Source organism: Adlercreutzia sp. CNCM I-6207 (assembly GCF_977072305.1).
Genome location: NZ_CDRVLZ010000001.1, coordinates 230,687 through 326,890, shown reverse-complemented (window position 1 = coordinate 326,890; position 96,204 = coordinate 230,687). Strand labels below are relative to the sequence as shown.

The 96,204-nt window shown below is 63.0% G+C and carries 81 protein-coding genes, 1 tRNA gene and 3 pseudogenes (1 of these 85 running past the window's edge); 30 read left to right on the top strand and 55 right to left on the bottom strand.

Translation table 11 applies throughout. The annotated features are described in order from the left end of the window. Nucleotides 1-167 precede the first annotated feature (167 nt). Complete coding sequence (locus tag ACW4QM_RS01370; RefSeq protein ID WP_455798120.1) at nt 168-1,037, top strand: GIY-YIG nuclease family protein; 870 nt, start codon at nt 168-170, stop codon at nt 1,035-1,037. Here ACW4QM_RS01370 and ACW4QM_RS01365 read toward each other — a convergent pair. After that, complete coding sequence (locus ACW4QM_RS01365) at nt 1,034-1,465, bottom strand: HEPN domain-containing protein (protein ID WP_455798119.1); 432 nt, start codon at nt 1,463-1,465, stop codon at nt 1,034-1,036. The genes ACW4QM_RS01370 and ACW4QM_RS01365 overlap by 4 nt on opposite strands. After that, a complete protein-coding gene (locus ACW4QM_RS01360; RefSeq protein ID WP_455798118.1) occupies nt 1,458-1,838 on the bottom strand; it encodes a nucleotidyltransferase domain-containing protein in 381 nt (126 codons plus the stop codon). The genes ACW4QM_RS01365 and ACW4QM_RS01360 overlap by 8 nt, the downstream gene beginning before the upstream one ends. 81 nt (nt 1,839-1,919) lie before the next feature. Between ACW4QM_RS01360 and ACW4QM_RS01355 the strand changes: the two genes are divergently transcribed. Further along, entirely contained in the window at nt 1,920-2,498 is a 579-nt protein-coding gene (locus ACW4QM_RS01355; protein ID WP_455798117.1) for a restriction endonuclease subunit S, read from the top strand. 31 nt (nt 2,499-2,529) lie between these two features. On the opposite strand, the gene ACW4QM_RS01350 is transcribed toward ACW4QM_RS01355, so the two are convergent. The 12 genes from ACW4QM_RS01350 to ACW4QM_RS01295 all read right to left on the bottom strand — a co-directional run bounded on the left by ACW4QM_RS01350 (nt 2,530) and on the right by ACW4QM_RS01295 (nt 19,093). Beyond that, complete coding sequence (locus tag ACW4QM_RS01350; protein ID WP_418979929.1) at nt 2,530-2,706, bottom strand: antitoxin VbhA family protein; 177 nt, start codon at nt 2,704-2,706, stop codon at nt 2,530-2,532. 124 nt (nt 2,707-2,830) lie between these two features. Continuing rightward, a complete protein-coding gene (locus tag ACW4QM_RS01345) occupies nt 2,831-4,414 on the bottom strand; it encodes a type I restriction-modification system subunit M (protein ID WP_455798116.1) in 1,584 nt (527 codons plus the stop codon). Between the two features lie 17 nt (nt 4,415-4,431). Beyond that, nucleotides 4,432-5,619, bottom strand: a complete 1,188-nt coding sequence (locus ACW4QM_RS01340; RefSeq protein ID WP_455798115.1) for a restriction endonuclease subunit S — start codon at nt 5,617-5,619, stop codon at nt 4,432-4,434. A gap of 4 nt (nt 5,620-5,623) precedes the next feature. After that, on the bottom strand, nt 5,624-6,631 hold the full coding sequence (locus ACW4QM_RS01335) for a Fic family protein (RefSeq protein ID WP_455798114.1): 1,008 nt from the start codon (nt 6,629-6,631) through the stop codon (nt 5,624-5,626). Between the two features lie 8 nt (nt 6,632-6,639). Further along, nucleotides 6,640-9,858: a type I restriction endonuclease subunit R gene (locus ACW4QM_RS01330; RefSeq protein WP_455798113.1), complete on the bottom strand. Its 3,219-nt coding sequence runs from the start codon at nt 9,856-9,858 to the stop codon at nt 6,640-6,642. Nucleotides 9,859-9,860: 2 nt separating this feature from the next. Continuing rightward, nucleotides 9,861-10,427, bottom strand: a complete 567-nt coding sequence (locus ACW4QM_RS01325) for a hypothetical protein (protein WP_455798112.1) — start codon at nt 10,425-10,427, stop codon at nt 9,861-9,863. Between the two features lie 111 nt (nt 10,428-10,538). Beyond that, nucleotides 10,539-11,153 carry a RadC family protein gene (gene radC, locus ACW4QM_RS01320; protein ID WP_418979921.1) on the bottom strand — a complete coding sequence of 205 codons (615 nt, stop codon included), beginning with the start codon at nt 11,151-11,153 and terminating at the stop codon, nt 10,539-10,541. Nucleotides 11,154-11,323: 170 nt separating this feature from the next. Beyond that, complete coding sequence (gene alaS / locus ACW4QM_RS01315) at nt 11,324-13,960, bottom strand: alanine--tRNA ligase (protein WP_455798111.1); 2,637 nt, start codon at nt 13,958-13,960, stop codon at nt 11,324-11,326. 66 nt (nt 13,961-14,026) lie between these two features. Then, nucleotides 14,027-15,460 (bottom strand): AI-2E family transporter, encoded by a 1,434-nt coding sequence (locus ACW4QM_RS01310; protein ID WP_455798110.1) that lies wholly within the window; start codon nt 15,458-15,460, stop codon nt 14,027-14,029. 21 nt (nt 15,461-15,481) lie between these two features. Beyond that, nucleotides 15,482-16,390, bottom strand: coding sequence for a DUF948 domain-containing protein (locus ACW4QM_RS01305; protein WP_418380381.1), 909 nt, complete (start codon nt 16,388-16,390; stop codon nt 15,482-15,484). A gap of 256 nt (nt 16,391-16,646) precedes the next feature. After that, the gene (locus tag ACW4QM_RS01300) at nt 16,647-17,960 is read right to left on the bottom strand and encodes a replication-associated recombination protein A (protein WP_223900435.1); all 1,314 of its coding nucleotides are present in this window, start codon (nt 17,958-17,960) and stop codon (nt 16,647-16,649) included. A gap of 320 nt (nt 17,961-18,280) precedes the next feature. Beyond that, a complete protein-coding gene (locus ACW4QM_RS01295; RefSeq protein WP_022739428.1) occupies nt 18,281-19,093 on the bottom strand; it encodes a UTP--glucose-1-phosphate uridylyltransferase in 813 nt (270 codons plus the stop codon). Between the two features lie 98 nt (nt 19,094-19,191). Here ACW4QM_RS01295 and ACW4QM_RS01290 point away from each other — a divergent pair, with 98 nt between their 5' ends. Then, on the top strand, nt 19,192-20,250 hold the full coding sequence (locus ACW4QM_RS01290; RefSeq protein WP_455798109.1) for an FAD:protein FMN transferase: 1,059 nt from the start codon (nt 19,192-19,194) through the stop codon (nt 20,248-20,250). 341 nt (nt 20,251-20,591) lie between these two features. Beyond that, nucleotides 20,592-21,515 carry a MarR family winged helix-turn-helix transcriptional regulator gene (locus ACW4QM_RS01285; protein ID WP_455798108.1) on the top strand — a complete coding sequence of 308 codons (924 nt, stop codon included), beginning with the start codon at nt 20,592-20,594 and terminating at the stop codon, nt 21,513-21,515. 150 nt (nt 21,516-21,665) lie between these two features. On the opposite strand, the gene ACW4QM_RS01280 is transcribed toward ACW4QM_RS01285, so the two are convergent. Genes ACW4QM_RS01280 through ACW4QM_RS01270 form a run of 3 tightly spaced genes read right to left on the bottom strand, consistent with a single transcriptional unit; the run spans nt 21,666 to nt 24,868 of the window. Beyond that, a complete protein-coding gene (locus ACW4QM_RS01280) occupies nt 21,666-22,412 on the bottom strand; it encodes a hypothetical protein (RefSeq protein WP_455798107.1) in 747 nt (248 codons plus the stop codon). A gap of 33 nt (nt 22,413-22,445) precedes the next feature. Then, nucleotides 22,446-24,296, bottom strand: coding sequence for an FAD-dependent oxidoreductase (locus ACW4QM_RS01275; protein ID WP_455798106.1), 1,851 nt, complete (start codon nt 24,294-24,296; stop codon nt 22,446-22,448). 2 nt (nt 24,297-24,298) lie between these two features. After that, the gene (locus ACW4QM_RS01270) at nt 24,299-24,868 is read right to left on the bottom strand and encodes an FMN-binding protein (protein WP_455798105.1); all 570 of its coding nucleotides are present in this window, start codon (nt 24,866-24,868) and stop codon (nt 24,299-24,301) included. A 327-nt stretch (nt 24,869-25,195) separates the two neighbouring features. On the opposite strand from ACW4QM_RS01270, the gene ACW4QM_RS01265 reads away from it, so the two are divergent. Next, complete coding sequence (locus tag ACW4QM_RS01265; RefSeq protein ID WP_022739422.1) at nt 25,196-26,305, top strand: DUF5692 family protein; 1,110 nt, start codon at nt 25,196-25,198, stop codon at nt 26,303-26,305. A 359-nt stretch (nt 26,306-26,664) separates the two neighbouring features. Here the strand turns inward: ACW4QM_RS01265 and ACW4QM_RS01260 are convergent, their stop codons facing one another. Beyond that, nucleotides 26,665-27,597, bottom strand: a complete 933-nt coding sequence (locus ACW4QM_RS01260) for a radical SAM protein (RefSeq protein WP_455798104.1) — start codon at nt 27,595-27,597, stop codon at nt 26,665-26,667. A 200-nt stretch (nt 27,598-27,797) separates the two neighbouring features. On the opposite strand from ACW4QM_RS01260, the gene ACW4QM_RS01255 reads away from it, so the two are divergent. Then, nucleotides 27,798-28,130, top strand: coding sequence for a winged helix-turn-helix transcriptional regulator (locus ACW4QM_RS01255; RefSeq protein WP_237974119.1), 333 nt, complete (start codon nt 27,798-27,800; stop codon nt 28,128-28,130). Nucleotides 28,131-28,343: 213 nt separating this feature from the next. On the opposite strand, the gene ACW4QM_RS01250 is transcribed toward ACW4QM_RS01255, so the two are convergent. The 3 genes from ACW4QM_RS01250 to ACW4QM_RS01240 all read right to left on the bottom strand — a co-directional run bounded on the left by ACW4QM_RS01250 (nt 28,344) and on the right by ACW4QM_RS01240 (nt 30,410). Further along, nucleotides 28,344-28,508: a hypothetical protein gene (locus ACW4QM_RS01250; RefSeq protein WP_455798103.1), complete on the bottom strand. Its 165-nt coding sequence runs from the start codon at nt 28,506-28,508 to the stop codon at nt 28,344-28,346. After that, nucleotides 28,490-28,696, bottom strand: a complete 207-nt coding sequence (locus ACW4QM_RS01245; protein WP_270357740.1) for a hydrogenase maturation nickel metallochaperone HypA — start codon at nt 28,694-28,696, stop codon at nt 28,490-28,492. The genes ACW4QM_RS01250 and ACW4QM_RS01245 overlap by 19 nt, the downstream gene beginning before the upstream one ends. A gap of 157 nt (nt 28,697-28,853) precedes the next feature. Further along, on the bottom strand, nt 28,854-30,410 hold the full coding sequence (locus ACW4QM_RS01240) for a response regulator transcription factor (RefSeq protein ID WP_270357742.1): 1,557 nt from the start codon (nt 30,408-30,410) through the stop codon (nt 28,854-28,856). Between the two features lie 288 nt (nt 30,411-30,698). Here ACW4QM_RS01240 and ACW4QM_RS01235 point away from each other — a divergent pair, with 288 nt between their 5' ends. The 3 genes from ACW4QM_RS01235 (at nt 30,699) to ACW4QM_RS01225 (ending at nt 33,487) form a co-directional block, all read left to right on the top strand. After that, on the top strand, nt 30,699-31,148 hold the full coding sequence (locus ACW4QM_RS01235) for a hypothetical protein (protein ID WP_237974122.1): 450 nt from the start codon (nt 30,699-30,701) through the stop codon (nt 31,146-31,148). A gap of 39 nt (nt 31,149-31,187) precedes the next feature. Continuing rightward, the gene (locus ACW4QM_RS01230; protein WP_237974123.1) at nt 31,188-32,822 is read left to right on the top strand and encodes an FAD-dependent oxidoreductase; all 1,635 of its coding nucleotides are present in this window, start codon (nt 31,188-31,190) and stop codon (nt 32,820-32,822) included. Nucleotides 32,823-33,265: 443 nt separating this feature from the next. After that, on the top strand, nt 33,266-33,487 hold the full coding sequence (locus ACW4QM_RS01225) for a winged helix-turn-helix transcriptional regulator (RefSeq protein ID WP_455798102.1): 222 nt from the start codon (nt 33,266-33,268) through the stop codon (nt 33,485-33,487). A 386-nt stretch (nt 33,488-33,873) separates the two neighbouring features. Here ACW4QM_RS01225 and ACW4QM_RS01220 read toward each other — a convergent pair whose 3' ends face one another. The 12 genes from ACW4QM_RS01220 to ACW4QM_RS01165 form a co-directional block, all read right to left on the bottom strand. Next, nucleotides 33,874-34,080: a hypothetical protein gene (locus ACW4QM_RS01220; RefSeq protein ID WP_022739419.1), complete on the bottom strand. Its 207-nt coding sequence runs from the start codon at nt 34,078-34,080 to the stop codon at nt 33,874-33,876. A 9-nt stretch (nt 34,081-34,089) separates the two neighbouring features. Next, a complete protein-coding gene (ccsA, locus tag ACW4QM_RS01215; protein WP_161127514.1) occupies nt 34,090-34,857 on the bottom strand; it encodes a cytochrome c biogenesis protein CcsA in 768 nt (255 codons plus the stop codon). An 11-nt stretch (nt 34,858-34,868) separates the two neighbouring features. Then, complete coding sequence (locus tag ACW4QM_RS01210) at nt 34,869-35,657, bottom strand: heme exporter protein CcmB (protein ID WP_161127515.1); 789 nt, start codon at nt 35,655-35,657, stop codon at nt 34,869-34,871. Nucleotides 35,658-35,762: 105 nt separating this feature from the next. After that, nucleotides 35,763-36,521, bottom strand: coding sequence for an ABC transporter ATP-binding protein (locus tag ACW4QM_RS01205; RefSeq protein ID WP_161127534.1), 759 nt, complete (start codon nt 36,519-36,521; stop codon nt 35,763-35,765). Further along, complete coding sequence (locus ACW4QM_RS01200; RefSeq protein WP_202427821.1) at nt 36,481-38,841, bottom strand: heme lyase CcmF/NrfE family subunit; 2,361 nt, start codon at nt 38,839-38,841, stop codon at nt 36,481-36,483. Before ACW4QM_RS01200 ends, ACW4QM_RS01205 begins: the two co-directional genes overlap by 41 nt. A gap of 3 nt (nt 38,842-38,844) precedes the next feature. Beyond that, nucleotides 38,845-39,510, bottom strand: a complete 666-nt coding sequence (locus ACW4QM_RS01195; RefSeq protein WP_022739414.1) for a cytochrome c maturation protein CcmE domain-containing protein — start codon at nt 39,508-39,510, stop codon at nt 38,845-38,847. A gap of 358 nt (nt 39,511-39,868) precedes the next feature. Then, the gene (locus ACW4QM_RS01190; RefSeq protein WP_114549200.1) at nt 39,869-41,143 is read right to left on the bottom strand and encodes an ammonia-forming cytochrome c nitrite reductase subunit c552; all 1,275 of its coding nucleotides are present in this window, start codon (nt 41,141-41,143) and stop codon (nt 39,869-39,871) included. A gap of 159 nt (nt 41,144-41,302) precedes the next feature. Next, nucleotides 41,303-42,277: a NapH/MauN family ferredoxin-type protein gene (locus ACW4QM_RS01185; protein ID WP_231699504.1), complete on the bottom strand. Its 975-nt coding sequence runs from the start codon at nt 42,275-42,277 to the stop codon at nt 41,303-41,305. Between the two features lie 159 nt (nt 42,278-42,436). Continuing rightward, the gene (locus tag ACW4QM_RS01180; protein ID WP_202427822.1) at nt 42,437-42,691 is read right to left on the bottom strand and encodes a chaperone NapD; all 255 of its coding nucleotides are present in this window, start codon (nt 42,689-42,691) and stop codon (nt 42,437-42,439) included. 3 nt (nt 42,692-42,694) lie between these two features. After that, a complete protein-coding gene (locus ACW4QM_RS01175) occupies nt 42,695-43,036 on the bottom strand; it encodes a hypothetical protein (RefSeq protein WP_114540294.1) in 342 nt (113 codons plus the stop codon). Between the two features lie 12 nt (nt 43,037-43,048). Continuing rightward, nucleotides 43,049-45,592, bottom strand: a complete 2,544-nt coding sequence (locus tag ACW4QM_RS01170) for a molybdopterin-dependent oxidoreductase (protein ID WP_237974130.1) — start codon at nt 45,590-45,592, stop codon at nt 43,049-43,051. A 99-nt stretch (nt 45,593-45,691) separates the two neighbouring features. Beyond that, on the bottom strand, nt 45,692-46,318 hold the full coding sequence (locus tag ACW4QM_RS01165; protein ID WP_161127519.1) for a 4Fe-4S dicluster domain-containing protein: 627 nt from the start codon (nt 46,316-46,318) through the stop codon (nt 45,692-45,694). A 222-nt stretch (nt 46,319-46,540) separates the two neighbouring features. Between ACW4QM_RS01165 and pdxR the strand changes: the two genes are divergently transcribed. Both pdxR and ACW4QM_RS01155 read left to right on the top strand, forming a co-directional pair. Continuing rightward, entirely contained in the window at nt 46,541-47,932 is a 1,392-nt protein-coding gene (gene pdxR, locus ACW4QM_RS01160) for a MocR-like pyridoxine biosynthesis transcription factor PdxR (RefSeq protein ID WP_161127520.1), read from the top strand. A 140-nt stretch (nt 47,933-48,072) separates the two neighbouring features. Further along, entirely contained in the window at nt 48,073-49,674 is a 1,602-nt protein-coding gene (locus tag ACW4QM_RS01155; RefSeq protein ID WP_161127521.1) for an MDR family MFS transporter, read from the top strand. Here the strand turns inward: ACW4QM_RS01155 and ACW4QM_RS01150 are convergent. After that, complete coding sequence (locus ACW4QM_RS01150; protein ID WP_161127522.1) at nt 49,637-51,124, bottom strand: helix-turn-helix transcriptional regulator; 1,488 nt, start codon at nt 51,122-51,124, stop codon at nt 49,637-49,639. The two genes, ACW4QM_RS01155 and ACW4QM_RS01150, sit on opposite strands and share 38 nt — an antisense overlap. A gap of 216 nt (nt 51,125-51,340) precedes the next feature. Here ACW4QM_RS01150 and ACW4QM_RS01145 point away from each other — a divergent pair, with 216 nt between their 5' ends. Then, nucleotides 51,341-52,969, top strand: coding sequence for an FAD-binding protein (locus ACW4QM_RS01145; RefSeq protein ID WP_161127523.1), 1,629 nt, complete (start codon nt 51,341-51,343; stop codon nt 52,967-52,969). A gap of 326 nt (nt 52,970-53,295) precedes the next feature. On the opposite strand, the gene ACW4QM_RS01140 is transcribed toward ACW4QM_RS01145, so the two are convergent. From ACW4QM_RS01140 to ACW4QM_RS01125, 4 genes are all read right to left on the bottom strand, one after another. Continuing rightward, nucleotides 53,296-53,889, bottom strand: a complete 594-nt coding sequence (locus tag ACW4QM_RS01140) for a 5-formyltetrahydrofolate cyclo-ligase (RefSeq protein WP_161127524.1) — start codon at nt 53,887-53,889, stop codon at nt 53,296-53,298. A gap of 314 nt (nt 53,890-54,203) precedes the next feature. Continuing rightward, a tRNA-Ala gene (locus ACW4QM_RS01135) sits at nt 54,204-54,279 on the bottom strand. A gap of 68 nt (nt 54,280-54,347) precedes the next feature. Next, the gene (locus ACW4QM_RS01130; protein ID WP_016308269.1) at nt 54,348-54,674 is read right to left on the bottom strand and encodes a Veg family protein; all 327 of its coding nucleotides are present in this window, start codon (nt 54,672-54,674) and stop codon (nt 54,348-54,350) included. A gap of 281 nt (nt 54,675-54,955) precedes the next feature. Continuing rightward, nucleotides 54,956-55,708, bottom strand: coding sequence for an SDR family NAD(P)-dependent oxidoreductase (locus tag ACW4QM_RS01125; RefSeq protein WP_161127525.1), 753 nt, complete (start codon nt 55,706-55,708; stop codon nt 54,956-54,958). Between the two features lie 195 nt (nt 55,709-55,903). On the opposite strand from ACW4QM_RS01125, the gene ACW4QM_RS01120 reads away from it, so the two are divergent. Further along, the gene (locus tag ACW4QM_RS01120; RefSeq protein WP_161127526.1) at nt 55,904-56,893 is read left to right on the top strand and encodes a C-terminal binding protein; all 990 of its coding nucleotides are present in this window, start codon (nt 55,904-55,906) and stop codon (nt 56,891-56,893) included. 110 nt (nt 56,894-57,003) lie between these two features. Here ACW4QM_RS01120 and ACW4QM_RS01115 read toward each other — a convergent pair whose 3' ends face one another. The 8 genes from ACW4QM_RS01115 to ACW4QM_RS01080 all read right to left on the bottom strand — a co-directional run bounded on the left by ACW4QM_RS01115 (nt 57,004) and on the right by ACW4QM_RS01080 (nt 67,178). Then, nucleotides 57,004-58,206: an NADP-dependent isocitrate dehydrogenase gene (locus tag ACW4QM_RS01115; RefSeq protein ID WP_161127527.1), complete on the bottom strand. Its 1,203-nt coding sequence runs from the start codon at nt 58,204-58,206 to the stop codon at nt 57,004-57,006. A gap of 253 nt (nt 58,207-58,459) precedes the next feature. Further along, complete coding sequence (locus ACW4QM_RS01110; RefSeq protein ID WP_455798101.1) at nt 58,460-60,523, bottom strand: RecQ family ATP-dependent DNA helicase; 2,064 nt, start codon at nt 60,521-60,523, stop codon at nt 58,460-58,462. Between the two features lie 160 nt (nt 60,524-60,683). Next, the gene (locus ACW4QM_RS01105; RefSeq protein ID WP_161127913.1) at nt 60,684-61,280 is read right to left on the bottom strand and encodes a GNAT family N-acetyltransferase; all 597 of its coding nucleotides are present in this window, start codon (nt 61,278-61,280) and stop codon (nt 60,684-60,686) included. 106 nt (nt 61,281-61,386) lie between these two features. Next, complete coding sequence (locus tag ACW4QM_RS01100; protein WP_161127914.1) at nt 61,387-62,931, bottom strand: cellulase family glycosylhydrolase; 1,545 nt, start codon at nt 62,929-62,931, stop codon at nt 61,387-61,389. A gap of 177 nt (nt 62,932-63,108) precedes the next feature. Beyond that, nucleotides 63,109-64,257 carry a ribosomal RNA small subunit methyltransferase A gene (locus ACW4QM_RS01095; protein ID WP_237974134.1) on the bottom strand — a complete coding sequence of 383 codons (1,149 nt, stop codon included), beginning with the start codon at nt 64,255-64,257 and terminating at the stop codon, nt 63,109-63,111. Beyond that, nucleotides 64,241-65,254, bottom strand: a complete 1,014-nt coding sequence (locus tag ACW4QM_RS01090) for a flavodoxin family protein (protein WP_237974135.1) — start codon at nt 65,252-65,254, stop codon at nt 64,241-64,243. Before ACW4QM_RS01090 ends, ACW4QM_RS01095 begins: the two co-directional genes overlap by 17 nt. A gap of 374 nt (nt 65,255-65,628) precedes the next feature. Next, on the bottom strand, nt 65,629-66,909 hold the full coding sequence (locus ACW4QM_RS01085; RefSeq protein ID WP_237974136.1) for a HipA domain-containing protein: 1,281 nt from the start codon (nt 66,907-66,909) through the stop codon (nt 65,629-65,631). Beyond that, nucleotides 66,906-67,178: a helix-turn-helix domain-containing protein gene (locus ACW4QM_RS01080; protein WP_022739396.1), complete on the bottom strand. Its 273-nt coding sequence runs from the start codon at nt 67,176-67,178 to the stop codon at nt 66,906-66,908. The genes ACW4QM_RS01085 and ACW4QM_RS01080 overlap by 4 nt, the downstream gene beginning before the upstream one ends. Before the next feature lie 225 nt (nt 67,179-67,403). Here ACW4QM_RS01080 and ACW4QM_RS01075 point away from each other — a divergent pair, with 225 nt between their 5' ends. The 12 genes and pseudogenes from ACW4QM_RS01075 to ACW4QM_RS01020 all read left to right on the top strand — a co-directional run. After that, complete coding sequence (locus ACW4QM_RS01075) at nt 67,404-67,826, top strand: hypothetical protein (protein WP_237974137.1); 423 nt, start codon at nt 67,404-67,406, stop codon at nt 67,824-67,826. Then, entirely contained in the window at nt 67,823-68,185 is a 363-nt protein-coding gene (tnpB, locus tag ACW4QM_RS01070; RefSeq protein ID WP_237974138.1) for an IS66 family insertion sequence element accessory protein TnpB, read from the top strand. Before ACW4QM_RS01075 ends, tnpB begins: the two co-directional genes overlap by 4 nt. A 55-nt stretch (nt 68,186-68,240) precedes the next feature. Next, nucleotides 68,241-68,765 (top strand): annotated as a pseudogene (locus ACW4QM_RS01065) (IS66 family transposase); the annotation flags it as partial. Nucleotides 68,766-69,018: 253 nt separating this feature from the next. After that, nucleotides 69,019-69,832: pseudogene (gene tnpC, locus ACW4QM_RS01060) on the top strand (IS66 family transposase); the annotation flags it as partial. Continuing rightward, nucleotides 69,814-70,044 (top strand): transposase domain-containing protein, encoded by a 231-nt coding sequence (locus tag ACW4QM_RS01055; RefSeq protein ID WP_415979290.1) that lies wholly within the window; start codon nt 69,814-69,816, stop codon nt 70,042-70,044. The pseudogene tnpC and the gene ACW4QM_RS01055, both read left to right, overlap by 19 nt. Before the next feature lie 164 nt (nt 70,045-70,208). After that, nucleotides 70,209-71,438: an IS21 family transposase gene (gene istA, locus ACW4QM_RS01050; protein WP_157013084.1), complete on the top strand. Its 1,230-nt coding sequence runs from the start codon at nt 70,209-70,211 to the stop codon at nt 71,436-71,438. Next, nucleotides 71,435-72,232, top strand: a complete 798-nt coding sequence (istB, locus tag ACW4QM_RS01045; protein WP_302808677.1) for an IS21-like element helper ATPase IstB — start codon at nt 71,435-71,437, stop codon at nt 72,230-72,232. The genes istA and istB overlap by 4 nt, the downstream gene beginning before the upstream one ends. Continuing rightward, complete coding sequence (locus tag ACW4QM_RS01040; RefSeq protein WP_114540649.1) at nt 72,229-72,444, top strand: hypothetical protein; 216 nt, start codon at nt 72,229-72,231, stop codon at nt 72,442-72,444. Before istB ends, ACW4QM_RS01040 begins: the two co-directional genes overlap by 4 nt. 514 nt (nt 72,445-72,958) lie before the next feature. Next, the gene (locus ACW4QM_RS01035; RefSeq protein WP_415979249.1) at nt 72,959-74,245 is read left to right on the top strand and encodes an MFS transporter; all 1,287 of its coding nucleotides are present in this window, start codon (nt 72,959-72,961) and stop codon (nt 74,243-74,245) included. 264 nt (nt 74,246-74,509) lie between these two features. Next, nucleotides 74,510-75,979 (top strand): ribosomal protection-like ABC-F family protein, encoded by a 1,470-nt coding sequence (gene abc-f, locus ACW4QM_RS01030; RefSeq protein WP_237974378.1) that lies wholly within the window; start codon nt 74,510-74,512, stop codon nt 75,977-75,979. Between the two features lie 582 nt (nt 75,980-76,561). Beyond that, the gene (locus ACW4QM_RS01025) at nt 76,562-76,936 is read left to right on the top strand and encodes a hypothetical protein (protein ID WP_237974379.1); all 375 of its coding nucleotides are present in this window, start codon (nt 76,562-76,564) and stop codon (nt 76,934-76,936) included. After that, nucleotides 76,933-77,496, top strand: a pseudogene (locus tag ACW4QM_RS01020) (type IV secretory system conjugative DNA transfer family protein); the annotation flags it as partial. The gene ACW4QM_RS01025 and the pseudogene ACW4QM_RS01020, both read left to right, overlap by 4 nt. A gap of 406 nt (nt 77,497-77,902) precedes the next feature. Here the strand turns inward: ACW4QM_RS01020 and ACW4QM_RS01015 are convergent. The 4 genes from ACW4QM_RS01015 to ACW4QM_RS01000 all read right to left on the bottom strand — a co-directional run bounded on the left by ACW4QM_RS01015 (nt 77,903) and on the right by ACW4QM_RS01000 (nt 83,878). Further along, nucleotides 77,903-78,877 carry a TatD family hydrolase gene (locus ACW4QM_RS01015; protein ID WP_237974381.1) on the bottom strand — a complete coding sequence of 325 codons (975 nt, stop codon included), beginning with the start codon at nt 78,875-78,877 and terminating at the stop codon, nt 77,903-77,905. A gap of 138 nt (nt 78,878-79,015) precedes the next feature. Next, entirely contained in the window at nt 79,016-80,593 is a 1,578-nt protein-coding gene (metG, locus tag ACW4QM_RS01010; protein ID WP_237974382.1) for a methionine--tRNA ligase, read from the bottom strand. 200 nt (nt 80,594-80,793) lie between these two features. Further along, nucleotides 80,794-83,394, bottom strand: coding sequence for an ATP-binding protein (locus tag ACW4QM_RS01005; protein ID WP_455798100.1), 2,601 nt, complete (start codon nt 83,392-83,394; stop codon nt 80,794-80,796). 64 nt (nt 83,395-83,458) lie between these two features. Continuing rightward, a complete protein-coding gene (locus ACW4QM_RS01000) occupies nt 83,459-83,878 on the bottom strand; it encodes an RrF2 family transcriptional regulator (protein ID WP_173113978.1) in 420 nt (139 codons plus the stop codon). Between the two features lie 179 nt (nt 83,879-84,057). Here ACW4QM_RS01000 and nifS point away from each other — a divergent pair, with 179 nt between their 5' ends. Continuing rightward, nucleotides 84,058-85,284 (top strand): cysteine desulfurase NifS, encoded by a 1,227-nt coding sequence (nifS, locus tag ACW4QM_RS00995; protein ID WP_455798099.1) that lies wholly within the window; start codon nt 84,058-84,060, stop codon nt 85,282-85,284. A gap of 44 nt (nt 85,285-85,328) precedes the next feature. Further along, nucleotides 85,329-85,787, top strand: coding sequence for a Fe-S cluster assembly scaffold protein NifU (gene nifU / locus ACW4QM_RS00990; protein ID WP_321203145.1), 459 nt, complete (start codon nt 85,329-85,331; stop codon nt 85,785-85,787). A gap of 99 nt (nt 85,788-85,886) precedes the next feature. On the opposite strand, the gene ACW4QM_RS00985 is transcribed toward nifU, so the two are convergent. Next, nucleotides 85,887-86,831, bottom strand: a complete 945-nt coding sequence (locus ACW4QM_RS00985; RefSeq protein ID WP_455798098.1) for a sortase domain-containing protein — start codon at nt 86,829-86,831, stop codon at nt 85,887-85,889. A gap of 189 nt (nt 86,832-87,020) precedes the next feature. Between ACW4QM_RS00985 and ACW4QM_RS00980 the strand changes: the two genes are divergently transcribed. Beyond that, on the top strand, nt 87,021-87,335 hold the full coding sequence (locus tag ACW4QM_RS00980) for a hypothetical protein (RefSeq protein ID WP_237974386.1): 315 nt from the start codon (nt 87,021-87,023) through the stop codon (nt 87,333-87,335). Then, a complete protein-coding gene (locus ACW4QM_RS00975) occupies nt 87,319-87,780 on the top strand; it encodes a PIN domain-containing protein (RefSeq protein WP_237974387.1) in 462 nt (153 codons plus the stop codon). Before ACW4QM_RS00980 ends, ACW4QM_RS00975 begins: the two co-directional genes overlap by 17 nt. A gap of 71 nt (nt 87,781-87,851) precedes the next feature. On the opposite strand, the gene ACW4QM_RS00970 is transcribed toward ACW4QM_RS00975, so the two are convergent. From ACW4QM_RS00970 to ACW4QM_RS00955, 4 genes are read right to left on the bottom strand one after another with little or no spacing between them, the layout of a single operon-like run. Next, complete coding sequence (locus tag ACW4QM_RS00970) at nt 87,852-88,433, bottom strand: M48 family metallopeptidase (protein WP_237974388.1); 582 nt, start codon at nt 88,431-88,433, stop codon at nt 87,852-87,854. A 42-nt stretch (nt 88,434-88,475) separates the two neighbouring features. Further along, nucleotides 88,476-89,348 carry a 16S rRNA (cytidine(1402)-2'-O)-methyltransferase gene (gene rsmI / locus ACW4QM_RS00965; protein ID WP_302148419.1) on the bottom strand — a complete coding sequence of 291 codons (873 nt, stop codon included), beginning with the start codon at nt 89,346-89,348 and terminating at the stop codon, nt 88,476-88,478. Then, nucleotides 89,348-94,129, bottom strand: a complete 4,782-nt coding sequence (locus tag ACW4QM_RS00960; RefSeq protein WP_455798097.1) for an acyl-CoA dehydratase activase-related protein — start codon at nt 94,127-94,129, stop codon at nt 89,348-89,350. Before ACW4QM_RS00960 ends, rsmI begins: the two co-directional genes overlap by 1 nt. 15 nt (nt 94,130-94,144) lie before the next feature. Next, nucleotides 94,145-94,813, bottom strand: coding sequence for a TetR/AcrR family transcriptional regulator (locus ACW4QM_RS00955; protein WP_415979576.1), 669 nt, complete (start codon nt 94,811-94,813; stop codon nt 94,145-94,147). 218 nt (nt 94,814-95,031) lie between these two features. Here ACW4QM_RS00955 and ACW4QM_RS00950 point away from each other — a divergent pair, with 218 nt between their 5' ends. After that, nucleotides 95,032-96,204, top strand: partial view of an LCP family protein gene (locus tag ACW4QM_RS00950; protein WP_455798096.1) — the 5' portion only. The gene runs 204 nt beyond the window's last position; the window shows 1,173 of its 1,377 coding nt (coding positions 1-1,173); it begins with the start codon at nt 95,032-95,034; its stop codon lies off the right edge, out of view.

Genomic DNA, 96,204 nt, shown 5'->3' with positions numbered 1-96,204 from the left:
TCGTCGGCAAGTCGGCCGAAGTTCGCCATGCGGCGGGGATAGACAAGGGCATGGTCCCTGTGCTGGGATAGGAATTACCCCCATCAACTTTACGCCGTCTTACCGGGATCGCGCAAGTGTATTTAGTATAAAATCATTATCAAATCAATCGTTGGAGAAAGGCCATCATGATCGATCTCAAGACTCTCACCATGCAGATAATCAATGGAGATGCAAGCGGGATTAAGATCTGTCGCATTGCGGGGTCTACCTTGGTCACCATCGTGATACCGCGGGAACTGCTAAGCGAGGCGAAGGGTCTCCCCGAAATTCCCAAACGAGGCATCTATTACCTTCTCGATGATAATAAGGGCAGGCTAAAGCGCGTTTATGCCGGTCAGACCGTCCAGGGAATCCAGCGGCTCGACGATCACAATCAGAGAAAAGATTGGTGGAATAAGGCTGTGATGTTTCTCGCGCCTGACACCGAGTTCAGTATGGATGTAGTGAGCGGCCTGGAATCCATTGCTATTAAGTACATCAAAGAGCACGGTGCGTATGAAGTCGAAAACACCAACGACCCGAAGCCATATATTAGTCCTTACAACGAAGCGTTCATCCATGCACTCCATGAGGATATCCTGTTTCGCATGGCCCTGTTGGGATTTGGGCTTGATGCCGTGGGCGACGACTCGTCAGGTGTATCCAACCAGGTATTTCACACGTTTCGGCGTGGAGTGAGGGGGCTCGGAAGATACAACGTCGTCGAGGGATCGTTCGACGTTCTTCCCGGATCGAAAATCGACATAGGCACACGCGCGGGTACCCAGCGGCACCCCAACAACAAACTGGAGTCATTGAGGAGCAAGCTCATCGATTCTGGCGAACTTACTCCCGGAGATGACGATGTGCACGAACTTAGCTGCACATTGCATTTCGACAGTCCGAGCGCCGCCGCAGTTTTCGTTCTGGGAGGTAGCTGCAACGGATGGACCGAGTGGGTGGATGAAAACGGGCGAACCCTCTCCTTCGTTTACAGGGAGTCTAAGGCAGACTAACCCTCTTGCGGCTCGCTCCCGCATGGCGACAGAGCGAGGGATTCGTATCCGTTGTCGGAAACCATTTGGGAGATAGCCTCGAAGGCGCGCATGGCATCCAGAGCCTCGCCCTCTTGAAAATCCGGAGCGTCCGCATAACGCGTAAGCGATATAAGGCTCGAGAGGTACGAAGCGTGCTCGAGGATTTCGTCATTAAAATCGAGGAGGCCCAAGTCGTTGGCCCGATTGAGTAACGATGAGATATTGTGCGTAAAAGGGAAAGCCTCGTCATTCTTCTCGAATACCGACTTCACTAGCTTTTCAGCAGCTTGTTGAGCGTGGTATCCGATACTTTCCGCATAGTTTGCAATTCCCAGCGAAGAAAGAGCGTCAATGGTTTCGACATCCACGGACGCCGCATAGAGAAGACCGCGAAGCACTTTAGCCATAGATCCTCACGCCCTCGTTGGCGATGGCATAATCCACTGTCGTGCAACGGGTTTTGCGATCAAGGTAGTCGTCTCGAAAGCGAGCCAGCAGATCGTAATCGAGGCCGGCATCGTACATCAGTCGCGAGATCGACGTCGATGCTCTAGTGGCATATCGAAGGGGCCTTTCATCGTCGTTCTCGGTAATGACCATGATGTCGACATCACTCGAAGGGCGCTCTTCGCGGCGCGCGTAACTGCCGAAAATGTAAATACTGTCGGTAGGCACCGCATCCGTAATGGCATCTACCATTGACTCGAGCACAGTCGCCGGAATGCGCAGCTTTGCGGCATCGGAATTGATCTTGGTGTTTGTCCTTGCGCTTCGCGGCATCCAGCATCCTTTCGTCTTTTAAAGATTCTAGCACGGGAAGAGCGGTGTTGTATCCGAGGAAGTTCGATAGCGCATAAGCCGTTGCACGGCGAGAAAACAACTTGGGAACAGCGTAGGTTGGGGGAGGTGGCTTCATTTGGGGGAGGTCATACGCCATCAATGGCGGATCTGTCCAACTACGAAAACGGAAGCATTCCATGGGTGACGTCTCAGGACGTAAAAACCCAGTATCTCAGCAGGACAAAGACTCTCATATCTGACAAAGGAGCTGCAGAGCTTAATTTATACCCAGCTGGATCCCTCGTGGTTGTTGTGCGAAGTGGCATCTTGCGCCACACTCTTCCCGTAGCTGAACTGCGAAAACCTATGACCGTCAATCAAGATATTCGCGTCATTGTCCCCGCTGAATCGTTGTCAGCCCGTTGGCTTTTAGGGTATTTCGAGGGGCATGATAAAGAGCTGCTGCTAAAGTTCGGAAAAGTTGGCACGACTGTTGAAAGCATTAATTTTTCTGAGATGAAAAGCATGGCATTGCCGATGCCTTCGACAACAGAGCAATCCCGCATCGGCGCCCTCTTCGCCAAGCTCGACTCGCTCATCGCCCTTCATCAGCGTGAGCAAGTCGAGCCTTTCGTTTGGCCAGAATCGCCATTTGACTAAGCCCGCGAGCGCGGCGGCGCCTAAGTAAAACTCAAGAAGCTCCTCTATCTTGAAATGCATCTTCTCTACGACTCACCCAGCGCCTTCTTGTACGCTCCCCAAGCTCCTCTAGAGTGATCTCACCGGCGATATATGCTTCAGCATCCGCGCGGAACTCCACGGACACCCACGTACCCTCCATCTCTCCAGAATGGATGGCCTCTCGCATTGCACGTTCACGATCCATCACGGTACCTTCTCGATAGCATGGGGACGGACGGGCGTCCCCTTAACCAAGTCGCCTCATATTGCCCGCTGTTTTGCCGAACGGCAAAACAGCGGGTTCGAAAAGTTTACACGCCGAGCAGCTTAAGCTGACCTGCGATTTCTCGCTCCAGTTCGGCAATTTCCCTCTTGTCCTGCTCAATCAGCTTCAGAACTTCGTTGAGATCTATCTCCTCTTCCTCCTCAAACGTATCGACGTATCGAGGGATGTTGAGGTTGTAATCGTTCTCCCTCACCTCATCGAGGGATGCAACGTGGGCGTACTTTTCAACATCCTGGCGATTCCTGTAGGTCTCAACGATTTTCTCGATATTGGCGGAAGTCAGACGGTTCTGATTCTTTGCCTTTTCGAACTCGCGAGATGCGTCGATGAACAAGATATCCTTAGCCTCGCGTCCCTTCTTGAACACGAGAATGATCGTCGGAATACCCGCGCCGTAGAAGATGTTCGCGGGCAGCCCGATCACGGTATCGAGATAATTCTTATTCTCTATGATCGCCTTTCTGATCACGCCCTCAGCTGCTCCGCGGAACAACACGCCATGCGGAAGCACGATAGCCATAGTGCCGCCATCCTTCAGATGGTACAAGCTGTGCAGAATGAACGCGTAATCAGCCTTGGTCTTGGGCGCCAGCTTGCCGTAATCCTTGAACCGCGCGTCCTTAAGCTTTGTGTCGCTGTTATCCCAATGCGCGGAATAAGGAGGATTTGCGACGACGGCATCGAAGGAGCGCGGGCGATCGATGCCCTTCTCATCCGGTCCATCCGGCCAGTCGCCTTCTAGCGTATCGGCATTCGAAAGAGTCATGTTGTTAAACGACACCCCGTGCAGCATCAAATTCATACGTGCCAAGTTATACGTGGTGGTGTTCAATTCTTGCCCATAGTACTTGATTGGCTGACCATCAGGGAGCTCCTGTCCAACGGTCAGCAGAAGGGAACCAGATCCCATGGTGGGGTCATACACGCTGAAGGCAGAGTCGGCATCCCCCCAATCCATCGTCACGATTTTCGCCAAAATCTCGCTCACCTCGTGAGGCGTATAGAACTCCCCGCCCTTCTTGCCCGCTGAAGCTGCGAACTGCTTGATAAGGTACTCATAGATGGCGCCGAGAATGTCTTTGCCGTCATCGCTTTTGTACTCTATGCTATCCACAAGTTTCACAATGCGGTTAAGGGATTTGGCGCGCTCGTTCGTCGATGATCCCAGCCGCGAGTCGCCGAGATTCACGTCGTTGAACACGCCACGGAAATCGCGCTCCGCCTCCTTGTTGAGCTCCGCATTCTTGTTGAAATGGTCGAACATGCTCTGGTAGTCGCTCGGTACGACCATGCTCTCGTCGATCTTATGAACAAGAGAAGCCCACGTATCAAGCGGCTCGATCGCATAGCCCAAGCTTGAAGAGATGTCCTCCAGATAGTCTGCCAACTCCTCGTTGTTGGCCTGCTCAAGATAGGCTTGGTTGACCGTCTGGCCAGGCTCCACATCCAAAACGTTATTGGTCACCAGGTATTCTTCCTGATGCTCCGAAAGATAGCGGTAGAACATGAAAGCCAGAATATAGTTCTTGTACTCCGCAGCATCCATATTGCCGCGCAGTTCGTTTGCCATTGCCCAAAGCTTGGAGGAGATTTCGTTCAAGTCGCTCATTTTCTTGTATTCCTTTCTTAGACGAACATCTGCTGAAGCAGACCTTTTTTCAATTCCTTGACGTGATCCAGCTCACGCTGATGAAGGGCGATGAGCGAGTCGAGCTTGGCGAAGAACGAACCGACACATTGCTGCTCGTCCAATGCCGGTAGAGCGATACGCGCATCAAGAATGTCTTTATTGTAAAGTCGCTTGAGCGTGCTACCTTCTAAGCTGCTCCATGTTTGATCGTTCAAATATTGCAGAAGAAAGCCGTTGTCGAGCCGGTCGTCGTGATCCAGCCATACGATATTCGAATCCTGAAAATAGGCACGTTCTCCCTGGTAGACAGTCGTTCTTCCTATTGTCCCCGCTGCTGAGATAAGGATGTCGCCAACCTTGGGAAACGAATACAGCTCCTGATATTTCTCGAATAGCTCATTCGAGATGAAAGCGTCGGGCTCTCCTCCAAAAGTTCCAATCTTGAAGAATGGCACGTCGCCTCTCTCGGTAGTTTGATCTTTGTAAATTCGCTTGCACATCACGACGGAACCGAGCTCCCCCAACCTACGCTGTTCCCAAGGGTCAGTGAAACCGGGAAAACGGAGTTCCGGTACATTCGTCCCTTCCTTTGGAAACATTTTTTGGAGCAGACCCTTCTTCAATTCTTTAACGTGATCTAACTCACGCTGATGAAGGGCGATGAGCGAGTCGAGCTTGGCGAAGAACGAACCGACACATTGCTGCTCGTCCAATGCCGGTAGAGCGATACGCGCATCAAGAATGTCTTTATTGTAAAGTCGCTTGAGCGTGCTACCTTCTAAGCTGCTCCATGTTTGATCGTTCAAATATTGCAGAAGAAAGCCGTTGTCGAGCCGGTCGTCGTGATCCAGCCATACGATATTCGAATCCTGAAAATAGGCACGTTCTCCCTGGTAGACAGTCGTTCTTCCTATTGTCCCCGCTGCTGAGATAAGGATGTCGCCAACCTTGGGAAACGAATACAGCTCCTGATATTTCTCGAATAGCTCATTCGAGATGAAAGCGTCGGGCTCTCCTCCAAAAGTTCCAATCTTGAAGAATGGCACGTCGCCTCTCTCGGTAGTTTGATCTTTGTAAATTCGCTTGCACATCACGACGGAACCGAGCTCCCCCAACCTACGCTGTTCCCAAGGGTCAGTGAAACCGGGAAAACGAAGCTTGGGCACGTTTCTTCTTTCTTCCATTTTTCTACCTCACTTCCCAGTGACCATTGCGGTTTGCGCCGATACGGACGAGCCTGCCTTCAGCTTTCAGCGTAGCCACGAGTCGCTCTACTTGCCGTTTACTCAATGAAAGTCGCTCAGCCAACTGAGCAGCCGTAATAGTCGGATTAGCTCTCATCAGCGCGAGGGTTTTCTCTTGCGCCTGGCTCACCGCATTCGCTACTCCGTCATTTATACCGACATTTATACCGACATTTATACCGACATCATCCCCTCGGGAAGCAACTTCATCGAGAGCGTCATTAAGAGCCCCCAGCATAAACGCCACAAACGGTGTTGAGTCAGCCGCATTGTCCGCTTGTTGAAGTACGCGGTAATAGCCTTCCTGGCGATCTTTAACAATCGACTCCACAGGAAGCCATGAAAAGAGCGAGTTCCAACCGCTAAGTATTAAAGTCTGCCACAAGCGCCCCATGCGGCCGTTGCCGTCTACGAAGGGGTGGATAAACTCGAACTCGTAATGGAACACGCACGAAGTTACAAGAGGATGAGCCTCGGAATGCCTCAGCCATGAAAACAAGTTTTCCATGACCTCCGGGACGTAATGAGCCGGCGTCCCCGCATGGATAAGCTGATCCCCGCTGAATACGCCTATATTCCCGCTTCGAAAGCGACCAGACTCCGAGGTAAGACCCGACATGAGAAGTCGATGCGCCTCAAGCAAGTCTTCCAAGGATGTCGCGTTGAACGTTGGCAGAGCCTCGTAGGCCTTTATGGCGTTCTGCACTTCCAAGATATCCCTGGGAGGCGCAAGCACACGCTTGTTGTCTACAATCGCCGTGACTTGCTCAAGCGAGAGGCTGTTGTTCTCAATTGCCAGTGACGACTGAATGGTGCGGATACGGTTTTCCTTGCGAAGCTGGGGGCTGACATTGAATCCTCCCAGGATCTCGACTCGGCCGACCTTCTGCGCAATATCTGCAACAAGTTGCAGAATTCTCTCATTCAACTTGAATGGCGGTTCATACGACATGCAAACCCCTAGCTCTCGACAAGCGCATCGGCTAATTTATAAATGGCTTCGCGAAGTCCGTTGCGGTATTTGATTCTCGGCAGCGCGCGCACTTCTGCGTCGTTGGCCATAACGCGATAGCTCTCACTCGCATCGGCAATGATGGCACGAAGGCGACCCGTATCATCAAGATCTTGCTGCCCGTACCGATGATGGGCGAACAGCTCTCGCATATCGGCGCTTCTCACAACTTCGGTGATTCCCCACTGATAGCGAAAATCGAGCAGTGTTTTTTCTAAACTTACATCGTTCGCCTCTTCGATAACCCTCATGCTGTCCTTAAGCTTGTAGGGATACTTCAAGTCAGTTGCATCGGTCGGATAGTCTCCGCGCATGATCGCCGCCACTGCATTGATCGCCTTAGCAGCATAGGCACGATCCTCCAAGCCATTGGCAAATTGCCTGATTTCCGCTTGGGTCCGCTGCGCCTGCGCCTGCTCACCGTCATGAACTTGGTTGAGCAGCTTCTCAATGAGCTCGGTCAGATAATCGTAATTAACCTCCACGTCCTTTACATGGGTGAGCTTCAACTCAAGCTGAAAGACGGGAATGTTCTTCTTCTTGGCGATATATTCCTTAAGTTCGTTGGTGAGAACAGTCGTCAACATGGTTTCCTGATCAGGCGACATGCCCAACGCCACAATGAGCTCATCGGGATCATCGTAGTTGTAACCCTCCCCCGCAGCTTCTCCAGGTTCGAACTGCTTGAGCTTCGCCATACCTGCATTGTACTCGCGCAAGAGCTCGAACATATACTCTTTTTGCTTCTCCGAGGCAGGCAGCTGAGTAAAGCCGCTCGTCAGATCATCGAGCTTTTCCACCTTACACTTCACCGTTTGAAATACTTCCTCGAACTGCGGAGCCGTCAAGCCGTCGATAACGTTCTGCCTGCTCCGTTCCTCGTCCGAGAGATCGGCCGATTCCTTGTTAGCATACACCGCGAGCGCTTCGTTCATGAGCCGCTCGTTTTGCGCCGGCCATCGGTAGTTCACAATGCGGCCCCATGGCTTATCTTGCAAATCCGCAATGCGATTCGTGCGCGAGTAAGCCTGGATGAGACTAGCGCCCTTCAGAGTACGATCGACGTAGAGCGTGTTAAGCTCTGGCGCATCGAACCCGGTCAGTAACTGATCTACCACGATGACAATATCGAGATAATTGCCGTCGTCGGTCGTTCTTCGCAGGCGCGAGGTGACATCTTCGGTGTATCCGGCAACGTTGTCCATGCCAAAACTCGTTCCGAATTCCTTGTTGTAAGCCTGCATCGCACGATGTAGACCCCGATTCGTCTCCAGCTGAAAATCGTTATTCGAGGTGTTCTGGCTGAATGTGACCGCCACCTTGAGGGTTGACTCCCCCTGCGCCTGGCGCTCCTCATTCACTCGGCAGAACTCATCAAAGTACATCATCGCCATCGGTGTACTCGCCTTTCCGCCACCAACATGCGTGGTGAGCAGCGCGTTGTATTTGCCTTCGTTGGAGCGGTTTCGCCAGTTCTTGAAAATATCGGCAACAACGAGCTTGACGTGGTCTTTGTTCTCATCGTAAAAACTCGCGGCAACAGCATCATCCATATCTTCCGGTGTCATGATGTCTATCTTGCGCCGAATTTGTTCGTCGGTCCAATCGGGATGCTGCTCGCGATAGAATCCGGGAAGATAACGTTCCTTCATTTCCTCCTCGTCGATTGTCGTTTCGAAATCGACCTTAAACCCAAGAACATTCTGATCGGCGATAGCCTCTCGAATGGTGTAGGCATGCAGCAACTCCCCGAAGATATCTTCTGTGCGAACACTCTGCCCGGCATCGTCGAAAGTGGGCGTTCCCGTATAGCCAACCCATGCTGCATGTTTGAATGCTTTCTGAATAGCTTTGAACGAGTCGCCCCCCGTCGAGCGATGCGCCTCGTCCACAATAAAGACGATATTCTTGTCAGGGGCGCTAAACGATGGGCGCTTAACGAGCTTGTCGAGCTTCTGCACCGATGTGACGATGATGCCGTTGTCCTTCGATTTCAACTTACGACTAAGATCGGCAGTGCTCTTGGTGTCCCGTACGCTCCCCGACGGATCCTCGTCGAAACTCCCCGTTGCCGCCATCTGCGCATCTGGGTCATAGGCACGGTAATTGTCTGTTGTCTGGTTGGTAAGCGCGATGCGATCGACGAGAAACACGACTTTGTCGATTTTGGGCATACGGCTGGCAAGCCAAGCGGTTTTAAAGCTCGTAATCGTTTTTCCCGACCCAGTGGTATGCCAGATATATCCCACCTTGTTATCGCCAAATTCGAAATCGATACGTTTAAGACCATCGATTACTTTTTGCGTGGCGTACACCTGATAAGGACGCATGACCTTCAGCGCTTCTTTGTTCTTGGTGCCATCGAGGATCATATAGTTCGTCGCCATCTGATGCGCCATAGGAATAGAGAGCATCGAGTCGGCGAACTCCCTCCAATTGCGCACAATGGCATTGTCGCTTTTTCGCTGCCAGTTGAAAGCGAAATCCTTGTTAAAGGCCTCGGCCGTTGTGTTCGCCATGTACTTCACATTATTCGGAGTGATAGCTACCAGTATCTGCAGCGTCGAGTAGATATCACGATATTGTCCTTCATCGATGTACTGATGCATCTGATTCAGTGCCTCATCTACATTGCGAGTATCACGCTTCTCCTCAATCTGAATGATAGGCAAGCCGTTGATAAGCAGCGTTGTGTCGAAGCGCCTGTCCTGCTTCCCTGTTATTTTTGCTGGACGCTCGATTTGGTTCACTACCTGGTAAATCGTATCGCCTGCGCCAATCTGGCTTTGATCGAATACCGTGAGAAACACATGGCGACCGTCATCGAGATCGATCTCAATCTGCGACACACCGTTCATCCCGTAAAGGAACTGACCCGCCTTATACGGCGTGCGCAAATCGGATATGATGCGTTTGACCTGGTTGAATTCGATCACGCTCAGAGGGTGATCAAGCGTTGCCCAATTGTGCCTCTCAAGAATGTTCTTGAAGTTTTCCCAAAGTTGATCGGTTGTCTTAATATCGGGCTCGTACTTCCAGAGCTTCGTTTTGACGACATAATCGACGGGTCGCTCTGCCACCGAATCAGCTTCCGGCGATTGCGCCGAAGAAACTGCCCCATGGCATAGATACTGTATTAGTTCGGTTTCAAATCGAAGCTCGTCCATCGCTAGTACGCCTCCTTGATTCTACCCATCACCACAAGTTTCTCTTTTTCTGCCACATCATGCCTCAAAGCGGTAACCCTATTTATACTGAAGTACAAACTGCCTATGGCCTCTTGCGTTGCCCGTGAAGGAAGATCGGGGAGCAGCAGATCGGTCAACTGCCTTACGGTGTACTTCATGGTGAAGGAGCCTTGCTGACCGAGAGTGAGCTGTCGTCTCACTCCTTTATGCTCGTTCAGAAGATAGACGAGGTATCGAGCATCGATCATTGGCGACGGAGCGAGCTTTGAGAAATTCTGCGTGAGAAGATACCCTTCGTGACGCTCGCTCACTAACGCAGCTTTTCCCGACATAAGGCTAAACACGAGATCGTCCGCAGAGAGCACCTCGACCGCATCATGCGTGCGAATCCTCTTCGCGCAATCTGCGTCGCCACCCATGCCCGTTAAATCCGCCTCGAGCTCCTGCTGACCGTAAAAACAATAGACAGGCGCCTCCGGATCCGACGTTTCGATCAGACGAAACTGCGGCGTTCCGCTTTTCAGCTCAACCACATCAGTCAATTTCATAGCCTACAACCGTGCCTTTCTACAATTACAAGCTGTATGGTAATATAATTGACCGAGTTGTCAATATGATTTTGTAATTTTCTCTAATTACATTTTCTTGCTAGCCAACATCTAAATGCTCCACTGCTCGCTTTTTGTCACGATGATGTGCTCGAGAACTTTAATGCCAAGAAGCTCTCCAGCTTCTAGAATCCGCTTTGTAACGGCAACATCCTCCTCGGAGGGCCTTGGATTTCCGCTGGGATGGTTATGGGCAACGATGATGCTCGCGGCTCGATCCTCAATTGCGCAAGCAAATATCTCTCGAGGGTGAATGATGCTTCGATCCAGAGTCCCCTGAAATACAATCTTATTGCTTATGAGTCGATTGGCGCCGTCCAGCGTAAGAACGGCGAAGCACTCTTGCTTCTTGGAACGGAGATCTTTTAGCTGCTCCACGGCATCATCGGTAGAAGCAATGATCGGTTTGTCCGCAGGAACAAGGTAGCGTCTGCCCAGTTCGAACAGGGCAATCATCTCACTTGTCTTGGCAACGCCCATGCCCTTTACCCCTGCAAGGTCGCGATACGTTACCTCACCGCCCTTCTCTTTAAGCAGCTTGAGGACCTGAGTGGCAATCGCTCGTGCTGACACTTGTTTATTCCCGCTCCCTATCACAAGCAGCAACAGCTCTAGATCCGTTAAAGTAGCAGCGCCATACTTAGCGAGCTTTTCCCTCGGCATCATAGCAAACCCCCTGACCTTATATTGGTTGGTGCACTATACCGCACTTTGAGAAAATTTGAAATACCGTCATACCGATGGTAGAGCTCGTGCACAGAGAAAGGACGGCGCGAGGCCGTCCTTTCTTTGAGAGTTTTGAGCACCAGGGATCGCGGAACCGCCCTTCCGCGTCGCTACAGGATCATGTTGCGGGCGATCTCCAGGGCTTCATCGATGCCCTCGGCATTCTTGCCGCCGGCCTGGGCCATGGTGGGCTTGCCACCGCCACCGCCCTGGATGGCCGGGCCCATGGCCTTGATGATGGCCCCGGCGTTGAAGCCCGCCGCCACGGCCTCGTCGGTGCCGGCGGCCATGAGTACGGGCTTGCCGTCGTTCACACCGGCCACCACCATGGCGCCGGGCGCGTCCATGCGGCTGCGCACGACATCCCACATGTTGCGCATCTGGCCGCCGTCGCGCACCTCGGTGCGCGCGATGATGACGGGGTATCCCGCCGGAGCTAGCTGCACTTGGGAGAGCAGCGTCGCGAACATGTCGTCGCCGATCATGCTCTTGGCGCGCTTGGCCTTGGTGCGCATCTCCTTCAGGGCCTTCTGGTCGGCCGCCACGCGCTCGGACACGTCGAAGGGCGGCACGCGCAAGGTGGCCGCGGCCTCCTTCAGCTCGGCCTCCACCTTGTTCACATAGGCGAGCGCGCCGTAGCTCGTCACGGCCTCGATGCGGCGCACGTTGGCGCCCACCGACGACTCGCTCGTGATCTTCAAAAAGCCGATCTCGGCGGTGTTGCTCACATGGCAGCCGCCACACAGCTCACGGGAGAGGTCGCCCGCCTCCACCACGCGCACGACCTCGCCGTACTTCTCGCCGAACAAGCCCGTCACGCCGGCAGCGCGGGCCTCTTCCAGCGACGTCTCGTAAATGGTGGTGGGCGTAGCGCTCATGATGTGCTCGTTGGCCTCGCGCTCCACCTCGGCCAGCTGCTCGGGCGTGCACGCCTCGAAATGGGTGAAGTCGAAGCGCAGGCGGTCGGGCCCCACGTAGGAGCCGGCCTGCTTCACGTGGTCGCCGAGCACGCGGCGCAACGCGGCGTGCAGGATGTGGGTGGCGGTGTGGTTGCGCTCGATGGCGGCGCGGCGGTTCGCGTCCACGCGGGCCACGACGGTATCACCCTCGGCAAGCCCCGCCTCCTCGGCGCGCACCGCGTGCACGAACAGGCCCTTCTCGGGGGCCTTCGTGTCCAGCACGAAAATGCGTCCCTCGCCGTTCTCGATGATGCCGGTGTCCCCCACTTCTCCGCCCATCTCGGCGTAGAAGGGCGTGGCGGCCAGCACCACCTCGCCGGTCTGCCCCGGCGCCAGGGTGCCCACGCGCTCGCCATCGACGACGACGGCCAGCACGCGCGTCTCGGCGGCGGTGGCATCGTAGCCGATGAACTCCGTGGGGCCGAGCTCGTTCAAAAGATCGCTGTAGATGCCGCCGTAGGTGGACCAGGCCGCCTCGGCGTCCTTCGCGCCGGCGGCGCGGGCGCGCTCGCGCTGGGCCTCCATGGCGGCCTCGAAGGCCTCCATGTCCACTTTCACGCCGCGGCCCTCCGCGATCTCCTGGGTCACTTCCACGGGGAAGCCGTAGGTGTCGTGCAGGGTGAAGGCCTCCTCGCCGGAGAGCACGTCGCCCTCGAGCTTGCCGAGGGCCTCCTCCAGGTAGGCCTGGCCCTGGCGCAGGGTGGCGCCGAAGCGGTCCTCCTCGGCCATGATGAGGCCGCGTTCCAGCTCGCGGTTCTCCACGATCTCGGGGTACACATCTCCCATGAGCCGCACGATCTCGTCCACGTACTCGTTGAGGAAGTGCCCCTCGATGCCGATGAGCTGGGCCTTCATGATGGCACGGCGCAGCAGGCGGCGCAGCACGTAGCCGCGGCCCTCGTTGCCCGGCAGGATGCCGTCGGCGATCATGAAGGTGACCGAGCGGGAGTGGTCGGCGATGATGCGCAGGGCCAGGTCGGTCTCGGCGTCCTCGCCGTAGGTCACGCCGGCCAGACGCTCGCCCACGGCCACCAGGCTGCGCAGCACGTCGGTCTCGTAGTTGGACTGCACGCCCTGCATGATGGCGGCCATGCGCTCGAGCCCCATGCCCGTGTCGATGTTCTTCTTGGGAAGGGGCGCCAAGGTGCCGTCCTCCTGGCCGTCGTACTGGGTGAACACGCAATTCCAGTACTCCAGGAACCGGTCGCAGTCGCAGCCCGGCGCGCAGTCGGGGCTGCCGCAGCCGAACTCGGGGCCCTGGTCGTAGTAGATCTCCGAGCAGGGGCCGCAGGGGCCGGTGGGCCCGGCGCGCCAGAAGTTGTCGTCCTCGCCGAGGCGCGAGATGTGGTCCTCGGGCACGCCCAGGTTCTTCCAAATCTCGATGGTCTCGTCGTCATCCTCGAACACCGTGAAGTACAAACGCTCCGGCGGCAGCCCTAGCACGTTCACGGAGAAGTCGTAGGCCCAGGCGCACATCTCTTCCTTGAAGTACTCGCCGAAGGAGAAGTTGCCGAGCATCTCGAAGAAGCTCAGATGGCGGCCCGTGGTGCCGATGATGTCGATGTCGTTGGTGCGCACGCACTTCTGCACGGAGGTGGTGCCGATGTAGGGCGCCTCCAGCTGCTTCTGCTGCAGGAAGTAGGGCTTGAACTGCACCATGCCGGCGCTCGTCAGAAGAAGCGACGGGTCGTCGGGGATGAGCGAGGAGGAGGGCACGAGCTTGCAGCCCTTCTCCTGAAAGTAGTTCAGGTACTTCTCGCGAATCTCAGCGGTGGTCATGTAACGCATAGGTGTTCTATCCGTCCTTTACGGTCAACGAAAACAGTTGCAGCAGATTATAGCGCTCCTTGCGCGCTACTTTTTGGAAGACGACGTGTCATCATGGGAATGGCGCGCCGTCACCTTCCCATGGGCCTGCGAGCGCAGCTTCGGCAACTTGCGGCCGAACAGCGTCGCGTCGTCCAGCTTGATGGGCTTCATGGAGCCGGTGGTGACGCCCGGTGACGTGGCGTCCGACAGCGGGTTCACTTCCTCGTTGTCCGACGGCACGCCCTTGAAGAACACGCCGTCCTCGGCCACCAGGTGCCGGCCGGTCTTTTTCTCGAAGTAGTAGACGAACACCGATTTGGCCACGGCCACCAGCGGGATGGAGGCGAGCATGCCCACGAGCGACCCCATAAGACCGCTCATGGCGCCGCCGAGGGCCGAGCCCACCATCAACGCGATAAGGGTGAGAGCCGGGTGGATGTCCACCGAGTTCGCCATGATCTTCGGCGAGACGAAGGTGTAGACGAGCTGCTGGATGACCACGGTCCCGGCCAGGGCGATAAGGGCCACCAGCGGGCTCACGAAGACGGCCGCGATGGCCGCGAGCGCACCTCCCAGCCACGGGCCGATGATGGGGATGATGTTCATCACGCCGGTGATGAGGCCGAGCACGGCCGCGTTGGGCGCGCCAACGACCTGGAACAGGATGCCGCAGCCCACGCCGATGACGGCGCACTGCAGAAGCGTTCCCTTGATGTAGCCGCCCATGACGCGGGTGAAGGTGGCGTGGAAGAACTCGGCGTCCTCGGCGTGCTTGGGGCCGATGAGCCGGCGCGTCTCGCGGCCCATGGCCGGCAGCTCCATGAGGATCCAGAAGGCGATGACGAGCGCGAACCCTAAGGCCATAAGGCCGTTGGCCAGCGTCGTGGAGAAGGCCACGATGCCGTTGGCGCTGCCCTGGGCGATGGAGGAGGCCCAGGATGCGGCCGACTTCTGCACCTCGCTGATGACGTTCTTCACCGTTTCGTCCTCGAGCATCGGGGCGTAGCGGGCGTACAGGTCGTTGCCCCAGGCGATGACCGCATCAACATAATGGGGCAGGTTGCTGACCAAGTCGTTGAACTGGGCGTTCAGGCCGAACATAGGCGAGAACAGAAGGAAGCCGATAAGAGCGAGCACGAGCGCCATGATGATGTAGGCGATAGTGGTGCCCAAACCGCGGTTGACGTGGTGCTTCTCCAGCCCGTTCACAATGCCGCGCAGGCAGAAGACGATGATGACGGTCCAGATGAGGATGGCCACGGGCACCGACAGGATGTTCAGCAGGTAGACGATCGCCGCCAGAAGCAGGATGGCCGCCACCACGGCCCACAGGTCGAAGAAGCGCGTGCGGGCGCGGGCCTGCTTGGTGCGCGAGATGGCGTTGGCGGCAGCGGTGGCCGCGGCGGCCGCGCTGCGCGGGTTGTTGACGGAAGCGGGCGCGTCGGCTCCTCCCTGCGATTGAGACGCGTCGGTGCTCATGGGAATCTCCTCGGGTGCGAGCTACTGAACGGTGTAGGGGCTGTTCCCCACGGGGGCCGGCTTGGCCTTAGCCGCGGCGGCGTTGGGAGAGACGGCCGGCGAGGCAGCGGCTGCGGGGTCGGCAGGGGCCGTCGCAGACGCGGTCGGCGCGTCGGTGTCGGTATCGGCGTTGGCGTTGGCCACGGCCGCATCGGCGATGGTGCCGGCGGTACCGGAGAGCTGGTCTTCGAAGTCGCGGGCACGTTCTTGGCTGGCCGCGTTGGCGGCCTTGACAGCGGCGCGGCGGTCTTTGCCCTCGGCGACGACGGCGCGGGCGGCATCCCCCATGGCCGAGACGGCATCGGCAACGGTCGCCCCGCGCTCGGGCGCACGGCCGGCCTTCGCGGCGGCGCTGGCGTCGGCAGCGGCTCCCAAGCTCACGGACTCGTCAGAGGCGTAGCGCGGCTTGAACTTGCTGCGCAACTTGCCCGTGAGCGAGTTCACCAAATCGATCGGAGCGCTCGTCACGGTATCCACGGCACCGGCGGCCTTCGAGACGGAATCGGTGATCTGGGTCACATCTTCCAGAATCTGGTCGACGCGCATGAGTTCCAAATTCGCCGCGTCCACCGTGAGCGACAGACGCTCCACCAGCGGATCGACGCGGCCCACGGCGGGCTTGGCCTCCTCGGCGATCTCGTTCACGCGGGTAAGCAGCGGGTCGATCTGGTCAGTTACCAGGGCATCCACATGGGCGATGAGGGGGTCGACCTGAGCGGTGATCTTCTCCACGTTCTTCAGCGTGGGGGTGAGCTCCTTATGGGCGTCGTCGATGGTCGAGCGCGTCGAGCGGATGGTGAGCGCCAATTCCACGACGAACCATACGAGCACCGCGCCGACGAGCACGTAGACGACGGGCAGCGCGATGTCCACGATCCCTGCGAAATCCATGATGAGCCTCCTTATAATTCCGAAGACCTGACTATACCATTACTGGAGTCATTCTAATTAAGTTGCGCAGGGCCTCCACGGAACGCGTCCGCATGGTAGCCATTCCGTAAACGGAAGTTGACATCGTGTCACACGCGAGCGACATCGCCAGCGGCACCCGTGCTGGGGCGCCCTCGACCGAACGTCGCCCCAGCACGATGCCTGGCTCGCTGCGCGGTGCCCGCAACGCGGCGGACGCAATACGCCGAGCCGCGACTCAACTCCCCTGGCGGTCGCGAGCGGCGGCGTCGGTGCGGTAAGCCTCCCAGCCGCGCTCGCCGGGTTGGTAGAAGCAGCCGCGCTCAAGGCCCTCGGGCAGATAGCGCTGATCGACCCAGCCGGCCGGGTAGCTGTGGGGGTACTTGTACTCGCCGTAGTTTTCCGAGCCGGGGCGATGACGGTCGCGCAGGTAGTCGGGCACCTTGCGCACCGGGCCGTTGCGCACTTCGCGCAGCGCCGCATCGATCGCGGCCTCGGCGCTGTTGGACTTCGGCGCCAGCGCCAAGTAAATGGCGGCCTGTGCCAAGTTGATGCGGCACTCCGGGTAGCCGATGACCTCGGCAGCCCGGAAGGCGGCCTCGGCCACGAGCAGGGCCTGGGGGTCGGCGTTCCCGATATCCTCCGAGGCAGCGATGTACATGCGCCGGGCGATGAACTTCGGGTCCTCTCCCCCGTCGATCATGCGGGCGAGCCAGTACACGGCGGCATCCGGATCGCTGCCCCGCATGCTCTTGATGAACGCGGAGATGATGTCGTAGTGCATGTCCTTGTTCTTGTCGTAGGGCAGCGCGCGATGGGGCGTGGCGGCCCGCACCATGGCCTCGGTGATGGAAACGGGGGCCTCCTTCGTGCCCGGCGCCACCATACCAGCGGCCAACTCCAACGTTGTGAGCGCCCCGCGGCCGTCGCCGCCGGCCAGGGTGACGATGGCCGCGGTGGCGTCCTCTTCCAGAGCATAGCAGCCGGCCAGCCCCCGCGCGTCTTCCACAGCGCGGCCCACCAGCTCGGCGATCTCGTCGTCGGACAGCGAGTGCAGCTCCACGATGCGCGAGCGGGAGATGAGGGCTGAGTTCACTTCGAAAAACGGGTTTTCCGTGGTGGCGCCCACGAGCACCACGAGCCGGTCTTCCACCGCATGCAGCAACGCGTCCTGCTGGCTGCGGTTGAAGCGGTGGATCTCGTCGACGAACAGGATGGTGCGCAAGCCCCCCATGACGAGCCGCTTCTCCGCCGCGTCGATTTCCCGGCGCAAGTCGGACACCGTGCCCCCGATAGCCGACACCTCCACGAAGGTGGCGCGGGTCGACTCCGCGATGACATGGGCGAGCGACGTCTTGCCCGTGCCCGCCGGCCCGAAGAGGATGACGGAGCTTAACGTGTCGTTCTCGATGGCCGCGCGCAGCCAGCTGCCCTCGCCCACGGCCTCCGCCTGCCCGACCACCTCGTCGAGCGTGCGCGGACGCATGCGCACCGCCAGCGGCGCCACGTCCCGCTTCCGATCATTTTCCATAGCAGTAAACAAAGTATCCATAGCCCGTAATAGTACCACGGAGCCCGCCAAAATAATAGAACAAATGTTTTATCAATGCGAAATGCACGACAAAAAAGAAGCGGCCCGGCGGAGGGGGCCGCCGGGCCAGAAGGAGGGGGGATGCGACTCTCGCGGAGCCGCTTTCTGCTTTAAAGAGACAAAGCAGGCAAGTGATCGGAGGGGGTTGTCTCACTTGCTGACGTCAGTATAACAGCCACCCTTGAATTCCCTATGATGCACCCATGGTGAACTTGTGGATTCATAGGCTCATCGTTAAGTAATTCTTCACATTTTAGAAGAAACCTCATCAGCGGTAATACCTATCCCTGACGACGCGCGAACAGCACGTTGTTCGTCTCGAGCCAGCTCTCCACGGTGCCCGTGTCGAAGCCGTCGGCCGGATCCACCACAAGCGCGTACATCTCCTCCTCGGCAAGCACCGCGTCCAGCGCGTCGGTGAGCTGAATCTCGCCGCCCACCCCCGGCTCCACATCGGCCAGCAGCTCCATCACGCGGGGCGAGAGCAGGTAGCGACCGAACACCGCCAGGTTCGACGGCGCATCCTCTAGCGCCGGCTTTTCCACCAGCGAGTCCACCTTCCACACATTCTCGGCCACCGCCTCCCCGGCGATGACGCCGAACCGGCTCACCTGGTCGTCGGGCACGGGCATGACCGCGATGACGCTGGCCCCGCCATGGGCGTCGGAGACCGCCTTCATAGCCGGCAGCATCTCATTGCCCGGCACGAGCACATCGCCGAGCAGCACGTAGAACGGCTCGTCGCCCGTCTTCTCTGCCGCGCAGCGCACGGCATGTCCCAGCCCCAGCGCCTCCTCCTGATACACGTAGCTGACCGGCAGGTTGCCGACATATTCCACCGCGTCGGCATAGGCGTCCTTGCCGCGCTCGCGCAGAAGCGCCACCAGCTCCGGGTTCGGCGTGAAGTGGTCCTCAATGGCCTTCTTCTCGCGGCTGTTGACGATCACGACCTCATCAGCGCCGGAAGCCAGACCCTCTTCCACCACATACTGGATGGCCGGACGATCCACCACCAGCAGCATTTCTTTGGGCTGGGCCTTGGTAGCCGGCAGAAAGCGGGTACCGAGCCCCGCCGCGGGAATGAGTGCCTTCATCGAGCGCCTTTCTCTTCGTTGTTCGCGTGCCGCCCATGATACTACAGATGGCGCGCGCGTCGTCCCTCCCCTTCGCCGAGTTCGCTATACTGTCCGCCATGAGCAAAACGGACGCACATATTCTCGACCCCATCCCCGACGAGCAGTACCTGGAGGCCCGCGATGCCACCGGGGGCAAACCGGCGGGCGTGCGCTTTCTGGCGTTCAACACCATCATCGACATCGAAGCCTACGGCGAAGCGGCGGCGTGCCGAGCGGCCTTCGAGGAGGCCCGGGCGCGCTGCCGCCTCTACGAGCGCCTGTTCAGCCGCACGCTTCCCCACTCCGACATCGCACGCATAAACAGCGCGCACGGCCAGCCCGTGGCCATCGACCCTTTGACCTACGACCTGCTCGAGAGGGCGCTTTCCTACTGCGCGGAAAGCGAGGGCGCCTTCGACATTACCGTAGGCCCGGCGGTGCGCCTGTGGAATTTTCACGAGGGCACAGTGCCCGATGATGGTGCACTCGCCGAGGCGGTGCGCCACGTCGACTGGCACGCGCTCAGATTGTGGAAGACGCCGGCAGCCACAGCGGCCGAGAGCGACGCCGATGCCGCAACCGAGGCGGTGCCCGGGTTCGAGGCAGCGCCCGAACCCAAGGCCTGCTTCGCGCAGCTGGCCGACCCCGATGCCGCCGTGGACGTCGGCGGCATCGCCAAAGGATGGATCGCCGATGCGCTCGTGGCGGCCATGGAGGCCCACGGGCTCTCGGGCATCATCGTGAACCTCGGCGGCAACGTGGCCGTGAGCGGCACCAAGCCCACAGGCGACCCTTGGCGCGTGGGCATCCGCGATCCGCGCGACCCCTCCCAGCTCATCGGCGCCGTGCCCCTGGTTGCGGGATCGGCCGTCACGAGTGGCGTCTACGAGCGCTGCTTCACCGCGCCCGACGGCACCTTCTACCACCATATCCTCGATCCGCGCACGGGACGCCCCGTCGAAACCGACGTGGCCGGCGTCACCGTCATCTGCGAGAAATCCATCGACGCGGAGGGCTTCTCTACCACCCTGCTCGCCCTCGGCCTTAAGCGCGGACTCGCCCTCGCCCGCCGACACCCCGAAATTCTGCAGGCCTTTTTCATCGCCCCCGACGGCACTATCACCAACGCCCGCTGAACAACAAAACTTTTCGCATTTTTGGTCACAAAACCGAGTTTTGAACTTTCCGAAGACCTGTTTTAATGCAACTGGCGCTTTTCAAGCGATCGCCGATCCCGGTGCGAACGACAAGCTTCCGTAAAACACCAGGTCAAAGTTGGAGAGATTGAACCTTGCATTTCGTGCCCCCGCAAGCAAGAGTTCAGAACTCGGTTTTGTGACCATTTTTTCGGAAAAGTGTGCAGAACGAGCTGTGAAGTCTTTGTAACGAGCGAGATCGACGCCTCCTCGAACCGTCGGAGAACGCTAGACTAATCGTTGCATCGATGAACTAACTTTCCGGCAGCCGAAAGGACGTAATGGCCGAGGTCGCGAACAAATTCAACCTGGACTCCACGTACTTCGTGGCCTTCGAAATGGCCCATGAGGCCCTGCGCCGCGGGTTGGAGCAGGCGAGCGACCTGAACATCACCCAGTACCGCATTTTAACGAAGCTGATGCAGGCCTCGGCGCCCGTAAGCCAAGGGGAGCTCGGAAAGATTTTAGGCATGAAGCCCAATGTGGTGACTCAGGCCGTCGACGCCCTCGTCGCCCATGGGTACGCGACCCGCGAGGCTGGCACGACCGATGGCCGCACGCGGTTCCTCGCTGTCACCGACGACGGCGCCGAGCATGTCGCTGCCGTCAACCAGTCCCTGGTAGAGAGCTTGTACGCCACCTTCCCAACCCAAGATCCCACGTATCGCACCATTCTGGAAGCGGCGGTTGCCGCCGCAGCCCACATCGAACCCCCACTGCACGCTGGGCGCGCTCAGCGTTTCCCTGCCACGCGCTCGCTCGTATCCATCGAGCTCATCCGCGCCGAGACAGAGCGCACCCTGCGCGATGCCACAGGCGCGTCGCTCAACGAGTGCCGCATCGTCCAACGCCTCGGCGAGACGGATCATCCCGAACGCGTCGGAACCCTGGCAGAGCAGCTGATGATGTCGCCGGTGAACGCGGCGCGCGCCGTGGATCGCCTCGTGGGCCGCGGCTGGGGCAAACGCCTGAAGTCGCCTCACGACAAGAAGGCCGTGTACGTGGCCCTCACCGACGAGGGCGTTTACCAGGGATTTCTCATCAGCGCCACCGTGAACGAGCTAGCTGCCACCAAGCTGTGGGTGCGCCTGACCCCCGAGCAGAGGGACGCCATCGAGCGCGTGGGCCATGTGGTGGTGGCCGACCTGAACGCCCAGCGGCAAGCAAAGGAGCAGGCCGCATTCGACCTGCTCCAGGAAATCTAGCACGCGCTTTCAGGCGCTTTTTTCGAGTTGTTAGACTCGAGTTGCTAGAAGGTGAGTATCAAATGCCCATGTTTTGACGCTTCGCGGATCGAAAGAGAGGGAATCGCCCATCAACCAGCCTCCGAAAACTCTAACAACTCGAAATTCTTGTCACGAGGCGAGGCTCATCTTGTCCGCATAGACCTTCGCGCCGAAGAGCATGGCCACATTTGCCACGACATCCGCCGCGAACCAGCCGCCCAGCGCCGGCAGGCTGATGCTCGCCACGTTCAGGGCCGAGAACGTGCCGACCGTGAGCGCTGCGACGACGGCGCCGCACGCGGCCACAGCCACAACGAGAGCCATCTCCAGGCTGTGCCCTGCGCGCCAGCGAGCCACGCAGGCACACACCACCATGGAGGCCGCCCCCAGAAGCGTGCCGAGGAAGGCGGCGAACCCGATGACGCCGACTACGATGATCGGCAGTCCCGGCAGCTTCGATGACATAGAGCCCACCTGCACCGCCGACAGAATGCCGAGCGCCACAATCATTAGGCACACCAGCGCCACGAGCGCCGTGGCCCAGCCCCACAGGAATGCCGTCAGCGGGCGCGGGCGCACCGCGGGAGCGCCCGCATCGCCCTGCGCCCGCGAGGCCAGCGCGCCGTAGAGCACCGCGCCGGCCGTCGACACGCAAAGCGCGAGGCCAGCCGCGAACAGAAAGGCCACGAAGGCCGAGCCCGTGAGGATAGAGCAGATCACATCGAGCACCGGCACGCCCGAGGCCGAGATGTAGTCGAAGGCGAGCACGCCGGTGCCCCCGGCCACCGCAAGCCCGATGCGTCCCAGCAGCGCAATCACGAGCGCCATGGCATACAGCGCGAGAAACGGCCGCGCCATTGCTTTCATATCTTTCATAACGAACTCCTATCCGTACGCGCGCTCGCGCCCTTACGCCTGGCCGCCGTTGATCTCGTTCTCCACCGCAGAGGTGCCGCACAGATACCCGCCGCAGAAGGCGAGCCCCACGTCCCCCATGAGCGATCCCAGAATCGGGTCGCCGATGTAGCTGTTCTCGCCGCAAGCGCCCCCGGCGGTGTGCCAGCCGGCGTACAGGCCGGGGATCACGCGGCCATCGGTGCCCACCACCTGCATCTGGTCGTTGATGAGCAGTCCCGCCTTCGTGCCGTACAGATTGCCGCCGATGCGGCAACCGTAGAACGGCGGCTCCACAATGGGGTGCAGCCACTCGGCGGGCATGGGGTACAGAAAGTCGTCCTCGCCGCGCTCGCAGGCGTCGTTCCACTGAGCCACGGCCTCGGTGAGCACGCCCTCGGCGAGACCCAAATCGCGCTCCAGCTCCTCCAGGCTGTCGCGGCGCTTCAGCACGTCGGCGTCGATGGCGTCCTGCACGCCGTGGTGCCAGTCGCGGTAGTGCTCCGGCACCTTCTCGATCTGCTCCAGGTCGGGGGTCAGCAGCTTCCGGCAGTGCTCCTGGGCAAATCCCGCCAGGTGATCCTCGTAGTTGGCGTCGAAGACGATGTAGGAGCGGTGGCCCGGCGGGGTCATCTGGATGGTGGCGAGGTCGCCCAAAGCGTAGATGGCGTTGGCGCCGTCCTCGGCCACGCGCGAGTCCATGTAGCGCAGGCGGTTGCCGCAGCGGTCGATAGTCAGCCACGGCTGGCGCGAAAGCTGGGTCATGCCGTCGTAGAGGAACCGCGCCCAGGTGCCGCCCTCGGCCTGCCAGTCGACCCCGCCGTCGAAGGAGGCGGAGCTGTTGAACCCGGACACGTCGGCGCCCACGCCCAGCCCCATGCGGAAGCACTCCCCGCGCTCGCCGGCCGTCAGATAGCTGGACGCGCAGCCCATGGCCGCCGTGGGGATGTACTTGTCGAGCAGCGCCTTGTTGTTGCAAAAGCCGCCCGCCGTGAGGATGACGGCGCGGTCGGCGCGGATGTAGCGCTCGGTCTCGTAGTCCTCGTTCACCACGACGCCCACGATGCGTCCGTCGTCGTCCTGCACGAGGGCCACAGCGGGGCTTTGGAAGTGGAAATCGACGCCGTGGGCGTACCCGTAGTCGTACATGGCGTCGGTGGCATCCTTCATCTTCAGCACATGGTGGTCCAGCGTCGAGCGCTTCGGGGCCACGTACACCGGCACCTCGCCCAGACGCCAGTGCACGCCGCAATCGGCCATCCAGTCCAGCGACTTTCCGCCCTCGCAGGCGAGCCGGTAGATGAGCTTCGGGTCGGCCGCGTAGTGGTACTCGTCCATGGCCCAATCGGTCAGCGCTTTGGGGTCGAAGGGATAGCTCGGGAAGGCGAACTTCTTCTCCTCCTGGCCCGAGTAGCCACCCAAAATGCCGCACATGCCAGCCTCCTGGGCGTTGCCGCCGGGAAGCCCCATGGCCTCCACGCAGATGACGTCGGCGCCCAGCTGAACCGCGCGGGCCGCCGCGTTCAGGCCACCGCCGCCGGCGCCCACCACGCAGATGTCGCACTCGTAGTCCCAACGAGCAGGCACGGCCCGGGGAGGGATGGGCGTGGCGTCGTCGGCGGGAAACGAGCTGGCGTTGTGCTCGCGGTAGGTGCCGTCGGCGGCGGTGGCGTTGGTAGCGGCGGAAGGCTCGGCGGTCACGGCCGCGGAGCCGTCGGCGGCCCAGTTGCCGCTGCGCACCTCGGCGGCCACGGCCGGCTCGGCGGCGGCAAGGCCCAGCATGGCAGCCCCGGCGGCGGCCACGGCCGAACCGGTCAGGAAGTCGCGGCGGGAAAGGGCGCCTGCACCCGTGATGTTCTCGGCCATGGCTAGGCCTCCTTTCCAGTTGGGGCAGCGGTGGCGTCGGCATCGCTCGCTGCGGCGGCATCTCCGCCGCTCTGCGTCGCCGCGCCGCCAGTCGTCTCGGTGCCGGCGGCAATTTCCGCCTGCGCGAGCGCGTCGGCCACGGCCTGCTTCACCCCGGCCGTCGTAATGGTGGCCCCGGCGATGGCGTCGATATCGGCACTCTGGGCCGCCTCGATCATCTCGGCGTACCGCCCGTCGCGGATGGCCTCGTAGCCGCCGCGGCTCTGGCTCTCCCCCTCCTGGGTCGTCTCCAGGCAGGTGATGCGCCCGTCATCCAGAAGCAGCGTCACCGTGACGGCGCCCTCCATACCGCGCCCATGCCCGACATACACCCCGTCGGCGTAGTCGCCTTGGGCCCGCGCCCCCGCATCGGCCGCAACCTCGGCTGCCCAGGGATCGTCGGTGCGCAGAGCCAGCTGCTCCGCCGAGGCGGCGTCCTTCGACCCGGATCCCTCGAAGGACGCCCCGCAACCGGAAAGCCCCAGGGCGAGGGCGGCCGCGCTGCAGGCGATGGCCGTCGTTGTTCGCTTCATGTTCCCTCCTATCATTCGGCTGTGCGTTCCAATTATTTCTTCGTGAAAGTTTTCTTTTTCTTTCTTCAATGAACTTTATTTTGGGAATCTTAGCAGTATTTTCCCCGCTTATCAATGCTTTATTGACTCATTTACCACTTTCGTCAATTATTACCAACTTGCAAAATTATGGATATTGACTGAAGAGTTCTACACAGGTATGGTACTTCTCAGCATCAATTTGATGCCCTGCGCAGCCGGTGCGAGTGGGTCAGCGAGGCCTCTTGTGCTCCACCCGCGGCGGGCTTCGCGATAAGGAAGGCACCGATCCTTAAAGGAGGGATCACCATGTTATTCGACGTGTACGGCCCGAACGCCGGCTTCCAATGGCTCGGCCTGGCGATGGTGCTCATCGCGCTCATCCTGCTGAACGAGTTCGCCCGCCGCACCAAGGCCGGCGGCATCTTCATGTTCTTCGGCGTCTGCGGCGCCATGACCGTCTACTGCCTGGCCGTAGAGATCGGTGCGGCGTCCGGTGCCGAGTGGGCCGTGAACAACCCCACCCACACCGACATGAACAGCTGGTTCCACTACGCCAAGGTGTACGCCGCCACCGCCGGCTGCATCGGCTTCATGATGCTGAAGTACTCCTGGGGCAAGATCGGCCGCTCGCATTGGTTCAAGGCCTTCCCCTTCGTCATCGTGGCCATCAACATCCTCATCGCCGTGGTGAGCGACTTCGAGAGCGCCTTCCGCGCCTTCGGCACCACGTGGGTTTCCACCGAGGGCGTCACGCTCTACGGCGGCTGGCACAACGTGTTCAACGGCATCGCGGGCCTGCTCAACATCGCCTGCATGACCGGCTGGTTCGGCATTTATATCTCCAAGAAGCGTCAGGACATGCTGTGGCCCGACATGACCTGGGTGTTCATCATCGCCTACGACCTGTGGAACTTCTGCTACACCTACAACTGCCTGCCCACCCATTCCTGGTACTGCGGCATCGCCCTTCTGCTCGCGCCGACCATCGCCGGTCTCATTTGGAACAAGGGCGGCTGGATTCAGAACCGCGCCTTCACGCTTTCTATCTGGTGCATGTTCTGCCAGATGGTGCCGATGTTCGTGAACGACTCCGTCTTCGCCGTGCAGTCGGTGAACAACCCGGACGTGAACCTGGGCGTGTCCATCGTCGCGCTGGTGGCCAACATCGCCGCGCTGGCCTACATCGTCTACCGCGCCAAGAAGCTCGGCGTGAACCCGTACAAGCAGGAAGTGTTCGTGGGAACCAAGGACTTCCAGAAGGCCATGGAGCGCCGCGCTGACACCGCCTACCTGCTTGAGACCGAGCCCGCGAGCGCCACGGCCGCCGAGATCGCCGAGATGGTGGCCTACAACGAGCTGCCCGCGACCGGCACCCCCGGCTACGTCTACGTCGCCGTGGAGAAGGACGAGAAGTAGCCCGCTGCGCGACTAAGCGAGCGTTCGGCTAAGCGGCTGGCCAGGGAAACCAACCTGGCCGCGAAGGCTCGCGCAAGCCCATTTCCCAAAACAAGCTCATCCCGCAGAGGGGGGATCCGCAACGGCGCGGATCCCCCCTCTTCTTTTTCGCGTGAATCCCCCTCCTTTTCATTTTCGCGAAGTGAATGCCAGTTGGGGGCAGAAATGGTCAATGCCCGATTCGGAAAATGCCAGTTGAGGGTAGAAATGGCCGGATAACCGCGATTTCTCGCGCCGCCTTTCGACCATTTCGGCCCCCAACTGGCATCTACGGCGCCCTTTTCGCGAATCACCCACGTCAGAACCTCTTCGCGAACCGCCTACAAATGCCGCAAGTTGACACGGTAGCGGCGCAGGCGCTCCTCACCAATGTCGGAGATGACGGCGTCGAGAGCCGCAAGGAGCCCCTCGCGCTGCTCGGGCAACCGACCGTGCAACATCACCGGGTTGGACGCCCCCAGCATGGCGAACTCCACAGGAATATCCAGCTGGGCGACCAGCTCCTTCACCTCCTCATATTTCTCCACCTCGGCCGCCTCGCGCCACCGCCCGGCCTCGATCTCCCGGTACAGCGCCGAGCTACGGTAGATGGTGAGCATGTTCGCGCCGATGAGCCAGGGGCTCGTCCGGTTGCAGACATCCGCCGTCGCTCGCGCTCCCACCAGGCCGCGTCCGGCGCCCGAGATGCCAACCAGGTAGAAGAACGCGTAAGAAATCCCCACAGCATCGAGCCGTGCGCACTGCTCAACAATCTCCTCGGCCCCGTAGCCCTTGTCCATGAACGCAAGGGCCTCCTCGTCACCGGTCTCGATGCCGATGGTGAGACCGTCGAACCCAGCCGCCGCAAGCTCGGCGAGCTCCTCGTCGGTCTTTGCCGCCACATCGGTCACGCGGGAGAAGCACCCGATGCTCTTGCATTGCGGGAAGTAGGTGCGAACGAGCGACGCGATCTTCCGCAAATGCAGCGCCTTCAGCCCGAAGGGGTTCGCTCCCGCAAGAAATATCCGACTCGCGCGGGCGCCGGACAGCTCGAACAGGTGCTCTTCGGCTTTCCGAAGCGGATCGTGATACCACGTCTGCGCTTCCAGAAGATCCGCCTCGATGTCCTCCAAGGGCGACGGGCGAAACTTGAACGGCAGGTCCTCGTACAACGTGCAGAACTTGCACCGGTGATGCGTGCAGCCCGCCGTCGCCTCGATGATGAGCGAGTCCGCCTCGTAGGGCGGCCGCCAGATCGTTCCCGTGTAATGCATGGCACTCCTTTCTCTCATGCTTGGTGCGATTGGGAAAATCGTTGTCGACATTAAATCCTTCACTGACACGCCTTCAAGGCGCTCATCGTCGATTTCGCTCCCCACCCCATGCGCCATCGATTCCGCTCCCTGTCATCATGCTAGGATTGGTATTCGATTTGAAGTACTGTCTTTTTCTGAAGTAGAAGAGAGGAAGATCTATGGCGCGAAGGCAAGGCGAAGAGGTGGAGCGCTGCAAGTCCGTCTCCACCATCCAGCGCATGATCGGAGGAAAATGGAAGATCGAGATCCTCTTCTATATCGCCCTTAAAGACGTGCGGCATTTCGGGCAGCTCAGGCGCTGCATCGGGAACATATCCGAGTCCACCCTCTCCAAGCAGCTCAGGGAGCTGGTGGACGACGGCTTCCTTGTGCGCACCGATTTCGGCGAGGTGCCCCCGCGCGTGGAATACACCCTCACCCCTCAAGGTGAGAGCTTCGTGCCCATCCTCCTCTCCATGAAGCAGTGGGGCGAAAAAGAGCTGCGGCTTTAAGGCAGCGATTCGAATGGCCGCACTCGCTTTTTCGGGACTAGTCCTGCTTGCAACTTCTCAAAATTTTCGAGAAGTTGCAGCGCTATCTTCTCGAAAATCTTGAGAAGTCGCTTAACTGGGTTTTCACCGAGATGCCGAGGACGAGGCGCTCGAACTTCGGAATCCAACGTCCTGGAACTAGGGCAAGTACGGTCGGCATCAAATCCGCTGCCCCTATTCGACAACAATAGAGCCGATGATGAGGAACTCGCGATCCGGCTTCACCTTGAGACGGCTGCTGCCGCAATCGGGGCACGCAACCTGCTTCCATCCCCATATATCGGTGCCAAAAACCAGCAGGCAATCCTCGCATTGCAGCTTCAGAGGCACCTTAGCCATGATAAGGCGAGCCCTTCGGCGATAGTCCCCCGCGAGAGGAATTGAAAGCAGCTCTCCATGAGCTCGTCCACCACATCGCGCAGATCCCCCACGACCAGCGAAACCTCGATCACCCAACTTGCGTTGTTTTCTGCAGCATAGACGAGCACAGTATCTACCTCATTGGTGAGAATGGACATCTCGTGCATGGCGATCTCCTCCTCAAAGACCCCGACCGCCTTTATGAACGGGCTTTTTACAGCCTCATTTATCTGTGCTCAAGGCGATCCTGGCGAAACAAGAAACAAGCAGCACGGCGAGCAATCTGCGACCCTCTCCCGAATTTATCTCGCTCGCACAGCCAGCTTATCGGCCAATCTCTTCCAGCTTGTCCAGAAGCTCCTGGCGACTGTGCACGTTAGCCTTTCCGTATATCCTACGCATATGAGTCTTTACTGTGTTGGGCGACAAAATGAACTTCTCGGCAATATAGGGAACACTGCGTCCCTCGGCGAAGAGTGCGAGAATCTCTTTCTCTCGTTCAGTGAGCCCGCAGTCATCCGCTAGACGCCTTACGTTATCGGGAACCACCGTCGAAAGCCCGTCCGGCACGCCACTCGGAACCGGAAAGTCCAGCACCCCCTCCGCCTTCACACCCTCACGAGAAGACGCCGATCGCACAGATCGGCCCTCCTCACCCCCGTCGAGACGAAACATCCGCATTAGGCCGATGACTGCCACAAGCTGCAGATAATTAAGACCGAGCATCACCGGATTGCCCGCTAAACTTCCGTAGTCCCCCACTAGCACCCCGGCGGCCTCTCCTGCCGTAATGCCTACCTGCTCGGCGAACATGGCAACGGCGATCAATAGGGCGGGGCATACCTGACCCCTCTGAATTTGCTGCGCCATAATAGTCCATACCAGAATATCGAAAGCCGCGTATCCAACGGGAATGCAGATGCGGGCAAAAAGCCGGATGTCCTCAGAGTACGCACCTACCGTCATTGCGAGAAGTCCCACCGCAATAAGAGACACGCATATACTGAACAAATGCTCTATCTTCTGCCCATGACTGGTGAAACTTACGAAGAAGAAGAGCAACGCCGTTACGTCCCGCATTCCTATAACGTCTGCCATACCCGGAACGCCACTGGAAGGGATCTGCGGGGAGAACTCGAAGCCGTACATGAGGCCGAAAACAGAGCAGAACACAAGGATAAACACAATAAAGGAGGGCCGTATGCCCAAAAGCCTCTCTTTCGCGCTCTTCCGCCCACAAGAGGAGTCGACCTCGGCGGTTGCCTCGACAGGAATGCGGAACGTCGCCTTGCCTTGCAGGCGAAACAAGACATAGTAGCCCGCAAAGGAGAGCAGGGGCATAAGACCCACCGACAAGGCCGCCGCCACAGGAAGAAGCCCCTCTAGAAGAAGATTGCCCGCAAGGCCCAAAGCCCATGCTCCCGAAATATGAGTGAGCGTCTTCTGAGTTCCCTGAGCTGTGGCCACGCGTCCCCATAGAATAATGAGGGGAGCCATAGCGCCCCCCACCAAGCAACAGCCCGCGAGACACACCGGTGTCGCCGAGCCCAGATAGCCTCCGGTCACAGCCACGCCGCCCACGACGCCTATTGCAGCGCAGACGGCAAACATCCTCCAACGCCAAAGTTCATCGTCGTTCCCGCGAACCAGGGCAACGACGATGAGAAGAAGGGCAACGCAGCTTGAGACAAGAATGACGAGCGGCGCCAGCCAAGCCAGCGCCTCATGCTCCGCAGAGCTTGCCGCATCCGGCAACAGCGTGTCGCCGAACATCGCGCGATCCATCCATATCCAGAAAAATGCAGCGCCGACAATGCTCGGCCACGACGCCGAACCCGTTAACGCTTTGATGCGCCTTAGCTTTTTCTTCGACTGCCCCATGATTCCCCTTCGGAAACGACCGCGAATGCTCAAGTGATCAGACTGCGGCATACCAAGGCGAATTCTAACATAGTCATCCAACGCATCTTGGCGATTCAATGCTCCCGACTGGCCTTTTTCCTCGTAATCCTTTTCGGGTGACATTTTCCGAACGGCGGCCAATTCACTATTTTGGGAGGTCGCCTCTCTCGTCAGCACAGGCCAATATGCTTACAGGCCGTACGAAGGCACGAAAAAGAAGCGGCCACAGACCCAAAGGAGGAACCTATGGAACAGAGGGAGCGGACAATGAAAAAGGGAGCAACGAAGGTAACCGCGATCGCCCTGGCGATCGCCGCCGTCATGGCACTTGCCCTTTGCGGCTGCGCTAGCCAAGGAGACACATCGAAAAGCGACATTCCCGCAGAGGATCGAACCAATGCCAAGCAGGTGATCATGGCCGCCGGCGACTTGTTCACCATGATGGACCTGGGCCTCACCGATGCCGACAGCCCCGCTACCATCTCCCAGAACGATCCCGCCTTCGCGGAATTTTGGAGCGAGCTTCTCCAATACAAAAAGGTTGCCGACCTCGATGTGCAGAATGCCGAGATCGTCACCGACATCACCGCTGTCGAGGCTGCCACAGCACGCGAGGACAGCACTCAGACGAACTACCGCTACGCCATAAAGAGCGCCACCATGACCGTCAACGGCAAGACGATTACCTACGATGCCTCCAAGGGCTTCTCGGCATAACAGTCACACAGTATCCCGAAACATATAGAGGAGAACACTATGGAAAACCTGTCTCGTAGAAGCTTTCTCGCCTTGGGCACCCTCGGCGCCGCCAGCGCCGCCGCGGCCGGTCTTGCCGGCTGCGCTCCGCAGACCAAGGGCTCCGCATCGACCGATTTGGCCACTACCGGCAACCGCTCGTCGGAGCCCATCAACAGCTCGGGCATCGAGGTGAACCCCGATGAGGTCGTCGAGGTCATCGAGACCAACATCGTCATTGTAGGCGGCGGTCTTTCCGGACTTGCTGCCGCCGTGCAGGCCGCCGAGAACGGTGACGATTTCATTCTTCTTGAGGCCCAAGCCACGCTCGGCGGTAACGGCCAAGGCGTTGAGGGCACCTTCGCCGTGGACTCCCGTTTCCAGAAAGAGCAGAACATCCAAGTCGATCGCTCCATCATCATGCAGGAGGAGCTCGGAAAAACTCAATGGGTGGCCGATGGCCTGCTGTACAAGGATCTTTGCGACAACTCGGCGGCAAACATCGAATGGCTCGTCGATCAATGCGGTTGCGAGCTGGAAGGCACCATCGACAACTACCCCTTCGGCGTCAGCGTCGGCTCCGTTGACACCTTCCACTGGTGGAAGGACGGCGCGGCCTACGTGGGCTACGTGATGCCCATGCAGCAGAAGCTGCGCGATGCGGCGGCGGACATCCGTCTCAACAACCGCGCCCTGGAATTCAGCTATGACGAGAACGGCGCCATCAACGGCGTGTACGCCATCGACGCCTTCGGTGACTTGGTGCAGTACCAGGCCAAAGCCGTCATCGTGGCCACGGGCGGCTTCGCCGACGACGACCGCCGCATGACCAAATGGGGCTTCGATCTGACCACCCTCGAGCGCATCGGCACGCCGGGCCACTTCGGCGACGGCATCAACATGACTATCGCCGCCGGCGCCGAGGAGTTCAACGGCGTATGCTACTTGAAATACAACCGCATCAGCCATCAGGTGGAGAAGTTCGGCGCCTATTGGGGAGCTTTCGCTTTCGGCGGCCCCATGCTTTGGGTTAACCAGGACTGCGAGAGGTTCGTCGACGAAGGCTACGTTTTCCGTGTCGGCAACGCCATCACCCAGTCGGCAGCCGTCCACGGCCAGAATGGCGTGGCCTACAGCATTTTCGATCAGGCTATTTACGAGAAGCAGCTGGCCGACAATGCCGATGCCGCCGCGGAGTGGAAGGTGGACCTCGCCGAGCAGATGGAGGCCATCATCGCCGCCGGCGACGACGTCTGGCGGGCCGACACACTTGCCGAGGCGGCTGAAGCGGCAGGGTTAGATGCCGCTGCGCTGCAGGCGGCCGTCGACGAGTACAACGCGAAGTGCGCCGCCGGCAAGGACGACCTCTACGGCAAGGACGCCCAGTACCTCATCGCCATCCAACAGGGCCCCTTCTACATCGCGAAAATCCACGAGGCCATCGAGGGCCCGCTCGGCGGCGTGAAGACGAATCGCAAGTTCCAGCCCGTGCTGACCGATGGCGGCGTGCTCGATAACGTCTGGGTCATCGGCCTCGACGGCATCATGCTCTACCGCGACGTCTATCCCATCGATGTGCCCGGCAGCGCCAGCGCTGAATGCATCAACGGCGGTCGCTCGGCAGCCAACCAGGCCCACGAACTCGTGCAGGCCTAAGCACCCTTAAGAGACAATCCCCATCTCCCTCCCATCCGGCCCGAGCGACTCCCCTCCCCTCGCTCGGGCCGGATATTCCTGACCAAAGGAAACCTGTGCGCACTTGCGAAATGACTTAGCGAATGAAACTCCATTACGATCAAATTCCTCACCACCATAGTCCCTTTTTTCGTTTTCGCGAAGTAGATGCCAGTTGAGGGCAGAAATGGTCAATGCCAGAGTCGAAAAATGCCAGTTGAGGACAGAAATGGCCGGATAACCGCGATTTTTCGCCCTGCCTTTCGACCATTTCGGCCCTCAACTGGCATCTTCAGCGCCCTTTTCGCAAATCACCCACGTCGGCACCTTTTCGCGAACCTCCCGCAGATGCCGCAGTTGACACGGTAGCGGCGCAGGCACTCCTCGCCGAAGTCGGAGATGACGGCATCAAGGGCCGCGAGGATTTGCTCGCGCTGCCCGGGCGAGTCCGACACTGCATCGGGAACATATCCGAGTCAACGCTTTCCAAGCAGCTCAGAGAGCTCGTCGACGACGGCTTTCTCACGCGCACCGACTTCGGAGAGGTGCCTCCGCGCGTGGAATACGCCCTCACCCCACAAGGCAAGAGCTTCGTGCCCATTCTCCTCGCCATGAAGCAGTGGGGCGAAAAGGAGCTGGGGCTTTAAAGCACCTATTGGCTTTCTCAAACCATCTACCGTGTTTTTCTCGGAGCCGTTACCATCAAGCAGCCTCTCAAGATTTTTGAGAGGCTATGGTGCCACTCTTGCAAGAACGGCTGAAAAATTTCACCTCGCGCTGCGAGACGGAACGGAGCGCAAAAGGCGGCCTGCCCGAGGAGCGACCGCCTTGCGTGAGATCTCGGTTGCCGCCGGAAGGAAGGAGGGAGGAAGGGCGGCTCCGAGGAAGGTTTCGAGCTTTGCTCTGCCACTATAATACGGAAAAGCCCGTCTAGGCGTATCACCTAAACGGGCTATATTGCGGAACACAGCAGCGACCAATCGCCACTCGGAATCCGACCGCGCGCAGCAGATGCGGCACGGGTCGCGAATCGCTACTCGTCCTTCGCCGCGCGGGCCTTCGCCTGCTGGTCGGCGACAGCCTCCTCCAGAAGCGTGAGCTGCGCGGTCGCCTTCTTGGTACCGCGGAACACCATGAGCACGTACACGAGCAGGGCCACCCACAGAAGCGCGTAGGCCGCGATGATGTAGGGGGCGGAGGGCAGGATGGTGGAATAGATATCGGCAAGAATGGGATTCATGGCTCTCTCCTATCGTTCGTCGTCGAGGGTTTCCTTGAGCGCTTCGACGCGCTGGGTGAGGCGTACCTGGTTGAAACGCGTGCGGTACAGCACGAAGCCCACGAGCAGCATGCCGAGCGCGCACAGGCCCACGCACATGCCCATCTCGGGGCTCATACCGCCCTCGCGCAGCACCACGGGGTGAATGGACGACGGAATGAGGCGCGTGATCATGAAGCAGATGGGTACGTCAATGGTGGCAATGATGGCTACCACCGCAGCAAATGTCGCGCGGCGCTCGGGCTCGTCCACGGAGCTTCGCAGCACGAAGTAGGCGATCACGATGAGCATGAGAATCAGGTAGGTCGTGAGCCGCGGCTCCCAGCTCCACCACACGCCCCATTCGAAGCGCGTCCACATCTCGCCGGTGATCATGGTGAGCACCACGAACAGAAGCGCGATCTCCAGGCAAATGCGCGAGCAAGTGTCGAAGCGCTGGTTCTTCGTCATGAGGAACCGCACGGCGTAGTAGCACCCGAAGCCGAGCGCGATGAACGACGTGATGGCCACGGGCATGTGGAAGTAGAAGATCTTCTGGGACAGGAGCATCTTCTGAGACACCATCACGTCCCCGATGAGCTCGGCACCATTCACCGCAGCGCCGCCGACGGGGGCCACGTAGAAGAACGCCATGAGGAACCCGACGGTGGAAAGCACCGCGCCCGCGATGAGCGCCGGCACCACCAGCTTGTCGGGCCACTGCCCCGCCTCGGGCAGCTTCAACTTCTTATCAGTCACTCAGTCCTCCTTTAGTTGACGACGAAATCGTAGAGAACCCACGAAGCCAGGATCATGATCACATCGTAGCCAGCGCCAAGGGCCAGCGACGTAAGAAACCCGTCGGCGAACACATCTCCGCCCACGAGCGCGCAGGTGGTGGCCGACACGCAGGCGTACAGAAGCGGGAAGATCACGGGCACGAACAGAAGCGCCAGTATGACGTCCTTGCCGCGGGTGGCCGCCGTGATGGTGGAGAGCATGGTGCCGATGCCGGCGATGCCGATGCTGCCGACGACTAGCGGCACCACGAGCAGCCAGCCCGTATCGGCCGGCGCCGCGAAGCTGGAGAAGAACACCCAGTACAGCGGCACGGCGATCACTTCCACCAATGCCAAAAACACCAAATTCGACGTCGCCTTGGCCAGAAAGATCACGCCGCGGTCGAGCGGGGCCAGAAGCAGCCCTTCCAAGCAGCCGTTCTCCGTTTCCTTGGAAAACGAGCGGTTCAGACCCAGAAGCGACGTGAACACCACGAGCGCCCACAGAAGGCCGCCGGACACCTCGAGGAACTCCGAGCCGGGGCGGGCGAAGGAGAGCGCCACGCCGAACACCACGATGACGAGGAAGGCGTAGATGCCCATGGACACGATCATGTCCTTGGTGCGAAACTCCGCCTTCAAGTCCTTCGCGAGCAGCGTTTTGTACTGCGTCCACGTGCTGGGGGCCTTGCAGATGCAGCTACGCGTCCCTCCGCGATCAGCCGCGCGGTACTCCGATTCGCTCAGACAGTCCTCGCTTTGGGAATGCCCTTCGGGCATTCCTGGTCGCGTGTCGGCGCTGCGAGCAGAGCGAGCAAGTACCCTTGGGGTAAACTGCGCTCGGTCGGAACACCCCACGTCTAATCGCTGCTCTTCCTCAGCCATCTAGCTCACCCCCATCCCTACCGTCGTGCGGTACAAATCGGCGAACTCGTCGGGGCTCATCTGGTCCTTCTCTCCGAAATGAACCACGCGGCCGCGAGCGAGCACGAGCACGTGGCTCGCAAGCGCCAGGCCCTTGTCCAAGTCGTGGCTCACCATGACGAACGTGCGACCCTCGCGCACCGAGGCGATCAGCTCGTCGAAAATGTGCATGGCATGGGGGTCGAGCCCCGAGTAGGGCTCGTCGAGCAGCACTACCGACGGGTCGTTCACGAGCGCCCGGGCGATGGAGACGCGCTGGGTCATGCCGCGCGAGAACGTGCGCACCCGATCGAGCCGGCGATGTTTGAGCCCCACGGCATCGAGAAGCTCTATCACGCGGTGCTCAGGGTCGGCCACGCCGTAGAGCTTCGCGTACAGAAGCAAGTTCTCCTCGGCGGTGAGGTCGGGGTAGAGCATCGGGTTGTGCGAGATGAGCCCGATGGCCTCGCGCACGCGCTCGGGCTCCTCCTTCACGTCGATGCCCGCGAGCGTCACCGTTCCCTCCGTGGGCCGCGACAGCGTGGCGAGCATGCGCAGAAGCGTGGTCTTGCCCGCGCCGTTGGGCCCGAACACCGAGAGGAACGCGCCCTCAGGCAGCGCGAACGACACGTCGTCGACGGCCTTGCGGCCGCCGAACGACTTCGTCAGGTGATCGACGGTAAGCGCCGTTTCCACGGGACTACTCCCCCGCCTTCGCGCCGGCGTTAGCGGCGTCGGCATCAGCATCTGCGGTATCACCGGACGCCTCGGCCACTGCCGCCGCGTCCGCATCGGCCGCCGCGTCGCCCTCGGCATCTTCCACGAGCGCCACTTCCACAGCCACCGTCTCCTCGACGACGCTCTTGCGGGGCGCCGCGTCGCGCGAGGCCTTCCCGCGCTCCTTCGGCTCGGCCTCCGCCAGCTCGGCAGCGGGCACATCGCCCACGGCCGGACCGCCGCGACGGCGCTCGGCGCGCTTGGCGAACAGCGGGATCAGGCAGCCCACCATGAGCAGGGCGAAGCCCACCCACACGAACGAGATGAGCGGGTTCACGCGCACATCCATGGAGAAGTCGCCCTTATCGTTCACGCCGCGGTACACCACGAACAAATCCTCCAGCGGGAACCCGATGACGCTCGCCTCCAGCTTCTGCTGCTGGGTGGCGCTCACCAGCTGCACGGCCGGATTCACCGTGCCCACGAACTGGCCGTCCTTCGTTACGTCGAAGGTGAGCGCGTAGCGCACGTTGCCGTTGCCGAGCTCATCGATGGAGTTGCCCGTATAGGTGAGCTGGAAGTCCTGGATGTCGAAGGTCTCGGAAACCGAATCGCTCTCCTCGTCGTAGGGCAGATACCCCGTGATCTCGGTCACGTACATGGACGAGCCGATGAGGCCCACCAGAATGATGGCCATGGCCCCGTGGGCCACCGAGCCGCCGAACAGGGCCAGGCGGCGGCGCAGCTTGGCGCCATCGACCCGCTTGAGCGAGCGGACGGCCATGAACAGCGCGTTGAAGAACAGAAGGCTCGCCACGGCGAAGCCCACCACGGCCAGGCCGTTGTAGTAGATGGGGTTGCCCTGCTCCAGCAGGCCCGAGGCCTGGGTGCCGCCCATGTCGATCATGGCCTGGTAGCTGGGCAGAAGGTATGTGGCGAAATAGATCATGAGCACGATGAACAGCACGAGCGCGCACAGCGCCGGCACGCGGGCATTTCGCCAGAACGCCTTCTTGTCGGTGCGGCGCCAGCCCAGAAGCGGGCAGATGGCGAGCACGGCCAGATAGGCGATGCCCAAGGGTCGGGCGATGGCGTTGTAGGTGCCGGCCGACAGGGACTGGCCGCCGAAGGGCAGCCAGCTCGGCAGGGCCGAGGACACCGTCATGTAGGCCAGAAGCACGGCGAACACGATCATGATGAGGTTGTTCACGTAGTAGGCCGCTTCCTTCGACATCATCGACTCGATGTCGTCATCGGCCGCATCCGTCGCACCGAAGTTCTTGCGGCGCACGATAAGGCCCACGATGCCGGCCAGAAGCGAGCAGATGATGAGCGCGCCGAACATGACGAGCGAAACCGGGTCGCCCTCGAAGGCGTGCACCGACTGCACGAGGCCCGAACGGGTGATGAAGGTGCCCAGCACCACGAAGCAGAAGGAGAGGCAGGCGCAGAACACGCTCCAGCGCTTGAAAGCGCCGCGCTGGCGGTACACTGTGAACGAGTGGATGAGCGCCACGCCCACGAGCCACGGGAGCAGACTGGCGTTCTCCACCGGATCCCAGCCCCAGTAGCCGCCCCAGCCGAGCACCACGTAGGCCCACACGGCGCCCAGCCCGATGCCGATGCCGAGCAGAAGCCACGAGAACATGAGGTAGGGCGTCGAGCGGTTCACCCATTCCGTGGAATCGTCGTTGACGATGAGCGCGGAGATGGCGTAAGCGAACGGAATGGTGAGGCCCGCGTAGCCGATGAACAGCGTCGGCGGGTGAATCGCCATGGCCCAGTGCTCCAGAAGCGCGTTCATGGAACGGGCCGAGGCCATGACCGACAGCGTGCCATCGTCGCCGAAGTAGCGCGAGTCGGTCACGATGAAGGGCATGTTGCCCTCGGAGAACAGCAGTACCGACACGAAGGCCGTCAGCACGAGCGAGGAAATGGCGAGCGCGCCGTTATCGAGCGGGCGCGCATTCTTGCGCGTGGCGAACACGAGCACCGCGTTGAACACGGCAATGAGCCACGCCCAGAACAGCAGCGAGCCCTGACGCCCCGCCCAAAGACCGGCGAGCTTGTAGAGCCACGCCTCGGGGGCCGTGGAGGTGGAGCGGTTGTCCAGCACGTACTGGATGGTGTTGTCGCCCGAGAAGAAGCACCACACGAGCACGGCGCAGCACACCGTGAGCGCCACCGCCGTGAGCACCGCGGCCACCCGTCCGCCCCAGGCGAAGGTGTCGGAGCGCTCGAAGGAGCGCTTCTTGTAAAGGATATGGGCCACGCCCAGGCACAGCACCGAGATGACGCAGCCGGCAAAGGCCACGAGCAGGCCGAGAAGTCCGATCATCGACATGGGCTAGCCCTCCAGTGCGACATCGGTGGCGGCGAACTTGCCGTCGGCGCCGAGGGAGCCCGTGAGCACCACAGCGGAACCGTCGGCGATCCCGTCGGAAAGCGCGCCCTCGAAGACAACCGGCATCGAGTCGCCGGTCTCCGCGTCGACGAGGATGAAGCGGTCGCCCTGGCCCGCGGCCTTAAGCGATCCGGCGCCGACCGAGCCGGCCACCTTCACGACGTTGCCGTAGACGCTCTCGCCGTAGCCGAGCAGCTGTTCCACCGTAAGGGCGCTGTCGGCGTTCTCATACTTCGAGGGGCACTTCGTCACCAGCTCGGAGCACTCCAGCACGCCCGCATCGTTGATCTTGCCCGTGCAGATGGCGGTCACGTCGTTGCCGAACGTGGACGAGGCGGCGCCGTCGTAGCGCACCTCCAGCTGCGTGGCGGGATCGCCCTCAGGGTCGTAAATCTTGAAAGTGAGCACGTCATTGCTCGTGGAGAAGGAATCCTGCACCACGTTGCCCGACACTTGCACCTTCTGGCCCGCCTGGGGATTCTCGGCGGCCTCCGCGATGCTCATCGTCGTGGCGGCGGTGTTGCCTCCCACGAATGCGAGCACCAAGATAAGCACGATGACGATGACGCCGGAAACGGCGATCATCCTCTTCTTCATCTTCGCGTTCATAGTCCTCCTGTTTCTAAGGTACCAAAGCGGTGTGGACCTGCCTCCCCGAAGGCCCGAAAAAATACCAACGGCCAGTATCGCCCAAGCTTTCGAAGGCGGCTAGGATAATTCCGGCGAAACCAGCAGATCAGCGCAATCGCCATACTTTCGCAATAAGGGGGGTTGCTTAGAATTGCGGAAACGCCTCGCGCCATCAACCTGCGCCTGCTCGCCCCTCGCATGAGAAGACCAACCACGAACGAGGGCGCGCACCGCGGGTGGGTGCGCGCCTTCGGGGAGGATGCCGGCAGGGCGGTCCGGCACGATTGTCGAGCGGTGCGCCCCATCGCCGCAGGGGCGAGGGAGCGCGACGCGCTTTCTAATAGGTCATGTTCAGCAGGGTGTAGCCGGCCTTCAGCTCGTCCTCGCACTTGTCGAGGTTCTCCTGGGCCAGACCCGGGTTGTGGGCGCCCTCGGAGTTCTCCACCATCACGTAGTCCCAGTAGAACTGTGCATGGCGGTGGATCTGGCGAGCCTGCTCCAGAGTGGCCTCGTCCAGGGAGTCCTTCTGCTCGGCCAGGGTCTTGATGTAGGCGTCCAGCTTGGCCGCCAGCTCGTGCTCGCGGTCGGTGGTCTCCTTCTGCCACTGGACGATCTGCCCAGGCAGGTCGGCATGGCAGCCCTCGCACTTCTCCATGATGGCCGGATCCTCGGTGGGGTTCACCAGGTTGTGGGAGCTGTACTCGGTGCCGTCCTCGGCCTTGGCGGGGGCCATGTGGCAGTCGGCGCAGGTGTAGCCCTGCTTGGCCATGGAGGACTGCGCGCCGCCGTAGATAGTCTCGAACTCGGGGTGCTGGGCCTTCAGCATGGGGGCGCCGGTCTCGGTGTGCTCCCAATCCTTGAAGCCCATCTCGTCGTAGTAGGCGAGAATGGCCTCGGCGGTCATGCCCTCGAGCCCCGTGTAGGGATTCGTGGTGGCCTTGGTCTCGGGGGCGAAGTAGTACTCGTTGTGGCACTGGCCGCACACCTGGGAATCGGTGGAGACCTTATCCACATCGGAACCCATGGAATTCACGAAGAACTTCTGGGTGACCGTGGTCTTCGTCGGGTCGTTCTCATGGCAGTTGTAGCAGCTGATGGGCTCGGTCATCTGCATGAGCACCTCGGCGAAGGGCTTCTGGTAGGCCGAATCGCCCTCGGAGTTCACCATGGCGGTGTACTGGGGCGTCTTGCAGGTGATGCAGTTGGCCAGCGTGTTCTCGTTCACGCGGGGCGTCTCGGCCACGGACTGCAGGCTGTAGGGATGCCCCGCCGCCTCGTCGTAGCCCTTGGCGAAGCCGTAGCCGGCGTACATGGTCACCAACTCCGGGTACTCGGTCAGGTAGTCCTGCTTGCCCTGGGGGCTGTTGGACTCGTTGGCCATATAGGTTTGGTACTCGTTGGGGTAGATGTCCTTCCAAGATTCCGCCACCACGACGCCGAAGGAATCGGGCTCGGGGGTCTCGGCGGGAGCCGCGGCCGCGGGGGCATCGCTTTCTCCCCCGGACGGTGCCGCCGCCGGTTCCTGGGCGGCCGGCGCGCAGGCGGCCAGCGCCGCGACGAGCGCCACGGTACCTGCCGCGACGGCCGCCGTCTTGAACGTCGATCGTTTCATGGTCCCTCCTTTTGATCGCTTGTCTCACGGGCGGCCGCGCCCTGGACGGCCGCAACGATAGCCCAAGCTTACGCCGTGAATCCCGCCACCGAAAAGGGACAGTTTCGCTCATATTCATGGGGACAGCAACAGCAGAGGAAGGGGACGGTTACACCTTGCTTACATTTCTTCTCGGGAAGGGACGTCCGGCGAGCCGATTCCCCCGGCTGCAACCGTCACTGCGACATCAACGTCTTTGCGACTTCCCGCCGATCCGCTTTCGGTACCCTTTTGGGAACGGCGGGGGCGCCCAAAGCGGAAGCGCAGGGCGGAAGTAGGACACACGTCAACGCAGGCGCCACAGGCCATGCAGTCGCCGGCGCGCACGATCGTATCCTCCCCCACCAGCGCCGGCGCGAGGATCTCGGGATCGGCGAGGCAAACGTGGGTGCACTTGTCGCAGTGGATGCAGGCGTCGTGATCAATGGCGACGTTCACCTGCCCCGCGCGCCCGAGCACTTGGAAGGTGCCGCCCAAGGGGCACAGCGCCCGGCACCACAGACGGCGGCTGACGAGCAGCTCAGCGATAATGATGGCCAAAAGCGTGCCCGCCCCGGCGAAGCCGCCGAACACGAGTCCCTTGTTCACCGCGCCGATGGGCGAAATCAGCTCGAAAATCGGGAAGCCCACGAGGGCCGACAGCAGCACCACTGCCGCCGCCACGCCGATCTTCGCGCGCCGCGGCACCGTGCGCTCGGGCACTTCAATGCCGAGCCGTCGACGAGCCGCATCCACGCCCTCGCCGACGAGGTTCACCGGGCACACCCAGCCGCAAAAGGCGCGCCCGCGCACGAGCCCGTAGACCACAACGATAAGCAGAGCGCCCGTAAGCGCCGATGCCGCCAGCAAGCCGCGCGACGCCGCCATCGCTTCCACGGCGCCCAACGGGTCGAACAACGGCACGCCGGCAACGCTCGAGGAGGACAGGCTGCCGAAGAACACGCCTTCAGCCGGCGTCGTCACTTCCCCGTCGCCGCCCGCGAACAGCCCCGCCAGCCCCCATCCGGCCAGCAGCGGCGGCAAGCAGAACAGCACCAGCATGCAACCCTGCACCACCCGCCGCACAACCGTTATCTTTCCCATAGACCGAGTCACAGGTCATTCCTCCCAACCAAGGCAATGATCAAAGGAGATACGGGGTGCCTTGACCGAGCGAGTTCCGCAGCGAACGAAACAGCCCAGTGGGCTGTTTCGCCGAGCGAGGACTGTCTGAGCGAATCAAGGTACCCCGTAGCTCCGCTTTTGGGCGACTTTCTACCCGAGTGTCTCATCCTCAAAGTTGACGTACACGAGATTCACGTTCAGCACCCCTGGAATCTGAATGAACCGGCTCGAAATCTCGTGCGAGGCGCCGGTGGAGGAAGCCTCGATGGTGACGACGATCTTGTACCCGTTCACCTCGTGCACCTCCACCCCCTCCATAGCCGCCAGGGCCCGCGCCACCGCATCCACCGATTCCGGCCGCGCCTCCACCACCAGCGAGGAGATGACCACCTTCTCGTCTTCCATGACCTACTCCTGGGCCACCGGATGGCAGGTAATGCACTCGGCGCGAGGGCCGTCGATCTCATGGGTGGACGCATCCCCGCCCACGTAGTGGTCGGCAGGCAGCGGCGTGGCGGCCGCCAGGAACACCTCCACCTCGTCGCTGCCGCCGTGGCAGCCGAAGCAGCCGGCTGCGCCCAGGCTCTCGTAGCGGCCCTCGTGGCTCGCCGTCATGAGCGGCGGCTCCCCGGGATTGTAGGTGGCACCGGTGTCGGCCATCTCTTGGGCGCACCCGGCCAGCGCCGCGGCCCCCAGCACGCCGGTCAGCACGGCGGCGCAGATCATCTTCGACTTCTTCATGGTCCGCATGGGTACCCCTCCTTAAATCTTCTCGATGGAAACGCAGGTCTTCTTGAAATCGGGCTCTTTCGAAAGCGGGCAGTAGGTGTCCTGCACCACGAGGTTGATCAGCGTCTCCTCCGCGAAGAACGGCGCGAACACCATGCCCGCGGGCGGACGGGTGCGGCCGGCCGTGGACACCGTGATGTCGCAGGTGCCGAAACGCGAGGTGAGGCGCACGCGATCGCCGTCGGTCACGCCGAGGCGCTCGCAGTCGGCCGGGTTCATGTCCAGCAGCGCCTCGGGCAGCGCGCGATTGAGCTCGGGCACGCGGCGGGTCATCGATCCGGTGTGCCAGTGCTCCAGCAGACGGCCCGTGCAGAACCAGAACGGATACTCGTCGCTGGGTTCCTCCGCCGGCGGCTCGTAGGGACGGAACACCGCCGAGGGCTTCTTGTCGGCGGATTTGTAGAAGCTCACGCCGCCGGCCTTGTCGTGCTCGCCGTAGGTTTCCACGCCGTACTCATCGAAGCCGTCCTCCTGGGGGCCGTCGCAGAAGCGCCACAGCGTCGGCAGCCACTTCCCGTCCACCTCGCGCACGGGCCAGGTGAGGCCATGGTTGTAGATGTACTCCTCGTAGGGGGCCAGCTGCTTGGCCTCCATCTTCAGCTTCGCCTCGGCGTTGATGGCCTCGGCGTCCGGGTTCAGGCTCGGGTTGCTGAAGGTGCGGTACTCCTCCCAGATGCTCGAGCACACCTCGCGGTCGGTACCCTTGAAAGCGCCGGCCTCGGCGTCGTACCAGGCGCCGAACAGGTGGTCGAAGGCGTCCTCGCCGCCGATCTGCTCGCCGGCCAGCACGCGCTTGGCCACTTCCATGAGCATCCAGAGATCCCACTTGGCCTCGCCCGGGGCGTCCACGGCCTTCTCGAACACGGCCGTGCGGCGCTCGCCGTTGCCGAAGGCGCCCTCGCGCTCGACCCACATGGCCGCCGGCAGCACCACGTCGGCGTACTGGCAGGACAGCGTCGGGTACACCTCGGACACGCAGATGAAGGCGTCGTTGATGCCCGTGAGGTCGCCGCGTCCGAGGAAGCGAGTGAGGTTGGGCATCGACACGGCCCAGTTGTTGTGGGCGCTCCAGAGGAAATCGATACCGCCCTTGGAAAGCTCGCGGAACATCTTCACCGTGTGGTAGCCGGGTTTCTCGATGGCGTCCAGGTATCCGTTGGGCAAGTCCCAGATGGCCTCGGTGTAGCGGCGGTGATCCGGGTTCTTCACCACCAGGTCGGCGGGAAGGCGGTGCGAGAAGGTGCCCACCTCGCGGGCCGTTCCGCAGGCCGTGGGCTGGCCGGTCAGCGAGAAGGCGCCGTCGCCGGGACGGGCGTAGCGACCGGTGAGCAAGTGGATGTTGTAAATGCAGTGGTTCATCCAGGTGCCGCGGTTGTGCTGGTTCACGCCCATGGTCCAAAGCGAGAGCACCTTGCGGCTCTTGTCGGCGAACACCTCGGCCAGCTCCTGGATATCCTCGGCCGGCACGCCGGAAAGCTCGGAGGCGTACTCCAGGGTGTAGGGGGCCAGACGCGCGGCGAAGGCTTCGAAAGTGATGGGCTCCACATTGTCGACGGCCTGGCCGATGTCGCTCTTGTCGTAGCCGTCGTCGGTGGCGTTGCCGATGTTCTCGGTGCCCTGCTTGAACTGCACGTGGTCGGCCACGAAGTCGTGGTCGTACTTGTCGTTCACGATGAGGTAGTTCGCGATGGCGTTGGCGATGGCGATGTCGCTGCCCGGGCGGAAGGTGAGCACCTTGTCGGCCGAGGCCGAGGTGCGAGTGGTCATGGTGGTCACGTCGTAGTGGCGCACGGCCTCGTCGGCGAGCTTGCGGGCCGTCAGGCGCGAGTACAGCATGGGATGGGCCTCGGCCATGTTGGCGCCCCAGGTGACGAAGACGTCGGTCTCGTCGATGTCGGCGTAGCAGCCGGCCGGCTCGTCGGTCTGGAAGACGTTCATGAAGCCCACGACGGCCGAGGCCATGCACAGACGCGCGTTGGGGTCGATGTTGTTGGAGAGCAGGCCCGCCTTCCAGAACTTCGCCGTGCAGTAGCCCTCCACGATGGGCTGCTGGCCGCTTCCCCAGAACGCCAGGCGGCTCTTGTCGGCCTTCCACGTGTCGCGGAGCTTGCCCGCCACCAGATCGAGCGCCTCGTCCCAGGTGGCCTCGCGCAGGCCGTCGGGCGTGCCCTTGGTGGACTTGTCGTCACGGATGAGCGGGGTGGTCAGGCGATCCTCGCCGTACAGCGCGCCGGCCAAGTAGTAGCCCTTCACGCAGTTCAGGCCACGGCTCGAGCCGTTCTCCGGGTCGCCCGTGACCGAGATCACCTTGCCGTCCTTGGCCTCCACGATGACGCCGCAGCCGCAGCCGCAGAAACGGCACACGCCCACGGTCTTGGTGGTGTCGCCGCCCGTCGCCGCGGCGTCGTCGCCGGTGCCGGCCAGCGACGAGGAGCAGCCGCCCATGGTGCCGGCGGCGGCCGCCGAGGCCAGGGCCACGGCCGTGGTCTTCACGAAGTTCCGTCGAGTCAGTTCCATAGTTCCTCCCTTATGGTTCGGGGGCCGCACCCGGCCCCGGGTTCCTGAAATACGCCGCCCGCCCACCGACCGCGTCGGCCAGTGTCGCCGCGCCGATCGTCACGCCTCGCCGTTGCGCCGGGCCGTGTAGGCCGCCGCGTCGGCGCCCGTGGGCACCACCACAATGGCCGGCGCCGGGTCGCTCACCGGGCAGCGCTGCTCGCACAGGCCGCAACCGGCACAGTCCTCGTCGATCACCTGGGGCGCGAACACCGCGTGAATGGCATCCCCCTCGCGGGGGCGGTAGTCGATGCGGATGGCCTCGTCGATGAGCGGGCAGGCCCGGTAGCACACCTCGCAGCGCATGCCCTGGAACGACAGGCAGGTGTCCTCGTTGATAACGGCCACCCCCATGGCGGCGGCCTTGCGCTCGGCTGGCATCTCCAGAGCTCCCGTGGGGCACGCCGCGGCGCAGGGGAAGTCCCGGCAGAGGCGGCAGGCCTGGGCCCGGGCGTTCAGAAACGGCGTGGAAGCCTCCCGGCCAGCATTCAGCGGAGCGGCGTGGATGGCCTGGTAGGGGCAGGCCTCCAGGCAGCGCCCGCACCGCACGCAGCGGGCCGCGAAGCGGGCCGGCTCGCCGGCGCCGGGCGGCCGCAGCAGCGGCAGCGGCGACGGCGCGGCAGCGTAGGCGGTGCCGGCGACGAACACGCCGGCCGCCGCGAGGGCGGCAACGGCCGAAAGACGCATGGAGGATCCTCTCCCTTCCCCTTGCGCGATGACGGGCGGCGCGGGGGCGCAGCTGCGGCCCGCACCGAAGTTCGGCGCACAGTCTACGATGGGGACGGCCCGCCCGCGAAGGGACAGTTCCCCGCTAATTCATGGGGACGGTTGAAAAACTTCCCAGGGGACGCCTCCACCAACCGTCCACATTTGCTAAGCTTCTAAGTCAGGAAAAGAAAGCGAGGCCCCATGCACCTGGACGACCACAGCGACATCCCCTTCTACCAGCAGCTCTTCGACCAGCTGCGGGCCGACATCGAGGACGGCACGCGGCCCGCAGGGGCGAAGCTCCCCTCCATCCGGGGGCTCGCCGGCGACCTCGGCTGCGCCCGCAACACCGTGGAGCAGGCCTACCACCTGCTCACCCAGGAGGGCTACGTGGAAAGCCGGCCGGGCAGCGGGTACGTGGTGCAGAACGTGGCCTACCTGCAGCCCACGGCCGCCTCCCCCGCCTGCGCCGTGCTGCTGGGGTCGCCGGCGCGGCGGGCCCGCTACGACTTCACCTACGGCAACCTGGAACCGGGCACCTTCCCGGCACTCGCCTGGCGCACCATCACCGACGACGTGCTGCTGTCGGTGGAAAGCGCCGGCTGTGACGCCTACAACGACCCCTTCGGCGAGGAGGCCCTGCGCGTGGCCATCGCCTGGCGCATCGCCACCCAGCGCGACATCGACTGCACCCCAGGCCAGGTCATCGTCCAGGGCGGCACCCAGACGAGCGTGCAGAACCTGCTGGCCCTGTTCGACGGCGCCGCGGACACCGTGGCCATGGAGGACCCCGGCTACGACGGGGTGCGCTCGGTCATCGAGCGGGCCCGCTTCGCCATCGCGCCGTGCCGGGTGACGGAGGGCTACGACGCGTTCCTGGAGGATCTGGAGGCCTCGGGGGCGCGGCTCGTGTACCTGACGCCGTCGAGCCAGTTCCCCACCTGCCGCATCATGCCCACGGACATACGCGAGCGGGTGCTCGATTGGGCCGAGCGCACCGACGCCTACATCCTGGAGGACGACTACTGCCGCGATTTCCGCTACCGGGAACGGTCGCTGCCGCCCCTAGCCTCCATGGACACCCGCGGGCGCGTCATCTACATGGGCACGTTCTCGAAGTCGCTCTCGCCGGCCTTGCGCATGAACTACCTGGTGCTGCCGGAGCCCTTGCTGGCCCGCTGGCGCGAGCTGTTCGCCAACTCCTATTCGCCGGTGCCGTGGCTGAACCAGAAGGTGCTGGCCCGCTTCATGACCGACGGCTCGTGGGACAGGCACCTGCGCCGAGTGCAGGCGAAGAACCGCCGCAAGTACGACGCCCTCACCGCCGCGCTGCGGGAGTGCATGGGTGAGCGCGTGGAGGTGCTGGAGTGCGGCACCGGCCTGCACCTCTTGGTGCGCGTGCGCGACGGTCGCGGCCAGGACGAGCTCATCGCCGCGGCCGCGGCGGCAGACGTGGCCGTGTATCCCACGAAGAAGTACTGGGCCGACCCCGCCCACCGCCCCGGCGGCATCGTGCTCGTCGGCTTCAGCTCCATCCGCGAGGAAGACATCCGCCCCGGCATAGAAGCCCTGGCAAGAGCCTGGTTCGGGTAGGGCCCGCAAGGCGCGGCGAAGCTGACAAACAGCAGGTTGGCATCGGGAACGTTTCAAGTTGGGGCCTTTCTCGGGAGGCCGCGCCGGCATTCCTACAATGGAGTTCGACTGGGCATACATCGAACGCGAGGAATGACATCATGGGCGCGAATGCGGACGAGCACACGTCGGACGGGGCCGTGCACGGCCGCCGGCTGGCATTCATATTCACAGGGCTTCTGCTGGCGATGTTCGTGAACTCGCTGTCCGAGACCATCGCCGCCACGGCGCTGCCCACCATCGTGGGCGATTTGGGCGGCGTGGAGATGATGCAGTGGATTTCCACCGCCTACATCCTGGTGAGCACCGTGGTCATGCCCGTCTACGGCAAGATCAGCGACCTGTACAACCGCAAGCACGTCATCATGGTGGCCCTGGCGCTGTACGCCCTGGGCAAGGCGGTGTGCGGCCTGGCCGTGTCCATGGAGATGCTTATCTGCGGCCGCTGCCTGTCGGGCCTGGGCGGAGGCGGCCTGGGCATTCTGGCCTACGCCATCATCTCGGATGTGGTGCCCCCGCGGAAACTCGGCGCCTACATGGGCATCATGGGCGCCGTCTTCACCACCTCCAACGTGCTGGGCCCGGTGCTCGGCGGCTGGTTCGTGCAGGTGCCGGGCTGGCGGTGGATCTTCTGGTTCACCATTCCGCTCGCGGGCCTCGCCCTGGCGGCCCTCGGCGCGTTCCTCCCCCGACGCACCGCCCAGAAGAAACGCGCCGTCATCGACTACGCGGGCGCGGCGCTGTTGGGCCTGTCCGTCACCTCGCTCGTGCTGGCCAGCGCCTGGGGCGGCGCCCTGTACGCCTGGGACAGCTGGGAGATCATCGGGCTGTTTGCCCTGTGCGTCGCCTCGGCCGTGGCCTTCGTGCTGGTGGAGCGCCGGGCCACCGAACCGGTCATGCCGCTCTCGCTCTTCCGCAACCGCAACTTCGTGCTCTGCGCCGTCACGAGCCTCATCATCGACGTGGCGTTCATGGGCACGGTCACCTACCTGCCCACCTACTTCCAAATCGTCGACGAGATGAGCCCCGAGCTCGCGGGCCTCATGTGCGTGCCCATGAGCATCGGCATCTTCATCACGTCCACGGCCAGCGGCTTCATTGCGGCCCGCACGGGGAAGTACAAGTGGATGCTCGTCGCCTCGAGCGCCATCGCCGCCGTGGGCTTCTTCCTCATGTCCACCCTGCAGGTGCACGAGGCGTTCTGGCTGCCGCTCGTGTTCCTGTTCATCCTGGGCTTCGGCATCGGCTTCGGCATGCAGATCCTCACCCTGGTGGTGCAAAACGAGTTCCCCCACGCCATGGTGGGCGCGGCCACGGCGGCCTACAACTTCTTCAGCGAGATCGGCTCGGTGCTGGGGGCGTCGCTCATCGGCACCCTGTTCACCTCGCGCCTGACCGCCGCGCTTTCCGCCACGCTGCCGGCCACCGACAACATCTCCGTGGCCCACATCACCCCGGCCCTCATGGACAAGCTGCCCGCCTCCGCCCAGGCCGTCATCGCCCAGGGCTACTCCGACGCGCTCGTGCCCCTGTTTTTGTGGTTCGTGCCCATGGTGGCCGTCACGGTGGTGATGATGGCCCTCGTCAAGCAGCACCCCCTCGCCACAACCATCAACCACGGCGGCACGAAGCCCTTGCGACGACCCAGCTCGAGCAGGCAGGACACTAACCGTCCCCTTCCTCCCGATTCACCAACTCGATAAGTTCTTGTTTTGCATGCACGCCCAGCTTCGCGTAAATGCGCTTGGTGTGGGACTGCACGGTGCCGGGCGCCACGAAGAGTTTCTCGGCAATGGCCTTGCTCGAGTAGCCGAGGGATATATAGTAGAGAATCTCCCCCTCGCGCCGAGTGAGGTCGTGTTGTTCCGCGAGAGCATCGCAGGCTTCCCTGCGCCCCTCCTTTTCCGCAGCGGGACGCGCAGCCGACAAGGGCCGCGCCGCTTTCACCATGAAAAGGGTCAGAAACGCGACGATGGCCAGAGCCAGTACCGCGGCAATGACCAGCGACGCCGGGCCGAGCAGCGTGCCGGCGTCGAGGGCGTGGCCGGCGGTGGCGAGGGGAAGCAGCACGTAGGCGAACGTCGTCGGCAGCCAGAAGAGCGCCAGCAGATACACGGCCGCCGTGCGCACCAGATTCGACCCCTTCAAAAACGCGCTCACGAACATGGCGACGAGCAGAAGGACATCGAACACGCGGATGAGCGCCAGCACCACGCCGGCGGCCGCGGAGAAATCGCCGTGGGTAAGCGAAGAGAAGCTCACAGCCACAAGCCCCAAGAACAGCACCGCGAAAAGCCCGTTGCCGAACAGGCACACCGCACGCAGGTACCGCGATGCCTTCGAAGACGTCGCGAGCATGAGCACGCTGAGCGCGAACAGGAGCAAAAACGTCACCCCGCGGGACAGCGGCGCATCGCCCAAATATTCCAGCGCCGGATCGGCCACATAGAGCAGACCGTGCACGAGCACCGTCGCGAAAAAGATGACGTAGAAGAAGCGCCACCCGTTTCCATAGAGGTCGGCGTCGCACGGGGAAGGAACTTCTCCCCCGTCCGCCGCGGCAGACGCGGGGACGGCCAAAAGCCCGAAGCAAAGCTGGGCGATGCCGCTCAAGCTGAGACCGGCCACGGCGATAAACGCGTAGAAGGGCGCAGGCGCCGAGTACGCGAATGCCACATGGCCGCAGAGCGCTGCCAAAACCACGAGTGCCAGAACTGCCTTCAAGCCCTCCCGTCGCGCAAGAACGCCGAGCATGAGGAACATCCGGGCTCCGAGGGCCACCAGACCGAGGGCGTAACAGCCGGCGCCCAAAGCACCCCATATCAGCGCCGCATCGGAACCCACTGAGGGAGCAAACCAAAGCATCACCGTACCGCCTGTTGCCACGACGGACGCCGCGGCGGCAACGCTGAGGGGGCGAAGAATTCGCCCAATGCGTTCGCAGCCCACGATGCAGCCAATCAGCCCAGCGGCAAAAATCAGGGAGAAAAGGGCGAAAACGACGAACTGCTGCGCCCCGAATCCGGAGAACAACGTCGTGTGGTAGAGGTTGTGCTGCAAGTACGGAACGGTGAAGAGCACGCTGAAGAAGCACGCCGCCATCCGCCGCACGCTGTCAAGCGATGGGATCCGCTTTTTCGTTCCTTCGCGCATCGCCCCTCCCCCATCCTGCGACGAATGCCGCATATCGCCTGATCATCTTCATATTTGCCCAATTTTTGGGCAAAGCATCCATGGAGCCAATGCTCGAAATTACCCTAAAACGGGAGTTTCGCCCGAAGCATTTTCCCTCCATGATCGAGCCACTGCATGGTAGCAAATTCTCCGCATCCATGCAGCGAAGGAGAACCTATCGGAAGGGAGATTATCATGGCAATGGCACAGAGCCGCCGGTCCTTCGTGAAGACCGCGGGAACGACGCTTCTCGTTGCGGGGCTGACGGGCATGGGCCTGGCAGGTTGCAGCTCGAAAGGCGGCGCCTCCGAGAGCGCACCAGCCGCAGACGGCGACTTCGCCTGGGACGAGGAAACCGACGTGCTCGTCGTGGGCGCGGGCCTGGCCGGCGTGGCCGCGGCCGTCACCGTGGGCAAGGAGAGCCCCGATGCCTCGTGCCTGCTCATCGAGAAGGGCACAAGCCCCCTCGGCAACGGCAACAGCCCGTTTTCCAGCGGCTGGTTCATGTACACGAGCGCCGACCGCGAGCAAGCGGCCCTCGACTATCTGAAGGAGCTGCGCCACAGCGACACGGGCACGCCCGACGACGTGCTCGCCGCCTTCGCGACCGAACTGACCCGCAATCTCGATTGGATCAAGGAGCTCGGCGCCGCCGACACCGATCTGACCATCGTCCCCGGCACCACCGACTACGCCTGCTTCCCCGAATACCCCGAGCTGGAGCATTCCGCGGCCATCGACTACGCCGCATTCACCGCCGAGGACAGCAAGTGGGACCACGTCACCAAGTTCATGAACGAGGTGGTGGGCGGCCTGCCTTCCGTCACGCTGAAGACCGAGTGCCCGCTCGTGGCCCTGGTGCAAGATCCGACCACCAAAGCGGTGCTCGGCGGCATCTACAACGACGGCAAGAACGACGTGCGCGTAAAGGCGAACAAGGGCGTCATCATGACCTGCGGCGGCTTCGAGAGCAACCCCGATATGATGGCCAACTATTTCTCCCAGCCCACGGTGACTCCCATCGCCGCCCAAGAGAACACCGGCGACGGCCACCGCATCTGCGCCCTGCTGAACGTCGCCGAGTGGCACATGAATTCCGGCGCCGGCTTCTGGAACACCATCCGCAAGCTCGACGATTCGGGATGGGGCAAGTACAACGGCTCGGGCAGCCCGCTCAAGAACCTCGGCATTACCGTAGGCGACAACGGACGGCGCTTCTACATGGATTGGGACGCCTGCTGCACCTTCGATTGGGACCAGTTCTACGCGGGCGTGCCCATGAACGCCGCGGTGGGTTCGCGCCACGGCCACATGCAGTTCGGCGGCAACTGGCACCTTTTGCCCATGCCCGAAATCAGCTGGTTCGTCTGCGACCAGGCCGCCATGGACGCCGGCGCCTACGCCTTCCAAGGCACCGACCCGGTCGCCGAGGGCTTCGGCTACAAGGCCGACACGCTGGAGGATCTGGCAGCCCAGGCGAACCTGCCCGTCGACGAGTTCGTCGAAACCGTGACCGTGTGGAACGGCTACTGCGAGAACGGCAAGGACCTCTCCTTCTTCCGGCCGCCGAGCACGCTGACCCCGGTGAAGACCCCGCCGTTCTACATCATGATGCAGCGGCCGCAGATGCTGAACACCGACGGCGGCCCCGTGCGCAACGCCAAGGGCGAGATCATCGACATCGAGGGCAACGTCATTCCGCACCTCTATTCCGCCGGCGAGTTCGGCTCGGTGTGGTCGGGCCATTACCAGGGCGGCGGCAACCTGGGCGAGTGCCTGGCCTTCGGCCGCATCGCCGCCCGCAGCGCGCTCGCCAACGAGTAGACCGCTCGACCCGCGGTCGACTGCGCCCGCGGGCACCCGCATCGCGCCATTCCCCCAGCCCCGCCGACCCCTCCCCCGGCGGGGCTTTTCATCGGGGATGGCTTGCGCAAAGCAGGGAGAGCATGGAGCCGGCCCCGTTCGCAACCTTACGCCGCATACCCGCAGAGGGGAAACGGAAATCATCCCGAGAAATTTGGCAAAAACTCAAGTTAGTAGGGTGGGGATTTGAGAAAACGCTCGTCTGCCGACCCTTATTGCCCCCAGGTTGCCGTTTCGGAAGGTGCCGACGCTTCGCAAACCCTACCAAACTCGCTTTTTTGCGAAAATCAGCTTGAGATTTTTGAAAGTGCCCGCAAACCGTGCTCAGTCACCACTTCGTCCACTGGCATGTCATAGTCCTCGTGCGGGAGGTGGTCGGCGAGCTGGGCGGCGCGGCAGAGGCCCATGGAGGTGCCGGGGAACGTGGGCAGGAAGGTGTCGTAGAAGCCGCCGCCGTAGCCGAGGCGGTAGCCCTCGCGGTCGAAGGCGAGCCCGGGCACGAGGGCAACAGGGGTGTGGAAGTCGCGCGGCGTCACCTCGCGGGCCGGGTCAGCTGGCGGCTCTTCCACGCCGAAGGAGCTGCGCTCAAGGCAGTCCAGGGAATCCACCGCGTACCACCGCATCTGGCGCGTACCGGGCACCACCCGCGGCAGGGCCACGGCCTTCCCCACTGTCCAGGCGCATTCTATGAGAATCCGCGTGTCCACTTCCGCCCCGAAGCTCAAATACGTGAACACCCCGTCGGCTTCCGCGAACTCAGGCAACCCCGCCACATTCCCCGCAATGGCCGCGTCAATCGCCCGACGCTCCCCTTCCAGCAGCCCGGCCCGCACCGCCTTGAAGTGCCGGCGCAGTTGGTTTTTATCCGACGGCAGTTCCACGAAAACCCTCCCCCCTTTATATCAAGCCGGTATTTTGGCAATGAGAGCGCATCGCTCGATCCGGCAGTCGCCCAGGCAATGCGACTCTCTGTCGGTGAACCACCTGTTTTTGTATCCAAATTTGCAGTTATCAGCATATCAGAGGCTCTTCTACGGCGCATATTTTGTCATCGGAGCGCAAAACACCAGGTCAAAAATAACTGGAAGATGCTACCAGTTCAATAGAGGTAACACTGATAACTGCAAATTTGATGTCATATCCGCGCACGAACGCAAAACGGGCCCCGATCATCTCGGGGCCCGCATGGTTTCCGTGGTGGAGATGATGGGATTCGAACCCACGACCCCCACGTTGCGAACGTGATGCTCTCCCAGCTGAGCTACATCCCCACGAAGGTGTGCGCTTTCGCGCAAGGCAGTAGTTTGCCCGATTTGGCGGCGGTTGTCAAGCGCTGCCCTTAAGAGACCACGCGCTCTTCCATAACGTAGTCGATCAGCTCCATGGACTCGTCCACAAAGGGGGCGAACAGGGGCTCGCCGTTCTGGGACAGCTCCACCATGCCGGTGAGCACGTCCACGTACTGGTAGGACTGACGGGCGGTGCGGCCGCGCTTGCGGTCCACCTCCATGATGAACAGCTGCGGGTGAACCTGGGTGAGCACGCCTTCGCTCTCCACGATCTTCGAGCGGCCCATGTTGGCGCGCACTTTCAGTCGTTGACCGACGAAATCATTCAAGGTATCATGAATGCCATCGACGATCTTTGCCTGCTTGGCCAAATCCATTGACTAACTTCCTCACGTGTGCTGACGGTACAAGTACAGCCCCATATCATACCACGATTGTCAAGCCCCGCAACTTTTTTCGGTCGCGGGAAGACCGACACCGCCTAACGGATTCCCCGCTTGGAGGCCACTTCAAGAGCCTTGCCGACCACGGGAGCGCAATGCTTCACGATGCCGCCGCCCCGCCCGCACCAACGGCGAAGGGGCGCACCCTGCGGTGTGGGCGCCCCTTCGCCGCTGAAATGCCTCCGTGCCACGGCCTGAACAGCCGCGCGGCAGCCCTACGAGTGCTTGTGGATGCCACCGTCTACCATGTAGGACTGGCCGGTAAAGTAGCCGCCCTCGTCGCTGACGAGCAGCACGATGAGCGGGGCACAGTCCTTTTCGGTGGTACCGATATAGCCCAGCGGGGTTTTCGACTCCAGGTTCCGCAACGCCTCGGCTTGGGTCTCGCGGAAGAAGTCAGTGGCGATGATAGGCAAAAACACGTTCACCGTGATGCCGTAGCGGCCCCACTCGTTGGCCGCCGTGCGGGTGATGGCGCGGATGGCCTCCTTGGCCATGCCGTAGGCGCCGAAGCCCGCGTTGCCGTCGTAACCGGCCGCGGAGGCGGTGTTGATGATGCGCCCGTGACCGCTCTCCTTCAAGTAGGGGAAGCACGCCTTCATGAACATCATGGAAGCGAGCGGGCCGCTCTCGAAGGCTTCCAGAGTGTAGGCCTCGTCCACGTCGTTGATCTCGCGGTACTGCATGGCGCCCTGGGCGCAGTTGATGAGGATATCGATGCCGCCGAAGCGCTCGACGCACTGGACGACCACATGGTTGATCTGCTCGACGTCGGTCACATCGCAGGCCACGGGCAGCACTTCGCCACCGAAACCCTCCACTTCCGCCTTCAGCTCTTCCAGCTTCTCCACGCGGCGGGCGCAGGCGCAGATCTTCGCGCCGTTCTCGGCGAGCACCTTGGCAAGCCCGCGGCCCACGCCGGAGCTGGCCCCGGTCACAATGGCCACGCGTCCCTCGAGTTTCTTCATGTTCGACTCCCATCGACTCAATTGACCTTGTATCCCCGACGGCGACCATCGTGCAGGCATGCGGATCGAAAGGCACCCGTGCAAACGACCCTCGGGCCTGTAAGTATAAAGATGTTGCGCGATCGGTACCGCGCGAAATGGGCGCGAGGGCTACAATGGGCCCTGAAACGGAACGGTCGGAAAACGGGAGGAACCATGGCCACCATTGTGATGTCGGACTTCGATTTCGACGATTGCGCTTTCGAGCGGAAGATGGTGGAGGCAGCGGGCATTCAGTTCCGCAGCTTCAGCGACGCGCGCAACCGCACGCCCGACGAGATTATCGAGCACTTGAAGGACGCCGACGGGGCCATCACCTCCTACGGGCGCTACACGGCCGAGGTGTTCGATGCACTACCGTCGTTGAAGGTGGTGTCGAAGACGGGCACGGGTGTGGACAACATCGATGTGGCCGCTGCCACGGCCAACGGTACCACCGTGTGCAACGTGGTGGGCTACGGCACCGAGGTGGTGAGCGACCACGCGCTGGCACTCACGCTTGCGGTCTTGCGGCGCATCAACGAGATCGACGCCGATATGAGGGCCGGCGTGTGGGACTTCCATCGCCGGCGCCCCTTGGGCCAGGTGCACGGCCGCACCTTCGGCGTCGTGGGCTACGGACACATCGGTCGGGCGGCGGCGCGCAAGGCTCGCGGCCTCGGATTCAACGTGGTGGTGTGGGACCATGAGGGGCACCCTGGTCGCTTCACCCCCGAGGGCTTCCCATACGTGGCCTTCGAAGACCTGCTGAAGACCGTCGACGTGGTGAGCTTCCACGTGGCCCTCGTGCCGGCCACGCGCCATTTGCTGAACGCCGACAATCTGAAACTCATGAAGAAGGACGCCATCGTGGTGAACACCTCCCGCGGGGCCGTCATCGACACCGACGCCGTGGCGGCCGCGCTCACCGCCGGTAAGCTCTGGGGCGCCGGCATCGACGTGTTCGAGTCCGAGCCCGTGAGCCCCGATGCGCCCATCATGCATGCGCCCCACACGGTGCTCACGTCCCATGCCGCCTACTGGTCCGAGGAGTCGGCCGTGGAGCTGCGCACCCGCTGCACCCAAAACGCCATCGACGTCGTGCTCGGCCGCATCCCCGAGAACTGCGTGAACCCGGAGGTGCTCCCCCGCGCCCTGGCGAAGTAGAGATGCCGGGTAGCGTTGCCCCGAGATAGAGAGCTGTCGCGAAAAAGGCCCGGCCGCGCAGCTTGCGCAGTCGGGCCTTCCGCAAATGCATTGCCGGGGAAGCGCGATGCCTATGCCGCCAGGCGCTTGGCGATGGCCTGGATGAATTCGCCGGTGGAAAGCGTCGTGGGATTCGGCAGCGTGGTGATGCGGGCGAGGTCGCCGGTCATCTCGCCGGCCTCGATGGTATCGAGCGTCGCCTTCTCCAGCTTGTCGGCGAAGGCGATCAGCTCGTCCAGCCCGTCCAGCTCGCCGCGCTTGCGCAGGGCCCCCGACCAGGCGAAGATGGTGGCCACGGAGTTGGTGGAGGTTTCCTTGCCTTCCAAGTGCTTGTAGTAGTGGCGTTGCACGGTGCCGTGGGCGGCCTCGTACTCGTACACGCCGGCCGGGCTCACGAGCACCGAGGTCATCATGGCGAGCGATCCGAAGGCGCTCGACACCATGTCGCTCATCACGTCGCCGTCGTAGTTCTTGCAGGCCCAGATGAAACCGCCCTCGGCCTTCATGACGCGGGCCACGGCGTCGTCGATGAGCGTGTAGAAGTACTCGATGCCGGCCTCCTCGAAGCGGGCCGCGTACTTATCGTCGTAGATCTCCTGGAAGATGTCCTTGAAGCGGTGGTCGTACTTCTTGGAGATGGTGTCCTTGGTGGCGAACCACAGGTCCTGCTTGGTGTCCAGGGCGAACTCGAAGCAGCTCATGGCGAAACTCGCGATGGAGGCGTCCAGGTTGTGCATGCCCTGGGCCACGCCGGCGCCGTCGTACTCGTGCACCAGCTCGCGGATCTCCGTGCCGTCGTCGCCGGTGTACACAAGCTCCACCTTGCCGGGGCCGGGCACGCGGATCTCGGCGTTCTTGTACACGTCGCCATAGGCGTGGCGGGCGATGGTGATGGGGCGCGTCCAGTTGCGAACGCAGGGCTCGATGCCTTTCACAATGATGGGGGTGCGGAACACCGTGCCGTCGAGCATCGCGCGGATGGTGCCGTTGGGGCTCTTCCACATCTGCTTCAGGTCGTACTCCTCCACCCGAGCAGCGTTCGGCGTAATGGTGGCGCACTTTACGGCCACGCCCAAACGCTTGGTGGCCTCGGCGGACTCGAAGGTGACCATATCGTCGGTAGCGTTGCGGTTCTCCAGACCCAAATCGTAGTACTCAGTCTTGAGATCGACGAACGGGCAGATCAGCTCGTCTTTGATCATCTGCCAGATGATGCGGGTCATCTCGTCGCCGTCCATCTCCACAAGCGGCGTGGTCATTTGAATCTTGGTCATGGTGCTCCTCACGATCGGAATTGCCTGCGACCATGCTACCGCGAAACCTGAGCAATTCGCCCCGCAATTCGCCTAGAAACAAGGTTGTAACGGGGAATTGAAGCATGGGAAGCAGGAAAGGAGAAGGAAGCTGTCCGGCTCGGAGGGGCCGAGGGAACCCGTGCTCAAGCAATGGCTCGCTTTGTGGAACAGCCCACTGGGCTGTTCCAGTCGCTGCGCAACCTGCGCGCGGGCCCCCTCGGCCCCTCCGAGCCTACTCAACTTCAGTTGCTTCGGGGACAGACGCGATCTCTTCCAGGAACGCCTTGCCGTAGGTGGCGAGTTTTTTCTCGCCGACGCCGGGGAGGGCCAGCAGCTCCTCTTCCGTGGCGGGGCGGGCGGCGGCCATGGCGGCCAGGGTGGCGTCGTGGAAGATGACGTAGGGCGGCACGGCAGCTTCCTGGGCGAGCGCCAAGCGCAGGGCGCGCAAACGTTCGAAGAGTTCGGCGTCCACCTCGGCGAGATCGGCAGCGCCCGCGCGGGCAGCCTTCGGCGGTTTGGCCGCGCTCCCCTTGCGCACCTTCGGCGTCTGCTTGATGCGCAGCGCAAAATCGGGCTCAGCGGCCTCACGGTAGCGGGGGCCGAAGCCCACAAGCGGGAACTTCCCCTCGGTGATGGCGAGATACCCGTCGGCAGCCAAGAGCTCCACCACTTCCATGAGCAGGGCGCGCCGAGCCTCGGAGGTGCCGTAGACCGGCAGGTTCACCAGGCCCCACTGGCGCAGATTCTCGGTGTCGGCGCCGCGCAGCACGTCCACCACCGTCGTCTTGCCGAAGCGGCCGCGCAGAGCCTGCACGCAGCGCATGATGGCGCGAGCCTCGGCGGTGACGTCCACGGCCTCGAATTCCCCGTCGCAGTTCGAGCAGCACCGCTTCGCCGACGAGCTTGCAGAATTTTCCTCGGTCGGGAGGGCGGACCAAGATCCACCCCTACGGAGGGTGGGGTCGCAGGCGGCATGGCCATCGCGGGAGTCTGGGGCGCAGGCAGCACCGTCAAGCAGGTTTGCGCCGCCGGCACCCGCCCCACCGTAGGGGGCGACCTCGGTCGCCCCTCCCTGCGACGGGAGTGCCTCGTCATGACCACCTTCCCCGAAGTAGCGGAGAATGTACGCGCGCAGGCAACCGGTGGTGTAGCAGTAGCCGACCATGGACTCCAGCATGCGGCGGCGGCTCGCGCGCACCACCTCGGCCTCCTCGGCCGTGAGCCCCTCGTGGGTCGATTCCTGCTCGATGAAGAAACGGCCCGTGGCGATGTCGCCGTCGCACCACAGAAGTAGGCATTCGGCCGGGCTTCCGTCGCGCCCGGCGCGGCCGGCCTCCTGGTAGTAGGCCTCCACCGACCCGGGCATGTTGTAGTGCACCACGTAGCTGACGTTGGACTTGTCGATGCCCATGCCGAAGGCGTTGGTGGCCACCATGACCGGGGCCGTATCGTTCACGAAGGCCCGCTGGTTACGCTCGCGCTCCTCGGCCGAAAGCCCCGCATGGTAGCGCGTGGCCGCGACGCCCCGCTCGCGCAAGTGGTCGCACACCTCCTCCACCGTCGCCCGCTTGGCGCAGTAGACGATGCCCGACTCGGCCCGTCGCTCGTCGATGAAGGCATCCAGGCGCGCCAGCTTCTGCTTGGGCTCGCGCCGCTCCACTGCGAAACGCAGGTTGGGCCGGTCGAAGCCCGTGACCGTGCAGGCCGCGTCGCGCAGGCCCAGAAGGCGCACGATGTCGCGGCGCACCAGATCGGTGGCCGTGGCCGTGAGCGCCGCCACGGGAGGGCGGACGGGCAGCTCAGCGATGAACTGGCCGATGGAGAGGTACGAGGGGCGGAAGTCCTGACCCCATTGGGACACGCAGTGGGCCTCGTCCACGGCGATCAGCGCGAGCCGCGCCGTACGGGCGAACTCGGCGAAGCGCGGATCGGCCAGGCGCTCGGGAGCCACGTACATGAGGTCATAGGCGCCCTCGGCCGCCCGGCGCAGCACCTCGGCCTGCTGTCCGGGCGCCAGCGTGGAATTCAGGTACGCCCCGCGGATGCCCGCTTCCTGCACGGCCCGAACCTGGTCGGCCATGAGCGACACGAGCGGGCTCACGACGAGCGCCATGCCCTCCATGACGACGGCCGGCACCTGGTAGCACACCGACTTGCCGGCACCGGTGGGCATGACCGCCAGCACGTCGCGACCGGCCAGCAGTGCCGAGACCACCGCCTCTTGACCCGGCCGGAACGCGTCATAGCCGAAACGGCTCGCCAGCACGGCCCGCGCCTGCTCCATCTTTTGCTCCATGAACGTTCCCCCGCCTTCAGTCGCTCTCGTTTTCCGAAAGCCAGTATAGCGGGTATCGGCGGCGCCGTGGTCGCGGCAGAGCCGTCCCCAAACCGTCACAAATTCCCGGCACGTTCCCCGCGCCAACCGCTGCGGCGTCGCAGCTAGGTCAATCGCCCTCTCAATTGAGGCGCGCCAGAGCGGCCTCGGCCGCAGCGAGCACCTCGGTCACCTGGTCGGGATCCATGGCGGAAAGCGCCATGCGGGGCTCGGGGGCCACCGAGAAGTCGCCGATGGCCATGCGCAGCCACGCCACATCGTGCCAGGCGCCGAGCTTGTAACCGGCCTCCTTCTGAACGCCCATGAGCGTAAAACCCAGCTTCTCGTGCAGAGCCAGGCTCACCTCGTTGGGCACCGTGATGAGGCTGTAGGCGTTGCGCACGCCCTGCAGGGCCAGAAGGTCGATGAGCGCCCAGAACAGCACGCTGCCCCACCCTCGGGAGGTGTAGCCCGGCGCGAAGTAGATGGACAGTTCGGCGTTCCACGCATAGGCGGCGCGCTCCCCCAGCCGGTGCGCGTAGGCGAACCCGACGATGGAGCCGTCCTCTTCCACCACCAGATAGGGATAGTCGCCGATGATAGAGGCCATGCGACAGCGGAAGGCGTCCAACGAGGGGGTCTCGGTTTCGAACGTGACCGCCGTATCTCGGATATAGGGCGCGTACACGGCCAGAATGCCTGCCGCGTCTGCCTCCGTCGCCAGTCTTACCGTGCGCACAACCGAACCTCCCTTAAATCGTCTGCCGTGACACTGCGACAACTATTGTATGCGCGCACCTGTCGCCGTCAAAAGGAGAACTGGCGAGCGGAGGGGAAGCCGCGCGCTACTCGTACTCCACCACGGCCAAATCCGCCGGGCCGCTCACGATGAAGCCCACATCGCGCACGAAGGCCCCGGCGGGAACGTTCCCGTTGTGGGCGTCGTTGGTGATAGCAAGCCGCGTGCCCGAGGCCGAAGCCTGACAGTTCCACGCGTCCTCCAAGGTCACCTCGCCGTTGAAGGGCACTGTCACCGACCAGCTCTTCACGCCGGCGCTGTAGTTCGAGCCGGCCATCTCGTAGCGGAAGAAGCTGCGGCCACCCTCCTCCCAGCGGTCGGCCACCTGGAAGGTCCACTGCAGGGTGTCGTCGGCGGAGACGAGCATCTGGGCTCCGGCGCTGTTGTCCTTCACCTCGGCCCGGGCCAGCGCCACCTCCTCGCGGGAAAAGCCGGGGCTCTTCAGCGTGTCGACGAGCCACAGGCCCTCATCAGTGAGGTCGTCCAGAGTGAAGCCGGAGGTCTTCGCGCAGCCGGGCTTGAACAGGGCCGCCGTCTCGTCCTTGTTCGACAGGTTCCAGCAGATGTAGCTCACGTCCAGCTCGTTCATGAGGCGCACCCACAGGTTCGCCGAAGCGTAGTCGATCTCGCCGGCGCCGCTCGCCTCGCAGATCCCGAACTCGGTCACGAACACGGGCAGACCGCCGGCCACCGCCGTGGAAAGCGCGTGGCGCAGGTCATCTTCGTGAGTGGCGGCGTAGAAGTGCAGCGCGTACATGACGTTGGCGTCGGGCAGCGGATCGGCCGCCGCGGCGGCGAGATCCTGCGACCAGGTGGGCGTCCCCACGACGATGACCGCATCGGGGTCGTTGGCACGGATGATGGGAATGACCGCCTCGGCATAGGCCTTGATGTCGGCCCAGCTCGTGCTGCCGTTGGGCTCGTTGCAGATCTCGTAGATGACATTGTCCGCGTCCCCCAGGGCGCCGGACACGGAGCGGAAGAACTCCTCGGCGGCCCACTGGTTCGTGAGGGGGTTCGCATCCGACAGGGTGTGCCAGTCGACCACCGCGTACAAATCGGCGGCCTGGGCGTACTGGACGCCGCGCACCACCAGGTCGTTCAGCGCCGCCCGGTCGCCCGTCTCCGTGGCATAACCGCCCTCCTCCGCCGAGTAGGTGGCCAGGCGCACGACGTTGGCGCCCCACACCTCGCGCAATTCGGTAAAGAACTCCTGGTTCACGTACTGGGGGTGCCAGGCCAGGCCGTGGGTGGAGACGCCGCGCAGCTGCACTGGCTCGCCGGCGGCATCGGTGAGCTGGGCGCCGACGACCTTGAGCGCGCCGGTCGTGGAAGGGGTGGGCGCGGGCGGCGCCGCCTCTTCGACCGGAGCCTCTTGCGCAGCGGCGTCGGCCGAAGTCTCTGGCTCCGCCTCCAACGTGTCTTGGGGCCGCGTCGTCGGCTCTTCCACCACCAGGGCATTCGATCCTCCGGCCGGGGCCAAGCCGCCCACCGTCGCGGCCAGGGCCACGCCGATGCCCGCGAGCACCACGAGCACCGCCACCGCGATGCCGATGCGCGCGAACCTTGCCCGTCCCGCCGTCTTTCCCATGGCACGCTCACTTCCAGGGCCTCACAGCCCGCTCATTTCCAGGGCCTAGAGGCCCACTCGTTCTTCGTCAGGCTCGCCATTGTGCACCGCCGCGGGCGCCAGCGTGACTTCCACACACATTCCCAAAGCCTGGGCCACATCCACCAGAAGATCGGAGGTGATATTGGCGCGACTCCGCTAAGCCGCCGTCACTTTCAAGAGGGCGGCGCCGAGGGCGAGGAATTCTTGCTGGGTCAGGGTCTCACCGCGGCGGCGGGGGTCGATGGTGGCGGCATCGAAGATGGCGGCCAGGCGCTCGGCAATGGCAGCGCCGTCGGGAAGCACAATGCCCGGGGCGCCCTCCTGCGCCGACGGGCCCGCGCCCAGCGAGATCGGGCCGCGGCCGGAGAAGTAGGTCTTGCAGGAGTTGGCGATGGTCTTGCGGCGGTTGGTGAAGGCGGCGTCGGCCATCAGGGCCGCAGCAGCGATGACCTCCGGAGACGCCGGCGCGCCGTCGGCCATAAGCGGCACACGGCGGTTCAGTCGGATGACAGCGGAATCCACCCGGGGCGGCGGGAAGAAGTTGCCCGGCCCCACGGCGAAGCGGCCAGCTGGCTCGACGTACAGCCCGAGCTTCACGGTGTAGGCGCCGTAGTTCTTCGTGCCCACGGCGGCGGCCATGCGGTCGGCCACTTCCTTCTGCACCATGATGGTGGCGGAGTCCAGGAAGGGGAAGGATTCGAAGTAGTCGAGCACGACTGTGGCGGCGACAGCGTAGGGAAGGTTCGCGACCAGCTTGCTGGGAAGACTCGGCCGAAGCTCCTCCTGGGGCACAGCCACGCGGTACCTTGATTCGCTCAGACAGTCCTCGCTCTGCGAAACAGCCCACTGGGCTGTTTCGTTCGCCGCGGAACTCGCTCGGTCAAGGCACCCCGCATCCCCGCCGGGCTCAACCATGGTTGAGGCGACTGAAACAATGTCATCCCTGGTTACATCGAGAGCGTCTTTTTCGATGAGGGCGAACTTCTCGCGCCAGGGGTGCAGGGTGTCGGCGAGGACGGCGGGCAGGTCGGGGTCGCGCTCGATGGCGATGACGCTGGCGGCGTGCTTCAGAAGCGCGATGGTGAGCGTGCCGATGCCGGGGCCCACCTCCAGGATACGGTCGTTCTCCCCCACCTCGGCCAGGGCGACGATCTTCTTCAGCACGTCGTCGTTCACGAGGAAGTTCTGGCCCAAGGTGTACTTGGTGCCGATGCCGTGGGCCTCGAGCACCGCACGGGTGGCACTCGGCGTAGAGAGCGGCGACAGGCGCCCATCGCCGCCGGCGTAGCTATCGATGGCCACCACGGCCGTTGCCCTTCTTCTTGGTGTTCTTCTTCCCGTAGGCCGGGCCGCCGCCCTTGCTGGAAGACTTGCGCGGACCGCGGGAGCCCGACTTCGGAGCGCCCTGCTTGGGAGCGGGCGCCTTCTGGCTCACGGACAGCTTCGCGCGATCCTTCGGGCGAACATCCTCGCGAGAGTCGTCGGCAGTTGGGAGGGCGGACCGAGGTCCGCCCCTACGGGAATCGTCCGCATCCCGGAAGCCGTCCCAAGCGTCGTCCGCGTCGGCGATCTCGATCCTTTCGACCTCGTCTTTCGCCTCTTCGGCCTCTTCGACCTCTTCCGTACCTTCCACTTCCACGACCTCGTAGTCGTCGTCGAAGTCGAGACCCATGGCGCCGAAGCCGCCGACGGGGGGCAGCGGGTACTCCTCGGCCTCGGCGGTGATCTCGCCGTCGGCGCGGATCTTCCCCACCCAGTCGAGCACGAGTTCCACGGTGAACCCAGCCACGGACAACGCCGAGCGCACCGTGCCGATGAGCGGCTCGAACCCGTGCGGATCGCCGCCTACCCCCACCACGTGAATGACAGCGGGCCGCTTAGGCCGCGTGCGCAGGTCGGTGAAGTAATAGGGCTGCAGGCGGTCGAGCAGCGCCTTCATCTGGGCCGGCACGCTGGCGAAGTACACCGGGCACACCACGATGAGCTCGTCGGCCGCGTCCAGGTGCTTGCGCACCTCGTTCATGTCGTCGTCGATGACGCAGTGGTGGAACAGGGCACCGGATTCCGCCACCGCCTCCTGGGGCAGCAGCGGATCGCCCTCCTCGAACAGGTGGATGGGCTCGTCGGCGGCTGCACGGCACTTGTCGCAGCCGATGCACGGCCCCACCTCGGTGGACGACACCGACACGATGGATACCCCGTCGTCCGGGCACTCCTCGATACAGGCGTTAAACAGCTCGTCGGCCAGCGCGGCACTGCGCCCATCGGCCCGGCACGACCCGTGCAAAATCACTCGATGCATGAGCATCCTTTCCGAAAGAATCACTGCCCGCCATTATAGCCCGCCATGCCACCTGCCGCCGTTTCCGCTTTCACAACATTCCACGAACGAACCCACCATCACGAATTCTGCTTCGCCTGCACCTCCTCACCTCTGCGAAGTTGTTTCCATCCAGCCTGTCGCCCGATCACGGCAGCCCGTGCATGTTTCCCTCTTCAAATCTGGCAAGTTTTCGCAGGTTTTCGACATCGAGAGACTCAGAAGGCCGCTAGGTAGCCGCAAATGCAGAGACACCAGATAAAACACCTGATCGAAAAGAGTTGCTAGCGATCCTCGAACCGGTCGCAACGGCTGAAATGTCGCAATCCTCGAAAAACTTGCCGTTCTCAACGGCATTAGCCTGCGAACGACTTAAGCACAGCTAACCGAGGAGCGGCGTTCTCCGTGACGCGCTTTGCCATAGCCTGGGTATCAAATTCGACGAAGCTGGTTGGGTGAATGGCTTCGAACCGCTCCGCAAGCAGTCGCGCCTCCTCCTTCGCCGCCTTCCGCGAAACGCGCATATCCTCAGCCGTGCGCGCCAAGTCGTCAGTCGTAATATCGCTCAGCTCCCTGTGGGCACCGAGCGCAAAAGCCATTTTTGTCGAATAGCCCGTCAACGGAATGCATGTCAAATCGTACAGGGGAGCCAGCGCGCGATGCTTCCAGTCCTCGCTATAGAGAAAGGCGTAATTCTTAAGATGGTTGTCCGAGTTCCCAATAAGATAGTGGAACAGCAGCCGACGCGCCATCTCGAGTCTCTCTTGCGCCGGACGCTCGGAAACTGCATCAACAAGCTTGGCGATGACTTGAACATAGCTAACTTCGGGATGCGCATCAGCGTATTTCAAATAGAGGGGAAGTCCGCGCGCTTGACAGAAATCCTCTTGGTGCAACCGCAGAAGACCGTCCTCGCCAAGTAGAACGCGATCGTAGCGCTTAACAGCAATGGCGCCCGGAATCTCGGGGATGAGGGCAACGTCAGGTGTCGCAAAACCGCACTGCCGGGCGATCTCCATGCATACGAATTCGTTGTAGGCGAGCTCCTCCCTGCCTCTTCGAGCGACCTTTACGATATGCGAGGACGGTGCCGTCCCAAGCGGCAGCTTCCAATCGCTCAGAGCCGCATCTCGAGCATCGACCTCTTCAGGCAAGTACCAAGCCACCTTCGATTGCGCTCCTGAGAGAGAAAGCCTCAGCTCATCGGTCATCTCCGTCACCGCCCGCTCCGCGTCTTCGCGCAACTGCTCCACCACTGAGTTTTCCAAGGGGGCATAGGACGGCTTGAAATCGGTCAATCGCGATCCCTCGGCAACGAACGTGAGGGCGCCAATGCTCTCGCATCCGAGCTTCTCGAAGAAGGCAAGAAAATCATTGCGGGGCACTTGGTAACGCTCGGCCAAATTGGCGAGCACAACGCCTTCGGGCAAAAGCCCTTGGAAAAAGGGAGCATATTCCTGGGGCTCGTAGCACCCGAAATCGAGCGGCATGCTCTCCGAGATGCCAAACTCGCCCTTTTCTTCTCCCCGCTGCACGTATCGAACGTCGTAGAAGAAGCGGATTCCGAAATCGGTCGAAGCAAATGCCCCAACCAGTTCCATGCCCTCCCGGCTGTCGCGATAGACTTCGAGCCTCAATCTTCTCCCCTCCCTCTGGCGTACAAATCAAGTCCTATGGACTGGCACACGTAGAGCACTTGCTTGATGTTACCGCCCGCCACTCCGCGCTCCAGCTCACCGATGAAGCGAGGGGAGCACTGGCAGGCATCGGCAAGTTGCACCTGCGTCAGGCCCAGTTTCTTGCGGCGCTTCCGAATAGCCTGGCCCAAATCTTCGGCATCGCGGATTTTCCCTCGTGGGTTGCGAGGCTTTCCCTGGCCAAACGTTATCTGCGCATCCGAATGCATAATCTTCCCATTTCGTACTATTTCAGCAACGATGGGCATTATAGTACCAAATGGGAAGATTCTTCAATTTCTCCTGGAATCTTCCCATTCGGTAAGTTTAATCAAAATACACGGAGGTACTGTGCGGGTTGCCCCTTTAATCTGTAAGCGCCATAACTGCCGCGTCTTCAGCTTGATCTAGCACCGCGGGACAATGCCCCCAGTCAACGAGAGATTGGGGTTGCGATGACGATGATGAAGCCAGACGAGCGCCGGGCCATGCGCCGGCAGCAGATCGAGCAGTTCCTCGCCAGCGACACGGGCGTGATGGAGTGGACCAAGCTCAACCGCATGAGCACGTCGACCTTCTACCTGTGGCTGCACAGGTTCCAGGACGAGGACCCGGAGACCTTCGGGCGCCGCGAGCCCAAGGGCGGCGGGTGGATCGAGCTGAGCCGCGCCGAGCTCAGGGACAGCGTCGCTCTCGCAAAGGCGGACGACCCCGCACCAGCAGCGCCTGTTGTCGCGGCCGCCGCGCCCATCCCGGCACCGACCCCCGACCATCGCCCCGCCATCCGCATCAGCGTCAACGGCGCGGGCGTCGAGGTGCCCGCAGGTGCGGCGGAGGCCGACATCGCCGCGGTGCTCAGGGCGGTGGCGTCGCTGTGAACCCGCTCACCTCACCGGACAGGATCCTCATCTCCAGGCACCCGACCGACATGCGGGCCGGCATCCAACGCCTGGCCAGCATCGTCTCCACCGACTTCGGCGAGGATCCCCAGGACGGGGCGCTGTACTGCTTCGTGAGCCGCGACTGCCTCAAGATGAAGATGCTGAGGTTCGACGTCAACGGCTGGGTGCTCTACTACTGCTACCTGGCCGAGGGCACCTTCAGGTGGGAGCACCGCCCGGACTACGCCGACCCCAAGCTCACATTCGAGCGCCGAAAGCTCATGTGGCTGCTCGACGGGCTGGATCCCGAGAGCCTCCAAGCGCCCCCGCCGGTCACCGCCAACATCATCCTATAGCGGCAAAAACGCAGGTCAGATGCGGTTTTTGCCACCTCTGTAGGATAATATACGCATGCAAACGACCACCGACTTAGAGGCCATGCGCGAGCTGCTGGAGAGCATGCAGGGGCAGATCGCGTCCCTCGTCTCCCAGAACGACGCGCTCGCCAAGCAGGTCTCCGACCTCAGCGAGGACCTGCGCGCCCAGGCCGCCGAGTCCGACAAGGTCATCGCCTCTTTGAAGGCCGAGCTCGCCGAGGCCAAGCTCAAGGAGGCCTCCCTGGTCGAGGAGATCAAGTTCTGGAACATGCGCTTTTACGGCTCCAAGTCCGAGAAGGTCGCCCACGGCCAGATCTCGCTGTTCAACGAGATGGAGGCAGCCTTCGACGAGGAGCACCCCGAGCCTTCCATCGAGGACGCGCTGCCCAAGAGGAAGGGAAAGCCCCACAGGCGCGGCGGCAAGGTCAACATCGACTACGACAGGTTCAAGACCATCGTGATCGAGCACGACATCCCCGAGGGCGAGCGCGCCTGCCCGGAGTGCGGCTGCGTGCTCAGGGAGATGAACGTCGAGGTCACCAAGCGCCTCAAGATCGTCCCCGCCCAGATCTACGTCGAGGAGCACCGCCGCCACGTCTACAGGTGCGCGGACTGCTGCGGCGCGAACGCCAGGGGCGAGGAGAGGAAGTCCGTGATCGTGAGGGCGCCGCAGCCCAAGCCGCCCATCCCGGGCTCCTTCGCCACGCCGTCGCTGATCTCCTACGTCATCAACGGCAAGTACTCCCTGGGCCTGCCGCTGTACCGCATGGAGGCCGAGTTCAGGTCCATGCGCGCCGAGATCGAGGCAGGACATGGCCAGCTGGGTCATAAACGTGCACGTCAGGTGGCTGTCGAAGGTCCACTCGCGCATAAAGGCGGAGCTGCTGTCGCACGACCTGATGCACGCCGACGAGACGACGGTCCAGGTCCTCAAGGAGCCGAGCCGCAAGCCGACCCGCAAGTCGAGGATGTGGCTGTTCTGCTCGGCCAAACGCGACACCCCGGCATACGTATACGAGTACCACGAGACGCGCGGCAAGTCGGTCGCCGAGGGCTTCCTGCGCGGCTGGAAGGGCACGCTCACCACCGACGGCTACCGCCCCTACTTCAACCTCCAGGAGGCCGACGTCACCAACACCGCGTGCCTGGTGCACGTCCGCCGAAAGTTCGCCGAGATCGTCAAGGTCGCCGGCGGCGACGCCAAGGCGGCCAAGTCCCTGTACCCCAGCGTCGCGCTCGACGCGCGCAGGATGATCGACGAGATGTTCAAGGTCGACAAGGCCTTCGACAAGCTCGACGCGAGGGAGCGCAAGGCGAAGAGGATCGAGGAGCTCCAGCCCCTCATGCGCAACTTCTACGCCTTCTGCGTGCGGAGCGCGGAGGTCGCGACGCCGAGGAGCAAGCTGGACAAGGCCCTGCGCTACGCCATCTGGAGCTGGCCCTACGTCATGAACGTGCTCGACGACGGCCGCCTGGAGCTCGACAACAACATCGCGGAGCGGGGCATGAAGGTCTTCGTGATCGGCCGCAAGGCGTGGCTGTTCAGCGACACGCCCAGGGGAGCTGAGGCCTCAGCCGCCATCTACAGCATCGTCACCACGGCCAAGATGAACGGCCTGGAGCCCAGGGCCTACATCGAATGGCTGCTAACCGAGATGCCCAACGCCGGCGAGCTCACCGACGAGGTCGTGGACGGCTTCCTGCCGTGGTCTGACAAGGTGCCGCAGGAGTGCAAGCTCAAGCCCGAGGTCTGGGAGAAGGTCAGGGAGATGCGCGACGAGCCGATCCTCAACGTGGACCCCGCGGTCTTCGAGGACGAGGTCGAGTACGGGTGTTAGCGCTACCGTAATAATCGCCGATTGGGCCCCCGCTTCCCGCCAATCGCGCCACCGCACAGGCGCCGATCGCGCTACCGGACTTTGGCCGGCGGCGCCCCCGGCGCCGCAAGGTGTAGGCTCCCGACGTCTCCGGACGGAAGGAGCCCCGATTGGAAAGGAACATCATGGGAGAGTTCGACATGTACAGGCAGGCGGGCACCACGCCCAACTTCACCGACATCGCCCGGCGCTACGGCATGAACCGGCACACGGTGGCCAAGTACTGGAAGGCCGGCGGCCAGGTGGAGGACGCGCGCAGGTGCCGCCCGAGCGGGCTGGACCGCCACAGGGAGGTCATAGAGGCCAAGGCGCAGCTGCCCGGCGCGACCAAGCGCGGCATCTACGAGTACCTGATCGACCGCTGCTACGCCGGCGAGGAGCCGCCGGCCTACAACACGCTCACCAAGTGGATGCGCCGCAACGGCATCGAGTGCGGGCGCCCTCCGGAGGGCCCCGAGCCCCACCCCCGCTTCGAGACGGCGCCCGGCGAGCAGATGCAGTTCGACTGGAAGGAGTCGCTGCGCATGGCCGACGCCGAGGGCGAGGTGTTCGAGTTCAACGTGTTCTCGGCCACGCTGGGCTACTCCCGGCTCCACCGGTTCGTCTACTCCAGGACGCGCACCGAGGACGACGTCATGGCGTGCCTGCTGGCGGTGATGGCCGCCAACGGAGGCACGGCGCGCACGCTGGTCACCGACAACATGTCCTCCATCGTCTCGTCCTCCGCCTCGGGGCGGCGCGTCTCGGCGCGCTTCGCCAGGTTCGCCGCCGCGGCGGGCTTCGAGCTGGAGCTGGCGCGGCCGAGGAGCCCGCAGACCAAGGGCAAGGTGGAGTCGTCGAACCGGTTCCTGTCGAGGCTGGCCGTCTACGAGGGCGACTTCCGCGGCGAGGAGGGGCTCGTGGCCGCCATCGCGCGCATCGAGGCGCGGTGCAACACCGAGCCCAGCGCGTCGACCGGGGTGCCGCCGGCGGTGCTGTTCATGCGCGAGAAGGAGGAGCTGCGCAAGGTGGGCAACATGGGGCTTCTGGAGTCGATGGTGGCCGACGTCTCCGTCCAGGCGGTGCCCCCCACGATGCTCGTCCGCTGCCGGGGCCGCGAGTTCTCGGTGCCCCGGCGCTGCATAGGCAGGCGCGTCAAGGTGCTCGCGATGCCGTCGGGCCAGGTGAGGGTGGAGATGGCCGGCGAGACCGTCGCGGTCCACGACCTGTCGGCCCCGGGAGGGCCCGTCGTCTACGACCCGGCGCACTACGCCGAGGCCCTGGCCGCGAAGGCGCGCTACGCCGACGCCGACATCGAGGCGGCGGCCCGCGCCAACCTGGAGCTGCTCGGCAGGCTCGGGGAGGGGTCGCTGTGAGCGCCCGGGACGAGGGCGGCGCCTACGCCCGCATACGCGAGAACCTCTCGGAGCTGGGGCTGGACGCCATGGCGGCGGGGCTGCCCCACTGGATGTCGGCGGTGGCCGCCGGCGAGGCCGACTTCGCCTCGGCGATGCTCGCCATGACCTCCGAGGAGGCCGAGGCCAAGCGCCGTCGCGGGACCGACCGCAAGGTGCGCGCCGCCGGCTTCCCGTTCGTCAAGACGCTGGCCGACTTCGACTTCTCCTTCCAGCCCTCCATACCCAGGGCCGTCGTGGACGACCTGGCCGCGCTCAGGTTCCTGGACGCGGCCGAGAACGTGGTTCTGGTCGGCAGCCCGGGCGTGGGCAAGACCCACATCGCGGTGGCGCTGGGGGTGGAGGCGGTGCGCGCCCGCAAGGAGGTGCGCTTCACCGACTGCGCGGCGCTGGTGCGCGACCTGAAGGACGCCTCCTCGCGCGGCATCCTGGCGAAGAGGCTGAAGTACTACGCCCACGCGACGCTGCTCATCATCGACGAGCTCGGCTACCTGGACGTGGACGAGGAGGGGGCCGACCTGCTGTTCCAGCTCGTCTCGGCCCGCTACGAGCACCGCTCCACGGTCATCACCACCAACGTGGCCGTGGGCCTTTGGGCCGACGTGTTCGGGGACGCGGTGACCGCCGCGGCCATCGCCGACCGGGTGTGCCACCACTGCACGATGCTCAAGATAACGGGGCGGTCCTACCGCATGAAGGACCTGCTGGCCGAGGCGGCCGACGGCGACGGGCTGCCCGAGAGGGGGCAGTCGTGAGGGCCGCGGACGCCGCGGGGTGGCTGGCCGCGTTCGGCGCAGAGGACGTCGCGGTGACGGTCAGGTTCCCGCAGCTCGGCGGATGGGAGGTCACGAGCTGGGCGGTCGCGCCCGGGGACGCCGAGGGCTCCCCGGCGCTGGAGGTTGAGATCTGGGCCGCGGACTTCGACTACCCCGCGGTCGAGCGCGCCCTGGGCGGCGGCCCGAGGTAGCGCGGGCGGCCAAAGTGCGGTAGCGCCCCCGGCCGGGAACCGGGGGCGCCGCCGGCGGGATAGAGTGGCGCGTTCGGCTGATTTTGCGGTAGCGCTAACAACGGGCCTGCGAAGGACGAGGTCCTTAGGAGCGCACCCAGGAGTAGAGCCGAAGGCTTCCTAGTAACTTTTCGGGAGATCTCCTAGGAACCTTTCGGGAGGGTTCCTAGGAAGCTTTCGTGTGCCCTACGCGGCAGTTATGGCGCTTACTTCTAACGAAATAAATAACCACATAACGTAAATGCAGCCATAGATACAAAAGGAATCGAATGGCCAGAGAGGACTGCGCTTACCGATGGTCGATTCTTGACAGGCAAACTCAAGCCTTGTTAATATTACATGGTTTGCCAGACCGAATTAACAAAGGAGGGGTGTCGTGGTTGGTCTTTTCCGCACGTGGATGAGCGCCTAGAAAGCGGCGCTGTTGTGGCGTCGCGCTGTTTTTCTGCACGCCATTTCACAATTGGACATAACCATGATATTTGAAACCTCTCGGGGCAGGTCTGCTCTGCTGTGCCATTCATGGCAATTCAAGCTTTGTTTCGTATGGGGCGGCGAGCTCGTTTCGACATTGACGAGTTCGATTCTCCAAATGGGTCTTATTTGGCATCTCGCCCTCACGACAGGGTCGTCTTCTCTCCTCTCCCTGGCATCGTTAGCAGGCTTTCTGCCGATTGCTTTGTTCGGAGGCCTTGCGGGTGCCGTTGTCGACAGACTGCCTTTGAAACGTGTTCTTATCGGCGCCGACCTCTTCATTGCCGCGGTGGGCGCCGCTTTGGCGATTGCCTCGTTGGGCGGCAGCTTACCTGCATGGCCAATCCTCATCGCCCTGTTTCTCCGCGCAGTTGGCACTTCGTTCTACACGCCGGCCTCCCAATCCCTCACGCCCCATCTCGCCCCGCCAGAGCATCTCGTTCGCCTATCGGGAGTGATGCAGGCGATTCAGTCCGGCGGATACATTCTTGGCGCCGCGCTCGCGGCAGTGATTTATCCTGTGGCAGGCATTACCGCCATGATTGCCCTCGACGTGCTGGGGGCACTTTTCGCTTCTCTAGCTGTCCTCGCCGCGCGGATAGACGCAGGAGGACTCGACGAAGCCGACCACAGTTCGTCCTTTTCCAATAAAGTTCGAGAACTTTTCTCTGAGATTTCGGACGGCTACAAGCTGATTAGAGGGCACAGGGGGTTGTTCGCCCTTCTTTGGTGCGGGTTCGTCTTCGCTTTCGCGTGCTCCCCACTCGCGGCATTGTTCCCAATAATGACCTTGGGACATTTTGGCGGTAGCACGGGGGATGCTGCTTTGGTGGAAATCCTTTTTTCTGCAGGCATGCTGGCTGGGTCCGGCATCTTGGCAGTTACGGGAGGGTTCCGCAATAGGTCGTTCACCATGGTCACCGCGATTGCCGGCTTCGGCATTGCCGCAATCGTATCCGGATTGCTCGGCTCGTCGTTGTTCGCCGCTTTCCTACCGGCGAGCTTTCTTATGGGCGCATGCTCCCCGTTGTACGCGGGAACCCAGACCGCCCTTGTGCAGGAGCAGATACCTCCTGAGTACCTAGGCCGCGTTTTCGGCCTCTACGGAACCATCATGGCGTGGGCCATGCCCATGGGCCTCGCAGCCCCCTCCGTTTTTGCGGACCTGCTCGGAGCTCCGTTATGGTTCGTCGGCTCTGGAGCGACCATGGTACTGCTTGCGATGGCGATGCTTCTCGCTCCAAGTGTACGAAACGTGGGGAAAAGAAATACCGGGCAGATTCAATAGCCCAAGCATTCGAAAACAAGGGGGGCAGTAGCCACCGATTCACGCGTCAGCCTTCAAGCTCTCACGACGACGAGGTATTGCGCCGGCATCCCGCAATGCGCTCCTCATTCGCTGCCAACCATTTTTTTCGGATTCACCGGCTTGCGCAAGGCCAAAACGCTCGCGCCTGCGGATGGACAGAGGCGAAAAATCGACGTGAACGATCCTTTATTGGCATGGCTGCGCTTCCAGTAAAACACCAATACACAAAAGGCGGTTCAACCTATGGAACTTATAGTCAAAGCTAAAGACATCTTTTTGGAATATGCCGGCCGCGATATCCTGGACATCGAAGGGTTGGAAATCTACTCCTACGATCGCATCGGCTTGGTAGGAGATAACGGTGCAGGCAAAACCAGCCTGCTAAAAATCCTGAGCGGTGATCTTACCATTGCTGGCGCCGACGTCAGGCGCTTTGGCAGCATTGCCCTCATCAGCCAGCTCGACGAACTCGACCTTGATACGGCCCCGGGTAGCGGCGAAATGCTCTCCCGTCTCAACGTCGCCGGCGTGGCGCCGGAGACGATGAGCGGCGGAGAAGAAACGCGCGCCAAGATTGCCTCTGCGCTCTCCCGGCATACAAGCGCGATCTTCGCCGACGAGCCTACGAGCCACCTCGATCAAGACGGCATCAGCCTTCTCGTCGGGCAGCTCAAGGCATTTGATGGGGCCCTGCTCATTGTGAGCCATGACCGTCATTTTCTCGACCAGGTGGTGGACAAGATCTGGGAGCTCAAAGACGGCAGTATTTCCGAATTCTGGGGTGACTACTCAGACTATCTGCGACAGAAAGAAGAAGAGCGCAAAGTTCAGGCGGCTCGATACGAAGAGGCGATGCGCGAGCGCAAGCGCCTTGAAGCCGCCATCGAAAAACAACGGAAAAAAGCACGACAGGTCGACGCCAAGCAGAAGGGCGCAAAGAAAAGCAACGAATATGCAGGTCGATTGGGGCATCAGAAGGCAACCGGCACCAAACAGAAGAGGATGTACCAGGCGGCTAAGAACATGGAGAAGCGCCTCGAAGCGCTCGAAGGGATTGAGGCCCCCGACAGCATTCGCACCGTGCGGTTCCGCCAGAGCAAGGCCCTGGAACTGCATAGTAAATTTCCCATCTCGGCAGACGATTTCAGCTTGAGCCTCGGCAACCGCATGCTCTATGACCACGCGAAATTCGAGATACCGCTCGGTGCCAAAGTGGCCATCACCGGTGGCAACGGTACAGGAAAGACCAGCCTGCTGAAGGCAATCGCTCGACGCGCCGACGGTATCAACATCTCTCCCAAGGCAGAGATCGGTTACTTCGAGCAAACAGGCTACAAGTTCGACGCCCGTCAGTCTGCGATCTCGTTCATGCAGGATGGTTGCGAGTACAGCATGACCGAAATCCGAAGCATCCTCGCCTCTATGGGAATCGGACCGCGTGACCTGACAAAGGACGTTGGCGTTCTCTCGGGAGGCGAAGTCATCAAGCTGCTGCTCGCGAAGATGCTGCTGGGCAGATACAACATCTTGCTCATGGACGAGCCTGGAAATTACCTGGACATCAAGAGCGCCGAAGCCCTCGAGCAGATGATGAGCGCCTATGTCGGAACGATAGTGTTCGTCTCCCACGATAAGAGGCTGGTCGAGAACGTCGCAGACATTATTTACGAAATAAAGGACACCAAGCTAGTCAAAATCTTTCAGCGCGAATAACCCTAAATGAGCAGGATATATTCCCAGAATGGAGACAAAAGGCCTCGAAACAGGCCTTTTTCTCCGCGATGCATAGGTCAATTGATAAGGTTCACAGAAATTCGGAAGAATTGGCAATCCGAGTTTTCCGACACACGAAAGAAATTTTCAGAGCGGGGAAGCGGATGAACCAGGCCAATCTCATAGTCGCAAGGATAGAGCGGGCGCGACATGAGCCTCGCCTGCTTCCTCACGAAGGAGCAGGCGAGCGACCTGGCCGAAACACGCAGGAGGATGGTGGAGGACTACGGGCCGGCGAGCCATGCGGGCCCTTTCCGATTCTAGCGAGGAGGTGCCGCATGGACCGCGCCGCTAGGCATACCGCCCGGACCGCCGCCCTCTCGGCACTCATAGCCCTGCCCTGCATTTTCGCGCCATCGGCCTTCCCACCGCCTTCGCCATGCCCGAGGCATGGCGAGCAATCTGTTTGAGGAAGCGGGAGGCGCGACCTTCCGCCGATGCGGAAGGGGCCGAGAATGGCGAGCGATTACGGCGACGACGCCGGAGAGAAGATGATAGAGGACTTCGCGCTTCGGGGAGCGCATGGGCGAGAGGGCGATGTACGACCGCGCGAGGCGGATGCGGAGCGCGTTCGAGAACGCCACGGCCGCGACGCGCGGAGCCGCGGGGGAAGGCGATGCCCGCGAGAAGCCCGCCGAATGGGCGAAGCTCGACATGGCCGAGTTTCAGGAGATCGAGGACTATGCCGGCATCAAGGGGATCATCGAGGCGAAGCTCAGGGCGCACGCCGTCGACTCGGCGTGGTTCGTCGAGCCCGCCACGGGTAGGGAGCACCTTCTGTTCCGCGTCGCGGACGCCAGGCAGGCCCGCGCGGCGCCGTCGGCCCTCGAGGCAGAGGGCGCCACCACGCGCGCTGCAACGCGGGGACCCCGCATGCAGGAGGTGCGGGCGAGATGACGACTGCACGAATCATGGCGGCAGCCCTCGCCTCCATCGCCGCCTTCCTCCTCGGGAACTCGTACGCCGCATGCCTGCTCTCGCTTCCGGGCAGTCCCGCGGTCAACCTCACGGAAGCGGCCAAGCGCCTTCCTTCCTTTCTGCTAGGCCACGGCCCCCTCTCGCTCGAGGCTGCCGCGCTCGCGACGGGGCTCGTGGCCGCCTGCGCCGTGTGGTGCGCCTGGGCGTGGTCGCTCACGCACGGGAACCCGGAGCGGCAGGGCGAGGAGCACGGCAGCGCCCGCTGGGGCACCGTCCGTGAGGGCAGGCGATTCATGAACCTCGAGGACCCCGACAGAAACATCGTCCTCACGAAGCACTTTGGGATGGCGATGGACCGGCCCGACCACGACCGACGCTTCGAGCGCAACCGGAACGTGCTCGTGGTGGGCGGCTCCGGCTCCGGGAAGACGAGGGGGTTCTTCGAGCCCAACATCATGCAGCTGAACTCGAACCACCTCGTGACCGACCCGAAGGGCGAGACGCTGCCCCGGATGGGGCACATGTGGCGGGGCGATGGTCGGGGTCGGTGCCGGGATGGGCGCGGCGGCCGCGACAACAGGCGCTGCTGGTGCGGGGTCGTCCGCCTTTGCGAGAGCGACGCTGTCCCTGAGCTCGGCGCGGCTCAGCTCGATCCACCCGCCGCCCTTGGGCTCGCGGCGCCCGAAGGTCTCCGGGTCCTCGTCCTGGAACCTGTGCAGCCACAGGTAGAAGGTCGACGTGCTCATGCGGTTGAGCTTGGTCCACTCCATCACGCCCGTGTCGCTGGCGAGGAACTGCTCGATCTGCTGCCGGCGCATGGCCCGGCGCTCGTCTGGCTTCATCATCGTCATCGCAACCCCAATCTCTCGTTGACTGGGGGCATTGTCCCGCGGTGCTAGATCAAGCTGAAGACGCAGCAGTTATGGCGCTTACTTTAATCTTCTCCTAGGCGTTTTCCCTCTGCCACGGGGTGGGTGGGCGGTTAAGAAGGCGCTGGGCGTTCTCGTAGAGTTGGGCGAGCAGGACGGCGCGGGCCTCGGGGGTGTCGGCGCCACGCACCTCGCAGAGCACATCGGCGGTGTAGATGGTGTGGGCCGGGCCGCAGTCGGTGCCGCGCACAGGCTCGGGAGTCATATAGGGCGAGTCCGTCTCGGTGAGCAGGCGGTCAGCCGGCACCAGTGCGGCGGCCTCGCGCACCTCATCAGCCTTCTTGAAGGTGAGCGGCCCCCCGAAGGCGATGTAGCAGCCGGCCTCCACCCAACGCGCTACCTCCGCAGCGTCCAGGTTGAAGCAGTGCAGAAGAGTCCCCGCCTCGGGGAAGCCCTCCTCTTCCAGGATGGCGAAGCCGTCGTCGTGGGCCTCGCGCATGTGCAGCGCGATGGGCAGCCCCGCTTCCTTGGCCAGGCGGATCTGGGCGCGAAAGACGTCTTGCTGCACATCGCGCGGCGACAGGTCGTAGTGGTAGTCGAGCCCGATCTCCCCCACCGCGCTCACCCGGCGGTCGCGCAAACACTCGAGCAGGGCGGCCTTTAGCTCCGGCGTCCAGTCCTTGGCGTTGTGCGGGTGCACGCCGGCCGCGATGCGCACGTGGGGCACCGCCGGGGCAGCGACAATGCCAGCCGCCCCGTCGTCCTCTTCTTCCATGACCTTCAGATCGCGCGCGGCCTCTATGAGCCAGAGAGGCAGGTCGTCGAAGGTGGCGAAGCCGTCCTCGGCCGGATCGACGATGGTCTCCACAAAAGCGACGCCGTGGGCGCCGGCGCGGGCCAACTCGCAGGCCGGATCGGCGAGCATCTGCAGGTGCGCGTGGGTGTCGGCCACCGGGCCTTCGAGCACCGGCGAGGGCATCACGCGCCACTTGCCCCCCTTGCGCTTCTGGCGAAACAGCGCGTCGTAGAAAACAGGATCTTGGTCTCTCATGATTCCTTCTAGCATCTTCTAAACAGGGCTGCTACAATGGAAGCACCAGCAAAGCCCGAAGCTGTAAACTCTGGCGGGCGGCGCGGATTGTTTTGATCCAGAAAAGACCAGTTACCGCTGGTCTTTTCCTTTCTCCCACTATAGCTCAGGCAAGTTGTCGACATCCAGGCGCGGGAAGAGGGGGTCGCCCACCTCCACGGCGACGCTGGCGGGCAGCTGGCCCCAGGCCGTGGCCTCCTGGATGTCGGTGACGCCGGCGATCTCTCCCAGACCCAGGCGACGGAACACCTCGGCCGAGGTGTTCGGCATGAACGGTGCCATGTACAGGGCGATGATACGGATGGCCTCCAGGCAGTTGTAGATGACCCCGGCCAGCTCATCGGCACGCGCGGGATCCTTCGCCAACGTCCAGGGGGCGCTCTCCTCCACGTACAGGTTCACGCGGCTCGCCAGCTTCTGCACGGCCGTCGCAGCCCCGGTGAAGTCCACCTCGGCCATGCAGGCGTCGTATTCCGCATACAGCCCATCGGCGATCTCGCGCAGCGGGTTGTTCTCGGAGCCCGCGGGCGCCTCGGGCACGCGGCCCTCGAAGTACTTCGTGGTCATGTTCGTCACGCGAGAGACGAGGTTGCCCCAGGTATTGGCCAAGTCAGCGTTGTACACCTGCACCATGCGCTCCATGGAGATGGAGCCGTCGTGGCCGAACTGCACGTCGCTCATGAAGTAGTAGCGGTAGGCGTCCACGCCGAACACGCGCACCAGATCGGCCGGCATAAGACCATTGCCCTTCGACTTCGACATCTTCTCGCCCTTGGTGAGCAGAAAACCGTGGCCGAACACCGTGTGCGTGATGGGCATGCCGGCGGCCATGAGCATGGCCGGCCAGATGACGCAGTGGAAGCGGGTGATGTCCTTGCCCACGAAATGGTACTGAATGGGCCAGCGGCGATCGAACTCGGATGTGCGCTCGGGGTCGCCGTAGCCGATGCCCGTGAGGTACGCGATGAGCGCGTCGGCCCACACGTAGAACACGTGGCCCTCATCCCACGGCACGGGGATGCCCCAGTCGAAGCTGGAGCGGGAGATGGACAGATCCTGCAAGCCGCCCTTCACGAAGGAGACGATCTCGTTGCGACGGCTGACCGGTCGGATGAAGTCGGGGTGCTCGTCGTAGAAGGCGAGGAGCTTGTCCTGGAACTCGGAGAGCTTGAAGAACCAGTTCTCCTCGCCCGAGGACTCGTAGCGCACCGGGCGCTTGCAGTCGGGGCACACGAATTCGCCGTCCTCGTTCTTCTCCAGATCGCTCTCGGCGTAGTAGGTCTCCTCGTGCACGCAGTACCAGCCCTCATAGGCGCTCTTGTACAGCCAGCCCTTCTCGTACAAATCGCCCCAGAACTTCTGCACGGCACGGGTCTGGCGATCCTCGGTGGTGCGCACGAAGTTGGTGTAGTCGATATCCAGCGTCTTCCACGCATCGGTGAAGGCCGGGGCCAGCGAGTCGCACCAGGCTTGCGGGGTCATGCCGTTCTTCTCGGCAGTCTCGGCGATCTTCTGGCCGTGCTCGTCGGTGCCGGTGACGAACGACACGTCGTAGCCGTTCATACGCTCGTAGCGAGCAATGGTGTCGGCGGCCACCGTGGTATAGGCGGTACCCAGATGCGGCGCGGCGTTGATGTAGTAGATGGGCGTGGTGACGCCGAAGGTTCCCTTAGGCATAACGGGTAAGACTCCTTTTCCGGGCGCAGGCGGCCGATGACACCACCGCTCCCCTTTAGGGTTGTTGCGTGCAGGCTATCTTAACACAGCGAAGGGCCGCACGATCCTTCGACTCCGCGCTGCGCCGTAGGCGCGTGATGACGCGGGGCCGTGAGGAACCAGGGCAGCAAGGGTCGCGAGGGACGCGAGCGCCGCAAGGATCAGGAGCGCCCGAGGATTCCGCCCAGCGTCGCCGCCAGGTCCTTCACGCTGATGGGCTTGGAGAGATGGTCGTCGGCGCCGGCGCGCTTCGATTCCTGCACATCCTCGGTGAACGCGTTGGCCGAGAGCACCACGACGGGCAGCGCGCGCAAATCATCGCGCTCGCTCTCGCGGATGCGGCGCGTGGCCTCGAGGCCGTTCATGACGGGCATCTGGATATCCATGAGCACCACGTCGAAATGGCCCGGCTCGCTCGCGTCCAGCGCATCGAGGGCCTCCTGGCCGTTGGCCGCCGTCTCGGCCGCCGCGCCGAGGGACTCCAGCAGCGCCACGGCGATCTCGCTGTTAAGCTCGTTATCCTCCACAAGCAGCACGCGCACGCCGCTCAAATCGGCGTCCCTCGGCGCGGGCGCATCCCCCTGCGACACATCGCACAGGGCGTCGGCGTCGTCGCTTTCCTCGAGGGAGCCTTTCGCGTCCCTTTCCACATAGCGCATGCTCACCCGCACCGTGAACACCGTGCCGCGACCCGGCTCGCTTTCCACATCAATCGTGCCGCCCATCAGCGAGACGACGGACTGGGCGATGGAAAGCCCCAGCCCCGTGCCCTCCACGGACTCGGTGCGCGAGTCGTGCTCACGCGCGAAGGGCTCGAAGACGTGCGCCAGAAACTCAGGCGCCATGCCGCAGCCGGTGTCGGCGAAGACGAACTCGTAGTCGCTCGTCCCCTCGACGCGAGAGGCGTGCTCGACAACCCGCAGCGACACCGAGCCGCCCGCCGGCGTGAACTTCACCGCATTGCCGAGCATGTTCATGAACACCTGTTGCAAGCGAAGCCCGTCGCCCTCTACCAGCGGATGGGCGAGCCCTTCGAATTCAATCACGAAGGCGATGCCCGATTCTTCGCAGCGCTGCGAGAACATCGTCTCCATCTCGAGAGCCAACGCTCGCAGATCCACCTCTCCCACGGTAAGCACCAGGCGCCCGTTCTCGATCATGGAGAGATCGAGAACCTCGTTGATCAGCGCGAGCAAATGGTTGCTCGACGGCGTGATCTTCGCCAGGCAGTCGTCCACTTTCTCCGGATGCCCCTCGTTCATGCGCGCGAGCTCCGTCATGCCGATGATGGCGTTCATCGGCGTGCGGATATCGTGGCTCATGCGCGAGAGGAAGTCGCTCTTGGCGTTGTTGGCGGCAACCGCCGCGCGATAGGAGTCCTCCATGGCCAGCTGGAGCTGCTTCTCGCGCTGCTTGAGCGCCGTGACGTCCTGGGTTGTGTAGAGAAGCCGCGTCGGCATCCCCGCCGCGTCGCGCTGCACGCAGATGAGGTTGATGTCCTCCCATTTGACGTCTCCCCCGCGATTCATCTGGTACTCGAAGCGGATCTCGTCGGAGCCGGGCGGCATGAGATCGATGATCGTGTGCTTGTCGTAGAGCTTGGCCACCTCCGCCTTGGCCTCGTCGCCCACGACCAGGCCCTGCAGGCGCTCTATCATGGCGGTGTAGGGGCCTTCCAACTCGTAGGGGTCACTCGGCGTGACCGGGCCGCTCATGTAGCGGAACCGATCGGCATCCAAATCCATGAGCACCAGCCGCTCGGTCAGCTTGGCCACCCCGCGCTGCACGTCCTCCCGATCGCGCATCGAGCGGGTGAGCGAGCGGTGGCGGCGGTTGTTGTAGAAGATAATGCCGGCAATGACGAGGACGAATACCACCACGATGACGAACAGGGCGTTCCAACCGCCTTCATTGGCCTCGTTGATCATCTGCTCGGTAGCGGCGGCCGGGAACGTCTCCAGCATCATCCAGCCGAGACCCGGCACCTCGCGAAGGCACACCGAGCCCGTGCCGCGCTCAGCCTGGTAGCTGTACGTGACCGTCTCGTGATTGGCAAAAGCGCGCTCCAGATCGCGGGCGCCAGAGGTGGCAGAGGGGTCGGCCTGCGCCTCTTGGATAAGGTTCCTGCCAACATAGGAGGAATCCGTGGCGGCCACCACCTCCCCGGTGGGCAAGCACAGCATCACCTGGGACGCGTAGCCGAAGAAATCGCCTGACAGAAGATCGGCGAGCCGGTTCTCGCTGTAGTGGGCCAGAAGCAAGCCCACGACCGGGCCGTCCGCGCCCTCGCGAACCGGTGCGAAGAAGTACACGAGGTTCTCGTGGGTCATGCGGGTGTTGAATACGGCCTCGATGCCAGATTCGCCCGCCATGGCCCGCTTGAAGTAAGAGCGATCCGACACGTTCACCGGCTCGTGCTGGGGCGAGTGCTGCATGCCGTCGACATCAACGAAGTCGATGGTGTCGAAAGGCGAGGTCTCCTCCACGCTGATGAGCCATTCCTCGCTGGTGACGATGTCGGTCACATCCGCCGACTCCGAGGCAAGGGCGGCGATAGTCTCGATGTCTTTCTGCGTGTTCTCCATGAGGGTGGAGACCAGCACGCAGGATTGGGCCGTGGCATCAGAGACGTACTGGTTCGCCTGGGCGACGATGCGGTTGCTCGTCTGCTGCATGAAGGTGGACAGCGTGACGACGACCGCGATGAACACGAGAACGAAAGCAGCTATGGAGAGCCAGTACTTTTTCCCCTCGTCTTCCACAGCGTCCTCTCTCGTCGCGGCACAGGTAATTACACATGATACGCGAAAGAGGTCTGGTGGTAGATTACAAGTTGGCAGCGGCGGCGGAAGAGGCGACGTCGGCGAGGGTGAGCCCGGAGAGATAATCGCCGATCGCCACTTGAAGGCCGCCCCACACGCGACGAGACGGGCAGTCCTCGGCGCGCTCGCAGGCAGAGAGCGACCCCATGCAGTCGAGCAACTCCAAGCCGTCCTCGGAGGCGGCGACGATGTCGGCCAGCGTGATGGCACTTGCATCGCGGGAAAGACGGTAGCCGCCCTGGTTCCCGCGCGTCACGTCGAGCAATCCCGCGCTGGCGAGAGGCGCGACGACCTGCTCGAGATATTTCTTGGAAAGGCCCTGGCGGTCGGCGATATCCTTCAGGGCCACGCGGCCCTCCCCCTGGCTTTGGGCCAAATCGATCATGAAACGCATGCCGTAGCGGGTCTTCGTCGAAATCTTCACCGAGGTCGCCTTTCTGGGAAATCGTCGTGAATATGGTAACAATCATAAGAGGTTCTTGACAATCTCCGCAACCCGATTATATTAAACTCTAGCAAATTACTAGACTTAGATGGGGGCGCCCGGCCGCGTCCGAGAACCGTACCGGGCGAATCCATCCCAGACGCGGAAGCAGGAGCACCATGAGGCAGATCTACCTTGACCATGCGTCCACGACGCCCGTTCGCCCCGAAGTGGTGGAGGCCATGGCCCCCTACTTCACCGAGCATTTCGGCAATCCTTCCTCCATTTACCCCTTGGGCCAGGAGGCCTCCGACGCCGTGGCTGCCGCCCGCGAGAGCTTGGCCAGCCTCATCGGCGCGACGCCGCGCGAAATCTTCTTCTCGAGCGGCGGCACCGAATCGGACAACTGGGCCCTCAAGGGCTTCGCTCGGGCCAACGCCACCAAGGGGCGCCACATCATCACGAGCGCCATCGAGCACCACGCGGTGCTTCACACCTGCGAGGCGCTGGAGCGCGAGGGCTTCGAGGTGACCTATCTTCCCGTGGACGAGCACGGACTCGTGAGCGTTGAGGACTTCGAGGCGGCCATCCGCCCGGACACCATCCTGGCCTCCATCATGTTCGCCAACAACGAGATCGGCACCATCGAGCCTATTCGCGAGCTGGCGGCGGCCGCCCACGAGGCGAGCGTCGCCTTCCACACCGACGCGGTGCAGGCCTTCGGCCATGAGCCCATCGACGTGAACGAGCTGGGCATCGACATGCTGTCGGCGTCGTCCCACAAGATCTACGGCCCCAAGGGCGTCGGCCTTTTGTATGTGCGCCGTGGCGTGAAGCTTCAGAACCTTCTCGATGGCGGCCAGCAGGAGCGCGGGCGCCGCGGCTCCACGGAGAACGTGCCCGGCATCGTCGGCTTCGCGCGCGCCGCCGAATTGGCCGCGGAGGAAATCGCCCCCGAGCGCGACCGTCAGCTGGCCCTGCGCGACCATGCCATCCGCCGCATTCTCGAGGAGATCCCCTCGGCCAAGCTCAACGGCAGCTGGGAGAGCCGCCTGGCCAACAACGTGAACTTCTCCTTCGAGTTCATCGAGGGCGAGGGCATGCTGCTGCAGCTGGCCACCCGGGGCATCTGCGTGTCCTCCGGTTCCGCCTGCACCTCCGGCTCGCTGGACCCGAGCCACGTGCTTTTGGCCATCGGCCTTCCCCACGAGATCGCCCACGGCTCGCTGCGCATGACGCTGGGCCGCGACACCACACGGGAAGACGTCGACTTCGCCGTGGACTCGCTTAAGGCCACGTTGCAGAACCTGCGCATGATGAGCCCCCTGTACGAGGACTTCCAGCAGGGCAAGGTGGAATCGGTCATCGAGCGCTTCAAAGCCGACGGCTTCCCCTACGCGAACTAGCATCACTCATCACCTCCCCTCAATAGAAAGAGAGAACCCCCCTCATGGCCATGAACTACTCCGATAAAGTGATGGAGCACTTCACCAATCCCCAGAACGTCGGCGAGATCGAAAACGCGAGCGGCTGCGGCACCGTGGGCAATGCGGTGTGCGGCGACATCATGCGCGTGTACCTCGACATCGACGAGAACAACGTCATCCGCGACGCGAAGTTCAAGACCTTCGGCTGCGGCGCCGCCATCGCCACAAGCTCCATGGCCACCGTACTCGTGAAGGGCAAGACGGTGCAGGAGGCGCTGGAGGTCACGAACAAGGCCGTCATGGAGGCCTTAGACGGGCTGCCCCCGGTGAAGGTGCACTGCTCGCTGCTGGCCGAAGAGGCCATCCATGCGGCGCTGTGGGACTACGCCGAGAAGAACGGCATCGTCATCGAGGGCCTGGAGAAGCCCGTGAGCGACATCTCCGAGCACGACCACGGCCACGGCGACGAGGACGACGAGTAGCCGCTGGCTCTCCGACAAGCCGCTGGTTCGACCCGGAAGCCCAAGGGCTTCCGGGCTCTTCTCTTTTCAAGCCGGCGCGTGCCGCAAAGTCGCCCACCCCTACGCTGCAACGACGATGACGTTCATGCCGTCGCCCGCGCAGGTTTGCAGCACCACCGACTCGCCGTAACCGGTTACCCGCGAAGCGATGGTCTTCCACGTGGCCGTCTCCTCCACCTGGAACACATCCCTCACCGTATAAGTGCGCCGCCCTCCCGAGCGGTCGCACACGACGACGGCATCGCCCGAGGACAGCGAACGCACCGGTGCGAACGAGCCGGGGTTATGTCCGACGAAATAGCCCCAGCTGCCGTCATCCACCGCGTCCGACCCCAGCCAAAGGCCGCCTCCGGAACTCGGCGTCGTGCCGCCGCGCACATCGCGGTAGGGAATGGCGGTACCGCCCACCACCAGCGTGCCGGGGGCGATCGAGTCGGCAGCGCCCGAACCCTCGTCGGATGGCACCTCCCCGGAAGCAGCAGAGCCGCCTTCTGCCGATGCCCCTTCCGAGGGCTCGGACCCAGGTGCACTCGGCTGAGAGGCGAGTCCCCCGCCTTCCGCCGCACTTCCGGACCCCTTCGACGCCTCCTGGCCGCCGCGCTGCTCGTCCGCCCGATCCGCCTCTTCCGAACACGCACCCGCAGCCTCGCCCGATGAGGCACCTGGGCCCTCGGCAGAAAGATGAGCGTCCTGCGCCCCGGCGGCTTCGGCCGGCGTTTGCTCCCCTGCTTCCGTGGCAGCTTCCCGCTCTACCGCTTCTGAAGCCCTATAGGCCGCAAGCGCCCGCTGCACTTCGGCGCGATGGGAACGGGCCAAGGCCCCCGCTTTCTCTTCCAACTTCTTGCCCACCAGCGGCCCCCAGACATCCCCAGACTGTACGCCCCCTTCGGGCACGGATCCCTCGCTCCCCCAAGCTACCGCGCCAAGCCCCAGGCCGGCACCCAAGGTAAGCGCCAGCGCTCCTGCCACCACAGCCTTCTTTTTACGTCCAACAACCTCTCCCATGCTCTCACCAGGCCTTTCGCTCTCAAAACCGAATATTTGTTCGCATTGTAATGTAATACAAGCTCAATGAAAAGCCCTTTTAGTACAAAAGTTCGTTATTTGGTTTTCAACGAAGATTTCGCCTATCCAATCTGCCACTTGCTTGTTCGACAGTATTACACTATAGTGGCGGAAAGGAAGGAGGCCGTTATGGACGCTATCGTCTCGGCCCGTGTGCCCATCGCTTTGAAAGAGCGGGGCAATGGCATTTTGCACGACATCGGCTCAACACCAACCCAGCTTATCAACGCCGCCTACCAGTTCGTTCTCGCGGAGCACGAGCTGCCCAAGCCCCATGATCCTCTCGGGGGGATGCGGGGCGCGAAGCGCGAGCTGACCGACGAGCAGAAAGAGAAGGTGCGCCGCTCCCTCAAGGCCATGTACGTCGGGCCGTCCGCCACAGACGAGCCATTCTCACGTCAACTCAACGCCGCAAGGGATGAGCGCTATGCGCGTTTTGCTTGACACCAACGTGCTCATAGGCCTCTACACACAGCAACCTCCCGAGGGCGACATCGCCCAGAAACTGCTGGTGATGAAGGAATTCGGCGATGTCGAACTGTGGGTCTCGGCGAAATCGTTCACCGACGTGTTCTACGTACTCCATAAGACCTATAGCAGCGATTATGTGCAGAGCGCCTTCGAAGAAAGCTACCAATGGTTGGAAATCTGCTCCGTCGACAGCGCTGACATTCACCGAGCGACGAGCCGGCGATGGGCTGATTTCGAAGACTGCCTGGTTGACGTGTGCGCCGAGAAGGTAAAGGCCGACTTTCTGCTCACGCGCGACGAAAAGGGATTCGCCCAGGCTCACGTACCCGTGATGAGCCCGGGCGACTTCTTCAACTACATTGAAAGCGAATACCAAATCACCTACGACATCGTCGATTTAAGCGAAGAGGCGGACTAGTCCGAAGAGCGCCCGGCACCAGCTAATTCCCCGTCGAGCGCTGTTTCCACCAAACGCAGAGGGCAATCCCCCTACCGCAGCTTGGCGCGGCGCTCTTTCCAGTCGGGCATGAAAGTGTCCATGAGGGCGTGGAAGCGGGGGCCGTGGCCGCGTTCCAGCAGGTGGCACAGCTCGTGGACGACCACGTATTCCAAGCACTCCGGCGGGTACAGGGCCAGGCGCACGTTGATGCAAATGCAGCCCGTCGAAGGCTGGCAGCTGCCCCAGCGGCTCGTCATGTTGCGGTAAGCGATCTTACCCGCCTTCACGCCCATGATGGGCTCCCAGGCCTCGATGAGCGCGGGCACGCAGGCCGCGACGACCGCCTTCCACTGCGCTACTTCCGCAGGCGTGGCCGCGGCGGCCTCGGCGCGCGGCGATTGCGCGATCTCCCGCTGCTGGCGCTCTATCCAGTCGCGCTTCTCCCCCACGAACTTCCGGATGGTGGCGAGCGGCAGGTGCAGGGGCGCCGACACCTCGATGCGCCCGTCGGGCGGCTTCACCCGCAGGTGCATGTTCTTGATGGCCTTGCGGGTGAGCCAAACCTCCAAACCGTCGATAAAGACGAGCTCGGGGGGCATCGTTTTTGCCGGACGCTTTCTCGTTGCTGCCATGGGATTCTTCGACTCGCTTCGCTCGCTCAGGATGACACGGGATTAACGAGCGGCCTGCATGGCCAGGTTGTAGGCGTCGTTGCGGGGGATACGGAACTCGGCGGCGAGACGCTTGGCGACCTCTTTGGTGCGCAAGCCCTCCGCCACGAGCTCGGCAGCGCGCGCGGTGGCCGATGCCGCCGCAATCTCGGCGCCGGCGGCCGCCTCCGCCTCACCCGGCGCGTCTATCACGAGCGCGATCTCGCCGCGAACGCCGCCGGGCTCCTTAGCACGGGCCGCAAAAAGCTCACGTAGCTCGGCCGCCGTTCCCCGGGCCACCTCCTCGTGCAGCTTCGTCAGCTCGCGGCACACCGCTACCTCGCGCCACGGCAGCACTTCGGCGATGGCCGAAAGTGCCGCCACCAGCCGATTCGGGCTTTCGTAGAACACGAGCGCTGCATCCAGGCTGCGCAGCTCTTCCAGCACCGAGCGCTGCTCGGCCACCTTGCGCGGGAAGAAGCCGCCGAAGTAGAAGCGCGGGCACACCGTTCCCGAGGCCACGTAGGCGCAGGCCGCCGCCGAGGCGCCGGGCAGCACCTCCACGGCCACGCCGGCCTCGCGCGCCGCGGCCACAAGTCGCAGCCCCGGATCGGATACGCCGGGCATGCCGGCGTCCGAGCAATAAGCTACCACCTCGCCGGCAGCCACTCGTTCCACCACACCCGCAGCCCGCGAGCCGATCATCGCCTCGTCCAGCCGCACGAGCCGCTTCTCGATCCCGAAATGCGCGAGCAGCTTCCCCGTCACCCGGGTGTCCTCCGCACACACCACATCGGCCTCGCGCAGCGCCTCAAGCGAGCGCAGCGTCATATCGCCCAAGTTCCCAATGGGCGTCGGCACGATGACGAGTTTCCCCGAAGCGTTGGCAGATTCCACTACTCCACGACCTCGGTCGTCTCCACTTCCACGGAGGCGGCCATGGCCTCGGGCTCCTCCGGAGCGCCGTCGCGGGCGACCGCCCGGGCGGCGCGGGCCTCGGCCTCCTTCTCGGCCAAATTCGCCTTGGCCACGGCGATCATGAGCTTGATGCGGTTGAGCTGGTTCACCTCGCTCGCACCGGGGTCGTAGTCCACGGCCACGATGTTGCTCTCCGGGTAGCGGCGGCGCAGCTCCTTAATGGTGGCCTTGCCCACCACGTGGTTCGGCAAACAGGCGAAGGGCTGGGTGCACACCACGTTCGGGCAGCCGGAGCGAATGAGCTCCACCATCTCAGCGGTGAGCAGCCACCCCTCGCCCATGGAGTTGCACAGGGAAAGGATCTCGCTCGCGTAGTCGGCCAGCTCGTAGATGTCCGCCGGCGGGTGGAAGCGACTCGACTTCTCCAGCGCGTCGTTCACGGGCTTGCGCAGCTTCTTGATGGCGGCCAGGCCGATCTTGCTCCCGAGCGCGCTCTTCTTCGACTTGCCGATAGGCTGCTGGAAGATGCCGCCGGCGATGCCGAACAGGAAGAACTCGATAAGCCCGGGCACCACGGCCTCGCAGCCCTCGCGCTCGATGACGTCCACGATCTGGTTGTTGGCCGTCGGGTGGAACTTCACGAGGATCTCGCCCACCACGCCCACGCGGGGTTTCGTGCCCTCGCCGGCCAGGGGCAGCGCGTCGAAGTCCTCCACGATGCGGCGCACCGTGCGGCGGAACTCCGACTGGCGCACGCCGCGCTCGAGCTGGTGCTTGCAGGCGTCCATCCAGTACTGGAACAGGCGGTTCGCGCTGCCCGGCTCCACCTCGTAGGGGCGCGTGCGATACAAGCACATCATGAGCAAATCGCCGTACTGCAGCGCGTAAATGGCCTGGTAGAGCATCTTCGGCGTGATCTTGAAGCCAGGGTTCTCCTCGCCCAGGTCCTTGAAGGAGATGGCGATGACCGGGATGTGCCCGAGCCCCACGGACTTCAGCGCCTTGCGGATGAGCGAGATGTAGTTGGTGGCGCGGCAGCCGCCGCCGGTCTGGGTGATGAGCACGGCCAGCTTGTCGGTGTCGTACTTGCCCGACAGCACCGCTTCCATAATCTGGCCCGTGACCAGGATGGACGGGTAGCAGATGTCGTTGTTCACGTACTTCAGGCCCGCGTCCACCGCGCCGTGGTCCACCGAGGGCAAAAGCGCCACGTTGTAGCCGGCGCGCTTGAAGATGGGCACCAGAAGCTCGAAGTGGTAGGGGGCCATCTGGGGCGCGAGGATCGTCCAGCCCTCGTTGCGCATCTGCTCGGTGAACTGGGGTCGCGCGAACTCAGTGGAGGCGCCCTCGCGCTGCTCGATCTCGGCCGCGGCCACCACGCCATCGGCTTTCTCGGTGAAGCTGGCGGGCACGAGCTTGTCCAGGTTGTCCAAGTCGATGCACGCAGCCGGGCAGCCCCTCTTCTCGGCGGCGGCGTCGGCTTCCGCCTCGGCCTCGCGGTCGGCCTGGTCCTTCAAAGCTGCAAGCAGGCTGCGCACGCGAATGCGCGCCGCGCCCAAGTTCGACACCTCGTCGATCTTCAGCACCGTGTACACCTTGCCGGCCGCTTCCAACACCTCCTGCACCTGATCGGTGGTGAGGGCATCCAGGCCGCATCCGAAGGAGTTCAGCTGAATGAGATCGAGATCCTTACGCTGGGTGACCACCTTGGCCGCCGCGTACAGGCGCGTGTGGTACATCCACTGATCCACCACGCGAATGGGCCGCTCCAGCTGGCCCAAGTGCGCCACGGAGTCCTCGGTGAGCACGGCCAAACCGAAGCTCGTGAGCAGCTCGGGGATGGCGTGGTTGATCTCGGGATCCTGATGGTAGGGGCGCCCGGCCAGCACGATGCCGCGCGTGCCGGTCTTCTCCATCCACGCGAGGGTTTCCACACCCTTCGTGCGAATATCGCGTTTGAACGCCTCGTCCTCGGCCCAGGCCGCCTCCACCGCCGCCCGGATCTCGTCAGCCGTGAGCGCGGGGCCGCACCCGTTCGTCTCTTTCGCAAAGTTCTCGGTCAGCTCCACCACCAGGCGCTCGGCCAGCTTGTCCTTGTCGTGGTAGGGCACCCACGGCGACACGAAGGCCACATCGGTCTCGCGCAGCTCGTCGATGTTCAGGCGCAGCGCCTCGGGGTAACTCGCCACAATGGGGCAGTTGAAGTGGTTGCCGGCGGTCTCGTCCTCCTGGCGCTCCCACTTCGAACACGGCATCCAGATGAAGTCCGGGTGCTTGTCGAGCAGGTTCATGATGTGGCCGTGCGAAAGCTTCGCCGGATAGCACACGCTCTCGGAGGGCATCGATTCGATGCCGGCCTCGTAGGTCTTCTTCGTGGACGGGTCGGACAGCACCACCCGGTACCCCAGCTTCGTGAAAAAGGTGAACCAGAACGGGTAGTTCTCGTACATGTTGAGCGCGCGCGGGATGCCCACGGTGCCGCGGGGCGCCTCCTCGGGCGCCAGGGGCTCGTAGCCGAAGGTGCGCTCGGCCTTGTACTCGAACAGGTTCGGCACGGCCGACTTCTCGGTGCCGGTGCCCAAACTCTCGCCCTTCTCGCAGCGGTTGCCGGTGATGAAGCGGCGGTGCTTGCCCGTCGCCGCATCGATGCCGAAATCGTTCACTGTGAGCAGGCAGGCGTTCGAGCAGCCCTTGCAGCGCACGGTGCGATGCGTCGGCGCGAGCGCCTCGATCTCCTCAAGGGACAAAAGCCCACTCAGGGGCACCTTCGGGCCCAGATCCGGCGACAGCGGCACGTTCTCGGTGCGCCGACGCGTCTCCTCAAAGCGGTCGCGGGCCAACAATGCCGCGCCGAAGGCGCCCATGTTGCCGGCGATGTCGGGACGGATGGCGTTCACTTCGGAGAGCTGCTCGAAGGCGCGCAGCACCGCATCGTTCAAGAAGGTGCCGCCCTGCACGATGACCTTCGTGCCCACATCGTGCGGGTCGCGAATCTTGATGACCTTGAACAGGGCGTTCTTGATAACGGAAATCGCCAGACCCGCGGCGATGTCGCCTACGGTGGCGCCCTCCTTCTGGGCCTGTTTCACGCGGCTGTTCATGAACACGGTGCAGCGGCTGCCCAGATCCACCGGGTTCTCGGCGGAGATGGCCGTGGCGGCGAACTCGGCCACGTCCAGGTTCAGGCCGCTCGCGAAGGACTCGATGAAGCTGCCGCAGCCCGAGGAACAGGCCTCGTTCAGCATGATGTGGTCGATGACGCCGTCCTTCACGCGCAAGCACTTCATGTCCTGGCCGCCGATGTCCAGGATGAACTCCACGCCGGGCAGCATCTCCTGGGCGCCGCGCAAATGGGCCACCGTCTCAATCTCGCCGGAGTCGACCCGCAGGGCCTCCAGCAGAAGCCCCTCGCCGTAGCCGGTCACCGTGGCGTGGCCTATCTGCACGAGCGGCTCATCCGTTTCCGGGTCGCGGGGCAGCGCCTGGTACAGCTCGGCCACGGCCGCCTTGGCGCAGCCCAGCACGTCGCCCTTGTTCGAGGCGTAGGTGGACCACAGAAGCGCCCCGTCCTCGCCGATGAGCGCCGCCTTGAACGTGGTGGAGCCGGCGTCGATGCCGAGGAAGGCCACGCCCCGGTAGTCCTCAAGCGACGCGCGACGCACGCGCTCGGCGTCGTGGCGAGCGTGGAACTCCGCCAGCTCCGCCTCGTCGGCGAACAGCGGCGCCAGGCGTACCACCTCCGAGCCCTGCATGTCGCCCAGGCCCTCCAGGCGCGTCAGCACATCGAAAAGCTTCTCGGGCCGCGCGCCCTCTGCCACACCGGCGATGGCGCAGCCGGCAGCCACGAACAGGTGCGCGTTCTCGGGCACGATGATGGCCTCGTCGGTCAATTCCAAGGTTTCGTAGAAGCGCTTGCGCAGTTCGGGCAGGTACTGCAAGGGGCCGCCGAGGAAGGCCACATGCCCCCGGATGGGCCGGCCGCAGGCGAGACCGGAGATGGTCTGAGTCACCACCGACTGGAAGATGGAGGCGGCGATGTCCTCCTTGCGCGCGCCCTCGTTCAGAAGCGGCTGAACATCGGTCTTGGCGAACACGCCGCAGCGGCTCGCGATGGGGTAGATGGTCTCATGATCGGCCGCCAGCTCGTTCAGGCCGCCGGCATCCGTGTCCAGAAGGGCCGCCATCTGGTCGATGAAGGCGCCCGTGCCGCCGGCGCAGGTGCCGTTCATGCGCTGCTCGATACCGTTGTCGAAGTAGATGATCTTCGCGTCCTCGCCGCCCAACTCGATGGCGACGTCGGTTTTGGGGATGAAGGTCTCCACCGCCGTCTTCGACGCGATGACCTCCTGCACGAAGGCCACATCGAGCCACTGGGACAGAAGCAGGCCGCCCGATCCGGTGATGGCGATGGTCATGGTCTCGTTCGGATAGGCCGCGGCCGCCTCGCGCAGCACCTCCACGATGGTGGCGCGCACGTCGGCATGATGGCGGCGGTACACCGCCCACAGAATCTCGTTGTCGTTGTCGAGCACCGCCAGCTTCACCGTGGTAGACCCCACGTCGATGCCGATGTGGAAGGGGCAGGCCGCCGCGGCGGCACGGGAGGCGGCGGCGATCTCGGCGGCGTCGGCGCGAGCCTCCTCCACCGTCGTGATGCGCGGCGCGCAGGAGGCGCACGCCGCGGGCGCCGGCTCCTTCACGGACGTGGACGCCTCGGTGATGATCTCGGTGTACTTGCCGTTCTTGGCGTTCTTCTTCATTGGTTTACTCCCAACTTACAGCTCGATGGACTCGCCGGGCTTGATGAACAGAAGGCGCGTGGCGATGCGCGCCATAGTCTCGGAGGATTCGGGGCAGCCGCGCTCGATCCAGTGGGCGATGATCCCTAAGTAGGCGGCGGCGTAGAAGGCGACGTAGTATTCCACGAAGACCGTAGGGTTGTCGCGGTATTTCTCATGCAGGATGTTCTGCACCAGGTTCTCGCAGACCGCCTCACGCAGCCGCGGCCCGAAGCGCACATCGCCCCCGGGGCCAAGCACCGCGTGCAGAAAGTCGCTCTGCTCGCGCAGGTAGTCGAACAGCTCCACGAGGAACGGCAGCGGGCGGCCCGTCGCGCGGAAGGCCAGCATGTCCGCCAGGGTAATGGACTGCATGCGCTCCTGCAGGGCATCGAGGTCGGCCATGACCTCGTCCTCCAGCACGGCGAGCAGCCCGTCCTTGTCGCGGAAGTGGTTGTAGAAAGTGCCGCGGGACGTATCGGCCCGCTCGCATAAGTCGTTCACGGTGAGCGCATCGTAGCCGCGCTCCTCCATGAGCTCGACAAGGGCGCCGCGCAGGGCGCGCCTCGATTTCGCGATGCGCCGATCCTCGCAGGGAGCGGCCGGCGCGCAGGTTGCCGTGGCTATGACGGTCTCCTTCGTTCGGTTGCGATGCAGCGGTCGCATTTCGACAGAACGGCCAAAAATGGACACGCTGTTCAATAGCTCGCATTATAGAGAGCGCCGCCCTTTTCGGCAACCCCTTCCTTCCCCTTCCACCACCCTTCCAAAAGCCTGTTTTCTTGTCGAAGGCGGCCCGCAGTTGCCCTTTTCCTGGTATCTTGGGGTTTCGCATTCGTACCACCGTGCTTATCGAGGAGGCAGGCGCCTGCGCGCCGAACCCTATGGCAAACAGACCTGGCAAGCATTCCGCTCCGCTCAACTCCGGCACCTCGCGCCGGGGCGCCCACTCGGCGCCCCTCGGCTCCGCGCAGGGACGCCGCGGTTCCCACTCCGCCCCCGTAACGAGCGCCGGCCGCAGCACCCGGAGCGCCCAGGCCGCCCGTTCTCGCAGTGCCCAGGCGGACGTTTCGCGCACGCCCCGCGCCGCCCGCGCCCGCTCCTCCTTCGAGGGCACCGGCTTCGCGCCGACCGCGAGCCCCGTTTCCGCCGCGGGCGGCTCCCAAAGCTTCGCCGCCACCGACAGCCTCGCCCGGGCCAAGGCGGCCCGCAAGAAGTCGCGCGGCAAGAAGATCGCCCTCGGCATCGCCGCGGCCCTCGTCGTCGTTCTCGCCGGTGCCGGCACGGCGCTCGCGCTCTACCTGAACGGCATCAACGCCACCATCCAAGGCGGTCTCGACGACGCTGAGTTCAAGGAGCTCGGCGAGCAGCTGGCCCCCGCCAAGGCCGACGGCTCCTATTACGTGGGCATCTTCGGCAGCGACGCCCGCAAGGGCGAGACGGCCAGCCGATCGGACGTGACCATGCTCGCCCGCATCGATCCCGACAAGGGCGTGGTCGACCTCATCTCGGTGCCCCGCGACACCATGATCGACATCGAGGGCCACGGCACCCAGAAGATCAACGCCGCCTATGCCTTCGGCGGCCCGTCCGAGGCCGTGAAAACGCTCTCCACCTTCGCCGGCGTGCCCATCACCCACTACGTGGAGGTGCACTTCGAGGAGCTGAAGGACGTTGTGAACGAACTCGGCGGTATTCAGGTGAACGTGCCCGAGAGCTTCTATTCCGACACGAGCGGCATCTCCCTTGAGGCCGGCGAGCAGACCCTCGACGGCGACCAGGCCCTCGCCTTCGCCCGCGAGCGCCACGCCACCCGCGCCGGTGACTTCTCCCGCGCCCAGGCCCAGCGCATGATCATCGAGGCCATCGTGGAGAAGGTGCTCTCGAAGTCCATCACCGAGATCCCCGGTACCGTGGAATCCCTCGCCCGCTGCGTGACCACCGACTACTCCGTGACCGATCTGGTGTCCCTCGCGCTCACCTTCAAGGACAAGGGACTCACCATGTACTCGGCCGCCTGCCCCAGCTACACCCTGAACCAGGACGGCATCAGCTAC

Bases quoted from the DNA above. Each gene is read 5' to 3' on its own strand.
- ACW4QM_RS01370 (WP_455798120.1), top strand. From the start codon at position 168: ATGATCGATCTCAAGACTCTCACCATGCAGATAATCAATGGAGATGCA.
- ACW4QM_RS01365 (WP_455798119.1), bottom strand. From the start codon at position 1,465: ATGGCTAAAGTGCTTCGCGGTCTTCTCTATGCGGCGTCCGTGGATGTC.
- ACW4QM_RS01360 (WP_455798118.1), bottom strand. From the start codon at position 1,838: ATGCCGCGAAGCGCAAGGACAAACACCAAGATCAATTCCGATGCCGCA.
- ACW4QM_RS01350 (WP_418979929.1), bottom strand. From the start codon at position 2,706: ATGCGAGAGGCCATCCATTCTGGAGAGATGGAGGGTACGTGGGTGTCC.
- ACW4QM_RS01345 (WP_455798116.1), bottom strand. From the start codon at position 4,414: ATGAGCGACTTGAACGAAATCTCCTCCAAGCTTTGGGCAATGGCAAAC.
- ACW4QM_RS01340 (WP_455798115.1), bottom strand. From the start codon at position 5,619: ATGGAAGAAAGAAGAAACGTGCCCAAGCTTCGTTTTCCCGGTTTCACT.
- ACW4QM_RS01335 (WP_455798114.1), bottom strand. From the start codon at position 6,631: ATGTCGTATGAACCGCCATTCAAGTTGAATGAGAGAATTCTGCAACTT.
- ACW4QM_RS01330 (WP_455798113.1), bottom strand. From the start codon at position 9,858: ATGGACGAGCTTCGATTTGAAACCGAACTAATACAGTATCTATGCCAT.
- ACW4QM_RS01325 (WP_455798112.1), bottom strand. From the start codon at position 10,427: ATGAAATTGACTGATGTGGTTGAGCTGAAAAGCGGAACGCCGCAGTTT.
- radC (WP_418979921.1), bottom strand. From the start codon at position 11,153: ATGATGCCGAGGGAAAAGCTCGCTAAGTATGGCGCTGCTACTTTAACG.
- alaS (WP_455798111.1), bottom strand. From the start codon at position 13,960: ATGCGTTACATGACCACCGCTGAGATTCGCGAGAAGTACCTGAACTAC.
- ACW4QM_RS01310 (WP_455798110.1), bottom strand. From the start codon at position 15,460: ATGAGCACCGACGCGTCTCAATCGCAGGGAGGAGCCGACGCGCCCGCT.
- ACW4QM_RS01305 (WP_418380381.1), bottom strand. From the start codon at position 16,390: ATGGATTTCGCAGGGATCGTGGACATCGCGCTGCCCGTCGTCTACGTG.
- ACW4QM_RS01300 (WP_223900435.1), bottom strand. From the start codon at position 17,960: ATGGATACTTTGTTTACTGCTATGGAAAATGATCGGAAGCGGGACGTG.
- ACW4QM_RS01295 (WP_022739428.1), bottom strand. From the start codon at position 19,093: ATGAAGGCACTCATTCCCGCGGCGGGGCTCGGTACCCGCTTTCTGCCG.
- ACW4QM_RS01290 (WP_455798109.1), top strand. From the start codon at position 19,192: ATGAGCAAAACGGACGCACATATTCTCGACCCCATCCCCGACGAGCAG.
- ACW4QM_RS01285 (WP_455798108.1), top strand. From the start codon at position 20,592: ATGGCCGAGGTCGCGAACAAATTCAACCTGGACTCCACGTACTTCGTG.
- ACW4QM_RS01280 (WP_455798107.1), bottom strand. From the start codon at position 22,412: ATGAAAGATATGAAAGCAATGGCGCGGCCGTTTCTCGCGCTGTATGCC.
- ACW4QM_RS01275 (WP_455798106.1), bottom strand. From the start codon at position 24,296: ATGGCCGAGAACATCACGGGTGCAGGCGCCCTTTCCCGCCGCGACTTC.
- ACW4QM_RS01270 (WP_455798105.1), bottom strand. From the start codon at position 24,868: ATGAAGCGAACAACGACGGCCATCGCCTGCAGCGCGGCCGCCCTCGCC.
- ACW4QM_RS01265 (WP_022739422.1), top strand. From the start codon at position 25,196: ATGTTATTCGACGTGTACGGCCCGAACGCCGGCTTCCAATGGCTCGGC.
- ACW4QM_RS01260 (WP_455798104.1), bottom strand. From the start codon at position 27,597: ATGCATTACACGGGAACGATCTGGCGGCCGCCCTACGAGGCGGACTCG.
- ACW4QM_RS01255 (WP_237974119.1), top strand. From the start codon at position 27,798: ATGGCGCGAAGGCAAGGCGAAGAGGTGGAGCGCTGCAAGTCCGTCTCC.
- ACW4QM_RS01250 (WP_455798103.1), bottom strand. From the start codon at position 28,508: ATGGCTAAGGTGCCTCTGAAGCTGCAATGCGAGGATTGCCTGCTGGTT.
- ACW4QM_RS01245 (WP_270357740.1), bottom strand. From the start codon at position 28,696: ATGCACGAGATGTCCATTCTCACCAATGAGGTAGATACTGTGCTCGTC.
- ACW4QM_RS01240 (WP_270357742.1), bottom strand. From the start codon at position 30,410: ATGGGGCAGTCGAAGAAAAAGCTAAGGCGCATCAAAGCGTTAACGGGT.
- ACW4QM_RS01235 (WP_237974122.1), top strand. From the start codon at position 30,699: ATGAAAAAGGGAGCAACGAAGGTAACCGCGATCGCCCTGGCGATCGCC.
- ACW4QM_RS01230 (WP_237974123.1), top strand. From the start codon at position 31,188: ATGGAAAACCTGTCTCGTAGAAGCTTTCTCGCCTTGGGCACCCTCGGC.
- ACW4QM_RS01220 (WP_022739419.1), bottom strand. From the start codon at position 34,080: ATGAATCCCATTCTTGCCGATATCTATTCCACCATCCTGCCCTCCGCC.
- ACW4QM_RS01210 (WP_161127515.1), bottom strand. From the start codon at position 35,657: ATGCCCGAAGGGCATTCCCAAAGCGAGGACTGTCTGAGCGAATCGGAG.
- ACW4QM_RS01205 (WP_161127534.1), bottom strand. From the start codon at position 36,521: ATGCCGACGCCGCTAACGCCGGCGCGAAGGCGGGGGAGTAGTCCCGTG.
- ACW4QM_RS01200 (WP_202427821.1), bottom strand. From the start codon at position 38,841: ATGTCGATGATCGGACTTCTCGGCCTGCTCGTGGCCTTTGCCGGCTGC.
- ACW4QM_RS01195 (WP_022739414.1), bottom strand. From the start codon at position 39,510: ATGAACGCGAAGATGAAGAAGAGGATGATCGCCGTTTCCGGCGTCATC.
- ACW4QM_RS01190 (WP_114549200.1), bottom strand. From the start codon at position 41,143: ATGAAACGATCGACGTTCAAGACGGCGGCCGTCGCGGCAGGTACCGTG.
- ACW4QM_RS01180 (WP_202427822.1), bottom strand. From the start codon at position 42,691: ATGGAAGACGAGAAGGTGGTCATCTCCTCGCTGGTGGTGGAGGCGCGG.
- ACW4QM_RS01175 (WP_114540294.1), bottom strand. From the start codon at position 43,036: ATGCGGACCATGAAGAAGTCGAAGATGATCTGCGCCGCCGTGCTGACC.
- ACW4QM_RS01170 (WP_237974130.1), bottom strand. From the start codon at position 45,592: ATGGAACTGACTCGACGGAACTTCGTGAAGACCACGGCCGTGGCCCTG.
- ACW4QM_RS01165 (WP_161127519.1), bottom strand. From the start codon at position 46,318: ATGCGTCTTTCGGCCGTTGCCGCCCTCGCGGCGGCCGGCGTGTTCGTC.
- pdxR (WP_161127520.1), top strand. From the start codon at position 46,541: ATGCACCTGGACGACCACAGCGACATCCCCTTCTACCAGCAGCTCTTC.
- ACW4QM_RS01155 (WP_161127521.1), top strand. From the start codon at position 48,073: ATGGGCGCGAATGCGGACGAGCACACGTCGGACGGGGCCGTGCACGGC.
- ACW4QM_RS01150 (WP_161127522.1), bottom strand. From the start codon at position 51,124: ATGCGCGAAGGAACGAAAAAGCGGATCCCATCGCTTGACAGCGTGCGG.
- ACW4QM_RS01145 (WP_161127523.1), top strand. From the start codon at position 51,341: ATGGCAATGGCACAGAGCCGCCGGTCCTTCGTGAAGACCGCGGGAACG.
- ACW4QM_RS01130 (WP_016308269.1), bottom strand. From the start codon at position 54,674: ATGGATTTGGCCAAGCAGGCAAAGATCGTCGATGGCATTCATGATACC.
- ACW4QM_RS01125 (WP_161127525.1), bottom strand. From the start codon at position 55,708: ATGAAGAAACTCGAGGGACGCGTGGCCATTGTGACCGGGGCCAGCTCC.
- ACW4QM_RS01120 (WP_161127526.1), top strand. From the start codon at position 55,904: ATGGCCACCATTGTGATGTCGGACTTCGATTTCGACGATTGCGCTTTC.
- ACW4QM_RS01115 (WP_161127527.1), bottom strand. From the start codon at position 58,206: ATGACCAAGATTCAAATGACCACGCCGCTTGTGGAGATGGACGGCGAC.
- ACW4QM_RS01110 (WP_455798101.1), bottom strand. From the start codon at position 60,523: ATGGAGCAAAAGATGGAGCAGGCGCGGGCCGTGCTGGCGAGCCGTTTC.
- ACW4QM_RS01100 (WP_161127914.1), bottom strand. From the start codon at position 62,931: ATGGGAAAGACGGCGGGACGGGCAAGGTTCGCGCGCATCGGCATCGCG.
- ACW4QM_RS01090 (WP_237974135.1), bottom strand. From the start codon at position 65,254: ATGCATCGAGTGATTTTGCACGGGTCGTGCCGGGCCGATGGGCGCAGT.
- ACW4QM_RS01080 (WP_022739396.1), bottom strand. From the start codon at position 67,178: ATGCATTCGGATGCGCAGATAACGTTTGGCCAGGGAAAGCCTCGCAAC.
- ACW4QM_RS01075 (WP_237974137.1), top strand. From the start codon at position 67,404: ATGACGATGATGAAGCCAGACGAGCGCCGGGCCATGCGCCGGCAGCAG.
- ACW4QM_RS01055 (WP_415979290.1), top strand. From the start codon at position 69,814: ATGAACGGCCTGGAGCCCAGGGCCTACATCGAATGGCTGCTAACCGAG.
- istA (WP_157013084.1), top strand. From the start codon at position 70,209: ATGGGAGAGTTCGACATGTACAGGCAGGCGGGCACCACGCCCAACTTC.
- ACW4QM_RS01035 (WP_415979249.1), top strand. From the start codon at position 72,959: ATGATATTTGAAACCTCTCGGGGCAGGTCTGCTCTGCTGTGCCATTCA.
- abc-f (WP_237974378.1), top strand. From the start codon at position 74,510: ATGGAACTTATAGTCAAAGCTAAAGACATCTTTTTGGAATATGCCGGC.
- ACW4QM_RS01025 (WP_237974379.1), top strand. From the start codon at position 76,562: ATGGGCGAGAGGGCGATGTACGACCGCGCGAGGCGGATGCGGAGCGCG.
- ACW4QM_RS01015 (WP_237974381.1), bottom strand. From the start codon at position 78,877: ATGAGAGACCAAGATCCTGTTTTCTACGACGCGCTGTTTCGCCAGAAG.
- metG (WP_237974382.1), bottom strand. From the start codon at position 80,593: ATGCCTAAGGGAACCTTCGGCGTCACCACGCCCATCTACTACATCAAC.
- nifS (WP_455798099.1), top strand. From the start codon at position 84,058: ATGAGGCAGATCTACCTTGACCATGCGTCCACGACGCCCGTTCGCCCC.
- nifU (WP_321203145.1), top strand. From the start codon at position 85,329: ATGGCCATGAACTACTCCGATAAAGTGATGGAGCACTTCACCAATCCC.
- ACW4QM_RS00985 (WP_455798098.1), bottom strand. From the start codon at position 86,831: ATGGGAGAGGTTGTTGGACGTAAAAAGAAGGCTGTGGTGGCAGGAGCG.
- ACW4QM_RS00980 (WP_237974386.1), top strand. From the start codon at position 87,021: ATGGACGCTATCGTCTCGGCCCGTGTGCCCATCGCTTTGAAAGAGCGG.
- ACW4QM_RS00975 (WP_237974387.1), top strand. From the start codon at position 87,319: ATGCGCGTTTTGCTTGACACCAACGTGCTCATAGGCCTCTACACACAG.
- ACW4QM_RS00970 (WP_237974388.1), bottom strand. From the start codon at position 88,433: ATGGCAGCAACGAGAAAGCGTCCGGCAAAAACGATGCCCCCCGAGCTC.
- ACW4QM_RS00960 (WP_455798097.1), bottom strand. From the start codon at position 94,129: ATGAAGAAGAACGCCAAGAACGGCAAGTACACCGAGATCATCACCGAG.
- ACW4QM_RS00955 (WP_415979576.1), bottom strand. From the start codon at position 94,813: ATGCGACCGCTGCATCGCAACCGAACGAAGGAGACCGTCATAGCCACG.